Annotated in this window: 83 protein-coding genes and 1 tRNA gene (2 of these 84 only partly in view); 42 read left to right on the top strand and 42 right to left on the bottom strand. The window is 49.5% G+C overall.

All coding sequences use genetic code 11. The annotated features are described in order from the left end of the window. Nucleotides 1–410, bottom strand: partial view of a type 2 isopentenyl-diphosphate Delta-isomerase gene (fni, locus tag EL628_RS18205; RefSeq protein ID WP_126581332.1) — the start only. 775 nt of this gene lie to the left of the window's left edge; the window shows 410 of its 1,185 coding nt (coding positions 1–410); it begins with the start codon at nt 408–410; the stop codon falls past the left edge of the window. 404 nt (nt 411–814) lie between these two features. Further along, a complete protein-coding gene (gene purB / locus EL628_RS18200; protein ID WP_126581331.1) occupies nt 815–2,128 on the bottom strand; it encodes an adenylosuccinate lyase in 1,314 nt (437 codons plus the stop codon). A gap of 309 nt (nt 2,129–2,437) precedes the next feature. Between purB and EL628_RS18195 the strand changes: the two genes are divergently transcribed. Next, nucleotides 2,438–3,082 carry a sigma-70 family RNA polymerase sigma factor gene (locus EL628_RS18195; protein ID WP_126581330.1) on the top strand — a complete coding sequence of 215 codons (645 nt, stop codon included), beginning with the start codon at nt 2,438–2,440 and terminating at the stop codon, nt 3,080–3,082. A gap of 19 nt (nt 3,083–3,101) precedes the next feature. Then, nucleotides 3,102–3,908, top strand: coding sequence for an anti-sigma factor (locus EL628_RS18190; RefSeq protein ID WP_126581329.1), 807 nt, complete (start codon nt 3,102–3,104; stop codon nt 3,906–3,908). Between the two features lie 863 nt (nt 3,909–4,771). Here the strand turns inward: EL628_RS18190 and EL628_RS18185 are convergent. After that, nucleotides 4,772–6,166, bottom strand: a complete 1,395-nt coding sequence (locus tag EL628_RS18185) for an IS4 family transposase (RefSeq protein ID WP_126578124.1) — start codon at nt 6,164–6,166, stop codon at nt 4,772–4,774. Between the two features lie 399 nt (nt 6,167–6,565). Between EL628_RS18185 and EL628_RS18180 the strand changes: the two genes are divergently transcribed. Then, a complete protein-coding gene (locus EL628_RS18180; RefSeq protein ID WP_126581328.1) occupies nt 6,566–7,336 on the top strand; it encodes a hypothetical protein in 771 nt (256 codons plus the stop codon). 89 nt (nt 7,337–7,425) lie between these two features. On the opposite strand, the gene EL628_RS18175 is transcribed toward EL628_RS18180, so the two are convergent. Continuing rightward, nucleotides 7,426–8,943: a S1C family serine protease gene (locus EL628_RS18175; RefSeq protein WP_126581327.1), complete on the bottom strand. Its 1,518-nt coding sequence runs from the start codon at nt 8,941–8,943 to the stop codon at nt 7,426–7,428. Between the two features lie 284 nt (nt 8,944–9,227). Between EL628_RS18175 and EL628_RS18170 the strand changes: the two genes are divergently transcribed. Continuing rightward, the gene (locus tag EL628_RS18170; RefSeq protein WP_161975588.1) at nt 9,228–10,349 is read left to right on the top strand and encodes a tetratricopeptide repeat protein; all 1,122 of its coding nucleotides are present in this window, start codon (nt 9,228–9,230) and stop codon (nt 10,347–10,349) included. On the opposite strand, the gene EL628_RS18165 is transcribed toward EL628_RS18170, so the two are convergent. Then, nucleotides 10,332–11,786 (bottom strand): HD domain-containing protein, encoded by a 1,455-nt coding sequence (locus EL628_RS18165; protein WP_126581325.1) that lies wholly within the window; start codon nt 11,784–11,786, stop codon nt 10,332–10,334. The genes EL628_RS18170 and EL628_RS18165 overlap by 18 nt on opposite strands. Before the next feature lie 289 nt (nt 11,787–12,075). On the opposite strand from EL628_RS18165, the gene EL628_RS18160 reads away from it, so the two are divergent. Then, entirely contained in the window at nt 12,076–14,601 is a 2,526-nt protein-coding gene (locus EL628_RS18160) for a Vgb family protein (protein ID WP_126581324.1), read from the top strand. A 247-nt stretch (nt 14,602–14,848) separates the two neighbouring features. Then, nucleotides 14,849–15,736 carry a Cof-type HAD-IIB family hydrolase gene (locus EL628_RS18155; RefSeq protein WP_126581323.1) on the top strand — a complete coding sequence of 296 codons (888 nt, stop codon included), beginning with the start codon at nt 14,849–14,851 and terminating at the stop codon, nt 15,734–15,736. Here EL628_RS18155 and EL628_RS18150 read toward each other — a convergent pair. From EL628_RS18150 to EL628_RS18130, 5 genes are all read right to left on the bottom strand, one after another. Next, nucleotides 15,673–16,389 carry a protein-tyrosine phosphatase family protein gene (locus EL628_RS18150; RefSeq protein WP_126581322.1) on the bottom strand — a complete coding sequence of 239 codons (717 nt, stop codon included), beginning with the start codon at nt 16,387–16,389 and terminating at the stop codon, nt 15,673–15,675. The genes EL628_RS18155 and EL628_RS18150 overlap by 64 nt on opposite strands. A 15-nt stretch (nt 16,390–16,404) precedes the next feature. After that, complete coding sequence (locus tag EL628_RS18145; RefSeq protein ID WP_126581321.1) at nt 16,405–17,397, bottom strand: DUF1385 domain-containing protein; 993 nt, start codon at nt 17,395–17,397, stop codon at nt 16,405–16,407. A gap of 60 nt (nt 17,398–17,457) precedes the next feature. Beyond that, the gene (locus EL628_RS18140) at nt 17,458–18,810 is read right to left on the bottom strand and encodes an MGDG synthase family glycosyltransferase (protein ID WP_126581320.1); all 1,353 of its coding nucleotides are present in this window, start codon (nt 18,808–18,810) and stop codon (nt 17,458–17,460) included. A gap of 312 nt (nt 18,811–19,122) precedes the next feature. Further along, nucleotides 19,123–19,329 (bottom strand): 50S ribosomal protein L31, encoded by a 207-nt coding sequence (gene rpmE, locus EL628_RS18135; protein ID WP_126581319.1) that lies wholly within the window; start codon nt 19,327–19,329, stop codon nt 19,123–19,125. A 360-nt stretch (nt 19,330–19,689) separates the two neighbouring features. Next, nucleotides 19,690–21,609: a protein kinase domain-containing protein gene (locus EL628_RS18130; protein WP_161975587.1), complete on the bottom strand. Its 1,920-nt coding sequence runs from the start codon at nt 21,607–21,609 to the stop codon at nt 19,690–19,692. Nucleotides 21,610–21,831: 222 nt separating this feature from the next. On the opposite strand from EL628_RS18130, the gene EL628_RS18125 reads away from it, so the two are divergent. Then, nucleotides 21,832–22,542: a dienelactone hydrolase family protein gene (locus EL628_RS18125; RefSeq protein WP_126581317.1), complete on the top strand. Its 711-nt coding sequence runs from the start codon at nt 21,832–21,834 to the stop codon at nt 22,540–22,542. Nucleotides 22,543–22,594: 52 nt separating this feature from the next. Here the strand turns inward: EL628_RS18125 and EL628_RS18120 are convergent, their stop codons facing one another. From EL628_RS18120 to EL628_RS18100, 5 genes are all read right to left on the bottom strand, one after another. After that, a complete protein-coding gene (locus tag EL628_RS18120) occupies nt 22,595–22,807 on the bottom strand; it encodes a TOBE domain-containing protein (protein ID WP_126581316.1) in 213 nt (70 codons plus the stop codon). A gap of 178 nt (nt 22,808–22,985) precedes the next feature. Beyond that, on the bottom strand, nt 22,986–23,939 hold the full coding sequence (locus tag EL628_RS18115) for an aldo/keto reductase (RefSeq protein WP_126581315.1): 954 nt from the start codon (nt 23,937–23,939) through the stop codon (nt 22,986–22,988). 378 nt (nt 23,940–24,317) lie between these two features. Then, nucleotides 24,318–26,387: an SHOCT-like domain-containing protein gene (locus EL628_RS18110; protein ID WP_126581314.1), complete on the bottom strand. Its 2,070-nt coding sequence runs from the start codon at nt 26,385–26,387 to the stop codon at nt 24,318–24,320. Nucleotides 26,388–26,436: 49 nt separating this feature from the next. Continuing rightward, a complete protein-coding gene (locus EL628_RS18105) occupies nt 26,437–26,811 on the bottom strand; it encodes a hypothetical protein (protein ID WP_126581313.1) in 375 nt (124 codons plus the stop codon). Between the two features lie 6 nt (nt 26,812–26,817). Continuing rightward, nucleotides 26,818–27,177 carry a DUF2089 domain-containing protein gene (locus EL628_RS18100; protein ID WP_126581312.1) on the bottom strand — a complete coding sequence of 120 codons (360 nt, stop codon included), beginning with the start codon at nt 27,175–27,177 and terminating at the stop codon, nt 26,818–26,820. Nucleotides 27,178–27,882: 705 nt separating this feature from the next. Between EL628_RS18100 and EL628_RS18095 the strand changes: the two genes are divergently transcribed. From EL628_RS18095 to EL628_RS18080, 4 genes are all read left to right on the top strand, one after another. Then, a complete protein-coding gene (locus EL628_RS18095) occupies nt 27,883–28,791 on the top strand; it encodes an ABC transporter ATP-binding protein (RefSeq protein ID WP_126581311.1) in 909 nt (302 codons plus the stop codon). A 62-nt stretch (nt 28,792–28,853) separates the two neighbouring features. Next, nucleotides 28,854–29,561, top strand: a complete 708-nt coding sequence (locus tag EL628_RS18090) for an ABC transporter ATP-binding protein (RefSeq protein ID WP_126581310.1) — start codon at nt 28,854–28,856, stop codon at nt 29,559–29,561. Between the two features lie 153 nt (nt 29,562–29,714). After that, nucleotides 29,715–30,233, top strand: coding sequence for a GNAT family N-acetyltransferase (locus EL628_RS18085; protein ID WP_218028945.1), 519 nt, complete (start codon nt 29,715–29,717; stop codon nt 30,231–30,233). Nucleotides 30,234–30,888: 655 nt separating this feature from the next. Next, a complete protein-coding gene (locus EL628_RS18080) occupies nt 30,889–32,379 on the top strand; it encodes a helix-turn-helix domain-containing protein (RefSeq protein WP_126581309.1) in 1,491 nt (496 codons plus the stop codon). 130 nt (nt 32,380–32,509) lie between these two features. On the opposite strand, the gene EL628_RS30830 is transcribed toward EL628_RS18080, so the two are convergent. Then, on the bottom strand, nt 32,510–32,641 hold the full coding sequence (locus EL628_RS30830) for a hypothetical protein (RefSeq protein WP_281276548.1): 132 nt from the start codon (nt 32,639–32,641) through the stop codon (nt 32,510–32,512). Nucleotides 32,642–32,731: 90 nt separating this feature from the next. Next, on the bottom strand, nt 32,732–33,817 hold the full coding sequence (locus tag EL628_RS18075) for a Gfo/Idh/MocA family oxidoreductase (RefSeq protein ID WP_126581308.1): 1,086 nt from the start codon (nt 33,815–33,817) through the stop codon (nt 32,732–32,734). 373 nt (nt 33,818–34,190) lie between these two features. Between EL628_RS18075 and EL628_RS18070 the strand changes: the two genes are divergently transcribed. Then, nucleotides 34,191–36,047, top strand: coding sequence for a sensor histidine kinase (locus tag EL628_RS18070; protein WP_161975586.1), 1,857 nt, complete (start codon nt 34,191–34,193; stop codon nt 36,045–36,047). Nucleotides 36,048–36,113: 66 nt separating this feature from the next. Here EL628_RS18070 and EL628_RS18065 read toward each other — a convergent pair whose 3' ends face one another. The 5 genes from EL628_RS18065 to EL628_RS18045 form a co-directional block, all read right to left on the bottom strand. Further along, nucleotides 36,114–37,124, bottom strand: coding sequence for an SRPBCC family protein (locus EL628_RS18065; RefSeq protein WP_126581306.1), 1,011 nt, complete (start codon nt 37,122–37,124; stop codon nt 36,114–36,116). Between the two features lie 217 nt (nt 37,125–37,341). Next, nucleotides 37,342–38,250 (bottom strand): SRPBCC family protein, encoded by a 909-nt coding sequence (locus EL628_RS18060; RefSeq protein ID WP_126581305.1) that lies wholly within the window; start codon nt 38,248–38,250, stop codon nt 37,342–37,344. A gap of 170 nt (nt 38,251–38,420) precedes the next feature. Continuing rightward, a complete protein-coding gene (locus EL628_RS18055) occupies nt 38,421–39,560 on the bottom strand; it encodes an ArsR/SmtB family transcription factor (RefSeq protein WP_161975585.1) in 1,140 nt (379 codons plus the stop codon). Between the two features lie 40 nt (nt 39,561–39,600). Then, the gene (locus EL628_RS18050) at nt 39,601–40,866 is read right to left on the bottom strand and encodes an MFS transporter (protein WP_126581303.1); all 1,266 of its coding nucleotides are present in this window, start codon (nt 40,864–40,866) and stop codon (nt 39,601–39,603) included. Nucleotides 40,867–41,111: 245 nt separating this feature from the next. Then, a tRNA-Arg gene (locus tag EL628_RS18045) sits at nt 41,112–41,184 on the bottom strand. A gap of 240 nt (nt 41,185–41,424) precedes the next feature. On the opposite strand from EL628_RS18045, the gene sufB reads away from it, so the two are divergent. Both sufB and EL628_RS18035 read left to right on the top strand, forming a co-directional pair. Then, entirely contained in the window at nt 41,425–42,825 is a 1,401-nt protein-coding gene (gene sufB / locus EL628_RS18040; RefSeq protein WP_126581302.1) for a Fe-S cluster assembly protein SufB, read from the top strand. A 221-nt stretch (nt 42,826–43,046) separates the two neighbouring features. Continuing rightward, on the top strand, nt 43,047–43,934 hold the full coding sequence (locus EL628_RS18035; protein WP_126581301.1) for a fumarylacetoacetate hydrolase family protein: 888 nt from the start codon (nt 43,047–43,049) through the stop codon (nt 43,932–43,934). A 100-nt stretch (nt 43,935–44,034) separates the two neighbouring features. On the opposite strand, the gene EL628_RS18030 is transcribed toward EL628_RS18035, so the two are convergent. From EL628_RS18030 to EL628_RS18015, 4 genes are all read right to left on the bottom strand, one after another. After that, on the bottom strand, nt 44,035–45,528 hold the full coding sequence (locus EL628_RS18030; RefSeq protein WP_126581300.1) for a gluconokinase: 1,494 nt from the start codon (nt 45,526–45,528) through the stop codon (nt 44,035–44,037). A gap of 66 nt (nt 45,529–45,594) precedes the next feature. Next, nucleotides 45,595–47,178, bottom strand: a complete 1,584-nt coding sequence (locus tag EL628_RS18025) for an MFS transporter (RefSeq protein WP_126581299.1) — start codon at nt 47,176–47,178, stop codon at nt 45,595–45,597. Nucleotides 47,179–47,522: 344 nt separating this feature from the next. After that, the gene (ung, locus tag EL628_RS18020; RefSeq protein WP_126581298.1) at nt 47,523–48,200 is read right to left on the bottom strand and encodes a uracil-DNA glycosylase; all 678 of its coding nucleotides are present in this window, start codon (nt 48,198–48,200) and stop codon (nt 47,523–47,525) included. Nucleotides 48,201–48,435: 235 nt separating this feature from the next. Next, nucleotides 48,436–50,721: a methyl-accepting chemotaxis protein gene (locus tag EL628_RS18015; protein ID WP_126581297.1), complete on the bottom strand. Its 2,286-nt coding sequence runs from the start codon at nt 50,719–50,721 to the stop codon at nt 48,436–48,438. A 957-nt stretch (nt 50,722–51,678) separates the two neighbouring features. Here EL628_RS18015 and EL628_RS18010 point away from each other — a divergent pair. The 5 genes from EL628_RS18010 to EL628_RS17990 all read left to right on the top strand — a co-directional run bounded on the left by EL628_RS18010 (nt 51,679) and on the right by EL628_RS17990 (nt 56,513). Then, on the top strand, nt 51,679–52,935 hold the full coding sequence (locus EL628_RS18010; protein ID WP_161975584.1) for an amino acid ABC transporter substrate-binding protein: 1,257 nt from the start codon (nt 51,679–51,681) through the stop codon (nt 52,933–52,935). Nucleotides 52,936–53,111: 176 nt separating this feature from the next. Further along, a complete protein-coding gene (locus EL628_RS18005; RefSeq protein WP_126581295.1) occupies nt 53,112–54,002 on the top strand; it encodes a branched-chain amino acid ABC transporter permease in 891 nt (296 codons plus the stop codon). Next, complete coding sequence (locus EL628_RS18000; protein ID WP_126581294.1) at nt 53,999–55,033, top strand: branched-chain amino acid ABC transporter permease; 1,035 nt, start codon at nt 53,999–54,001, stop codon at nt 55,031–55,033. Before EL628_RS18005 ends, EL628_RS18000 begins: the two co-directional genes overlap by 4 nt. 4 nt (nt 55,034–55,037) lie before the next feature. Further along, nucleotides 55,038–55,787: an ABC transporter ATP-binding protein gene (locus EL628_RS17995; RefSeq protein WP_126581293.1), complete on the top strand. Its 750-nt coding sequence runs from the start codon at nt 55,038–55,040 to the stop codon at nt 55,785–55,787. Nucleotides 55,788–55,790: 3 nt separating this feature from the next. Further along, nucleotides 55,791–56,513 carry an ABC transporter ATP-binding protein gene (locus tag EL628_RS17990; protein ID WP_126581292.1) on the top strand — a complete coding sequence of 241 codons (723 nt, stop codon included), beginning with the start codon at nt 55,791–55,793 and terminating at the stop codon, nt 56,511–56,513. 98 nt (nt 56,514–56,611) lie between these two features. Here EL628_RS17990 and EL628_RS17985 read toward each other — a convergent pair whose 3' ends face one another. Continuing rightward, entirely contained in the window at nt 56,612–57,067 is a 456-nt protein-coding gene (locus EL628_RS17985) for a nuclear transport factor 2 family protein (RefSeq protein ID WP_126581291.1), read from the bottom strand. Between the two features lie 336 nt (nt 57,068–57,403). Here EL628_RS17985 and EL628_RS17980 point away from each other — a divergent pair, with 336 nt between their 5' ends. The 4 genes from EL628_RS17980 to EL628_RS17965 are packed head-to-tail and all read left to right on the top strand — an operon-like array spanning nt 57,404 to nt 62,608. Continuing rightward, nucleotides 57,404–58,315, top strand: a complete 912-nt coding sequence (locus tag EL628_RS17980) for an alpha/beta fold hydrolase (protein ID WP_126581290.1) — start codon at nt 57,404–57,406, stop codon at nt 58,313–58,315. 48 nt (nt 58,316–58,363) lie between these two features. After that, the gene (locus tag EL628_RS17975; RefSeq protein WP_161975583.1) at nt 58,364–59,683 is read left to right on the top strand and encodes a beta-ketoacyl-[acyl-carrier-protein] synthase family protein; all 1,320 of its coding nucleotides are present in this window, start codon (nt 58,364–58,366) and stop codon (nt 59,681–59,683) included. A gap of 23 nt (nt 59,684–59,706) precedes the next feature. Further along, on the top strand, nt 59,707–60,945 hold the full coding sequence (locus tag EL628_RS17970) for a beta-ketoacyl-[acyl-carrier-protein] synthase family protein (protein ID WP_161975582.1): 1,239 nt from the start codon (nt 59,707–59,709) through the stop codon (nt 60,943–60,945). Nucleotides 60,946–60,970: 25 nt separating this feature from the next. Continuing rightward, on the top strand, nt 60,971–62,608 hold the full coding sequence (locus tag EL628_RS17965) for an FAD-dependent monooxygenase (RefSeq protein ID WP_126581287.1): 1,638 nt from the start codon (nt 60,971–60,973) through the stop codon (nt 62,606–62,608). A 60-nt stretch (nt 62,609–62,668) separates the two neighbouring features. Here the strand turns inward: EL628_RS17965 and cobA are convergent, their stop codons facing one another. The 3 genes from cobA to EL628_RS17950 are packed head-to-tail and all read right to left on the bottom strand — an operon-like array spanning nt 62,669 to nt 65,970. Next, nucleotides 62,669–63,505 carry a uroporphyrinogen-III C-methyltransferase gene (gene cobA / locus EL628_RS17960; RefSeq protein WP_245994144.1) on the bottom strand — a complete coding sequence of 279 codons (837 nt, stop codon included), beginning with the start codon at nt 63,503–63,505 and terminating at the stop codon, nt 62,669–62,671. Then, nucleotides 63,480–64,199, bottom strand: coding sequence for a precorrin-2 dehydrogenase/sirohydrochlorin ferrochelatase family protein (locus tag EL628_RS17955; protein WP_126581286.1), 720 nt, complete (start codon nt 64,197–64,199; stop codon nt 63,480–63,482). The genes cobA and EL628_RS17955 overlap by 26 nt, the downstream gene beginning before the upstream one ends. 4 nt (nt 64,200–64,203) lie before the next feature. Continuing rightward, nucleotides 64,204–65,970 carry an NADPH-dependent assimilatory sulfite reductase hemoprotein subunit gene (locus tag EL628_RS17950; protein ID WP_126581285.1) on the bottom strand — a complete coding sequence of 589 codons (1,767 nt, stop codon included), beginning with the start codon at nt 65,968–65,970 and terminating at the stop codon, nt 64,204–64,206. Nucleotides 65,971–66,178: 208 nt separating this feature from the next. On the opposite strand from EL628_RS17950, the gene EL628_RS17945 reads away from it, so the two are divergent. Further along, nucleotides 66,179–67,138: a hypothetical protein gene (locus EL628_RS17945; RefSeq protein ID WP_126581284.1), complete on the top strand. Its 960-nt coding sequence runs from the start codon at nt 66,179–66,181 to the stop codon at nt 67,136–67,138. 80 nt (nt 67,139–67,218) lie between these two features. Here EL628_RS17945 and EL628_RS17940 read toward each other — a convergent pair whose 3' ends face one another. Next, complete coding sequence (locus EL628_RS17940; RefSeq protein ID WP_126581283.1) at nt 67,219–68,319, bottom strand: Gfo/Idh/MocA family protein; 1,101 nt, start codon at nt 68,317–68,319, stop codon at nt 67,219–67,221. 510 nt (nt 68,320–68,829) lie between these two features. Here EL628_RS17940 and EL628_RS29875 point away from each other — a divergent pair. Beyond that, on the top strand, nt 68,830–76,854 hold the full coding sequence (locus EL628_RS29875) for an SdrD B-like domain-containing protein (RefSeq protein ID WP_161975581.1): 8,025 nt from the start codon (nt 68,830–68,832) through the stop codon (nt 76,852–76,854). A 188-nt stretch (nt 76,855–77,042) separates the two neighbouring features. Here the strand turns inward: EL628_RS29875 and EL628_RS17920 are convergent, their stop codons facing one another. The 5 genes from EL628_RS17920 to EL628_RS17900 all read right to left on the bottom strand — a co-directional run bounded on the left by EL628_RS17920 (nt 77,043) and on the right by EL628_RS17900 (nt 84,030). Beyond that, nucleotides 77,043–78,800: a WD40/YVTN/BNR-like repeat-containing protein gene (locus EL628_RS17920; protein WP_126581282.1), complete on the bottom strand. Its 1,758-nt coding sequence runs from the start codon at nt 78,798–78,800 to the stop codon at nt 77,043–77,045. Nucleotides 78,801–78,814: 14 nt separating this feature from the next. Next, the gene (locus EL628_RS17915) at nt 78,815–80,416 is read right to left on the bottom strand and encodes a TCP-1/cpn60 chaperonin family protein (RefSeq protein ID WP_126581281.1); all 1,602 of its coding nucleotides are present in this window, start codon (nt 80,414–80,416) and stop codon (nt 78,815–78,817) included. Between the two features lie 3 nt (nt 80,417–80,419). Then, entirely contained in the window at nt 80,420–81,538 is a 1,119-nt protein-coding gene (locus EL628_RS17910; protein WP_126581280.1) for an ABC transporter ATP-binding protein, read from the bottom strand. A gap of 133 nt (nt 81,539–81,671) precedes the next feature. Further along, nucleotides 81,672–82,808: an ABC transporter ATP-binding protein gene (locus EL628_RS17905; RefSeq protein ID WP_126581279.1), complete on the bottom strand. Its 1,137-nt coding sequence runs from the start codon at nt 82,806–82,808 to the stop codon at nt 81,672–81,674. Nucleotides 82,809–82,905: 97 nt separating this feature from the next. After that, nucleotides 82,906–84,030 carry an ABC transporter ATP-binding protein gene (locus tag EL628_RS17900; protein WP_126581278.1) on the bottom strand — a complete coding sequence of 375 codons (1,125 nt, stop codon included), beginning with the start codon at nt 84,028–84,030 and terminating at the stop codon, nt 82,906–82,908. A 565-nt stretch (nt 84,031–84,595) separates the two neighbouring features. Here EL628_RS17900 and EL628_RS17895 point away from each other — a divergent pair. The 7 genes from EL628_RS17895 (at nt 84,596) to EL628_RS17865 (ending at nt 96,682) form a co-directional block, all read left to right on the top strand. After that, on the top strand, nt 84,596–85,369 hold the full coding sequence (locus EL628_RS17895; RefSeq protein ID WP_161975580.1) for a DeoR/GlpR family DNA-binding transcription regulator: 774 nt from the start codon (nt 84,596–84,598) through the stop codon (nt 85,367–85,369). Nucleotides 85,370–85,537: 168 nt separating this feature from the next. Further along, complete coding sequence (locus EL628_RS17890; protein ID WP_126581276.1) at nt 85,538–87,613, top strand: bifunctional aldolase/short-chain dehydrogenase; 2,076 nt, start codon at nt 85,538–85,540, stop codon at nt 87,611–87,613. A gap of 169 nt (nt 87,614–87,782) precedes the next feature. After that, the gene (locus tag EL628_RS17885) at nt 87,783–88,607 is read left to right on the top strand and encodes an alpha/beta hydrolase (RefSeq protein WP_161975579.1); all 825 of its coding nucleotides are present in this window, start codon (nt 87,783–87,785) and stop codon (nt 88,605–88,607) included. Between the two features lie 110 nt (nt 88,608–88,717). Then, nucleotides 88,718–91,501, top strand: a complete 2,784-nt coding sequence (locus EL628_RS17880; protein ID WP_126581274.1) for an alpha-L-rhamnosidase — start codon at nt 88,718–88,720, stop codon at nt 91,499–91,501. 371 nt (nt 91,502–91,872) lie between these two features. After that, nucleotides 91,873–92,910: a Gfo/Idh/MocA family protein gene (locus EL628_RS17875; RefSeq protein ID WP_126581273.1), complete on the top strand. Its 1,038-nt coding sequence runs from the start codon at nt 91,873–91,875 to the stop codon at nt 92,908–92,910. 447 nt (nt 92,911–93,357) lie between these two features. Beyond that, nucleotides 93,358–96,093 carry a winged helix-turn-helix domain-containing protein gene (locus EL628_RS17870; RefSeq protein ID WP_161975578.1) on the top strand — a complete coding sequence of 912 codons (2,736 nt, stop codon included), beginning with the start codon at nt 93,358–93,360 and terminating at the stop codon, nt 96,091–96,093. 187 nt (nt 96,094–96,280) lie between these two features. After that, the gene (locus EL628_RS17865; RefSeq protein WP_126581271.1) at nt 96,281–96,682 is read left to right on the top strand and encodes a globin domain-containing protein; all 402 of its coding nucleotides are present in this window, start codon (nt 96,281–96,283) and stop codon (nt 96,680–96,682) included. Nucleotides 96,683–96,789: 107 nt separating this feature from the next. Here EL628_RS17865 and EL628_RS17860 read toward each other — a convergent pair whose 3' ends face one another. The 5 genes from EL628_RS17860 to EL628_RS17840 all read right to left on the bottom strand — a co-directional run bounded on the left by EL628_RS17860 (nt 96,790) and on the right by EL628_RS17840 (nt 103,946). After that, complete coding sequence (locus EL628_RS17860; protein ID WP_126581270.1) at nt 96,790–97,947, bottom strand: cytochrome P450; 1,158 nt, start codon at nt 97,945–97,947, stop codon at nt 96,790–96,792. A gap of 473 nt (nt 97,948–98,420) precedes the next feature. Next, complete coding sequence (gene hflX / locus EL628_RS17855; protein ID WP_126581269.1) at nt 98,421–99,764, bottom strand: GTPase HflX; 1,344 nt, start codon at nt 99,762–99,764, stop codon at nt 98,421–98,423. A gap of 482 nt (nt 99,765–100,246) precedes the next feature. Further along, on the bottom strand, nt 100,247–101,671 hold the full coding sequence (locus EL628_RS17850; RefSeq protein WP_126581268.1) for a hypothetical protein: 1,425 nt from the start codon (nt 101,669–101,671) through the stop codon (nt 100,247–100,249). Between the two features lie 28 nt (nt 101,672–101,699). Beyond that, nucleotides 101,700–103,253 (bottom strand): NAD(P)/FAD-dependent oxidoreductase, encoded by a 1,554-nt coding sequence (locus tag EL628_RS17845; protein WP_126581267.1) that lies wholly within the window; start codon nt 103,251–103,253, stop codon nt 101,700–101,702. Nucleotides 103,254–103,706: 453 nt separating this feature from the next. Then, complete coding sequence (locus EL628_RS17840; protein ID WP_126581266.1) at nt 103,707–103,946, bottom strand: sulfurtransferase TusA family protein; 240 nt, start codon at nt 103,944–103,946, stop codon at nt 103,707–103,709. Nucleotides 103,947–104,535: 589 nt separating this feature from the next. On the opposite strand from EL628_RS17840, the gene metG reads away from it, so the two are divergent. The 4 genes from metG (at nt 104,536) to EL628_RS17820 (ending at nt 108,914) form a co-directional block, all read left to right on the top strand. Further along, a complete protein-coding gene (gene metG, locus EL628_RS17835; RefSeq protein WP_126581265.1) occupies nt 104,536–106,110 on the top strand; it encodes a methionine--tRNA ligase in 1,575 nt (524 codons plus the stop codon). A 63-nt stretch (nt 106,111–106,173) separates the two neighbouring features. Beyond that, nucleotides 106,174–107,247: an ABC transporter ATP-binding protein gene (locus EL628_RS17830; RefSeq protein ID WP_126581264.1), complete on the top strand. Its 1,074-nt coding sequence runs from the start codon at nt 106,174–106,176 to the stop codon at nt 107,245–107,247. Next, nucleotides 107,244–108,104 (top strand): ABC transporter permease, encoded by an 861-nt coding sequence (locus EL628_RS17825; RefSeq protein WP_126581263.1) that lies wholly within the window; start codon nt 107,244–107,246, stop codon nt 108,102–108,104. Before EL628_RS17830 ends, EL628_RS17825 begins: the two co-directional genes overlap by 4 nt. 3 nt (nt 108,105–108,107) lie before the next feature. Beyond that, nucleotides 108,108–108,914 carry an ABC transporter permease gene (locus EL628_RS17820; RefSeq protein WP_126581262.1) on the top strand — a complete coding sequence of 269 codons (807 nt, stop codon included), beginning with the start codon at nt 108,108–108,110 and terminating at the stop codon, nt 108,912–108,914. A 320-nt stretch (nt 108,915–109,234) separates the two neighbouring features. On the opposite strand, the gene EL628_RS17815 is transcribed toward EL628_RS17820, so the two are convergent. Continuing rightward, nucleotides 109,235–109,888 (bottom strand): nitroreductase family protein, encoded by a 654-nt coding sequence (locus tag EL628_RS17815; protein ID WP_218028944.1) that lies wholly within the window; start codon nt 109,886–109,888, stop codon nt 109,235–109,237. A gap of 274 nt (nt 109,889–110,162) precedes the next feature. Between EL628_RS17815 and EL628_RS29870 the strand changes: the two genes are divergently transcribed. From EL628_RS29870 to EL628_RS17790, 6 genes are all read left to right on the top strand, one after another. Further along, nucleotides 110,163–110,321 (top strand): hypothetical protein, encoded by a 159-nt coding sequence (locus EL628_RS29870; protein WP_161975577.1) that lies wholly within the window; start codon nt 110,163–110,165, stop codon nt 110,319–110,321. 363 nt (nt 110,322–110,684) lie between these two features. Then, a complete protein-coding gene (locus EL628_RS17810) occupies nt 110,685–111,572 on the top strand; it encodes a glycosyltransferase family 2 protein (RefSeq protein WP_245994141.1) in 888 nt (295 codons plus the stop codon). A gap of 150 nt (nt 111,573–111,722) precedes the next feature. After that, entirely contained in the window at nt 111,723–112,538 is an 816-nt protein-coding gene (locus EL628_RS17805; RefSeq protein WP_126581261.1) for a DeoR/GlpR family DNA-binding transcription regulator, read from the top strand. 378 nt (nt 112,539–112,916) lie between these two features. Beyond that, nucleotides 112,917–113,909, top strand: a complete 993-nt coding sequence (gene galE, locus EL628_RS17800; RefSeq protein ID WP_126581260.1) for a UDP-glucose 4-epimerase GalE — start codon at nt 112,917–112,919, stop codon at nt 113,907–113,909. A 291-nt stretch (nt 113,910–114,200) separates the two neighbouring features. Further along, complete coding sequence (gene galT / locus EL628_RS17795; protein WP_126581259.1) at nt 114,201–115,277, top strand: galactose-1-phosphate uridylyltransferase; 1,077 nt, start codon at nt 114,201–114,203, stop codon at nt 115,275–115,277. Beyond that, nucleotides 115,274–115,343: the 5' portion of an inositol monophosphatase gene (locus tag EL628_RS17790; protein WP_126581258.1), read on the top strand. The gene runs 980 nt beyond the window's last position; 70 of the gene's 1,050 nt are visible here — the first part of the coding sequence; its start codon is at nt 115,274–115,276; the stop codon falls past the right edge of the window. Before galT ends, EL628_RS17790 begins: the two co-directional genes overlap by 4 nt.

Genomic DNA, 115,343 nt, shown 5'->3' with positions numbered 1-115,343 from the left:
TGACGGGCCTGAGGAATTAATTGAGGAGCACCAATATTGGCAAGCAGAAAAGCATGTGGAGCATTCTCACGAACGACCGCATAACTGTCGGCCACATCCGGGTTTATTAAAGCTGCCCGTTGGCTTCCCACACCCAGCACCAGCCCATACTCTTCTGCTGCCCGGGCGAGATTACGGTTAATCGTAAGCACATCGGGATGGCCACCAGTGAGTGAAGAGATAAAAATAGGGTAGCGGATCTTTTTTCCCAGAAACAGTACTGAGGTATCAATCGCGTCTAGATCGACTTCAGGAAGAGCCTGGTGCACAAAATGAACATCCCCCCAATTTGCATGTTGAGGAACGGAGATGTTGCGCTCTAAAGCAAGATTGACGTGTTCAACCTTGCGTTGTTTGATCTCATTGGACATCCGGCTGTCTTGTCCTTTCTGATTATATGTTCCTTCATGTGACGACCCAAAGGTAGGGATAGGGTATGTCAGGGAATGTCATCAGTCTGCTTGCAGCAAGTTCCGTCCAGGGAAAGATCGAGCGCTCGCTGAGGAAGGATCTCATTGCTGCTTTTATTATAGCAACTTCATGTTCATTGTTTCATAAAGTTTTGCTAAAAATAGTCTTCGCTGTGCCTGATAGCAGAAAAATTTCCTCCTATTTTTAGAGAAGAGCTCTTATAGTCGTGGGGGTAGCATAGGGGCCAACAAGAGGTTTTGTTTCGCTTCTGGAAGGGGTAGCATCATGATGACAAATAATGCTACCCCTTTGAGGAGAAAAGAGACTGCTCGTGTGTCTCTATACCCGTTTGCGTTTCGCGTGATCAGGCAAGGCCGATGCGCTGGAAAGCCGTCTCGACATATTTCGTATAGTAATCGGTATTGGTCAACTCATCGAGCTCATGGCGATTGAGGTACTGACTGACCTCAGAATCACTGCTGAGTGCTTCGACCAGGGCTGGACCCTGAATTGCGCCATGACTTGTCTGGCTCCAGACCTTCTTGGCGTTGCGCTGAACCATTTTATAGGCTTCCTGACGCCCGACACCTTTATCGATCAGAGCCAGGAGAATGCGCTGCGAGAAGACCAGGCCGCCAGTCATATGAAGATTGGCTAACATGCGCTCACTATCTACATCCAGGCCACTGATGACATTGGTGAAAATATGTAACATATAGTGAAGGAGCGTGCAGCTATCGGGGATAATGATGCGTTCCGTTGAGGAATGACTGATATCCCGCTCGTGCCAGAGAGCGACATTCTCCATGGCTGTGACCGCATAGCCACGTAGCAGACGAGCAAGACCGCAGATGCGTTCGCAGAGCTCTGGATTCCGTTTATGGGGCATAGAAGATGAGCCCTGCTGACCAGAGCCAAAGGGCTCAAAAGCCTCACTGACCTCTGTTCGTTGTAAGTGGCGGATCTCCTGTGCCATCTTCTCCAACGAGCTTCCAACGAGTGCGAGAGTCGTCATAAAGTGAGCATGGCGATCCCGTTGCACAATTTGATTAGAGATAGGCGCCACCCCTAACCCCATCTGTTCGCAGACATACTCTTCAATCTGTGGAGGAACCGAGGCATGAGTCCCGACAGGGCCAGAGATCTTTCCGACTGTGACCTGTTCAATAGCCTCGGCCAGACGTTTCTGGTGGCGGCGCAACTCATCGACCCAGAGGGCCATCTTCAGGCCAAACGTCAGAGGCTCCGCATGAATACCATGCGAGCGACCGGTCATCACCGTATATTTATGTTGAACGGCAACTTTGGCGACAGCATCTGTTAATGTTGCGAGAGAGGTAGAAAGGAGAGCGCCGGCCTCTTTCAGTTGGGCAGCCAGACCGGTATCCAGCACATCCGAAGATGTCATTCCGAGATGGATAAAGCGGCCCTCAGGTCCCATCTGCTCTTGAATGGAACGGAGAAACGAAATAATATCATGATGGGTTTCTTGTTCGATTTCCTGCATACGTTGAGCATTATAACGGGCCTGGCGGATCTTCTCGATGGCATCCTGAGGGATCACACCCTCGCGTGCCCATCCCTCGCAGGCCAATAGTTCTACCTGGAGCCATTTATCAGTTTTATGGGCGGTCGTCCAGATGGCAGCCATCTCTGGCAATGAATAGCGTTCAATCATGAGATATCTATCCTCGAGTGTGCTACTAAAAGGAATTGACATGCAAACCACCCTGCGTCAACCATGCTTTGCGAGAGCCAGCATTGGTGCGTGGGGTGATTGCGTAGAAAGTTTTCGCTGTTAGTGTATCACATCACTGTCTCTTTGTTCGATAGCATAACCTCTTTCGGTGCAAACTACTTGAGAAGAGGATCGAAACAGAGAGGAATGGAAGAGTAATGCAGAGGCTGGTAGAAGCAGGGAAATAATAGTAGAAATTCTCAAAATATGCTACACTAAACCAAATGGAGAGAAGAGAGGCAGGCGTGCATGAACAAGCTTGCGCGAGACGACGAGGAAAAGCTCATCGACCGTAGCCAGCGAGGAGACATCGATGCTTTCAATGAAATAGTCTTACAGTATCAGCAGACCATGTATAGCACTGTCTTTCGCTTGCTTGGCAATGCTGATACAGCGGCTGACGTAACGCAAGACGCTTTTATTGCGGCTTTTCGTGCCATCAAAAGCTATCGTGGTGGCTCATCTTTTCGTGCCTGGTTGCTAAGGATCGGTTCAAATATGGCCTGTGACCACTGGCGGCGTGTACAGAGGCAGCCAGCGGATTCATTAGAGGCTCTGACAGAAGATGATGAGACACATAGCAGCGCCCTGCTGGGGGTTCTGGCGGCGACCGGTGCGGAAGGAAATCCAGAGGAGAACCTCTTAACACGAGAACTACAAGAGCTTTTACAGACGGCTTTGCAGCAACTTCCACTGGATCAGCGCTCAGCAGTGATCCTTTGTGATATTCAGGGCCTGGCTTACGAAGAAGTAGCTCAGGTTACGCAGACCACATTGGGGACAGTGCGCTCGCGTATCTCGCGTGGGCGTGCTCGTTTGCGAAACTTCTTATTGGAACATCGGGAACTTTTGCCACGTGATTATCGTCTCACCAATAGTAATAACGAGTCATAGCATAATTGGGAGTAGACCTTTGACACAATCTGATCGGCACCTGACAACTGAGCAACTCTCGGCATTTCTCGATCACCAGCTCATAGATGAAGAACTGACAGAGTGCAAAGCACATGTAGACACGTGCGGACAGTGTCAGCAAGAACTGGCTGACCTGAGACAGACCGTCTCTTTGCTGCGTGCCTTACCACAGCCTGTGCTTCCCCGATCGTTCGTGTTGCCCACCACAACTGCCGTTGCCCCCTTGTCTGTGCAAAAAACATCTACTATTGTCTCTTTAGAGGAGAAGCGATCCAGGCGTGGCTTAACTGGAGTGGTTACAGCTATGCGGGTTGCGAGCAGTCTGGTAGCGGTCATTGGGATCTGCTTTATCCTATCAGGGCTGTTGTTGCCAGCAACTTCAGTTCACACTATGGCGAGCACGAGTACTGCATCTCAGACATATGCTCAACAGCATAGTGCAAATAACGAGCCCCATACGATTGGTAAAGCACCGGACTCGTTGACTCCAGTCTTTCGTAGTACGGCCACCACAGCGGCTCAGGGAGATGAAGATGATCAGGCAAACGCTGACTCTCCTACACATAATCAGAAGAATGAGCCGTCCTTGAAGCCCGATCCTGCGAAAGCGCCAGCAGCCTCACAGACGACGAAGGCTGATCCATTCGGGTTTATGCAATCGATGTTTTTCATCTTTGACATGAGCACTATAGGTGGGCGAATGGGTCTGGGTATCGTTCTCTGTTTAGCTGGTTGCATAGGCTACATGTACTTTAGTCAGCGCAGGAAGCGTGCCCTTGGTTATGAGGGTCCACGTCGCTCATGAGGGCGTGTGCGTCCAGAATGAAGCAAGATAAGACTAGAGCCGTGGAGCATTTCGCGTAGTGGTCAGAAGAGTTGAACATGGTGGGTAGGCTACGACGGCCATCATGAATGATGGGCCCGACACGTTTGTGCGATAAATCGCTTGTAAAGGTGAATTTGTTGCATGAGGGTGTCGGGCCCATTATTATGGTGTGCGCAGGAATGAAGGGGGGTGGTAGAGCATGCTTTTTTATAGTGATTATGAGGGTGGAATGGGTTCCCAAGGTGATTATGAGGGTGGAAGAGGGTGGGATGAGTACCCGAGGAGATGATGAGAGTGGAACGTGGTGAAGTGGGTTAACAAGGCGATGAGGGTGGAAGAGGATGGAATAGGTTACCACGGTGATGAGGGTGGAAGAGGGTGGAGTGGGTTACCGTGGTGAGAGGGTGGAAGAGGATGGAATAGGTTACCACGGTGATGAGGGTGGAAGAGGATGGAATAGGTTACCACGGTGAGAGGGTGGAAGAGGATGGAATAGGTTACCACGGTGAGAGGGTGGAAGAGGATGGAATAGGTTACCACGGTGAGAGGGTGGAAGAGGATGGAGTGGGTTACCGTGGCCATCATGAATGGCATCCGGTACAACTAAATGAAAAAGAGAATGGATCGCAGCGAGGATGGGATGCCAGGAGTCTCCTCTTGTTTCCCAAAACAAGAGGCCGTTCTCGCTCGCCCAGAAAGAGCAGACCACAGGAAATCATCGATCATCAGGCAAGCAGTGCTTGTTTTACGGTTTTCTCGCTGCTTTTCTCGCTTTTGCTCCTTCCGGAAAGGCCACAAAGGCCCATGGTCATGGGGGCTTCGTTTCGTTGACAGCGCAAGCCTCAGGGCGAATCTATGAGAAACCGATCTTGGTACCGTGGAAGAAACGCCTGTTTTCGTGGATGCCGATGTCGACAGCCATAGCGCGGTGCTCGTCGCAGCACCATCCCTTCGGGCAGAGGGCGATACCCATGGGGTTTGAGGGCAGGCACCAGGATCGTATGACGCCGATGAGGTCGAATGACCCCCCAGGCACGACCATGCGTCACCAGTTCTTGCAGCAGCGGAGACGACGACGTTTTGAGACCCCCGAGCACTTTGATCAGGAGAGGCAACGAGACATCAAAGAGATCGACGTTGGCTTGTTCTGCAAGATCGAAGCGCAAGGCACAGACGATCTGAGCCAGAATCAGAGCAATCCAGAGCTGGATCTCGACCAGTTCTGGTCTGGCTGCCCACCAGATGCGGATCCCCACATCCCTTTTGAGCAGCTTAAACATCAGTTCAATATCCCATCGACGTGCATACAATTGTGCGATTTCCAGGATCGGGAGGACCAGAGGATCAAGCACATTCGTGATGTACTGGTAGCGTTTGCCGTGCAGTTCAAATTGAACCAGCCGCACCGCATGAGCAGCCCGATCTGCACGATAGGCGCCTAACCACACGATCGCATCCAGGACCTGCTGTTCCTCATCGTGGTAGAGAATATGTTTGATCTCATAGGTTCCATTTTCTCGCAAGCGAGAAAGATACGAATAGCCTGCATCAGTGAGAGAATCCAGCCAGGCAAAGCCAAAATAGCCCAGATCGGCCAGAATCAAACTGGCCCGTGGTAAGCCCTCTAAGAGCATCGCCGCCCCGGTTGAACAGGAGGCGAACACATCGGTGCGCAACTGAAGGCAGCGCCATTGTTGGCGTCGAAGATCGAACAGACCGGCCAATTTTCCCACGATGAGATGGGGATCGTTGGGTGGGAGCTCTTTGAGGTCGCTGGTGAGTCGTTTGAGGGTGTGCAGGGTGGTTTCGTCCAGGGCGACAATCTCGGTGGCAAAGGAGGCCAGGGGGAGTGCGGAGCGAGCGGCAGGCCGGTCTCGTTGAGCGAGCACCAGACGCACATGGTCATAGACCTCTTGAAGGGTTGCCGATCCCAGAGAGACCAGGCGTTTTCGCATGCCTTCGTAGGTCATCTGAACAGCTGGAAAGGTCCCCAGAGGGCTCAGAATGAGCAACCGCCAGATATCGCGAAAACTGGTCTTCGCCTGGAACATCCCCATCAGCAGGGCGAGCCACAACTGCAGTGGGGGCAGCACAGGAGGGCGCCCACGTTTGGAAGGACGTGCTGAGAGGGCGTTGGTATCGTTCAGCAGGTGTTGAAACACGGCGATCATCTGCTCTTGAAGGGAGACATTGGCGTGCGGGGATGCAGGGTCTTGCGTGCCTGGTGTATGCTTCATGAAAGAGGATCTCCTGTTTTTTGAATTTTGAAACCAAATAGGAGTATCCTCTTTTTTGGAGCTTTTTGCAACTCGATTTCTAATTTAGTTGTACCAGATGCATGAATGGTGGGCCCTACGGGATTGTGCGATAAATCGCCCGTAAAGGGGTGATTTGTTGTTTGAGGTGTAGGGTCTATTGTGCAATGATGGTTTTGGAGGATATTCTGGTCTTCTCTTTATGTTCTTTGTGAAAATGGGAATGCTTGTTGCAGGATCGGTAAACTTGAGGGTGTGAGAATGGACAGATGGCTGAACCTTCGTTATAGTTATAACGATAGGTTTGTGGATAGCTATCCTTTCATTTGTGATTCTCCTGGAAGAATGTCCTTCTTAAGTAAAAGAAATAAGTAGTGGAACATGGATAATGTGTTGTTCTTATGGCCTGCTGCGATTAATGTGCTGGTCACAGGTCTTTTCGCTGGAGTGCTGTTGCGACAGTATCTCAGGCGGCAGCGTCTCTCGCAGTTGTACTGGTTGCTGGCCTTGACGATGGCCTTTGTGGCTACGCTGGCATATATGGGGATGTTAGAGTGGAGACCAACCAGTGCAGGTGGCATCTTCCTCTTTCGTCTCTACTATATTTTAGGGGCCTCTCTGATGCCAGCCTGGTTGGGGTTGGGGAGCCTGGCACTGCTTACGCCGAAGCGTGTGAGTCTGTGGTGTGGTGGTGTATTGGCCGCATGTAGTTTTCTCGCTGCCTACCTGATTTTTTACGCGACAATTGATCTGCGCCGATTGAGTCAGATTGCAGGGACACCTGGAACCGGGATTCTGGCTCCTGGTGCCTGGCTGGTCAGTACTATTATTTTAAATACTCTAGGGGTTGTACTGGTCGTTGCTGTTGCGCTCTACTCGGGGTGGAAGCTCTGGCATCAACAGAAGGATCTGGCTGGTCTGGGCACCAGTACCATTCTCTGGGCCAATATTCTGATTCTGTCAGGTGCCCTGCTAGATGCTTCGGCAGGAAGTTTTGCCCGTCTTCTCAATCTCCAGTCTGATTTCTGGCTGATTATGGCTGTAGGTTGGATTATTCTCTTTGCAGGAGTATTGCTTGCTGGCCGCCGCTCGCAGAGGTTAGCCACAGCCTCTCGGCAAGAGATTGAGAGTTGGCAGGCAGTGAAGATCTAAAAAGAGCCCGAAAAAAAGCTGGAGTTTTCAAATCCTCCAGCTTTTTTTAGATGAGTTTTATGTGAGTTTGGCGAGAAAACCAGGTTCGTTTAGCCTGCCTGTAGTTCGCCAAGCGTAACCGGGACGGTCAGTTGCTGTTTGCCACGATAGATCTGAATGGAGACCTGATCGCCAGGGTTTTTGGAGATCAAGGCGTCTTGCAGGGAGGCTGAGTCAACGATATCAGTGTTGTCGACCTTAACGATAACGTCGCCAACCTGTAAGCCAGCCTTTTGTGCCGCACCATTGGCCGTTAAGTCTGTGATCAGAACGCCATGATCAACAGAGAGATTATTGCGTGCCTGCACCATTTGATCGACATCAGCGGCTCGAACATTCAGTCCAGCACGACCAGTATGGGTTACTTTCCCATCTTTAATGAGCTGAGGGACAATAATTTTAACGCGGTTGCCAGGAATCGCAAAACCAACGCCATTGGCAGGGGCATTAAATTCGGGATCGAGCGCCGTCAGCGTTGGAATACCAACCAGGTTGCCTTCCAGATCAACCAGAGCTCCACCGCTATTGCCAGGATTGATCGGGGCATCAGTCTGGATTGCGTTAGGAATAGTGGCGCGGCCCTGACCTTCACTCACATTGCGGTTTAGAGCGCTTACAATCCCATTAGTCACAGTTAACGTATTGCCCAGAGGATTGCCAATAGCCAGTACTTCTTGTCCAACTTTGAGTTTTGAGGAATCACCGATGGGCGCAACAACCATATTGCTGGGTGGATTAATCTTAATCACAGCCAGATCATCCGATGGATCTGTGCCAATCAGCTTGGCATCAGTAATTTTTGTGCCATCGGATAGCACAACCGTATCAATGCTCTTAGCCCCCTCAACCACATGGTTGTTTGTCACAATATAGCCACCTTGATCAACAATGACACCAGAGCCAAGGGCTGACCCTCCCTGTACCGACACATTGATCTGTACAACAGCTGGTCGTACATTGGCAATGACAGCCTCACGAACGCTTTGAATATTATTATCGCTGAGGGCTGGAATCGTTACCTGGCTCTTATTATTACCAGTCTGTAATGAACCATAGTTTGTTTGGGTGGAGGTGTTGCCTGGATTACGGGCAAATTGCCAGCCTGCAAACAATCCTGTGCCAAACACTGCTGCTAACACGATAGCCAGGAGAAAGATCGAGCCAGCGCGAAGCCCATTAGCCGCAGGCTTTTTTGTTGACGTCGTAGGGATCGCATAGGCTGCGTTAAAACCAGGTACTCCTTGAGCTCCTTGAGATTGAGCATTGTTCTGAGAACTATATGCTGATCCATGATAATCTGGTGAAGATTGAGCAAGTGGAACCTCTTCGATCTGCGGATACTGTTGTGTGTTCTCACTGGCTGAGGCCGCAGGTACTTGCTGATAATAATGTGGTAATGGTGGGTAGATGGCTTCTTCATCCTGCGACAGCTTTGGAGTCGCAGGCACAGAATGAACCTCTTCACGATTGGGGACTGTGGCGTAATAGTTTTGTGGAACGGGTTGTGTAGGAGCATTCTGTTGCTGCTCTGGCCCTTGATCCTCTTGATTCTGATTGGGATGGAACATCGTTCGTGATCTCCTCTGATTCACACATCTATCAAAAAATGAGTACGATTTTGTCATTCACTCAATTGTATAGCATTAGCGCTAGTGACAACATACTTAAGATCTTCTGTATCTATAATGTAACAGCGGGGCATAAAAAAACCTTGTGGGATTTGTAAAAAATTTGTATAGAAAATCGGGCTCTTGTAAGATAATTGACCGAAGCGCGGTCAGGCCTTGCTCAACACAGAGGATAATGAGATAATAGCGATACAAGTAGAGAAGAAGAGGGAGTGCCAGGCATAGTGAACGAGAAATTTGTTGAGGAGCAGCGTTCTGCCCCTTTTTACGCACAGGAAAGAACGACCGTGGATGAACAACAGTCCCAGGAACAGAAGCACACCAGATTAGAGCAAGTGAGACACCAGGCTCATGAGCATCTGGCTGCACAGCAGTGGGCAGCGGCTCAGAGATTATTTCAGGCTCTGCTGGCTGAAGATGCCTATGATGAAGATGCTCTACTGGGTCTGGCTGCGGCCCTTGATGGGGGAAATCAGTTTGAGGAGCTCTTCACCATTGCTCAGCGTGTGCTTGAAATTGACCTGAATTCTGCCCTGGCTCTGGCATATAAGGCGCGTGCACTACAGAAATTGGAGCGCCTCTCAGCAGCAACGGTCGCTAACGATCAGGCACTCTTGCTGGATACAAATCTGGGACTGGCCTGGATCAACCGCAGCGGTTTACAGCTATTGCAGAGTAAATTCCCTGAGGCGCTGCGCAGCGCTGAGCGAGCAATCGAACTGGCTCCAAAGGATGCGCGTGCATGGGCAAACTATGGCGTAGCGTTACGTAATTTTAACCGTCTTGCAGAGTCGTTAGATGCTTTTGATAAGAGTCTCTCCTTCGATCAACGCCAGCTCTTCTCTTTACAGATGAAAGGCGATATTCTGTGTCGTATTGGGCGTATGCGAGAAGTATTGCCAATTGTGCAGCAAGGGCTTGAGATCTCTCCAGTTGATGTGCCACTTCTTTTGCTCGGAGTGCAAGCGGCTCGTTCGCTAGAGTTATACGAGACCGTCAAGAACCTGGCCCAGATCTTATTGCAGCTCATCCCAGATCATCTGGGTGCCTGTGAGAACTATGTACGTAGCCTGCGTGGACTCGGAGAGTTTGCTGAAGCCAACATAGCTCTGGACCGCTTACTAGAATTAGACGCAAATAATCCACGTTTCTGGACGTTAAAAGCGGATACACTGTATCGTCTTGAGCGTTATCGTGAAGCTGTAACTATAGCTGAACGAGCTCGTCGTCTGGATATGGAATATCAGCCAGCTCGTCGTATTCATGAAAAAGCCTTAAAATTGATGTATCAACGAAAAGAAAAGAAGAAGAGCCAGGCGAAACAGCCATCAGATGAGACGCTCTAACGCAGGAATGAGAAGATCATCGCGGTGAGCTTGCAACAGTGGACGGAGCGGTTCGGCCACAACCAGTCGAATCCGTCGCTGATGCTGCTCATAGCGTGCCAGATCATCTGATTGCAAGCCAGTGACCTCAATCCATTTCATCAATGGCTTCATACCTACGGGTGGATCTGCAAACTGAATCCAGACATCCATCTCCCACTTTTCCGGACGAGGAATATCAAAAAGAATCGCATAATCGGCGATCTCGATAGTAAGGGCTTTGCCGAGCTCGCTGGCCAACTCTTGCTCGACGCGGCGGCGCCGTTCGGCATCCCAGAATAGCGCCTCCAGTCGGCGGAAGAGACTGCCTGCGGGTGGGCTGATCTCTAGCGCCACTTTATAGGTGCGACGATACTCAAGCTCATGTGCTAACGTTCGCGAGCTCACAGGCATCTGAGGATCTGCAAGGAGTGCAAGCAATGCGGCATCAGTTAGCCCAACGAGCTGCGAGGCCTGAAGAGTCTCTGCGGTCAGCGCGTCGTAGACAGCACGCACGAGCATAACCTGTAATGCCCGGCTGGTATGATGCCAATAGATATTATCAAACATCTCCTGGCGAGCGTGGAGAAGCGAATGGAGTGGGCTGATCCCTTTATCCGTGACGACAATGCTGCGCTGGCCATTGCTATCAGTGTGAACGCGGAGAGCATCAATAAGGCGCGAGACATCCACTCCTCCATAGGGAACGTTGCAGGCGCGGGCATCGCGGGGGAGATAGTCTAACTTATCAACATCCAGGGCTCCGCTTAATAGATGGCTCAACAGCTCATCATCCGCAGGAAGAGGCTTTCCCTTTGGTGTATCGATCATATCAGCCACGCGTTCAGGCGAGAGATGGTACTCATCCTCAAGGATCTGAGCAATCTCTCCCTGTTCAATAATCGAGCGACCTACCTGTTCATGGTGAACAATAGGATGTCCCAGGTCTTCAATCGTATGGGAGAATGGATAATGTCCAATATCATGGAGTAAGGAAGCGACAACGAGGGTCTGAATACTGCTCTTAGCAACTCCGGTCAATCCCCCCTGTTCTCCACGCTGAAGGAGAGCCCGTAGCGCCCTCACCGTGAGATAATAGCAGCCCAGGCTATGTTCATAGCGGGAATGGGTGGCACCTGGCCAGATCCGATAGACAAAGCCCAGCTGTTTGACCTGTTGCAGGCGTAGAAATGCAGCTGTATTGATGAGTTTTTTCTCACGAGCCCCCAATGGAATGAGATCATACAGGCTATCACGCACCGTCATGACAGGATTTTCATCTGGCAACAAAGGGAAATTTGCTTCGTCAGTCCAGACAGGCTGTTTGATCGCTTGCACAACAGCCGTAGAAGGAATCGAATTATGTGTCGGCTGGCGTTTGCTTCGAACGCCTTTAGGCCGCTCTTCTCGCATTTTCATAGGTAAATTGTACCAGATCGGGGCGTCCTGTGTCTAATGATTCTGATTTTGCCTGCTATTTCATTTTTTTGCTCCTTTCTGAAGAGAATAGTGGGAAAGATGACAATTTATTTAACTCAGGCTCATCATCGTTATATTTGCATAGTTATACCGTTTAATCTATTGAAGAGAATAAAGTGTGCTTCTGCTTGTTTGGATAACTTCAACAGGCAAGCAGTAAATTTACGTAGGGATCGAAGAATTGTCAAATGTATCTGGTGGGTTAGTGGTTATGAAAGGGAGTGGTGAGATGCAGAGTAAGCAACGAGGTGTATTCTCTTTTCCGATGGTACGAAGCTGGCTGATAGTTGTTGTCTGTATTGTCGCCAGTGGACTGGCGGCCTTTGTGTGGATGATGCATTTGCAGGCACATGCTATGACCCTTAGTGAATATCCTACGACATTAAATCCGCAGGGCATGGTACTCGATCGAAGTGGGCATATCTGGGTAAGTGAACCTGGATGTACTATGAACCCTCTCTGTCAGACCGCGCAGCTAGGTGTGATTGGCGAATACTCGGTGGCTGATGGGCAGAAGATTCATGACTTTGCCGAACCGGCTGGCTCTCTTTTCTCCAGCCCTGCCTTTTTAGCACTGGACCAGAATGAGAATATCTGGTTTACCGAGCCCAATTCAGATGCGATTGGTGAGTTCATGCCTGCGACAAATAGCTGGAAGCAGTGGAATACATCCCGGGGAGCAGTGCCTTATGGCTTACTCTTCGATGAGCATGGAAATCTCTGGTTTTCTGAAATTAAAGGGAATAAGATTGGCTTTTTAAATCCAACGACACATACGATTGTTGAGAATGCACTCCCTTCCTCTAATGCACAACCTGCTGGATTGGCTAAAACACCTGATGGCACCATCTGGTTTACAGAACATGCTCAGCCGCAGATTGGTAGTTTTCAACCAACCAGTAGCGGCGTATTATCTCAAACAACGATTACCGAGTATACAGTGACAGCCAGGCCAGATGCCATTGCTGCTGATCAGACTGGAGCGCTCTGGTATAGCGAGGGGGATGCAGGGAGCATTGGCGAATTTTTCCCGGCGACGGGCGGGCAGGCATCTTTTAAGGTCACTGGCTGTACAGGCGCTTCCTGTCCCAGGTCATTTATTGCAGGGATTGTCGTTGATAGTAGTGGGAAGATCTGGTTTGATGACACTCTCCAAAATACGTTAGGTGTCTTTGATCCTCATACGGGTGGACTTGGAAATCTGAAGATTGAGCATGTTCATGCCAGTCCCAGAGAAGGTCTGGTAGTGGATGACCAGAATAATATCTGGGTGACTGAATGGGGGGCGAACCTGCTGGCCGAACTGCCTGGCGGGAAATTAACCCTTGTGAATACTGTACAAACAGGCCCGGTCAGCTCGCATTGGTATTTTGCTGATGGGAGAGTGGGACAGGGTTTCCGGGAATATCTGACAATTGCCAATCTCTCTTCGCAGCCCTGTTCCGCGACAGTACACTATTTCTATACCCTGGATGGACAGACCGTAAACCAGCAGAAGAGTATTGTTGTACAGGTCCCTGCTGCCAGTCGGGTTACAGAACCAGTGAATCGCGATCTTGCTCTGGATGCCAGCAATGTTCAAGGGGCCTCGGTCTCCAGCATTGTGAGTACTGATCCCTCCTCGGGCTGTACAGGCGTGATGGTAGAACGACCGCTGTATGCCAGTCATTTTCATGGTGTCAGTAGTGGTGGGGATGTATTGGGTTTAACGCATCTCAGTAGCACCTATTACTTTGCCGATATTCCAACGGGTCAAGGGATCTTTACGTCCCTGACCGCCTTTAACCCGCAGACTACGAGCACCAATCTCACCATCTCTTATTACAGTCAGGGAAGAGTTGTGCAGAGCCAGAGCTTGCTTCTTGGGGCAATGATGCGGGGAACACTTGATCCAACTGCATTAAACCTGCCCGCTCATGTGGCAGCCAGCGTTACGGCCACGCAGGAGATAATGGTTGAGCGCTCCAGTTATTATGTCAATACAAATGGAGTGAGTGGAGCAGCAGAGGTGATCGGGTCTCAACGCTTAGGGCGTGATTGGCTGTTTGCTGAAGGCTATACGGGGACTGGCTCGATTGAAAATCTCACCATTGCGAATCTTGATCCTACTCAGCAGCCAGCTGATGTTACCATCACGTTAGTCTCCAAAACAGGCTCCAGCCAGAGCTTTCCAATCACATTGACGCATCAAAGTCAGATTGTCTGGTCCGTTAATGCCAACAACACCTTTTCAGGTTCCAGTCCAGAAGTTTCGGCTGAGGTGCAATCTAGCGGAGGAGCCATCATTGTACAGCGAGAGATCTACTATCGCTATCAACATACTGCTGGAGGCCAGACACTGAGCGCCAATGGCGTGACAGATGTTATGGGGCAGATGGGACCTGATAATAAGATGAGCTATAGCTTCGCGGAAGGATATACGAATCTGCATTATCAGGAATGGCTCACCTTACAGAATCCCACCGCACATACCGAGATTATCTACATCACATTGTTGAATGGCTATGGACGTTCATATATTCAATCGGTGATGATGGTTGGCAAGAGCCGTTCTACCATTGATATTACTGCACTGGTGCAACAGAATCTGATCAAAAGTGGAGATGACTTTCCGGCCTATGAGGTCTCAATGAGCGTGGTAACACAGAATAGCGGAGATAGTTTTGTGGCCGAACGGCCTCTCTATTGGAATACAGAGACCACTCCTTTTGTCACACAGGGGAGTTCAGATATTCCTGGTTACCCGGGAGATTAACCGCTTTACAATTTCCAGAGGGCCTCCCACTACTGGGAGTAGATCATCAGGTGGGGGGACTTCTTGTTTAGAACTGGGGCACCTGTCTCTCAAAGCCTGGGAAGAGAAAAGGGAGATTGGAGCGTTATACTAGTGTGGTATGTAGCAAAGAACGTTTTCGATACATGGGAGGTCTCTGGCCGAAAGCTCTCTGATTAACGCCTCTTTGCCCCTCCTTCTGTCTCTCTATAGCTTTCTTGGAGTAAAGATGACTTTTGACCCACCACCTATAAAATTGATAGCCATTGATATTGATGGTACCTTAGTGAATCCCCAAAAAGAGATCACCATTCGGACACGAGAAGCGATTCAAGCAGCCCTGGCAGCTGGTATTCACGTCACATTAGCTACGGGACGTCGTTATGAAAACTCACAGCAATTTGCTCTGGAACTAGGAATACACCTGCCTTTAATTACATATGATGGGGCTCTTATCATGCAGCATCCTGAGCAGACAGTCTTTGAAATGCAACCACTGCCAGCCTCTATTGCACAGCGAGCTGTTGAGGTCATTGTTCGTCACCACGTGCAGCCAATTGTGCAACATGTTACAGAACAGACTGAAGAGACCTGGAGTGGCCTGGAAGAATACGATAATCCAGAGCTTGCGGGCTACTTTGCCGTCTATCCAAATATTCGACGGTTTCACCATGCAGAGCTCTGTGCAGGTCAGCCTGATCCTGTACGTCTGGTAGCTTTTGCATCAGTTGAGGCTATTGTGAAGATGTTGCCTGAGATTGCGGCACTTCCCTGTACAATGGATCTGCTCAAACGAGGAAATTACGGAAGTGCAGAGCTGTCTATTATACGAGAGAACTGTTCCAAAGCCACTGCGCTGGCAGCACTGGCACAGCGTCTGAGCATACCAATGGAACAGGTAATGGCTATTGGTGATAATACAAACGATATTGCCATGCTTCAGGCTGCGGGTCTGGGAGTCGCCATGGGTCAGGCGCGAGAGGAAGTCAAACTCGCCGCCAATGTTGTGACGGCGAGTAACATCGAGGATGGTGTTGCACAGGCAATAGAGCGTTACGCTTTATCTTCTGCTGAAAGCGAGGACTCAAATTCTTCCAGGCGAACAACCTGTCGCTGATTAGGAGCGGCCTGCCAGCGTTTCTGCATGACCAACGTCAAAGCATCGCTGGCCGACATCCCCTGCTGGACAAGAGTTGAGCACGTAAGCAGGACGCTGCGTCCAACGCCATGTTCGCAGTGAATAAGAACGCGGCCCCCATTGGCAATCTGTTCATTGGCCCATTTTGCCCCTTCATGCAGTTGTGCAATGCTGAGGGGAAACGTATCAGGAGTTGGGAGATAGAGCAACTTGATCCGTTCATTCGCGAGAGCCTGTTCATCATCGCAGTATTCTGAGCGTGTATCAATCACATGCGTAATCCCAGAGAGCCCGAGAGCCGGAATATCTTCTGGCCGGATACGACCTCCAACGGCTAAGTCAGGCGTAATCCAGCTCATATTTAGCTTATCGGGGAGCGGCAGATGGAGAGCCTGAGCAATCTTCTCACCAACGGAGTTCTCTGGAAAAAGGCGCACAGCTAATCGTGTCCAATAGCGATAGAGGAGACGAATTATCCCTGTTGAAGCCCAGCGCCAGGTTGAGAACCGTACTGTAGGTTTAAGCACCGTTCCGGGTTCTACTGGTAATTTTGTTGGAGCCACAGGAGAAGACGTTGGCTGATCAGCACCCTGGGCAGTTGGTGACGCTGGCACTTGTGGATCGGAAGGCATAAAACACCATACTCCTTATTCTACAGCGGCCAATGGTGGGAGATTAGCCACATCAGCGACTGCAAGACTTTCTGGTTCATCACGGGCGATCACTCGTTTGAGAGAGGCAATTGCGCACTCGATCATGCTATCATCGGGCTCACGAGTCGTCAAACCTTGTAGAGCCAGTCCTGGCGCGAGAAGCCAGCGAACCACACGATAGCGATAATTGGCAGCGCCCAGTCGCATCAGCTCATAGGCAATACCAGCGACCACTGGTACCAACACGATCCGCGACACAATTTTCAACCAGAGCGTTGGAGACCCTAGCAGAGCAAAGACAAAGATCGAGACCACCATAACCAGCAGAAGAAAGCCAGTCCCGCAGCGGGTATGCACCCGGGAAGCGCGACGAACATGGGCGACATCCAATGTATCTCCCTGTTCTAATGTATTGATAGCTTTATGTTCAGCTCCATGATAGCCAAAGACGCGTTGAATATCAGGCACCCGACCAATGAGATAGAGATATCCCACCAGAAGCAGCAGCCTGATAACACCTTCAGTAATCAGATTGAGCCAGCCATCGCCAATCTGCTTATGTAGAAGACTGGTAATAAGCAGAGGACTTACAAAGAATATGGCAACCGCAAAGCCAAGTGAGACAACGAGAGAGATTGCGAGCGACCATCCACCCAACTGAGCTGGTTTCTCTTCAGCTTCACTTGTAGAAGCGAGGGTAGAGAGAGATTGAGGAGAGCCAGTAGAAGAGGGATCCAATGCTCCAGAAGCAATATTGGCGGACATCGTCATCATGCGGGTTCCCAGCACCAGCATCTCCCACAGCATCAGCATGCCGCGCAAGAAAGGAAGTCGAAGGAGTTTATTCTGATATAAAGAGGCATTGAGAGCCTCTTCATACAAAGAAATCTCACCATCGGGCTTTCGGACAGCGACTGCTGCCGACTTCCGCCCTCGCATCATCACCCCTTCCATCACAGCCTGACCGCCATAATAAAATTTTGCCATAGAACATTGAATCCTTTTGCTTGCTTGTAGCACAACAGAGTGTTAGAGCTATCTGATAAACTACCTGTTTCGATCAACTGACTCCGTAGAGATATCCCGTGTACGCGCCCTCAAGAGAGGTAAGCGTGGGATTCTTGGACTTTTTAACAACCGTGGCGAGAGCCGTTGTGGTAAGCGATGGATGCGAATCGCGGATTGTAAGCGACTGGACATCTTGAGCTGAGTGCGCTGCCAGCGGGCTGATTGCCAGATAGATTGTTTCTCATCAGATGGTAGATGACGAAGCAAGAAATGAGCAATAGCGAACGAGGCATCGGCGCGACTAATGCGTTTAGCATTCGCAACGCGTTTCCTGAGCTCGGGTGAACCAGGTTTAATCAGACGTCGCAAGGCATCAATGAGCGTACCAGGATCAAGAGCCAGTTCCCCAACATTATTGCTGACCACAAAGTCAATATTGCCTTCTTCCTGACCCGGAACATAGCCGCTTAAAATAATAGGGAGATTGCAGGCAAGAGCTTCACAGATCGTGCCAGGACCGGCCTTAGTGATAATCACATCAGAGGCGTGCATAAGCTCTGGCATATTATTCACAAAGCCAAAAATCTTAGCGGGCACATGTAAGCGTGCCTGTGTTCGTTGCAGATTGGCATAGAGGCGTCGATTGCGCCCGGTAACCACCATCAACTGAACGGGGAGCCGAGCCTGAGAGATAGCGCGGACAGCAGTATGTAAGCCACCTGCACCATCGCCCCCACCCACCAGGAGAATCACTGGAAGATCCGGTTTCAGGCCAAACTTCCGTTGGAGCTCCTCTTTATTCTCAACGGGCAATGTGTATTTGGGATCGATGGGCATCCCCAGCACATGAATACGTTCAGGATCTAAACCGCGTTTTAAATACAACTGTTTGGCTGCCTCGGTTGGAACCACATAGGCATCGGCTCCGGGGGCAAACCAGGAATAGTGAACGCTAATCAGATCCGTTACCACAGTAATAAAGGGAATATTTAAATTCAGCTCGCGAAGGGCGTGGATCGTCACATAATTAATAATTGGGTGAATCGAGACGACAATATCGGGCTGAATTGTAGTAAACAGACGGAGCAGACCATTAAAAATAAGAGGAGTGGCCAGAGCATTGCCAGCCAGGACGCTACTCTCACGGTTGCTGCGGCGAAAGACCTCGCCATACAGTTTGGGATTATAGCGAATGGTTGGACCATAAAGCTTAACGGCCTCTCTCAGTGGGAAGCGGCTATATTCCTCAAAGACATCAACAATTTCAATCCGGTAGTGAGGAAGAGGTGGAAGACGAGTAGCAACCTCATTGTGCGCAGATTCATCCCACTCCTGCCCGTTCTCTTGTAGTGAGCGGGCGCGCCACTCATCCTGTTCTCGCTGAGAAATCATTTTGATGGCATTGCTGATGGCATTGGCTGCGCTACGATGGCCTGCTCCAGTATCAGCAATTAAAAAGAGTATTGTTCTTTGCTTTACGTTGCTCAGTGGACTCACCCCTTACTACAAGTACGATGCAACCGGTAAGCCTGGGAGACAAGGGCAACTAGACCCAGGGCTACCTGCCTGGAAGGCTGTGGTCGCATCATCCCAGTTCTGTTGCTAACAGAGACTGGCAAAAGGTTGACTACAATCGATGATATGGAAATAGGGATAAAGGAGCCGTATGACTGACCTTTATCCCTATTACTGACATAAAAAAGCTTACTCATCTTTCAAGTTGAAGCGTTTGCGGAAACGCTCAACTCGGCCAGCTGAGTCGAGAATACGCTGCTGACCAGTAAAGAAGGGATGGCATTTCGAGCACACATCAACCTTAAGGACTGGTTTGATGCTCAGCGTCTCAAAGGTGTTGCCACAAGCACAGCTGACCGTGGATGCGACATAATTTGGATGGATTCCTTGTTTCATTGTTTCTCCCAGATTCAAGACTTTTATGGCTAGCTGTTTGGAAGGCGCTGTTCCTCTCTGCCTCCCTCACCTCATACCCACCACGCATAGTAATGCAAGCATGATTGTACATGCAAGGTAACTCTTCGTCAAGAGACCTCTTAAGGATCAAGAGACGAAGTAGTACTAAGAATGTTGGGACTGTGTGATCACTGCGCCACATCTTAATCCTTTCATTCTACCATACATAACAAGCTATCTCCCTGTTTTATGCCCGCATTGCATCAGGGCTTCCAGTTCCGGCTGGTTCTCTGGGATCGAAAAGGTTCTCACCTGCGAGAACTGAAAGGCCCTGTGCCCGCATATTCTCTGACATCCTTCTCATAACAAAGGTTGAAGAGCGCGTTTAAATTCTGCATAACTCTGGTAGCGCGCTCGCTGCTCTTCAAGGAGGGCCCGGCTAAGGATACGCTCCAGTTCGGCTGAGACCTGTGGATTCAAGAGCCGTACCGGAGGGTACGTTGGATAATGAGGCGGAGCCACATTCGTTAAGGCATGATGCATACAAGCAGCCAGCGAATAGAGACAGGTGCGTTGATCATAGGCACTCTCTTGAATGGGGAGATAGGGAGAGACCGCCAGTTTGCGTGTTGTGCGCCTCCCTGTAATAGAGACCTGTGAGGCCACTGGGATGGGTGGTGGTGGTATTCGAAATCCACTCAGCATGGCGCGGTTCCGTTTCAGGTCCAGGAGAATATTAGCAGGTGAAAGATCGTAGTGGCGTAGCGGTGGCTGCTGTTGTTCGAGCACCATCAGCGTATTAAGCAGGCTATTCAGATAGATCAGGACTTCCTGTTCGGGGAGTGGACGTTGAAGTTTTTGCAGGCGTTCGTTCAAGCTCTCGCCATCAATATAGTGAAAGATAGCATAATAATAGCGCCCTTCGGCAAAGCGTGTGTGCAATGATGGAAGGAGTGGGTGATGTAGTCTGGCTAATGGGGCTGTGAATTGATCGTAATATGCAATATCTTTAGCACGCTGCGTAAGTGGGAGATCAATACACTCCCAGCGCTTCAGGAAGACAGCCTGTTCTTGATTATGGGCATCTGTCGCGACGGCACTCAAAATATGCGTCTCATCCGATTGTTTAATGACACGTTGAATAGTATAGCGATCCTGATGCACAGTAGTACCGACCAGAGGACTATGAAGTACCAGATCTGGGGGGAGCGTCAGGCGTCCACATTTTGAGCAGCATCGTTGTCCAAAGCGTGTCAGGGCCTGACAATAGATGCAGGTCCGTTGATCATATTCCACCCCGCAGAAGGCGCAGCGCTGGGCACCGGTGCGATTTTGTTGTCCACATTGGTGACAGACATAGCGCTGTTGAGCAATCTTGACTGCTTGCGCATAGTTATCGGCAAAATCGATAATGCTGGGATAGCGTTGATGATAATCTTTAGAGAGTGCTCTCAGGAGAACAGCCACAATCTCGGCTGGGATGCGTGGATTCCACTGTTGGGGAGAGAGAATAGTCTCTTTTAGATGAGCATTCCACATCTCTTCCAGACGTTTATAGACAAATGGCGTCCGTCCACTGAGCAGTTCGTAGCAACAGGTGGCTAACGCGTATTGGTCAGAATCCCGGCGCGGATTGCCTTTCCATTGTTCGGGAGGCATATAGGCTGCTGTGCCAGTTGCTTCTCCAAGAGAGGCATGAGTCTGCATGCCTAAATAGAATGTCGTGCCAAAGTCTGAGAGGAGAATCTGCTTATTGCGTCCAATCAACAGATTGCCAGGTTTGACATCTTGATGGACGAGGCCATTGCTATGGACATACTGAAGAGCATCGGCTGTCTGTTGGATATAGGGAACGAGCTCTTCAGCCAGAGCGAGCCGTCGACTTCCATCGGGATGTAAGAACAGATCAAGAATGGTCTGTGGGGCATATTCCATCACAAAGTAGGGCTGCCCGCTTTCTGCAATCTGGCCGAAGTTATAGACAGGCAAGATATTGGGATGTTGCATCGTCGCAATACGGCGTGCTTCCTGGAAAAAGCTGGCCTTTGCTTTCTCATTAAATTGATCGATGCGCAACACCTTCAGGGCCAGGATACGACCCAGAGGATTTGGCTCACGGACTTTGTACACATAGCCGTAGCTTCCAGCGCCGATAAAAGAGATGACCTCATAGTTATCGACTTGAGCATTCTGCACCAGGAAATCACAACGCTGGCAACGAACCGCCGTATCCGGATTTTCATGTCCTCCGCTGAACCGAGGATTTAGGCAGTGGACCAAGAATGTTATCCTACCTCTTCTGGTTATGTATAGTGAAAGTAGAACGCGAATAGAGATTGAACGAGAGAGCATCTCTGTAGTATCTACGTGAAGAGCCGCTGTGGGTTGCGTTTAGTCCAGATACGAGCCCTTGTCTGACGAAAAAAACGGAAGAAGATGAGGCCTCTTCTGAATGTCGAGCGTGTCAACAGGAGACTGTTGTTTTGAGAAAGGATTATGAAGATGTCGGAGACCAGTAAGCATGACAAGAGTCCTTCCCGGTCAGCTCAGAACATTCCACTCCAGATCACAGTTGGGGCAATGAACCTGTATGGGCAACTTAGCCAACCGGTAGAGGCGCAGGGCCTGGTGCTTCTGGGTCATTGTAGAGAGAAGACAGATGAAGCATCGACGTTTGCCCAACAGAGGCTCATTGATCTGGCACATTTCTTTTCCACTTTAGGATTAGCAACGTTTGTCGTTGATCTCTCTACCCCAGAAGAGAGAGAGCAAGAGTCACAGATGGGACCCCCGATTTGCAACTGCGAGCTACTTCGGCAGCGTTTTATCGGGCTAGCAGAATATTTAGTAGAGTATCCTGCAACCAGGCAGCTTTCAATTGGGTATTTGAGTCTGGGAATTGGAGGCGCTGCGGCCTTGATCGCAGCGGCTGAGCGGCCAGATCTAGTCACAGCAGTGGTCTCAGTAAATGGGCGTGTGGATCTGGCTTGCTCCTATCTCCATCAGATTATTGCCCCTACGCTTCTGATTGTGCCGGGAGAGGATGAGCTGGCGATGAAAATGAATCAAGAGGCTATGAAGACCATTTCAGCCCAGAAGCAGCTTGTTGAGATCCCAGGTGTCACCACTCTTTTCTCTGATCCAACGGTCAGTGAGACCATTGGCTGGCAGATAGGGGATTGGTTTCATCATTGGCTGGTCAAACTGGCCTGATAAGCTTGATAAGGTGTCCTATAAGAGAAAAACGGCTTTACAAAGTCCTGGATTATGCCTGTTTCCCGAGCATCACTTCTGTTGATTTAATAATGACGATGACCGGATCATTCTCGTGCAGCTGAAGCGTTTCAACCGAGTTGCGGGTGATAGCTGAAACAATCTGTTGCCCATCTGGAAGTTCAACTTGAACTTCAGCCATTATGCTACCCAGGGTAATCGTTTTAATTTTTCCTCTAATCTGGTTGCGTGCGCTTAGCTGCATGATAAAGCCCTCCCAGGTACCGAACCTTCTGCTACTTCTACTGTTACGACCCACTTACTGGCTGTTTCTATGATGGTAGCTTTATATTCTATGATCGGCATATAGCACATATAGTAAGAGCCAAAAAGAGACGACCACCGCTATAGTAGAGGTGGTCGTAGAGCAGATGAAAGGGACGTTAGGGATGATCTTGAAGAAACTTTTCAATCTGAGCCAGCTCAGACTCTTTCAAGCGAAACTCGGCAGCGGGTATGAGCTCATCAACCTGAGCGGTCGTACGCATACCAACAATCGCAGCGGTGACAGCAGGATTGTTGAGTGTCCAGGCCAGAGCCACCACGCCAGCAGGGACATTATGGGGGAAGCCGATCTCAGTGAGCAGATTTGCTAATTCTAGATTGCGTCCCAAACGTGGCTCTTTAAAGTCATTGCTATTGCGCCGCCAATCATCTTGAGGCATCTTCTCGATACGCTCGCTCGTCATGCGGCCTGTGAGTAGGCCAGAGGCCATTGGTGAATAGACAATCACACCAATATTCTGTTCCTGACAATAAGGTAAGACATCTTTTTCTGCATCGGGATGAACGAGCGAATAAGGCGGCTGAAGCGTCTCAACTGGCGCGATCTTCTCGGCACGTTTTAATTGCTCAACTGTAAAGTTTGAGACGCCGATATGGCGGATCTTGCCCTGTTTCTTTAGATCAACAAGCTTGCTCCAACCCTCTTCAATATCGGGGTCGGGATTGGGCCAGTGAATCTGATAGAGATCAATCGCCTCGATGCTCAGACGTTTGAGGCTTGCCTCTACTTCGCGTTGTAAAGAAGCAGATTTCAGGCTATTGGTGACCTCGCCTTTATCATCCCAGACCAGGGAGCATTTGGTAAAGATATATGGTTTTTCGCGGCCTTTAATTGCCTTGCCAACGATCTCTTCTGAATGACCGAGTCCATAGATAGCAGCGGTATCTATCCAGTTAATGCCCATACTGAGGGCATGTTTAATGGTTGCAATCGACTCGGTATCGTCCTGATGGCCCCAGGCAAAAGCCCAATTCCCACCTCCCATGGCCCATGCTCCTACTCCGATAGGTGTAATCTGCATATCTGTTTTGCCAAACTGGCGTTTTTGCATAACGTATGTCCTTAACCTTTCTACCCCTCTTCGGGTTAGACAGTGATGCTTATAACAGGTCGTTACAACCTTTTCGTTTTAAAATCAGTGTATGTCTTTCGTCTGAATACCCCTGGTTTTTACACGATCCACATCAGCTCAGAGATACATACATGCTCTCTCCTATGATACGTTACACGGATTAGAAATGCTCCACCATAGCGTGAGGAAAGTCGGATTTTTCTTTATCTCTTGCCATTCCCACCTCCTGTCTACCTCCTGCTCCATCGGAAATCTTGCCAGGCAGGGACTGGCATTGTGCAGATCCGAGCAAAGGCGACCCTACCAGAAAAAACTACTGGTCGAGTCGCCTTTGCCTGTTTGTAATAGCTACCGAGATTAATTGAGCGCTTCCAGGAGCATATCGCCTTCTTCGGGCGTGATGCGGCCTTCAGCGATCATACGAAGAATGGCTTCGCGCTCCTGTTCCGGTTCAATTGTTGGGGTTTCATGTGAAACAGCGCCTGGTTCTTCATCCTGATAGTGCTCAGGATTCACTGGCTGTGGCTGGTGATTGGCAGCTTCAACTGGTGGAAATGGCGCAATAGTAAACGGAGGCAGAGGAGGAACAGGAGGGATCGGCGGAATTGCAGCCTCTATCGCCCCAGGAACGGGAGGCACAGGAGGCACAGGAGGAACAGAAGAAACGGGATTAAAAGTAGGCATAGGAGGAATGGGAGGAACGGGAGGAACAGGAGGGATCGGCGGCATAATCTGTAGATTTTTGAGAGCCTGCTCCATGGCTTCTAGTGCACCTTGAATCCCATCATTTGCAGCACGTTGTGCCTCAGTCATCAAATGGTCTATGCGTCCACCATCCATCTGCCATTCGCGATTGGCGATACGTACTTTTAGACGATTGGCACGATTGGCACGATTGGCAGAGTGGCGAGCACGCTCCTGCTCTTTGTGGCGTTTCTCTTCCTGCTTATGGCGTTGTTCTTCCAACTTATGTCTTTGCTGATCAAGTTTGCGATGCACCCCTTCCAACACATTTTTTTGTAGCGCAAAAGCAGTTTTATGGATATTTTGCTGGATATTTGTATCCAAATTCTGTCCCAGGCGGCCTAATTCTTCACTGATCTGCCCCAGATCGCGCCCTAACTCCTTGCCAAACTGTTCCCATTGTTGACTAAACTCTGTGCTGAACTGCTCAAAATGAGCAAATTCTTGCTCGAAATGGTCAGAGTCTGGATCAAAATGGTTGAATGGCGCTCCATCCTGGTCGAGCGATACCTTTTGTGGCAGATCTTTTGTCTCGATCTGTAGATCACCACCGACTGACAGCTCAACCTGAGCTCCTCCATCGCCGTAGACCAGTTGGATCAAACGGTTATGAGGGAGATAGGGCAGCCCTCTGGCATGGACATCACCTTTTACTGAGGCCTGAATAGTGATGTTTGCCGCTTCTGGTAGTATCAGACGTACATCACCTTTGGCGCGGATCTGTGTGCGGCTATTCGGTTGAAAATCCGCCTGGATTACTGCATCAGACTGAACCTCAACAACCTGGATGTCTCCATGGGCACCCTGGATCTGGAGATCACCTTTAATTGTGCTCGCCTGAATGGATCCACCAATTCCATGGAGGAGAACATCATCATTACTGTGAGCCAGGAGAACATTGCCCTGGATATCGGAGAGTTTGCACGAGCCACCAATATGGCCTAACTGCACCTCTGATCCACTATTCACAGTAATATCGCTGTCAACATTCCCAATTTTAATGCTGGCCTGCGCATTCTCCTCAATCTGGCAATCGCCACTAATATCGCCAGCGGTCAGATGAGCCAGACCCTGTGTTGTGAGATCGCCACCAACGCTAGAGATAATCACAACTGCATTCTCGCTTTTGACAATGGTGCAATCGTTGCCAACGGAACTGCCTTCCAACGTTTTCACAGAGTGAGCTGAAAGGTCATCCCCAATGCTCCCAAAAGTAACATGTGCAATGTCCAGAAGCGAGAGATCATTGCCAACAGATTGGAGCGTAGCGTGTTCGATTGTTTTTAGAGAAGCATCATTGCCAATCGAGCCAGTTCCGGACAGAGTTTGTACGCGAGTAGCCTCAAGATCATTGCCCACACGTCCGATGACAGCCTCATCTGCAATATCATTCAATGTAAGATCGCCACTGACGCTCTGCACCGTCAGAGTGCGAATATGAGAGATCTCTGCATCGCCAGCGACATTCTGAATCGTCAGGGCTAACTGGAAAGGAACAGAGAGGTGCAGATCATCATTGCAATGATTGAGAATGAGAGAAGCTCCTTCGGATTGAGCAATATTGATCTTTCCATCGGTCTCAATCAGAATCGTATTCTGATCACCTCCGACTACGGTCAGATCGCCCTGAATGCCACCAAGGATAAATTGTTGTAATCCTTCTGCGGCAAAAGATTGTTTCATATGATAGCTCCTTTATTGCAATACCCTGAGAGGCAAAAAAAATGCGAAGTTATTCCAGGTAGACCTCTACTCGTTCGCTCTGATCGAGATCTTGCAGGTCGAGCAGGCGTCCTACTGGTTCTTTTTCAATGGCCTGTAATAGCTCCTGTATTCTCTCCATGCCCAACTGAGGGAAGAGCGGTATACCGAGACGTAGACAGGTATGCAGAAAGTTTATAGGAATGCTGATTGCCTGTTTTTGTGGTAGCTGGTATCTATTGCGCCGGGTAGTCAGAACACGTAAGACGCGTTTGTGGCTATATTCGACAGGCCGTTCTTGTTCCCATTCCAAAGTATCTAGTAATTGTGCAGCCTCAAGAGCAGAGAGCTGCTGGTTTTCTACCAGAGAAAGAATGCGATTGCGCTCCTCTTTGGATGTGGGCATAAGTGCCTAGCCTTTCAGGAGGCGCATCGCCTCTTCGACGCTAATCTCTTTTGAGGCGAGCCGATCAAGCACCACACGGCGATCAGGTCGAGCTTCGTGTTCAGGTGGGCCACCGAGTGCCATAACGATATCATCCAGGCGACCGCGAGCCGTGTTGTAAGCCACATTCATCTCAGCAGCAAGCTTTTGAATGTTCCCACGATACTTTACCAGGAGCTCAACAAAATCGAGCTGTTCTCGTGTGAGGCGCCCGATCCAGCCTAGCTCAAAGCGTCCCTCAATAGTAATGCCGCTGGCAGGGCATTCCAATCTGGTCACAATCATCTCTTCCCCACTGACGGGATCACGCGTAAGCAATGGATGCATACAATTTGCCTTCCTCTTCTTCTGAAAATGAGGTTTTCATGCAGGGGCGAACCCTTTTCATGAACGTCTACCCTGTGAGCGGACAACGATAGCAAGCCTCGAGCGCTCTTTGAGAGAGTAATAAACATCATTGAAATGGCGTTTATTTATTTGATATCAGGATAATACCATATGTTTTCACAAAAATCAACATTAATTTGTAGAAAAAAATCAAAATTTTGGAGATATTCTGCAAATTGCTGCAAAGATTCCGTTCAAGCCAAAAATCTCATCGAGAGATGAGCCCTGCCATATGTCATACATCCATAATCAATTTTTTTGTGTTCTACAGGTAGAACAGAAGAAGCATTGAAAATAGCCATGGTAGAATAATCAGACTGCTTTCTATCAATGCGCATTTTCTGGAGAAGGAGATTTCGGTTCATAGCAATTTGGCAAGGGAATAGTGTATTATTTACGTGAACTCTTTCATTTCCCGCCATGTTTTCCTTTGCATCATACCTGGATAGAGTAGAGTGGGAAGCGAGCTACTTGTTGAAATAATCTGGTCATATGAGTCGAAGCATCCTGATATTTCGATAAAAGAGTGGGAGTAGAGCAGAAGAATGAGAAAGAGTGCTTCATTACCAATGACTTTGATGGTATGCGCGTAGTGAGCTGTAAGTCCCTGGCGATATTGAATAATTTTGGATAGGGGGAATTGTCATGCCTGATCCTATTGTCCTTTGCGATAATCTGGTCAAGATCTATAAGGTTGCAGATCTTGAAGTTGTAGCACTGCAAGGGTTGGACCTGGAGGTAAATCCTGGGGAAGTCATCTCTATTGTAGGAGCGTCTGGTTCAGGAAAAAGTACCTTACTAAATATTTTAAGTGGATTAGATACCCCAAGTGCTGGAAGTTGTATTGTTGATAGCAATGATCTCACACGTCTGACACAGGCGCAGCGTATTGTGTATCGGCGTCAGATTGTGGGTCAGATCTGGCAGCAATCTGGTCGCAACCTCTTACCAGAGCTTCATGCTCAGGCCAACGTTGAACTCCCTCAGATGCTCAGTGGTGTTGGTTCTACCCAGCGGTCGAAGCGAGCGAAAGAGTTACTGGAGCTGGTTGGTCTGGGAGATAAGCTCCATAAGAAGCCATCTCAGCTTTCTGGTGGTGAGCAGCAACGTACAGCCATTGCAGTTGCCCTTGCCAACGAGCCGAAGGTCTTGCTTGCTGACGAGCCTACAGGAGAGCTTGACTCCGTCACTGCTGGTGAGATCTTTGCGCTTTTTCGAACATTGAATCAGCAATTGGGTCTGACAATTATTACAGTGACCCATGATGCCACCATTGCTGCTGCAGCAGATCGCACAATAGCTATTCGTGATGGTCGAACCAGTACAGAGACAGTGCGCCGTGAGACGATGCTAGAGAAGGTCGAGGCTCATATGCCGACGTCGAGTGCTGTCATTGGTCTCTCCAGTCGTACGCATCGAGAATCAATTTTGATTGATCGTGCTGGCCGTCTTCAACTCCCCAAAGAAGCTATTGAGAAGCTTCCATTTAAGGGACGTGCAGAAGTGCGTATTATCGATGACCATGTTGAATTATGGCCAATCCTTGAATCTTGAATGATGCAGGCGTCTGTACCTGTTGAATTGGGATGCGCTAACAATGAAAGAGAGTAAACTTCATGAAGTCAGCAGTTGCAACTGAAACGATCGTCGAAGCTCATAATATTACACGCGATTATCCTTCAGGTGGTGGTGTAGTCCATGCCCTGCGCGGAATTGACCTGCGTATCTTGCCGGGAGAGTTTGTGGCATTACGGGGTCGTTCAGGATCTGGTAAGACAACCCTGCTGAATATTTTAATCGGGTTAGATAGCCCTACCACTGGCAAAGTCTTGATCCTGGGGAAGGATCTGGCAACGTTGAATGAGAATGAACGTGCTCGCCTGCGCCGTGAGAGTGTCGGGATGATGTTCCAGAATGCACACCTGTTTCCTTCTCTGACTGCCCTGGAGAACGTTGAGATTCCTCTGCGCCTTGCTCGCGTTCATTCGGAGCAGCGTACACGTCAGGCTAAAGAGGCTTTAGAGAAGGTTGGGCTTGCTAAGCGTGCAAAGCATCGTGGTATGGAACTTTCTGGTGGTGAGCAACAGCGCGTAGCTCTCGCACGTGCACTGGTGCATCAGCCCCGTTTTATTGTAGCCGATGAACCCACAGGGAACCTGGACTCACTGACCGGTCGTGATATTACAGCCCTTCTGCGCGATATCTCTCATCAATCCAACATTGGCTTATTGATTGCAACCCATGATCCATTAGTCTTTAAGTCATCAGATCGGTTGGTCCAGATCCAGGATGGTCTGATGAGCGAAGGGCACGAGGAAGAATAGCTCTTTTTATGCGTTCCCTTATCCTCTAGAGGTTGGGGAACTTTTTTTATGGGCTGTCTCTGGATTAGACATTATTTTATGTATGCATCATAGCGTATACTAACAAGTGCAGACTCTAAAAAAGAGAGAAAAAGATCCAATGAGGAGGTCTCTATGCTCATACTCAGTGAACCTTCAGAGCAATATAAGCAGAGTTTTCTGGTTGGCCTGCTGGAATTTCAGGCTGAAGGTCGAATGCTTGAATATAACTTTCAGCGCGTCAGTTCAGATTTTCGTCATTTTTTACAACAGTTTCAGGGCCGACGAGATCCGCGTTTATTCTCTCCTCAGCGTGTACAAGCGACGGATTTCTGGCTCATTGATGATGAAGAGTATATTGGAACCGTCTCCATTCGGCCTGAATTAAACGAGACGCTATTAAGGATTGGTGGACACATAGGCTATAAAGTTCGCCCTTCTCGTCGTTTGCAGGGATATGGAACACAGCTATTGCGCCTGGGGTTGGAGAAAGCGCGAGAGATGGGGTTGAGGCGCGTATTAATCACATGTGATGAGACAAACGTAGCTTCCCGTAAGGTGATTGAGGCCAATGGGGGACAATTTGAAAATGCATTGGTGCCAACCGGTTCGACGGTTCCCAGGCGTCGTTATTGGATTGAACTCGCTTCATAAGGTTATCGCACCAACGGTAACAGCATACCAGGCTTCCTCTACTTAACATTGTAACCTGCTTGCTTCTCCCAACTGCGCATAGCAGTTTTTCATCGCATCACCTCACAGAATCCAGCTCAAAAAAGAAGACGCCTTTTTGCGGCTTAGAAAGGGCTTTTTCATACCTCTTTTTGGGTGCCTTGTGCAATAAAAAATATTAAACCATCAATATATCACGATTTATCATATATGATTGACTTTGCGAGAACATGTTCGATACAATGTGCTTATCACATGAAAGCCGTATACATATCTAAAATTTGTGATGTTTGGCGATGTCAAAGGACATAGAAAAGCGTTTATTCATTGATCATTGTAGTGGAATAGAGAGCCATCTTTATTCAGAACCGGAGTGTTTGTTGTAAACCTTGGTGGGGATTGAGGTTTCCTACGAGCAAAAGGGCTATCTATCTTGATCACTGTCTAAGACGTTCTTCTCATCCTCTTCATTGGCGGAGAAAAATGGCTGAGAGAAACGAGCTGAATAGAAGGCTAACAGGATCTGTAAGTGGCCTATGCCTGCAAAAGTGTCGTGAGGGCCTGACAAACAGCACAGAGAGTATCATTAAAGAGATAGATCGGTATTTTGTGATGTATATGTAGGAGGGAAGAGAAGATGGCAGTCCCAAACAAGAGTTTAGAAAAAGCCAGGATGCAGAAGCGATGGAGTATTGCAGTAGCCAGTGAGAGGGTGGGTGTGAGTGTGAACACCTTTAACCGCTGGGAGCGTGGTTTACAAGTTCCACAGTTAAGCACCCTGGATCAATTATGTAAGGCTTTTGATCTAAGTCCCGAGGCCCTGGGTTTTGCGCATGCTGTTACAGTGAAACGCAGGGCCTCTGCTAATCCTGATAGAGCTAATCCTGATAAAGCTAATCCTGATAAAGCCATTCCAGGCGCCCCTGCTAGTGCTGAGCCGCCTTCCAGAGTGGAACGTGCTTCTTTTAACCTGCCACCATCCTCGACTCCCTTCGTGGAGCAGCCAATCTCTCCTCGACCTTCATCAGAACAGAAAGCTATTCCTATGATTGAGCCTCGGTCTCTGTCTGATGCACATCATTGTTTTGAGCAGGCAAAAAGGAGCGTTGAACATATGTGGCAGTTACGTCAGAAGAAGAGTGGTGGAGAAGGGCATAGTGCGCTCTCGCGTCGGAAAGCGATTGTCACGCTTGTAGGTGCGCCCGCAGCCGTTTTTGGGGTAGCACAGGCGGGACAAAATCCTGTGTTGCATCCCGAGGAAGTACTTTCGCTCTGTTCAATAGGGATTCCCCTGGCCTGGCAACTCTATTTTGAAGGAGGTCTCTCAGAAGTAGAGTGTGTTCTGCCAAAATATATGGCACAACTCAGAGAGCTTGTCCAATCGTCTCCGACCCAGTATAAACGGATTACGGGGCTGCTCTCACAGGGATTTCAATTGACATCTTTGTTAGCTCTGCAAAGGCAGAATTTTGGAGTTGCTCATACAAGTGCATTGCAGGCGTTGGAATATGGGGAGCAGACCCAGGACCCTAATCTGGAAACGGCCTCATTGATTCGTTTAGCACAGGTCTTTTTTTATCTTAAACGCCCTATTCAACGTTTGCAAGCATATGAACGAGCAGTACAATATAGCCAGAAGGTATCTCCACTGTTACAGGGTCGAGTCTACATTGGCCTCACTGAAGCATGCGCACAATTGAATCAGGAATACAAGGCACAGTCTTATCTTGATCTGGCTCATGCAGTCTACCCTTTGCATTGTGAAAACGATCCCAATTTTTCATATACTCATTTTAATCGCTGGTCTCTTTCCTCCTTTGAGGGATTGATGCATTTGCATTTAGGGCATCCCAGGCAATCATGGAGTCTGTATGAGAAGATGTCGAACGAAGTAACGGATGCACTTGTGCCAAATCGTGTTGAGCTTATTGTAAGGCAGGCTGAGGCTGCTGTGGCCCTGGGTGATCGTGAGCAGGCTTGCACGTATGTTAAAGCGGCAGTAAACTCAGCTCGCGAGGTAAATAATCAATTACGTTATGATGAGACCTGTTCAATTTATGGGCAGATGTGCCAGGATTGGGGTCGAGATTATCCTGTTCGTTCGCTGGATGAATATTTTTTACCATAATATCCGCCTCACCATGCCCCTCTCTTCATCGGAGGCGATGGAGCATGAGGGGACATTTTACCGCCACCATGAATGCTAAACCCTATTACACCATATCAAGCGATTTATCGCATAAATCATGTAGGGCCCATCATTCATGATGGCCGAGGTGAGCCGTTCCGCCTGGTCCCGCCATTGGCCGAGGTGAGCCATTGCGTCTGGTCCCGCCATTGGCCGAGGTGAGCCATTGCGTCTGGTCCCGCCATTGGCCGAGGTGAGCCATTGCGTCTGGTCCCGCCATTGGCCGAGGTGAGCTATTGCGTCTGGTCCCAACAATGTCCGTGGCGGATATCTTTTATCTTGGGAGCCTCAATCAAAGCATCACGATAGTCTGATTGCGAGCACTACGCTGTGCCGCCTCAATAATTCGTAACACGGCAATTGCATCGGCAGGATCAACCGGTGGAGGAGCTCCATTTTTGAGAGTGGAGTGGATGTGAGCATAATAGTCTTCATATGAACCTGGCAGGGTTTCAATCTGTCCATCGAAGGTGAGGCCTTGATCGCACAGGAGCGTTCCCCACAACTCTCGAGGCTCCTGACCCCAATTGGTATGACCAGGACGCTGACCAGCCTTCAGCGCATTCTCTTGAGGGTCCAGCCCCCACTTCTCGTAAGTTCCCCGCAGACCAATCAGGCGGAAGCGAGGGCCAGGCCGTCTGGCGACAAGGCTCATCCAGAGATGAGCTCTGACTCCATTCGCGAAGCGGAGCGCGACAAAAGAATCATCATCGATCTGAGCTTGAGGGCGGCGCTGATCCATTTCGGCATAGACACTGACAGGCTGACCAAAGAGCTGTAAAGCCTGATCGATAAGATGGCTACCAATATCATAAAGCAGTCCACCAGCCGCCGATGGATCCGCAGATTCGCGCCAGGCGTTGGGCCGTGGCTGGGCTCTATAGCGTTCGAAGCGAGATTCAAAGCGGGTAATAGAATCCAGCGTCTTCTGCTGTATTAACCGTTTGATCGTAAGAAAGTCTCCATCCCAACGTCGGTTCTGAAAGACGGTAAGCATTTTGCCAGTGGCTTGACTTTTTGCCAGCAACTGCTCCGCTTCAGCGATAGTGCCTGCAAGAGGTTTATCAATAATGACTGGCAGGCCCGCCTCTAAGGCTGCCAGACCCAGCGGATAATGAGATTGATTTGGAGTTGCAATCACAGCCAGATCATACTCACTTGCATGGTCCCACAATTCTTGTACCTGTGTATAGATGAGAGCATCTGGAAAATGCTGGCGTGCTACTTGTTGGCGTTCTGGATTTCCTGTCACAATAGCCGCGACTTGCATTCCTGCCGTTGATGCAATTAAAGGAGCGTGAAATGTAGCGCCAGCGTTGCCGTAGCCGATAACGGCAACACGAAGCAGGCTTGAAGATGGCGAAACTGATAGGGACATATGACAAAACTCCTCTTGTTCTGTTTGTATATTGGTCGGTCCTGGGCATAATGGGAACAACCGTACCAAATACCCATAGATTCGTGTATAATACGAATACTAAATCTGTCTACATTATCTTAATTGTACATAACATTGCCAGGCTGCTCATCATAACATCCAGGATAGGTAAATTTATTTAAGAAGTTGGATTGATGGTCGAGGGCGGTCGGATCTTTTTATGATAGAGCAAGGGTCGCCTCTATAGAATGCAGCACAGGCTGTGGTTTGGGCTCCCAAAATGAATGAAATACCTGGAGCATAGATAAGGATGAGAAAGTGTGTCCCCTGTGGATTGATCAGGAAGCTAGCAACTTCTTTAGGATTTACGATTGTGAGAAAGGCCAATAAGGATGTAACTGACTCTGTTCAGGCTCAACACAGTGCGGAGGCCGAAGTCCAGGTTCTTCGTGCACGTATAGCTGAACTAGAGCAGCGAGAGAGGCAAACTCAGGAAGAGTTGCGCTATCTGGAAGAGCAGACCAGCACCCTGGAAGTAGTTTTTGAGACTATCACTGATGGGCTTGCTGTTTATGATCGCAATGGAGACCTGGTGCGCTCTAATACAGCGTTTAAAAACCTGATGGGGGTAGAAGAGCAATCTGATTACCATCAGATGAATATGCGACAGCGAGGGGAACTTCTCCGATTACGTGATGAAGCTGATTCAGCGCTTGCTCCAGAGCGCTGGCCGTTGCGACGAATGCTTAGCGAGGAAGTTCTGGCGGAAGAAGGAGCTGTAGATGTCAGAATTACTACTCAGACTGGACGTGAGCTGCAATTGAGTCTGAGTGGAGGGCCGATCAAAAAGCGCAATGGAGAGGTTTCGGGTGCTGTGGCGATCTATCGTAATGTAACTGAACGCAGGATTATAGAGCAGCATAACAGCGAGGTACTTCAGGCCTTGCTGGCGATGGCCGAAGTCCTGGTACAGGGGATTGATCAGTCGGTAACGGGTGATCTACAGACAACCTCTTCACTTACACGCGTCTTGCAACGTTTAACACGCCTTTCATGCTCGATTCTGGGATGTCAAAATATCTCTTTAACGCTTGTTGATGCAGAGAGTAATCTGCTCTATCCAGTAACCTTCTTTGGGTCAACGGAGACAACACACAGCGTAAATGCGATGCAACAATGGCAGACGACTCTAGCAGGGCAGCATCTCCAGACTTATTTTTCAGAGCCAGACTACCTTCGTGCTTTGGAAGATGGGCAATCATTTTTGTTAAAGCATGAGCCGCTCCCCCCCTATCTGATTATTCCAATGAGTGTGGGAGGATTGACCATGGGCCTGATGGCATTAGACTTTGGCGATCCAGTCTACTCGATCACCCCAGATGATATGGCTCTGGCGGAGGCGGTCTCGAAACTTTCTATGCTGGTTTTAGAGCGTGAGAGGCTCTTGCAGGATCGTGCAGAGGCTCATGCGAAAGAATTAGCTCTTCTCGATGCCAATCAGCGTATGGATGAGTTCTTAAGCATTGCCAGTCATGAGTTGCGCACACCTTTGACGACAATCAATGGGAATATTCAGCTGGCAAAGCGACGCGTAAAGGGCCTGTTACAGGTTGAAGAGATTCCTCAAAGCTCACATGAGAAATTGGAACTTGTACAGGATCTGCTTAATCGAGCCGAACGGCAGGTGCAAGTACAGAATCGTTTAGTAGGCGATCTGCTGGATGCATCACGTGTGCAGGCCAATCGTTTAGAGCTTCATATGGGAATCTATGACCTGCTTGCAATTGTGCACGAGGCCGTTGAAGATCAGCAGGCTGCCTGGCCAAAGCGATCCATCTCAATCAGCGACCCTGGCGGCGTCTTTCGCATCCCTGTGTATGCTGATGCCGACCGCTTGATCCAGGTAATCACTAACTTTATGACCAATGCTCTAAAATATTCAGCATCCGATAAGCCAGTGGCAGTGATGGTGACGATACAAGATCAGAAGGTTCTGGTCGCTATACAGGATGAAGGGCCCGGGCTTGCACCGCAGGAGCAGATGCGGATCTGGGAAAGGTTCTATCGAGCACCCGGGATTACTGTTCAAAGCGGCTCTGGAGTCGGGTTGGGCCTGGGTCTGTATATTTGTCGTACCGTTATTGAGCGCCATCAAGGGGAGGTCGGGATTGAGAGTGAGCAGGGTCGGGGGGCTACCTTCTGGTTTACGCTGCCCATTGCACAGGAGTAAAGCATCTCAATCAGAAGGAACGCTCGATTGAGATGCTTACTATTGTCTCAGGCGAGAAGATTGGAACTAGCGCTCAGTAGGCGGCTCAGATTCTGGTCGCGTTTGAGCGTTCCCCTGAGAACTGGGGCCATACATACTATTGCGCCAGGGAGAATCCACCTCAATCTCTGATGCTGTTGCCTCGTCCGATTTTTTCTGCGGGTTGCGTGACAGCATCGGGTCCTGATGATGTTGAGGATAGCGCTGCGTCTGTGAATCTTGATCACCAAAGGCTGTGCGCTCCATTGAGGCATTGCGTCCCCCAATAGTATTATGGATGGGATCTGGCTCGACCTCGGGTGTAAAGGTCTCTCTGGGATGAGTTGTCTCATTGGCATTGCGTTCAGCTTGCTGGCGAAGCGCTTCATGCTGGCGCTGGGCGGCGGCGGTTTCTAATTCGCGCTGCTGCTGTTGTAAGCCCTCATGCTGCTGGCGTTTGAGCTCTGCCTGTTGCTGCTCATAGTCAATAGTTTCCGAACGTTGTTGGAGAGAGCTTTGCTTCATCATGGGATCATTGCTCATAGATGCTCGTTGTTGTTCTGTTGCCTTCCCTTGAGCGACCGAACTGTCAGAGTGAAACAGGTAATGAGATTGCATTGGATCGAGCGCACCAGGAGGGGCCTGGCTTACCATCTGAGCAAAGTGTTCAAGGTCTTGCTGTAGGACAGTATCGAAATGATTTGAGACCCCGAGCTGTTCTGCCGCTTTTCCTAATACTCCAGCAGGTGGTGTATAGGACAGATAGACATCAACAAATGTCTGTGCAGGGCCACGTGACGCAAATTTTACCAACCCATGGTTCTCTAAGCCACTGGTTGAACGCCATCCAATCTGCTGATCAGGAATCCAATGCTCATTCACAGCATCCCACTCATGTGTACCCGTCACCTGGGCAACCCAATGGCTACGCTGTGTATCATGGTACGTCACTTCTTTGACAAAGCTCATAAATTTGGGGAAGTCATTGAAATGTGTAAAGAGGCTATAGACCTGATGAACAGGCGCATTAACAGTGATTTGAGCATGATGTTCTGACATACTGATTTCCTCCTTTTAGACAATGTGAGCCTGTCAGTGTGATCAAGCTTCCATCGTCATCTCCCACTACCCACCTGTACAGAGGCGGTTAAAACACTACTTGCTCGTTTTCATTAAGGACATGTTGTCTCTGTTATACGGACTGGCAGCCCTTTTGGATGATCATCGTTATGATCAAAGGCTGCCAGTTCTGATTGAAGACTTCGTTTATTCGGAACTATTCGGAACGAGGTGGGTCAGTTACCGAAGGTTTATTAGCGCGACGGGAGCTCATTGGATCGGGCTGGCGGGGAAAACGAGCGCGCCCACCATCTTTATCTCCCAGTCCATGGGCCCAGGCGGCATAGCGCTCGCGATCGCGAGGATCTGGTGGAATGCTCTCTTTGCGCCGTCTTTCTTCGGCTAAAGCGCGCTGCTCTTGTAAGCGGCGTACACGCTCGCGCTCGAGAATACTCTGCTGTTCTTGCTGCCTCTGCCGCTCCAATGCTAAGCGTTGTTGGAGGGCACTCTGACGAGAGGCCTCTGCCTGGCGGCGAAGCTCTTCTTCACGTTTGATGCGTGCCTGTCTTTCGGCCAGAACTTCGGGGGCCATCATGGGATCGCGAGCCATGGCAGCACGTTGTTGTTCAGTGAGCTGGCCTTTTCCAATCGCACTTTCTGTATGGAAGAGATAATGCGAGGACATTGGGTCAAGTGCGCCGGCTGGAGCCTGCTCAACCATCTGGGCGAAGTGCTCAAGATCTTTTTTCAGTGCAGCTTCCAGATAGGCACTGGCACCAAGAGTCTCGCCTAATTTACCAAGTGGACCTGAAGGTGGCGTATAGTGAATATAGACCTCAACACTGGTGGAATTTGCACTGAGCGGATGGAACTTCACGCGACCGCTATTACGGAGGCCACGTGTCGAGCGCCAGCCAATCTGTTGATCAGTCTGCCAATCTTCGTTGACGGCATCCCATTCATACTGCTTAAAAAGCTGTACTACCCAATGGCTACGTTGTTCATCGTAATAGGTGACCTCTTTTACAAAGCCCATAAATTTTGGAAAATCGTTAAAGTGTGTAAACAACGTATAGACTTGATGTACAGGTGCTTTAACGATAACGGCTGCAGAATGTTCGGCCATGGCTCTCCTCCCCGCGCACTATGAGAAGCACTTGATAAGGATTCAGAGGGTACATTTTCAACTGGCAGCTATCGGTCCACAGATAGAAGTTGTCTCTGTTAAAAAGATAACTCACTGTATCACAGCGTATTAAAATATGTCAACCAGCCATGGAAAGCCGCTATTACCTTCTACGCATCGGTTTCAGGAGGGAGGTCCAGAACTTTTTCGAGATCGCGGAAGAGCCTGCGTACCTCCGCTGCGACCAGTTCGTGCCGTACCATACGCCCCTCCTGATGGGAGCGGATCAACCCGGCTTCGCGCAGGATCTTGGCATGGATACTGACCGTTGGGCGAGCTAACTGGAGATAATCGGCAATATCAGTATTGACCATATCGAAGTGACGGATCATTCGCAGGATCGTCAGGCGCGTTGGGTCCGCTAAGGCATTTGTTCGTTCGGCCACACTGTGGATCTGTTCGCGGAAGTTCTCATATAACCTTCCTGGTTCTGCAAAAGAGACGATCAGCATCCCTGGCTGTATCGTCCAGCTATCGAAGAGCTGAAAGGGATCGACCCAGAGGCAGAGTTGTAGCTGGCCTTGTTCAATTGCTGTGCGGGCCATAGTGCGTAAGGCTGGATTCTGGGCTGGTAGCCAGGAGAGATCAGGGGGAGTCTGCCCTCTATCTGCTCCTCCAAGCGCCGTCATCGCCTTTTTTCGGAGCTCATCCATCATTGAGAGCCGCGTTGCTCGCCAGGGTCGATAGACCTCAAAATAAAAGCGATCAAGCCAGAACCAGAAGCGCGAGTGGAGATCCCCATCGCGCAGAATGCGCACCGTATGAGCAATATTCGGCTCATGTGCCAGAAGAATACGCTGAGCCGTGGCGGCACTGTAGCCCAGAGACTGTACAGAGGCGCGTAAAATGCGTACCTGAAGATCAATGAGTTGTTCGGGAAGAGGGAGATGTGGATCAGGCTGCATCTGTAATGATGCAGCCTGTTGAGTCACAGCGGCCAGGGCCTCAGAGGTACTCAGGTCGCGCATGGCAAGCGTGGCTCGCTCATAATCCGCCTCAAGCAGAACGCCAGCCATCCCTGCGATATCTTCCAGTACCGATGTGAGCTGACCTCGTTCAATGCCCATGATTGTGGTCCATTGCTGGAGCCAGCCCTCAGGAAGATGAGATACCATCTCCTCGATCTCCTTTTTATACGGTTCGATGAGCAGGTGATCTCCCCCGAGAATCGTCAGAGTGGTTGAGAGCTCCAGGGCAATAGACTGAGCAATAAGCCAGCCTCCATGCTGGTCTGATTGAGGTTTGTGCACGCTACATGTCCCTCTTTTATATTTATTTATGCTCACCAGGTTACATCTGAGATAGACTGATTGGGTCCACCTCATCCTGTGATGGTATGAGCTGCGAACGAACACGGTCTCGATATAGGATCAGTATAGTAATAACTGTCAAGAGAGCCATTGCGATGGCAGAGATCAAGAAAATGGCCGTAATGGAGAGATAGATTGGAACAATCCAGGGGATGCCGAGCAGACAGATGAGCTGGGCTACAGCCATCGTACTCTGAAAGATTCCACTGACGCGCCCCAGCATTGTACCAGGAGCCAGCAGTTGTAGAAGCGTTCCACTCTGCACCAGACTGAAGCCCTGACCCACCCCACCCACCAGACAACCAATCACCATAATCATGAGTGCCAGCAGAGGAGCGGGAGCAAAAGAGGCAAGTACAGTCGCTCCAGGCAACATTGTCAGCAGAATGACGCCCAGAATAATATCACGCCAATAGTGAGGTTTACCTTTGCGTACCAGTAACCAGAGCGAGCCGATAACCGCCCCCAGGCCTACGCAGGCGATGAGTAGACCGAACGTGGAGGCCTGCTGCTTCAAGGTATCGCGAATAAAGGTCGGTGCTAAGAGATCAAAACAACCCAGGATCAGAACCAGGAAAAAGGTCATCACAAATAAAATGACCAGTTGAGGTAGAAAGACGCGCATTCCTGGTGTTGGGAGAGTCTCTCCATTCTCGGTAGCGCTGGTCTGTTGCGCCCGTTGAGGTGGGAGGGCAGGAAGCGTACTGAGAATAAGAGCTGAGAGCGCATACGAGATCACATCCAGGATCATAGCCTGCTGTGGACTCAGAAAAGAGAGGAGAAAGCCTGCCAGCAGAGGCGCTCCGATCTTAATGCCACTTGAGATCTGTTGGAGGAGCGCGTTGGCCTGCGTCAGCTCTGTTTTCTCGACCACAGTTGGAAGAGCAGACTGCGTCGCCGGTGGCAAGAATGAACTACTTGCAGATTGGAGTACCAGAAGGGCATAGATCAACTCCAGTCGACGGCTCAAGATAATCCCTACAACCGCCAGACCCGAGCATACCTCGCTGGCGATCATAATCCATTTGCGATTAAAGCGATCGCAGAGCCAACCAGCAAGTGGGCTACATAGAATCATAGGAGCATAACCAGCCAGGAGAACACCGCTTGTCTGGAGCACACTGCCATGTCCGTAGAAGACGATAATAGAAAAGAGAGACAGCATCGTAATCCAGTTGCCAATACCACTGACAGACTGAGAAGCCGCCAGTACAGCTACCGCCCGGTTGTGAAAGATCCTTCTCATAAAGCCTTTCTCCGATTGATTCTATAGTAGTTATTCAGGTACTATTTTTTAGTAGTCATTTGTTTACCTGTTTTATAGTAGCCTTTTGGCTACGCATTGTCAAGAAGCATTCAAGAGTTTTAGCTTGTGAATAAGAAGAGGTTATTATGGGTTATGGAGGAGAAGATGAACAGATATATCCATGCTAAGTATGTATAGAAGAACAAAGCGCCACCTCTCTTTGCAGCGAGGTGGCGGTTAGAGGGCGCGCCCAGCTGGGATCGAACCAGCGGCCAACCGCTTAGAAGGCGGTTGCTCTATCCACTGAGCTATGGGCGCTTGTGAGTGAAACCGGCAGGTGCGTCAAATACGCTCCTGGAACATTGATATTCTAACAAAAATCTCAAGGAAATGCAAGGAAAAGAGGTCATAATTCCAGGGCCTCTCTGGTAAAATCTTGACAAGCGTGATCAAAACACCTATAATACCATTAAATCCGAGTCACGGAGTAAGGATTAAGAAGACCACCGGTTTTCGGCTCCTGATCCGTTAGAACCTAGCCAACAAGTGGGGTAAGACATGAGTCAGGCATTTGAACTGGAACAGGGTACGTATAGTGCTGGGTTCCATGTACCCGAAAACTATGCATTTAAGTCTCAGAGAGGACTGACCAGAAAGGTCGTCGAGCAGATCTCAGAGATGAAGGGCGAGCCTAGCTGGATGCGCCAGTTCCGCCTCAAGAGCCTGGATCTCTTTGAGAAACGCCCAATGCCAACCTGGGGCGCAGATCTCTCTGGCATTGATTTTGATAATATCTACTACTATATCAAGCCAGTGGCCCAGCAGGGTAAGAACTGGGATGAGATCCCCTCTGAAATTAAAGATACCTTTGATCGCCTGGGTATTCCACAGGCTGAACAGAAATATCTTGCCGGTGTCACTGCTCAGTATGAGAGTGAGGCCGTCTACCATAAAGTTCGTGAGGACCTGGAGAAGCTGGGTGTCATCTTTACCGATATGGATACCGCTATGCGCGAGTACCCCGATCTGGTGCGAGAGCATATTGGCACAATCATCCCACCTTCCGATAATAAGTTCTCCTCGCTCAATAGCGCAGTCTGGAGCGGTGGTAGCTTTGTCTACGTCCCTCGTAACGTGCGCGTTGAGATTCCATTGCAGGCCTACTTCCGCATTAATGCTCAGAATATGGGGCAGTTCGAGCGTACTTTGATCATCGCCGAGCCTGGCTCCTATGTTCACTATGTTGAGGGCTGTACCGCTCCTAGCTATAGCAGCGATAGCCTGCATAGCGCAGTCGTCGAGATTAAAGTGATGGAGGGCGCACGCGTCCGCTATACGACGATTCAGAACTGGTCGAAGAATGTCTACAATCTCGTGACCAAGCGTGCCGCTGCATATCGCGACGCCACGATGGAATGGGTTGATGGCAATCTGGGCTCGAAGGTCACGATGAAGTATCCAGCCGTCTTATTGATGGAGCCAGGTGCACGCGGTGATGTTCTGTCAGTCGCCTTTGCGAATGATGGGATGCACCAGGATGCTGGCGCTAAGATTACCCATCTGGCCCCACATACTACCTCGCAGATCCTCTCGAAGTCCGTCTCGAAAGGGACCGGTCGCGCCTCCTATCGTGGACTGATCCGCATCAATCCTGATGCGCACCACACCAAGTCCAGCGTCCGTTGTGATGCTCTCTTGCTTGATGAGGATGCTCGAACCGATACCTATCCAACGATTCGCGTGGAGAACAACGAGACCGAGATTGGTCACGAGGCCACTGTCTCCAAGGTTGGTGAGGATCAGCTCTTCTACCTGATGAGCCGTGGTCTGGATGAGTCCGAAGCCTATTCGTTGATCGTCAATGGCTTTATTGAGCCAATCACCAAAGAGCTCCCCATGGAGTATGCGGTTGAGTTGAACCGCCTGATCCAGTTGGAGATGTCTGGTAGCGTGGGCTAAGCCAGTTCGCAAACAGAAGAAAAGGGCCGCAGTTTCTTGTATGAGAAGCTGTGGCCCTTTGTTATGCCCTCAACGAGTAAGGTACCGCCAGAGAGAGGCAAGAAGGGCTGTAATTTCTCTTTGTTCCGTTTATAATTTGGAAAGAGATAAATGACTGCTTTTGTGAAGACATAGTATACGTATCTCTCCAACCAGGAAAAATTGAAGAGGAGCTCTATTTTATGCGTCTTATTACCTATCGCACAGCACCCGATGCTCCCTGGCAGGCAGGCTTTGAGCTAGAGGGCCGAATTATTGCAGCCAGCGCTGTTTACTTATATGGTGAACAGGCTCCGACAGTCAAGACCTTATTAGAGGCGGGCCAGGCTGCATTGGAGAAGGTTCTTGCCCATGCTCATCAGCTATTTGAAGCCAGTGAGCAGGAATTTGCTTCTGTAGACGAGGTCGAACTGGGTGCGCCGATCCCTGATCCAGATAAAATTATCTGTGTGGGCTTAAACTATGCCGATCATGCAGAGGAGTCTCAGCTTGCTATTCCGCAAGTGCCTGTCCTCTTCCCCAAATATCGCAATTCATTGACGGGACCTTTCAGTCAGATTATTCTCCCGGGTTTTAGTACAGAGATTGATTATGAGGCGGAACTGGCGGTCATTATTGGTCAGACCTGCAAAGATGTGAGCGAGGCAGAGGCGCTCCAGTACGTCGCTGGTTATACCATTATGAATGATGTGAGTGCCCGTGATTGGCAGATGCGGACCAGCCAGTGGATGCCTGGGAAGGCCATTGATACCTTTGGCCCGATGGGGCCTGGGATCGTGCCTGCCTCTGAAATCCAGAATCCCCAACAACTGCGCGTCTGGACAAGAATTAATGGCGAGACAGTACAGAATGGAACCACAGAGCAGATGATCTTTTCGGTTGCCCGTTGTATTGCTTTTATCAGTACATTTATGACACTGGTTCCGGGCGATATTATCTCGACGGGGACGCCAGCGGGAGTTGGTTTTGCGCGTAAGCCCCCGATCTATCTAAAGGCCGGCGATCTGGTTGAGGTTGAGATCGAGCGTGTGGGAACGATTCGTAATCCAGTGGTCAGTCGCGAGTACTAGCTAGTCTGATCAAGAAGGAGGTCCACACAACGCTGTGTGAACCTCCATTCCTTTCTTTTAGTATACCAGAGAGAAAAAATAGCGCATTCTGCAAGAGCTATTATGCAGGCAAGAGGAGCTGATAGAGTTGCTGCTGACGTGCAGCAGCTTTCTGATAGAGCGCCGTGCGGTTAGCATTGGGCTGGACTGGCTCATGAATAGTTGGGGCAATCTCTGCAACATCTTTGATCACACCAAGAGCCTCCAGCGCTAAGAGGGCTGCTCCGCGAGCTGAAGCTTCGTGTTCAATCGAAGGATAGATTGCCGTATTGAGCGTATCCGCAACAATGCCCTGGAGCGTAGGTGAGCTTAACAGAGCTCCACCACTGGCAATCAGCTTATGATCGGTCAGCCCCATAGTGAGAAGCGAGCGTAGCTCTTCGTGAATTGTATAGAGGCGATAGCCAAGGGCCTCCATACCAGCTCGCATCAATTCTGCTGGCGTCGTATGATTGGAGATCCCTGCGACCGTCATACGAGCATCCGCATGCCAGCCAAGACTACGTTCACCGGATAGAAACGGAAGGATGGTCAGACCATGGCTATCGGGGGCCAGATCTTTGATCAGTGGTTCAATCTCTTTGATGGGTGGCAATTGAAGACTGTTATCCATCCATGCAATCAGATTACCGCCTTCACTCAAGGCTCCCCCAATCACTGGCCGTCTGGCATCGACAAGATAGCGCCAGAGACCCAATGGTGGTACAACATTCGTAGCTACTCCAACAACACGGATGGCACTGGACGTCCCCATCGTTAAGGACCAGTTGGTTGGTGTTGCACAGCCAGAGCCAATGCAGGCCGTTGCGCCATCGCCAAGGGCAGGATACCAGGGGACCTGATGTAAGACGGGCCAGGATGAGGCATATGACCCTGTCAGGCCGGTTAAGCCATCGTGGCTATCGCCTAACTCTGGTAATTGCTTATCGTGAAGTTCTAAAAAATCTGTGAGCTCGTGATCCCATTGCTGGGTAGATGAGTTCAGCAGACCGGTTGCCGAGGCCATAGAGAGGCTACAGATCGAGCGACCAAGAAAGCAGCGATGAAGATACTCGCCAAATGAGATCCATTGAGTAACCTTCTGGAAGAGCTCTGGCTGCTCTTTGTGCAACCAGCGGAGTTTAGCTGGCCAGTAACTGGCGTGGAAGCGAACACCTACACGATCATGGGTTGATTTTTCATTCAATTGTTGGCGAAGTTCCATGGCAGCACTAAATGGGCGCGTATCTTCCCAGGTGATCACAGGGGTCACAGGGCGATTGGAAGCGTCAACCCCCAGCAGGCTATGCCAGAACGTATCCATCGCGACCGCTGCAATCTCTTTTGCCTGAGTGCCAGCCTTCTGTAAAACCTCCGTAATTGTTTGAGCCACGACACCAACCAGCGTATCTGCATCGACCGAAGCCTCTCCAGCGACCGAGGTCTGGAGTGGATAGGTATGCTGTGAGCTCATTCCGTCAATCGTGGTCCCGGTGCCATCAAAGAGAATCGCGCGTGTCGAGGATGTACCGATATCCAGAGCCAGGATCAAGGGCGTATGGTATTTTGTGGACATAAAAAACCTCCATAGATCTACAATGATAGTGCAAGATATATAGCCACACCCAGTTGAAAAAATAGATTAATGCACATGCTGCTGTGCAGAGAGTGTACAGGCATTATCTCCACATTCTTGCTCTTCCAGTGTAGCAGTTGGTCGCAATGGACCTGGAACTGTCAGCCAGGCACAGAGAGAACTGATCAGCGCCAGAAAGGCTGAACAGAGCATCACCACACGAAAGCTACTGACAAAAGAGCCAGCAATACGTTGCTCTAGCTGCTGTTTTAGTGCAGGAGTAATAGTGTGAGGCAGCTCAATCCCCACCAGTTTTGTCCGTTCGAGTTCAATCAAATGTGTAAGGTCGGCAGAGAGAGGAAGGTGTTGAAGCTGTTGGGTGAGTACCTGATCAAAGACCGATTGTACAACGATACCAAAGATCGCAATAGCCAATAAGCCTGCCACACGAGCCACCGCATTATTGACGCCCGAGGCAGCGCCAGCATAGCTGTCCTCGACAGCTCCCATCACAGTCGTTGTAAGGGGCGCGACGGTAATTGACATACCCAATCCCAGCACAACAATGGCCGGAAAAAAGGTTGTCCAATAGCTCCCTTCGGTTCCAGGGAGGGCCATCAGCAGATACCCAACCGCTACAATAAGCGGTCCAACTACCAACGGCAGCCGTGAACCATAGCGTGTGACCAGGCCACCTGACCAGCGTGAGAGCGAGAACATCAGCAACGTAAATGGAAGCAGAGAGGCTCCAGCAGCGGTTGGTGGATAATGTTGAACGCTAATGAGATTAAAGGGAAGAAAGAAGAGGGCAGCCCCCAGAGCCGCATAGAGAAAGAGCGTTAACAGATTTGTGCCTGCAAATGTACGTGAGCGGAACAAGTGTAAAGGGAGCATAGCCGCAGGGCTTCGGTATTCGACGTAGAGAAAAGCGCAGCATGCGAGCAGGCCGATACCCAGATAGAGCACTATCATTGGATCAAAGAGACCGTGTGTATTGGCTTCAATCAGCCCAAAGACCAGACTTCCCAGGCCGAGCGTCACCAGGAGGGCACCAGCACTATCCAGCCGGTGGGTGGCCTGTTCATTGCGACTTTCAGGGACACGCAGATAGATAATAATCAGGACCAGAGCCGCCAGTGGGATATTGATAAAGAAGACCCAGCGCCATGAGGCATATTGAACGAGCCAGCCTCCAATGACGGGCCCTAATGCAGAGGTAATTGACGAGAAGCCCGACCAGAGCCCAATGGCTCGTCCTCTTCTGGACTCATCGAAGGAAGCGCGAATAATGGCCAGGCTCCCCGGTGTAAGCAATGCGCCGCCGATGCCCTGGACAGCACGAGCTGTGATAAGCTGTCCAATGGTCTGAGCAAAGCCACAGGCGATTGATGCCAGAGCAAAGAGCAAGATACCCAGCGCAAAGATGCGCTTACGGCCAAAGCGATCGCCCAACGCACCTCCCACGAGCAAGAGCGAACCCAGAAAAAGAGCATATGCTTCGACCACCCACTGTACATTCGCGACAGAGGCCGCTAGATCGACCTGTAACCGTGGCAGAGCGACATTGACCACATTAGAATCAATAAACGCCATGCTGGAGCCCAGAATAGTAGCCAGAAGAATCCAGAAACCTTTATGTGCTGTTCTCATACCATTGACAAACTTTCTTAGATGTATAGAAGATAATGTCCTTTTGTAAGGATGTTGGAGCAATTCCGGATCTGTCTAGAGAACTTTTTCCGTTGCTGCTGATCCTTATATTCAGGAGAGATAATTGCCTCTTTGCCATGGTACGATATTTTGGAGAGGATTGGATGGGGACCTCACGCTCTACATAGTCACCATTCACCGATTGAAGGGATGTAAACCTCACCCTCTGATAGGGTCTCTACAGGGAATAAGAGGAGGCGGTGATAAACTCACCGCCCCTGACCAATCTTACGCGGGTCCTTCTCTACTCATCATAGATGCGTAGATGCTACCTGAAGAGTGAATTAGAGATTTGGAAGCTGCCAATTGATTTCGGGTTTGCCTGCTTTTTTGAGTGCTTCATTGATCTTTGAGAATGGACGGCTGCCAAAGAAACCATTGCGTGCCGAGAGGGGAGAAGGATGAGCTGATTGAATGATAGTATGGCGACTTGTGTCAATCAAGCCCACCTTTTTCTGTGCATAACCGCCCCAGAGTACAAAGACCACTGGATCAGATTTTGCATTGACCACACGAATCACCTGATCCGTAAAAGTCTCCCAACCGTGATTTTTGTGGGAATTCGGTGTATGAGCACGTACCGTCAGAACCGCATTGAGCATGAGGATTCCCTGTTCCGCCCAGGGAACAAGGTAGCCATGATTGGGAATGCTGTAGCCCAGATCCTCACGGAGCTCCTTATACATATTCACCAGAGAAGGGGGTGGTTTAATTCCTGGTTGGACAGAGAAACAGAGTCCATGTGCCTGGTTATCATCATGGTATGGGTCCTGTCCCAACAAGAGGACATTGACCTTTTCATAAGGAGTGATACGTAATGAAGAAAAGACCTGCTCTTCAGGGGGAAAGACAGTCGAATGTTGGCGTTCGGTATCGACAAACTGGGCCAATTGAGTGAAATAGGGTTTACTAATCTCGGCATCGAGATGTTCGTGCCAACTCTCAGGTATCTGTATCTGCATAACAATCCTCTTTTACAAAAACAAAGTAGCTATAGAAACTCTAATGAGCAAGCGGAGAGCTCTTATCATACAACTGCTACTATAGCATTCTTTTTGAGTTTGAAAAGAGTGGTAATAGAAAGCATTCTCAACATGTTTCGTATTCATCGAACCTGGCTCTCTCTCCTCAGCGTGAAAATAATGTGCTTTTTTCTGCCTCACATCTCACCTTAAAGGAGAGAGACACAATGATCAGCTAACGTTCCTGTGTCCAGTGTTGTTGCCAATCAACTTGTGAAGGTTTATCCTTCGATCCAGTACGGATGGGGCTTCCCTGCTGTGGTGGAGTGGGGTAAGGATACGTATTGGGCGGATAAAATGGCGAAGGACTCTGGATAGGCTCCGGTGATGGAGCAAACGTATAGCCACCCTGCTGGTGAAAAGCGGCAGGATTCGAGCCAAAGCCATTAGAAGTGGCAGGATTCGAGCCAAAGCCATTGGAAGTCGTAAAGTTCCCTTGACCCTGAGCGGGAGCTGGTAAGGCCTGGAAGCGACCACTGAACGTCAACTGTTCGACTGGAGAGTTCTGTGGAGCGATAGAAGGATAGTCAAACCGGGTCTCCTCGCGCAATTTAAAGACCTCAACCGAAGAGAGCAACTCATGAGCTATATTGGCAGTCTGCTCTAATTGTTGCGCGGTTGCATATGTTTTCTGGCTATTATTCTGAGTTGTCTCAGTGATCTGTTTCATCGTCTGAACAACCGTATTAGAGGTTTGAAGCTGCTGGATTGCGACCTGGTTAATAGCGAGAACCTCAGTGGCTTGATGCTCTACAACAGAGAAGATAGATTCTAGAGCTTGTCCGGCCTCCTCGATAAGCTTCATACCAGTAGAGGTTTCGCGCTCTGTATCCTGCATCGCGTTGGCAGCGGCAGTAATATCCTCCAATACATTCTGAACAATCTGATTAATCATCAGCGTCTGTTCTTTTGAACGTTCGGCGAGCCGCCGGATATCAGACGCAACCGCGCCAAAGCCTTTTCCATTCTCACCAGCCATCGCCGCTTGAATAGCCGCATCGAGTGCCAGTCGGTTCGTCTGATAAGCGATATTGGAGATGACCTTGACGATATCATTAATCTCGCGTGAGCGTTCACCGAGGAGATGAACCTTTTCAGACGTTGCACGAACATTGGTGCCAATGCGATCGATTCCTTCAACCGTCTGTTGAACAGCAGTGCGCCCGTCCTGAGCTGTTTGACTGGCCTCTTGAGCCACCGCCGCCAGGATATGGGCACGTTCGGCAACCTGTTTGCTAGCGGTAGTCATCGTCCCCACCTCACTGGTAGCCGAGTTAATCTGCTGGATCTGAAGACCAGCTCCCTGTACTAACTGATCCATATGTTGGTAGGATTGAGAGGTTGCATTCTCCACATCGTGAGCCAGCGACTTTACGCGTACAACCAGATTACTGAGCTCTTCAGTCATAAAATTAAATGAATCGGCCAGGACACCAAGTTCATCAGTAGTCACCTCAGCCTGAATGCGAAGATCGCCTTCGGCCACCCCACTGACCTCATTGACCATCTTTTCGATCTGACTGAGCAGAGCCGTATGGCGATCCTGCGCTTCTTGAGCCAGACGGACGATATGATCCAGCATTGTATTGAGCGAATTGGCAACTGACGAAATCTCGTCTCGCCCACTCACATGAGCACGCTCACTGGTATCACCAGCCGAGATACGTTTGGTTAGATTGGAGAGCTGCACCAGGGGATTTGAAATAGTTGTATTGACCACAACACTGGTAAAGATAATGAGCAGAAGCACAAAGAGAAAAGCCAGACCCGTCGAAATATAGAGTGGGTTCTGTAGAGAGGGGCCAACGGTTGTGACCGTCCCACCCATCTGAGTTGTCTGGTCAACCACCTGTTGCCAGTTATTTTTAAGCGTTAAAAAAGAGCGATTGGCCTCGTAGAGGTCATTGTAACTCTTACTGTAATTAGGATTTGCCTCATTGAGATCGGTCAGAACGAGCTGTTGATGGGTTTTGTAATCCTGCCAATCTTTCCCCTGAACATGATTAAACGCAGTTTGTTGCGAGGTAATAATAGTAGGATCGGCGTCGCTTTCAATGATCCGACGAATCGATTGCATCTGTGGAGCGCTATTGATGAGATAATAATCGTGATAATTACTGATCCCTTGTTCTGCATCGAGAGCCAGTGCATCCAACTCAGAGACATTAATCTGAGCATTTGCATTGAGAGCTGTATCGCCATGGAGAACAGGATCGCCGAGCGCAAATACCTGAGAGAAACGCGTATTCAGAAGAGCGTTCATGCGCTGGAGCGTCACCTGTTCTGTACTTGCCAATTCTTGAGCCTTGAAGCTGAGTTGAACTGCATCTCCACGTTGCCCCAGGCTGGTAAGGTAATAGTTCCCTAAAAGGACAATAATCATGCCCGGAATCAAAGCCGCCACAGTAAAGAGAATCGAGAGACGGCGAAAGATCGGGATATTTTTAATGAAGCTGACCATGTCTGCATCAACCCTTTCTTAGAGCATCTATGACTTGAATGTATGACTTCATGTCAGTATAGGGTGATAGCCTGCTAAATTGGTTTATACCAATTTATTGACAGAATAGTGCAAAAATAGGAACGAGTTATTTGCTGTAGTATACCTTATCTTCATCAAAATGAAAATTAATCTAGTGTTATATAACTAAAACTCCTAAATTCAAAAAGATATTGAAGAAAAGCTAGAATAGCCTCACTCATGATAGGTATAAATCGCTACGCTTCTATGACGAATAAGACGTTTGTACCATCAATGATTGGCAAATTTCTTTAAGCGGCAGGATAAGGATTGCGCTCGAAAATGCGAGAACGAAGAGATACGGAAAGAGTTTTAGTCTAGAAGCAGAGAGAGAATTGGTCTCCACTCTTTGTGCTTTTCAAGCCTGTTCAAGCAATGAGATAAGCAAATAGAGGGAATTTTTATCGACGTGTTGCATATGTATATGCCAGTATTCAATGATTGATAGTCTTGATTATAGTTCAAGTTTCTGTTAAAGTGTTTACGGGAGTATATGTGGAGTTACTTTAAAAAGAGTAAGCTAGCTATAATAGTGCCAATTGGCGATTCACGCATACCTGTAGGTTGTTCAGATAGTACTTGCGAGGTATCCTTCGGAACGTATCAAGGTTGTTGCCTGTATCGTAGGCCATTCCGCAACTGATGGCGATCTCTTCTCAATGAAGAGTGAGAGGGATCAGCTCTACTCATAAGTATAAAAGCTCCAGTTTTAAGGCATCTCCGTTGAAGTTGACGCGTGCTGTCTCTTAAGCTAAACCAGATCGCCTCCCGCCCTATTTTTGACCAGACAGAAGGCATTTTATTGATGTTTGAGCCTCTGTCTGATCGCTTTTGACCGTGTGCATGGTGTTGTGACGGATCTTTTTTCTGCACCATGCTCAATGAAGGAGGATGCAAGTGTCGGTTAATCCGGTTGTCAGGATCAGTAAAGTTCTCTCTCTACTTACTGTGACGCTGCTAGTTCTTGCCGGAGTCAGTGCTTGTGGGACAAGTAGTGATTCAACCCAGGATACCATCACCATTGGCGCTAGCCTTTCGTTAAAGGGTGATTTTTCTGATAGTGGCCTTGGTCTAAAAAAAGGGTATGAATTGTGGGCAGATAATATCAATAAGAGTGGTGGATTACTGGGTAAGCAGATCAAGATTGATATTCTGGATGATGGTGGGACGCCAGCGCAGGTCACGACAAATATCAATACCTTGATTCATAATCACAAAGATTCGCTTGTGCTAGGTGAAGTTATCACAGGACTGGCCATTCCAGGTTTTGAGACGGCTGATCGTTATGGGTATGCCTATATCAGCCCTGGTGGACTGACGGGCAAGATCACTGCTGCTGAAAAAGATGATAATAAGCACAATGTATTTGGTATCTCTTTGCCCATCAAAAGCTATTTGAGTAGTTTTGATCAATATGTTCTCTCTCTGCCAGCAGATCAGAAGCCCCAGACGGTTGCCTTTATGGGTTCGCAGTCTCCTTTTGCTACTCAGCAGCTGGCATTTTCCAAAGCGGAGATTGGCGATAAATTGAAGGTTGTTCTTGACGCGGGTGGATCATATCCTGAGGAGACAACGGATTACACGCCAATGGCACAGCAGGTTGTCAATTCGAAGGCGGATATTGTCGTCCTGGGCTCGGGCAGCTCTGCTGAGGCTGGAGCCTTTATTAAAGCCTTTAAGCAGCAGCACTATAATCCCAAAGCCTTGATTGCCACGGGTGGCCCTGATGAGGGCAAGGCTTTCCTGGATGCCGTAGGTGGAGCTGATACCGCAGAGGGAGTCTTTGTCCCCAATAGCGGCTGGTATCCTCAGATTAAGAACTATCAGAACGATGTCTTCACCAAGAGTTATGTTGCGAAATATGGTGGTACCGCTGATGAGATTGCTTCGGATACCGTTCAGGGGTATGCCGCAGGTCAGGTTCTAGAACAGGCAGTGAAAAAAGCGAATAGCTTTGATAATGCAAAGCTTCAAGATGTATTGAAGAGCGCTTCGTTTGATACGGTTCAGGGTCCTGTTCAGTTTGATGAGACCGATCACACAAATAAAGTGGCTATTCCCTTCCTTTTCCAGTGGTTAAGCGGACATTTGCAGGCCGTCTATCCTGCGAATGAGGCTCAGGCGAATCCTGAATACCCAAAGAAAACCTGGTAGGAACATAGTCGCAGGCTTATGGGAGAAAGAGTTGCTCGACGTTGATATGTTGCTCTTTCAGAGACGTGGCAGCGTTGTAAGATGATTCTCCTGGTAGGCCCCTCTCCTTGAATAATGTGAGAGAGGAAGAACTGGCACCAGTTCTTCCTCTTCTAGGTAGTAGAGGAACGCTTTTCATGACGCTTGACCTTTTAAAGTTGCTGGTGCAAGCCATCATTCTAGGAGTATTGACCGGAAGTGTGTATGCACTGATGTCGTCCGGGCTTACATTGATCTTTGGCCTGATGGATGTGATCAATGTGGCACAGGGCATTCTGGTGATTGTCGGATCATACCTGAGCTACACCGTTGTGCAGTGGCTCCATCTTGATCCCTTTCTTGGCCTTCTCATTACGATGCCAGTGATGTTTGGCATTGGCTATCTTATTCAGTGGGCCTTTGTGCGTCAATTAAAGGTGAACCGCCTGGCGCTCTCGATTCTGGTCATGTATGCCGTTGCTCAGGTGGCCGAAGGGCTGCTCAATCTCATCTATACGGCCACTCCCGTACATATCCAGGAGTGGTATGTGGATGCCTCAATTAACCTCGGTTTCTTCTATCTTCCTTATATTTATCTCTTCTGTTTTCTCCTGAGCGTGGTCTTATTGGCCGGGCTCTATTTTATTGTCTATCGAACACGGTTTGGGCAGAGCTTGAGAGCGTCAATGCAAAATCGGACGGCGGCAGCTCTGATTGGTATTGATGTTGATAAGGTCTCTGCGGTGACTTTTGGGATTGGCGTTGCGCTCGCCTGTGCTGGTGGGCTTGCATATGGCACGACCAATGCGTTTAATGCTTCCAGCTCATATGATCTGATTGCTCGCTTGCTTGTTATTATTGTTTTGGGAGGCATGGGGAGCCTGGAAGGGGCCTTTCTGGCTTCAATGGTCATGTTGATTGTAAGCAATATCACTGATGTGATCTGGTCGCCAGTCTGGTCAAGTACCGTTTTTTATGTCTTGCTGGTCATTCTGTTGTTATTCCGTCCGCAGGGCCTGTTTGGACGAGTAGAAGGAAGGAAACAATGAGAACCAGTACGTTACTAAAGCTCATCATTGCGGGCGTATTTTTTGTCCTGGCGGCTGTCTTCCCGCTGATTTTCCCTGATCCAACCCTTGAGACCATTGGATTTGTCACTCTGACATCGGCGGCGGCGGCGACGGGATGGAATCTCTTTTCAGGCTATAGTGGTTATCTGGCTCTTGGTGGAGGAACCTACTTTGGCTTTGGGGCTTATACCATGGCGCTGCTCTGTCAGTATTGGCATATGAAAGGCGGATATGATCCGTTCTGGTTGGTGCCTCTAGGCGGATTGGTTGCTGCCATCGTTGCCATTCCAATTGGCTGGATCTCACTGCATGCGCGTAAGGCAACGTTCATTGTCATTACGATTGCAACTCTCTTCATTTTTCAGCTCTTAGCATATAATCTGACAGCGATCACAGGTGGGAGCTTTGGAATTAACCTGCCAGGAGCGCCATGGCGCTTTGATTTCTATAGTGTGCCTTTCTACTATATGGGATTTGCGCTGTTAATTGCATCTTTACTGGTCTCCTGGTGGATTCGTACATCAAAGTACGGTCTGGGCTTGCTGGCGATCCGTGAGGATGAGGACCGGGCGTTAGGACTTGGTGTCAAGACGGGGATCTACAAATTAAGCGCCTTTGTGATCTCAGCCTTTTTTGCGGGTGCAATAGGTGCACTCAATATCTATTTCGATGGGTTGATTGGCCCACCAGCGGCGTTCACACCTGTATTTGGCACTGCACCTGCTTTGATGGCCTTTATTGGTGGCGTAGGAACCTTATCCGGTCCAGTGTTAGGAGCTTTAATTCTGGAGCCATTGCATCAGGTTCTGTTACAGAACTTTAGCGCGACTGGGATTGATATTATCCTGTATGGTGTCCTGCTCTTGCTTGTGCTCCTGTACCTGCCGGAAGGCATTATTCCAGGCGTATCCCGTTTATGGACACAGTGGCGCAAAGCAGGAAAAGCACAGCGCCCCACCACCTTGCCAGAGTCCAGACTTGTGGAGAGCACGACAGCGGGGAGGGAGTAACACGATGGGGAATGTTTTAGAAGTCTTTGATGTCTCAAAATCTTTTGGGGGGATTCATGCCCTGGAAGGTTGCTCTTTACAGGTGGAGCAAGGCTCGATCACTGGTCTGATTGGACCAAATGGTTCGGGGAAAACGACCCTTTTCAATGCCATTACCGGGTATGAGCGAATTGATGCTGGTTCCATTCACTTGCCAGGGGAGATTATCGTCACAAAAGATCGTCCTATTGCGCCCGATAAAGTTTTTCGCACAGGGTTAGGCAGAACGTTTCAGTTGACGCGCATCTTTCCACGTTTAAGCGTTATCGAGAACATGCATGTTGCCACGCAACGCAAGGGATTAGGGAGCTTCTTCAGTCGTTGGAGTACAGGCCAGGAGCAGCGCCGCGCCGTTGAGCTCTTACATTTTGTAGGCCTGGATGACTTGCAAGAGCATCTGGCGGGAGAGCTTTCTTATGGTCAGCGAAAATTACTGGAATTTGCCCTGATCCTGATTGCCGATCCAAAGATTATTCTCCTGGATGAGCCTGCGGGTGGCGTGAATCCCAGCATGATTAACCATATTGGAGAGCGCATCCGTGTTCTGAATCAGGAGCAGGGAATTACCTTCTTAATTGTCGAACACAATATGGAGTTTGTGATGGGGATCTGCGACAAGATCACAGTCTTTCATCGCGGCACGAATATTGCTGAAGGATCACCCGGCGAAGTGCGGAACAATCCTGCCGTCCTTGAGGCCTACCTGGGAGATTAACAGATGATACTAGAATTAGAGAATGTTTTTGCCGGTTATGGTGGAGGCGACGTCTTACAGGGGGTTGATCTCAAAATTGAGAAGGGGAGCATTACCTGTATCGTTGGCCCTAACGGAGCGGGGAAATCGACGATCTTGCGGGCCGTCAGCGGTCTGCTTAAGCCTCGCCAGGGCACAATTATCTATAACGGAAAATCTCTGGTGGGACTGACGCCACGCAAGATCCTTGCGTCCGGTCTTGCACAGGTACCACAGGAACACAGTCTCTTTGTGGACATGACCATTCGGGAGAATGTTCGCCTGGGTGCATATCTCATCAACGATAAGGCCCTGGTCCGTAAGCGTCTACAGGAGATTGAGGCCCTGTTTCCATTGATTGCGGAGCGCTCCGAAGAGAAAGCTGGCAGCCTCTCTGGTGGCCAGCAGCGCATGGTTGAGTTTGCGCGCTCTTTGATGCTTGATCCTCAGCTCATTTTGTTAGATGAACCATCGATGGGCCTCGACCCAAAGACGCGGAAACAGATCTTTGAAATGATCAAAGTGATGCAAGAATTGGGGAAGACCATCGTACTGGTTGAACAGAACGTGCGTACAGGTTTTGGTATTGCTCATCATGGGGTCGTGATGGAGAGTGGCCGCGTTCGCCTGGAGGGCGAGCCAGCCGCGCTCCTCGATAATCCAGAGATCAGTCATCTGTACCTGGGTGGAACGCTCTCCAAAGCCTAGTTTTTTCACCTGAAGCGACCCTGCCTCTTCAAAAGAGAGACTCATTTTATGATCTCTTTTGAAGAGGCAGGGTCGCTTCATCTGTTGCATATGTATTCTTATAGTCTTAAGAGAGAGAGAGGAGCGTGTGTGAATGGTAAAAGTTGTTCAATGACTGAAAGGTGATCGTAATAGCCTCGTTGCTGATGGATCAAATCAGCTTTGAATGTAAAGAGGCTAAGACCATCGACCTGGAAGGAACGGCCAGGCCATCGTTGTCCAAAGAGAGAAGGGCCCTGTCCTTGAACACGCCAGGGAAGCGCACCCTGTGCTTCGGTCTGTAAAAGGGGCCCAGTTGGTGTGTAACAGAGATTGGACAGCGTGCGGAAGCGTCGTGTAAACCAGATTGAAATCTCCTGTTGTCCCCGACGCGCCGATCTCATGCCTGTATCAAAGAGTACGGCATCAGGAGTATAGAGAGCTACAAGCGCTCGTGTGTTCTGTGTATTAAACGCGTCTACCCATTGTTTCACCAGACTTTCCAGTCTGGTTTCTTGTACCGGGGCATCATCCATAAGTCTTCTGGCACCTCTCCATGACTTTCGGTTAGGGAGGTCTTACCTCCATTGCCAATAAAGCGTATTATGAAAGAGATAGATATTCTGGTCAGCGTGATTGTGCGTGCCAACAGCGCTCTTACTTTTGCTTCTATAAATTATACTATAAGAGAGAAGTCAGGCAATTTATTCCTGTTTTGATTCGTTTTCAACGCTTGAATAGCAGAGACTCTGCCCAGGTTCTGGAAAGAGCGATGGCTCAAAACATGAGAAAGAGGTATGAACTTTCAAAAAGACGGGTAGCAGAGGTAATTTAAGTGAGCCACACCTGATCAATACTAAGGGAGGCCTCCATTGAGCAAGCAGCTAGACCCCTGGATTAATGATGTGACATTTCATAATGATGTGCAGTATATTGAATCACTCTGGCATCAGACGCCTCTTGGGAGCGCGGAGCTGCCAGTGATTGATATCGGGCGAGGGGTGCCAGTGGTCTTTGTGCCCATTCTTGAGCATCTAGAGTTTGTGTATGCGCGCCAGATGCAGGTGCTCAGTCGCAGCCGGAGAGTGCTTCTTTACCGACGTCAGGAGCGGCGTAAGACCTTCTTTGGCCTGTCCGAGCGAGCTGAGGAGTTGCGACAGGTCCTGGATGGCCTGGAATTAGATCAGGTTGACCTGGTGGCTCATGGAGATGCTGCAATGGTTCTTTTTGAATTTGCGCTACGCTATCCTCAGCGCTGTCGATCGTTGACGATTATTGCCCAGGGAGCAGATTATCGGATTGCGCCGCATCCACTGATCTGGTGGCTGCACGAGCTGTATATTCGTCTTCCTGTGGAATATGTATTGCCTGCAAGTTTTCTGCGTACGGCTGTCATCAATTATATTCTCTCGCATGATCATGACAACCGAACGCGGCCAGCGCTGCCTCGTCATCTGCTGGAGGAGCAGTTTGCGAAGATCTCCCAATGGCCAGCCGTCTATAAATTTTCGGTGTTACCGATTATTCATTTTTTTAACATTCGTAAACGTCTGTCAGGATTGACGATGCCCATCTTAGTCATTAATCGTGCTGATGATGCGCTGGCCCCTGAGGCAAAAACGCGCTGGCTGGCGAAGCATCTGCCAAATTGCGCCAGTTATCATGTTGTCTCTGGACGAGAGCGTTTTTTCATGTATTCACGAGCAGAGACAGTTACGCCATTGATTGAAGCATTCTTGCTTACAAGAAATCAGCGTCGCAGTCCTCTCAAGCAATTGCAGTAGTATTCAGACGAGAAGAGAAGGATGGTAGGGGGTGTGAGGAAGGGGCGCATGACTGAGCATGTACTCAGTGTTGACGATCGACGGCGACAGCCAAAACGGAGAGTAGTCATTAGTGGCCTGGGAGTGATTGCTCCGAATGGACAGGGAAAAGAAGCGTTCTGGCAGGCTTGTCTGGCCGGTCAATCGGGAGTCGGGCGTATCACGCGTTTCGATGCCGGTCACCTCCCCTCTCAGGTGGCCGGTGAGGTAAGCGATTTTGATCCATTGCAGTATGGTCTTACCACGGCTGAGATCACCCATCTGGATCGAGCGGCGCAGTTTGCGCTGGCAGCCTCTGAACTTGCCTTACAAGATAGCGGCCTCTCTGGGAGGCTTACCTCAGCTGAGCGTGAGCAGATGGGAGTGTATTTAGGAACAGCACTTTCTTGTCTGGAGGCAGGCGAACACGTTTGGGAGCGTCTGACCAATAGGGGCACGCAGGAGCCCACCCTTGATCCTTCTTTTCATCTTCCTGCCAGCCTGCTTTTAGCGCATGCCGGAGCCAGTAGTATTGCAGCTCATTACGCCCTTTACGGTCCTTGTCTGGTCTTAGCGACCGGTTGCTCTGCGGGGGCTGACGCATTGGGCGAGGCTTTCTGGACCATTCAGGAGGGGCGAGCTGAACGGATGCTGGCAGGAGGAACCGATGCTGCAATCTGTTATGGTGTGCTGGATGTCTTTTGTGTGATGGGAGCGCTCAGCACTCACTTTAATGATCAGCCGACACAGGCTTCACGTCCCTATGATCGCTTGCGGGACGGCTTTGTCATGGCTGAAGGGGCTGCCGTCTTGCTTCTGGAAGAACGGGAGCAGGCGTTGGAGCGTGGGGCGCATATCTATGCGGAGATCCTGGCCTTTGCCAGCAACAGCAATGCCCATCATATGACCTCTTTGCCAGAAGCTGGCCAGCCTCTCCAGGCTCTCATCAGAGCGATCACCAGCACGAGCAATCTTTCGCCCAGAGCGATTGAGTACATTAATTCGCATGGTAGCTCTACTCCAACGAACGAGCGGGCTGAGACGCTGGCCTATAAAGCCATCTTTGGCGAATGTGCCTCTACCATTCCAATCAGTGCCACGAAGTCATTGATTGGGCATACGCAGGGAGCTGCCAGTGCTATCGAGACACTGATTACTGCCATGGCTCTTGAACGACAGATCATCCCCCCAACCATTAATCAAGAGGTATCAGATCCCTGTTGTGATCTGGATTATGTCCCCAACGTTGCCCGTGAGGCGAATATCTCCGTTGCTTTAACCCACTCAAGTGGATTTGGAGGCGTCAATAGTGCTCTCTTACTGGCGCGGGCTGATTGGGGACAGCTATGAGAAGACGGGGGGGAAGCAGAAGGGTGGTCGTAACGGGTCTAGGTGTTGTTGCTCCCAATGGAATTGGGCAGAAGAAGTTCTGGGATGCGTTACTTACAGGACGCTCAGGAATGAGCCTTCTTCAAGAGAGCTCGATTGGTTCGCTTCAGGTGGCAGGCCTGGTGAGAGATTTTGTGGCCCAGGATCATCTCACGTCAAAATTAGTTCAGCGGACCGATCGAATGACGCATTTTGCCTTTGCTGCCATCCATGAGGCACTGGAGGATGCTCGGCTGGTATTTGAACAGGAGAATCGAGCGTGTATAGGTCTCTCCATTGCCAACACTATGGGGGGTGTGGACTACGTGCTCAAGCAGTTGCAAAATCTCTATACACGGGGGCCACGCTTTATGAGTGCCTATACTGCGATTGCCTGGTTGCATGTTTCGACAGTGGGACAGGCAGCGATCCATTATGGCGTGCAGGGCTATTGTAAGACGCCTGTCAACGATACGGTAGGAGGACTGGATGCTCTTGGATTGGCATATCGAGCTATTCTTCGTGGAACGGCAGATGTAATGATCGCAGGGGGCTGTGAGGCCTTTTTGCATCCTTTTGTGCTGCTTATTCTCGCGCAGCAGGGGCATTGTGTAACCAGTACAGATCTGGCTGGCTACCGTCCGTTTGATCGGAGAGCGCAGGGTCTTATTCTTGCTGAAGGGGCTGGCATCTGCATTCTAGAAGAATATGAACATGCTTTAGCGCGTGGAGCCCCGATCTACGGCGAGATTATTGGCTATGGACAGAGCAATGATGCGTTAGGATTGCAGGCTCCTGGTAGAGATGGGGCGCGGTATGCGCAAGCTCTCTGTCAGGCACTTCAGGCTGAACTGATTGAAGCGCCTGATCTGGCCTATCTCAGCCTGGATGGTCGGGCTAGCATCCCCTCCGATCAGGGAGAGCACAATGCCCTGAGCAGGCTCTTTGGCTCCCAGCTTCCACAGATACCCGTTAGTGTCCCAAGGACTCTCTTTGGCCATGCCTATGCCGCCGCCGGAGCTCTGGATGCCATTATCGCCTTTCTGGCTCTCAAGCATGGTCAAATTCCTCCTACATTCAATTGTGAGCAGCTTGACGAGCGCTATGAACTGAATGTCATCAGAGGAGAGGCTCAAGCAATCAGGTCGCGAGATGGAGAAAGGCTGCCAGATACAGTTCTGCTGGGTGGTAGAGGTCTGGGAGGCATCAATGTAGGTCTGGCCCTGCGTAGATTTCGAGAGTAACGCTTAGCGAGTGGAGACATCTTTTATGCGTATCATCATCGTCGGCGCTGGTCCCACGGGCCTATTAGCGGCCAATCTATTGGGGCAACTGAAGATCGAGACCATCGTTCTTGAGCGGCGGAGTGGTTTAACGCTAGAACCCCGGGCCATCAGCATCGATGATGAAGGGCTCCGTTGTTGTCAGATGGCAGGCCTGCACAAACTCCTCATGGAGCAGATGAATCTCAATCTTCCAGCGCTCTATCTCTCGCATAGACATGTTCTGGCATGTATCGCACCCACTGAACAACCCAATGGCTTTCCCTCTATCTCCACATTTCATCAACCAGACTTAGAGGAAACCCTGTCTATAGGTCTGACCCGTTTTCCCCATGTGCAGCTTCACTTTGAGCATACCGTCTGTTCAGTCGTACAAAATGATGAGCAAGTGCAGGTAATCGTCAAGACCCCTTCTCAACCTGAAACCCTCTTTGTTGCAGATTATGTACTTGCCTGTGATGGTGGGCGCAGTACCATTCGCCAGTCTCTGGCGATCCCCCTCTCCACTCCTCTCTTTCCAGGCTTCGGGTCAGGCAAACGATCAGGTAAGTCAACCCGAGAAAAAAGCTCGCACAATCAGCGCTGGCTGGTTATTGATGGAGTCGAGAGCGAACCAGGAGAGCCTGCCATTCATTTCTTCTGTCAGCCATCTCGACCAGTTGTCGCCGTCTCCGCCCCAAATGGAAGAAGACGCTGGGAGCTTATGCTGTTTCCAGATGAGTTCATAGACCAGCAGGAAAAGCTTATCAAACTGCTTAAGCAGACCTGTGAGCGGCACCAGAGTACACAGCTCCATGTATCCACCCTGACCATTCAGCGTCAGGCAATCTATACATTTCAGAGTGCGGTAGCGGAGCGATTGCAGGTTGGTAGAGTCTTTTTACTTGGAGATGCCGCCCATATGATGCCCCCCTTTGGGGGACAGGGCATGAATAGTGGGTTCAGAGATGCAGCCAACCTGTGCTGGAAGTTTGGGCTCATTCAGCAACGAAGCGCCACCTCTCACATTCTCGCAAGCTATCAGCAGGAGCGGCTCCCACATGTCAAGCAGATGATCCTCTTCTCAACCCTGCTGGGTCGGCTTATCATGACTGGAAACCCTGGGATCGCCTGGCTACGCGATCGTTTTTTTCTCACACTCCAAAAGTGCCCCTGGCTCTACCAGAACGTGAGCGAGCTAAAGATCAAGCCGCATACAGGCTATACACATGGACTGGTGCTCTCCACCGCGCAGAAATGGGTGGGGAGATTGGTGCCGCAGCCAGAGATCATCACTATGCAAGGAGAGCACAGAATGTTAGATGAGGTACTGGGCCCTGGTTTTGCCCTCCTCACACTCTATAATAGAGAAGAAAAATCTCTTGTATGGTTGGAAAGACCTTTCTGGCAACGCATGAATGTGCGACGCATCTGCCTCTATGCTCTTAACCAGCGGCAGGAGGTGAAGCAACTGGAGGGAGAGAATCAGAATTGTCTGGTGAATAGCGAGCATGTGGAGTGGCTACGCAAACACAGAGACCATTATTGGCTTATCCGCCCCGATCGCTATGTACTGGCCATCTTTCGCGTCGAAGAGGTCGCTGAGATTGAAAAAAGGTTAGAGCATCTTTTTACGCACTCTTAATGGAGCAAACGCCATAACGCGTGCAGCTGTAATCCATCTCCTCCCATGACCTCCAGCATATCATTCGTGAATATTCCGCTGCTGATCTGCACCTTCATACCAGGCAAGGAGATCGTGGAGGTGAGCGACAGCTCCGATGACAGTGAGAGCAGGCGAGCTCAGGCCAGCGGCATCAGCGCGTGCAGCAATATCTTCCAATGTTCCGATGACAACACGCTGTCTGATCGTCGTTCCCTCTTGAACCACAGCAGCTGGTGTCTGAGCGGAGCGTCCGCCAGCTATAAGCCGCGTAGTAAAGTGAGGGAGAGCTTTAACGCCCATCAACACAATAAGGGTTCCTCCCAGAGCTGCTAGCGCATCCCAGTTAACGGGAGGAGAGGCAGCTTTTCCCTCGTGTCCAGTGACGATAGTAACGGACGAAGCGTAGTCACGGTGAGTGACAGGAATACCCGCATAGGCAGGAGCAGCGATAGCCGAACTAATGCCAGGAATGATCTCAAAGGGAATACCAGCTTCTGCAAGAACCTGAGCTTCTTCACCCCCGCGTCCAAAGACAAAGGGATCGCCCCCTTTTAGTCGTGCGACTGTGCGACCCTGTTGAGCATACTGTACCAGCAAGGCATTGATCTGCTCTTGTGGGAGCGTATGGCAGTCAGCCCCTTTGCCCACATAGATCAGTTCAGCGTCAGAGGGAGCCTCCCGTAAGAGTTCAGGAGCTATCAGCCGATCGTAGAGAACAACCTGAGCCTTTTGGAGTGCCCGCAGGCCCTTAACAGTAATTAACTCAGGATCACCAGGCCCTGCCCCAATGAGATACACCAGACCTGGCCGTCGTGCAGATGATGTATCGGCCAGGTTCGGCTGGATCATTTTATTCTGTGGTAAGATAACTTCCATTGTTGATTGGCGTTTCTTTCATACTAGCGAGGATAGTCGCTGCTGATACCTCAACATTGTGACTGCGGAGCAGGCGCACCGTTGTAGCCAGGGCTTCGACCTCATCTCCTTCGACTAAGAGCTCAAGGATATCAGAGTGAAAATAAGCTTCAAAGAAAGCGTCTCGTTGTGCATAGCTGAGCGCGTGCTCTTTGAGATACTGGCGAGCCACAGTAGCGATCCGGAGATAGCTGGCATACTCATTGGGGAAGAGCTTCTCAAGGCGCTGGCGAATGCGTTTAGCAAGCCCTGGACTGGCCCCCTCGGTCGAGACTGATATCGTGAGCTGACCCCGTCGTAAGATAGATGGGACAATAAAATTACAGAGCTTTGGCACATCAACAATATTGACCAGTTGATTGCGCTCCTGCGCCTCTTGCCAGATAGCTTGAGCCAGTTCTGGTTCATAGGTGGCAGAGGCTACGACAACAAACGCGCCCTCTAGATCACCATAGGCATAATTTTTATAGCGGAGGGTGACAGCCTTCATCTGAGCGAGATCCTGGAGTTCATCGCAGAAGACAGCGTTCATGACAGTCACCCTGGCACCGCTATTACTGAGTGCCGCAGCCTTCTCTGCTGCGACGCGATCGCCTCCAATCACGAGGGCGAGGCGATCGCGTACATCTAACATGATGGGGTAGTAGTTTGGCATGCTGCTATCCGATCGTTATGTGTGCCGCAGCTTTCTCTTTCAATTGTGCGAAGCCGATACGATGACAATAATCACCAAATCCTTCTTGATTCTGGCGCTCATTTTTCCAGAAAGAGAAGAGAGGAAGAAGCGTTGGAGCAATCTCAGCAGTCTTTACTCCCTGTGCATAGAGCGTATTGAGCCGGGTATTCTCGGTATCACCACCTAAATACAGATTATAGATATCTTTTGAGCGACCGACCAGACCGATATCACCCATATATGGGCGAGCACAGCCATTGGGGCAGCCAGTCATGCGTATACTGATCTTCTCATCCGCCAGGCCCAGAGCCTGTAGATCGCCCTCAATCTGTTTCACCACGTTGGGAAGCAAGCGTTCAGATTCTGCAACAGCCAGACCACAGGTTGGAAGGGCCGGGCAGGCCATTGCAAAGCGATAGGTACCAGCATCGTCGGGATTGCTTGAGATGCCAAATTCGCTCAGGCGGGCCTCGAGAGCCGCCTTCTGCTCTTCTGGGATATTGGCGAGCAGGATATTCTGCTGGCCGGTAAGACGGAATTCTGGCTGGAACTCTTGCGTAATGGCTCGCAGGCCAGATTTAAGGCGAAGCGTCCCAGTATCCTTAATGCGCCCATTGACGATATTAAGTCCCAGGCACCAGCGACCGTCGGCCTGTTGCTGCCATCCAAGATGATCATTGAGCTCATGGAAGTGAACAGGGCTGGGATTGGCCAGCGTATAGCCCAGGCGCTGCTCCACCTCGGCCTTGAACCAGGGGATGCCACGCTCTTCGACCACATATTTCATACGAGCATGCTTACGATTCTGGCGATCACCATAGTCGCGCTGAACGGTTACAATGGTCTCGACCACTGGAAGAGCCTGTTCAACCGTAACATCTGCAAATGGCTGGGCCAGGAGAGGATGCGTCTCAGCCTTGCCATGGGTGGTGCCCATACCGCCACCGATCACCAGAGTAAAGCCAACCAGCGTCTCATTCTCAATTTTTGCGATCAGGCCAATGTCCTGAGTATAGATATCGATGCAGTTATCGCCTGGATAGGCCACGCCAATCTTAAATTTGCGGGGCAGATAGGTATTGCCATAGATGGGCTCCACAACCTCATCTTCACCCGGGGCCTCAATATCGTGAGAATGTTCACCATCGATCCAGATCTCATAGTAGGCGCGGCTACGGGGTGCCAGATGGAAGGCGATCTCCCGAGCAATCTCCTGTACTTGAGCCTGTGCTCGGCTAGCGACAGGAGCGGGGCAGGCCATCACATTACGGTTGACATCACCACAGGCCGACAGCGTTGAGAGCAAGGAGGTATTGATCGAATGAATCGCCTCATGGAGATTTCCTTTGAGAATACCATGAATCTGAAAACTCTGGCGTGTTGTCACGCGAAGGGTGCTATTACCAATGCGGTTTGTGAGATCATCTTGCAATAAATATTGGTCTGCCGTCACAATGCCGCCAGGGATGCGGGAGCGCACCATAAATTGATAAGCCTTCTCTTCTCCAGAGGCTTTGCGTGACTGGCGCTGATCGCGATCCTCTTGCTGATACGATCCATGAAACTTAATTAATTGCACCAGATCTTCAGACAGGTGCGACGTGGGCAGCTTGAGCTCCTCAGAGATCGTACCACGTAAATGCCTGCTTTCTAATTTAATCTGTTCAACTTTGCTTCCATTCCCCTCGCCCAGCGCTAACAGATTATTTCCCTCTGAAGTTGGTTTGGGACGATCTTGTTCGGATGACATATATGGCATCTCCTTTTATCTCAAGCCTTATAGTTGTTTTGTACGCTGTACTGTGGTCTCTTTATCCTTGCTTTTGGTGCGTGTTTGTTGATATAGTAGATCAACAATATTTATGTTATACCTACTATACGGTCAGGTCGGCAGGCTGTCAACCCTTTTTACAGGAAATAGACAGCGTTATTCGTGAAATTGTGTGAGGACTAAACACATGAGTTTTCTGTTAAGCTGCATTTCCACTCGGCACTCAATGCTGAAGAAACACTGGTCTGAGACAAAGACGGACCCTAACACGCCACCCAAGACAGAGTGTCCAGTGACCGTATTGGGAAGCCTTCACAAACCCAAGGACGAGCAGGGCGGTCTGCTCTGTCTGATCAGCGATGAGGGAGAAGTTCAAGCGCAGGCGCAATTAGAGATGCCCGCAGGGATGGCCTTGACCGATCGAGGGCTTCTCGTTGCCTCATTGTTTGATATCCATGAGCTTTCGTTAGATCTCTCCATTGTTCAACAAAATGCTGTAAGCCTTCCTACTTTTAATATGTTACACTCGTTGTCGCGTACCCGACAGGGGTATCTTGTGGCCAGCACTGGCCTGGATGCACTGTTTGAGTTCTCAGCCGATGGCAAGCTTCTGTGGGAGTGGTGGGCCACCGATCATGGATTTGATTTAACCCCCACAGGCGAGCCTCGTATTATTGATAAGACCGATGACCATCGAGGCGTTAAATACGGCACGCTTGCCCAGACCACGCACGTTAATTCTGCTGCTGAGCTACCAGATGGAACTATTCTGGCAACGCTCTTTCATCAGGGAACATTGATTGCTATTGATCGCAGTACAGGCGAATGGCAGGTTGTGCTTGATGGTCTGGATCATCCTCATTCGGTCCGTGTCCTTGATGAACATTTTGTCACTCTTGCCGATACTGGGCGCGGCCAGGCTTTATTTGTCAACATCCAGAATCTGAAAGGAAAGATCGAAGCGTCTGTTCCGGTCCAGACCAACTGGTTGCAAGATTCCTATTATGATACTCGTGCCGATAAATGGTACCTCGTTGATGGGAAGAACACCCGTGTCATTGTGCGCTCAGGCCTCAATGGCGAGAAAGAGGTTGCGCAGTTTGAACTGGATCCTGAGTGGCGTCTCTATGAGGTCTTACCACTCTAAGGTGTCCTCGGTCGTACTCGGCACAGATCTTCCTACAGGCAGGAAGATCTGTGCTGATTTGTTTGTTGATGAGATAGACACTAGTCAACCTCGCCAGCGCGCAGACCTGGTGGGAGTGCAGCTGGACGTTCGCAGCTCGTTGTAAGCTCCAACTGACGATTCTCTTCTGACGACTCGAGCAGAGACTGCATCACATCCAGGACATGATAGGCTAGCTCGCCATTGGCGCGATGTGCGCGGCCAGTGCGTAGCGCACTGGCAAGGTCAGCTACTCCAAGGCCAAGTGTATTCTCTGGATGGGTATGTTCGACCTCTTCCCATTTTCCGGTGTTGGCCTGCCAGAGCCGGACCGACCCGCCAAAAGTATTGGGATCAGGGACACTCAATGTCCCCTCGGTGCCGTAGATCTCCAGGATAGGCGCATTGGAGGCCCAGGTATCGAAGCTGGTTACCAGAGTGCCAACAGCCCCATTGGCAAAGTCCAGCACGCCAGCGATATGTGTGGGCGTATCGACATGAATAATCTTCCCGGCCTTTGGCTGGCTGGTGATAGTTCGTTCAGGGAAGGTAATGCGAGCAGAGCCTGACACGCGCCGGATGGGGCCAAGAAGAGCAATTAACGCAGTGAGATAATAAGGACCCATATCAAAGAGCGGCCCACCACCTACCTGATAATAGAACTCTGGATCAGGATGCCAGTTCTCATGACCATGGCAGAGCATATTCCCGGCGGCAGCAATTGGCGTGCCGATTTTTCCGTTGTCGATAAGATAGCGACAGGTCTGAATGCCTGCCCCCAGAAACGTATCGGGGGCGCAACCAATGCGGACCCCTTGTTCCTGTGCCAGGCGTAAGAGGGGATGAGCCTCAGCTCGCGTTACGGCAAGCGGCTTCTCACTGTAGACTGATTTGCCTGCTTGAATGATCTGTAGATCCACATCTGCATGAACTTTAGGGATTGTAAGGTTGACGACAATCTCTATGGCAGGGTCCGCCAGCAACTCCTCAACACTACATGCTCTAGCAATCCCATGTTTAGCGGCCTGTGCCTGGGCTCGTTCGAGAAATATATCGGAACAGGCAACAATCTCAAGATTTTCGAAATTATGGCCAGCTTCTAAATAAATATCGCTAATTTTGCCACAACCAATGATGCCGATGTTTGTTTTTGACTTTGTCATTGTCATAAAGCCTCATTTCTACATGACGACGTTGCTATTGTAGAAGGGATGTATAACAGAGAGTGTACCTTATTTCTGGCTCAAAAGTACAGCCAGAAGAGGTGATTTTAGACCGCTTACTTGCTCTTCGCCCCCTTTCCTTACTTGCGTTGCGCCCCCTATAGAGAAGACAGCCTCACTCTCTGCTATATTTTATAATGCGTAATTAAGCTTTTTATAGAAAAAAATCTTAATTACGCATGAATGGAAACATCCACAGGTAATATTTCTATTGTTATCATTCTCATAGTAAGCGTAAAATAGCTAATCTTTTTTGTGAATTATAATGGTTAAATTATAAAAATTGCTATATGTACAAAAATACTTTTACGAGAATTTTTTATACTGTAATCGAACGAAGCATAGAGAAGTGAGATTCAGTTGTGTCATGAATTTCCCATTGGAAAAAGAGGCTCCATGCAGTTCATCCATGAATGTTTCATTTGAGTATGTATGAGGGATATGTGAGTGATGCATCAACCGATCTCTAAAGGTCAGAGCACTAAGCGTTGGCAACTACTCATGAGAGTAGTAGTGATTCTTTTGATCTTTCTCGCGCAACTTTCGATTCTGGCAACGTATGTTCCCGCTCAGATTCATGCCGCAACGCATGTATCGACTACTAATACTATTAGTGGAATTGTATTTGATGATTTTAATCAGAGCGGAGTGAAAGATACACGAGAGCCTGGCCTGGGAGGTGTAACAGTTGTTGCCACGAATAGTGCTGGTACTGTGTTAGGAACGACTTCAACTGCATTTGGTTCGACATTAGGCCAATATAGTCTGAATATTCCTACGGGATCGGGGTCAGTACGTATCCGATTTGGAAACTTTGGAGCCACATCTACTTATACACAATTAATTGGCTACCAGCCCTCGGCTCACTTAACAGGAGCCTTAACCGCAACAGGTACTTCAATTGCCTTTGTGAACGGTAGTTTGAGTTCAAATACGGTGAACCTTGGTCTGACGCGTCCAGCGAGCTATTGTCAGGCCAATCCAAGCCTGTCAACCAGTTGCTTTGTTCAGACATTTGCTGGTGGAACGGCAGGGAACGACGTTTTATTGCGTTTTAAATACAATGATTCAGGGGATGCGGGCTCCAGCGGCCCTGCCCCAACGCAGCTGGCTACTGCTGCTCAGATTGGTTCTACCTGGGGTCTGGCATACCGCCGCTCTTCAGATACCTTATTTGCAGCCTCATTTCTCAAGCGACATGCAGCGCTGGCGACGCAAGATTCCGTAGGTGTGATTTATAAAATCCAGGGAGCCAATAGTGCTTCACCTGGCGCACCTGTTCCTTTTGTTGACCTGGAGAACCTGTTCGGCTTCACAACAGCCGGTTACGATGCACGTAATCCATCGAGTATTAGCGACTATGGCAATGACCCAGCTACTTTCAATACGGTTGGAAAATATTCTCTGGGTGGCATGGCGATGTCGGAGGATGACTCGACCCTCTATGTCATGAATTTATACGATAAGAGATTGTATGCGATACCAGTAGGAAGTGCACCCAACAGCCCTGTCGCACCGACAAGTAGCTCTCAAGTGACACGTACAACGATTCCTTTTCCATCAGACTGTCCAACAGCGAGCGATGTTCGTCCATTTGCTGTGACTGCATATGATGGTCTCATCTACGTTGGTGCAGTCTGTTCTGCTCAATCAACAGTCACCTCAACGCTTTCATTGGGGGATCCAACCAGATTGAGAGCCTATGTATTTGCTTATACTCCATCGACTGCAAGCTTTAATGCCAATCCTGTTCTGGATATTAGTTTAAATTACACCCGACACTGTAGTGTTGATATTACCAGTTCGGCCTGCCCGACGCAGGGAGGGACTCCCCCATATCTAGATCCCGGACGCCCCGCTGCCTGGAATCCCTGGCGGAATAATATCCTCCCTCTTGTCCCCGGGATGGTTGCGTATGGAGCCGAGGGAGTCAATTATACAGGTTCAACCTCTTATCCACAGCCAATGTTTACCAGCATTGCCTTTGACAATGGGGATATGATCCTGGGCTTGAGGGATCGTTTTAGCGATCAGAGTGGGTATCGAGACCCCTCACCAGATGGATCGGTAACGAACCAGGCAATGTCGGCCGGTGATACATTACGAGCCTGTTTAAATACAGCGGGAGATCTTACTTCAGGCTGGACCTTAGAGAATAATGGTTCATGTGGAGGGATCACTCCAGCAGGGGCGGCGAACCAGAGTCCGGCGCGTGGTCCTGGTGGTGGTGAATATTACTTTAATCAGCAATTTTCCAACATCCATGATAACGTGTCTATCGGAGGAGTGCTTCAAATTCCTGGTTTTTCCGACGTAATGTCAACAGTCTATGATCCAACTGACAATATTTTTAGCGCGGGAACGCGTCGCTGGAGTAACACAACAGCAGCTACCACGAGCGCCTATCAGATCTACTATAACTCAGGTAGCCTCCAATTTTTTGGCAAAGCGGCTGGTCTGGGTGGTTTAGTTGCTTTCTGTCAGGCCGCCCCCTTTGAGATTGGGAATCGTATCTGGTACGATACAAATGGGAATGGTATTCAAGATGCAGGGGAGGCAAACATCCCGGCTGGGGTCACCGTTCATCTTTATTCAACCACCAATCTCACCACGCCTATTGCGACTACTACAACGGCTGCCGACGGTACTTATTATTTTAGTAGTGCCACAACCAGTGCCCTCTTGCCCTATACAAGCTATGTGATCAAATTGGATAATGCCGCTAATTATCAAAGCGGTGGTCCATTAGCAGGGTACCAGTTATCGCCAGCCAATCAAGACACAATCAATCACGATATAGACAGCAAAGCAGCGCTACCCAATTCATCGCTGGCGATTGGGAGTGGCAATTATCCGACGATATCAGTTTCACCTCACACTCCTGGCCAAAATGATCAGACTTTAGACGTTGGTTTCACAGCTGCGCCGGATCTCAGCATAAATAGCACCCTGGCAACTGGGACCAGTTACACTGTTGGACAGACCGTGAATTATACCTTGCAGGTCAGCAATGGAATTTCTTCGGGTCCTGTGGTAGCTTCTAGCCCAATCACTGTGACTGATGCTATTCCGACTGGACTGACAAATCTATCTGCGGTGGGCAGTGGCTGGACAGTTTCTCTTAGTGCTACAACCAGCCCCGCTACGTTGATTGCAACGTATACTGGAACCTATCCAGTAAATGCAGGCACCTCTCTACCTGCCATTACCTTATCTGGAACGGCTAACAGCTCCGCTCCTCCCGGCATAAGTAATACTGTTCTTGTTTCTACACCAGGAGATAGCAATACTACCAACAATAATAGTACTGTTGCAATTACAGTAACAAGCCCGACGGCAACACCGAGCCCGACGGCGACACCAAGCCCGACAGCAACACCGAGCCCGACGGCAACACCAAGCCCGACGGCAGCACCAAGCCCGACGGCAACACCAAGCCCAACAGCGACACCGAGCCCAACAGCGACACCAAGCCCAACAGCGACACCAAGCCCAACAGCGACCCCACTTCCCGTGTTGCCAGATGCATCAGTGAGCCTTACGACAGCAGGGGGCAGTGCGTATACGGTGGGGAATGTGGTCACCTATAATGCAACGGTCTGTAATGTGGGTCTGGCTTCAATTGTGACGCCGGGTCTGGTGAGTGTAAGTGGAGTGTTGCCTGTTGGGCTCTCAGGAGTGAGTGTTGCCGGCAATGGATGGTTGCTCACATCGCTTACCTCAACGATCAGTCCAGCCAGCTATAGTGCAACGTATACCGGGCTCTCAGCGATTCTGGCGGGCACCTGTTTAGCCCCTCTTGTGATTACTGGAACCCTGACCAGTGCAGGCGTGCCCTCACTCACCAGCTCTGCTACGGTAAGTAGCCTGCTGGACAGCAACCTGAATAACAATACAGCCACAAATACGATTACGGTAACGGCTGCTCCCACGCCAACGCCAAGCCCGACAGCAACGGCGACGTCAACGCCGAGCCCGACAGCAACGGCGACGTCAACGCCGAGCCCAACAGCAACAGCAACACCGAGCCCAACAGCGACACCACTTCCCGTGTTGCCGGATGCGTCAGTGAGCCTTACGACAGCAGGAGGCACTGCGTATACGGTGGGGAATGTGGTCACCTACAATGCAACGGTCTGTAATGTGGGTCTGGCTTCAATTGTGACGCCGGGTCTGGTCAGTGTAAGTGGAGTGTTGCCTGTTGGGCTCTCAGGAGTGAGTGTTGCCGGCAATGGATGGTTGCTCACATCGCTCACCTCAACGATCAGTCCAGCCAGCTATAGTGCTACCTATACAGGGCTTTCAGCGATTCTGGCAGGCACCTGTTTAGCCCCTCTTGTGATTACTGGAACTTTGACGAGCGCAGGCGTGCCCTCACTCACCAGCTCTGCTACTGTAAGTAGTCTGCTGGATAGCAACCTGAATAACAATACCGCCACAAATACGATCACGGTAACGGCTGCTCCAACTCCCACGCCGACACCAAGTCCAACTCCGACGGCGACACCAAGTCCAACAGCAACAGCACTACCAACAGCAACGCCGAGCCCGACAGCAACAGCGACGGCAACACCGAGCCCGACGGCGACAGCGACCCCACTTCCCGTATTGCCAGATGCATCAGTGAGCCTTACAACAGCAGGGGGTAGTGCGTATACGGTGGGGAATGTCGTCACCTACAATGCAACGGTCTGTAATGTGGGTCTGGCTTCAATCGTGACGCCGGGTCTGGTCAGTGTAAGTGGAGTGTTGCCTGTTGGACTCTCAGGAGTGAGTGTTGCCGGCAATGGATGGTTGCTCACATCGCTCACGTCGACGATCAGTCCAGCCAGTTATAGTGCTACGTATACCGGGCTCTCAGCAATTCTGGCAGGAACCTGTTTAGCCCCTCTTGTGATTACTGGAACCCTGACCAGTGCAGGCGTGCCTTCACTCACCAACTCTGCTACTGTAAGCAGTCTGCTGGATAGCAACCTGAATAACAATACAGCCACAAATACGATTACGGTAACGGCTGCTCCGACTCCCACGCCGACGGCGACACCAAGCTCGACGCCCACGCCGAGCCCAACGCCAACACCAAGTCCAACGCCGAGCCCGACGGCGACGCCAAGCCCAACAGCAACTCCGAGCCCAACGCCGAGCCCAACGCCAACACCAAGTCCAACGCCGAGCCCGACGGCGACGCCAAGCCCAACAGCAACTCCGAGCCCAACGCCAACGCCAACGGCGACACCAAGTCCAACGGCGACACCAAGTCCAACGGCGACGCCGAGCCCGACGGCAACGCCGAGCCCGACGCCAATACCTTCTGATGTGTCAATAAATTTGATCAGCCCAACAGGCAGTACGTATACTTCTGGGAATGCAGTCACTTACAATGCAGTTGTTTGTAATGCAGTGTTAGCAGGCTCTGTATTCACACCAGGTTCAGTAAGTGTGAGCGGGATTCTTCCGGTAGGGCTTTCAGATATAAGTGTTACTGGAAGTGGTTGGACAAATATCTCTCTCTCCTCAACACTCAGTCCAACAAATTATACAGCCACCTACACAGGGGGGTATCCTATACCAGGAGGATTGTGTCTACCGCCTTTAATCATTTCAGGCACGCTTACAGATGCTAGCATCCCTTCGCTAACGAGTTCAATCTCCGTAAGTGCCCTTAATGATAGCAATCCTGGCAATAATATCGCCAGTAATACTATCATTGTGAACGCAGTGCCCACGCCAACGCCAAGCCCAACAGCAACAGCGACAGCAACGGCAACTCCTCTGCCTCCAGACGTGTCGATTGTGTTGAATAATCAGAGTAGCTCAACAGTGACTGTAGGTCAGACGCTCACGTATAATGCGATAGTTAGTGTAACTGGGAATGCAGGAGCCATAACAGCCCCTAACAGTATTACCGCTAGCGTTGTGATTCCTATTGGACTTACAAACGTCATAGCAAGTGGTTATAATTGGACAATTGGTTTACTATCCGCAACGACCAGTCCTGCGATTATAACAGCAACGTATATAGGTACCTATCCGATCCAGCCGGGCGCAGTATTGCCACCATTGACAGTGACTGGAGTACTAACGACAGGATCGGTACCATCATTGACGAGCACAGCCAGCGTAGGAACTATTGGAGATAGTAATCCGTTCAATAATCTGTCCACCAATACGGTACTGGTGAATGATCTGCCAACACCAACGCCGACGCCAAGTCCGACAGCGACGCCGAGCCCGACGGCGACACCAAGTCCGACGGCGACACCAAGTCCAACAGCGACACCGAGTCCAACGGCAACGCCGAGCCCGACAGCGACACCAAGTCCGACGGCGACACCAAGTCCAACAGCAACACCAAGTCCGACAGCGACACCATTACCTCCAGATGTTTCAATTGCATTGAGCAATCAAGGGGGATCGACGCTCACAGTAGGTCAGACACTTATCTATGTGGCAACAGTCAGTGAGACAGCCAATGCTGGGGCGGCGACGGTACCTAATTCAATTACAGCCAGTATGGTGATTCCAGCGGGACTTACAGGTCTGACTGCCAACGGTTCGGGTTGGATCGTTAGCTCGATCTCAGCGACAACCAGTCCCGCAATTATCACAGCCACCTATACGGGAACGTACCCGGTATTACCAGGCAGTAGTTTGTCACCTCTAGTGATTATTGGGACTCTCACCAGTAGTTCAGTGCCTTCACTAACGAGTACTGCCAATGTGGGAATTGGCGGAGATAGTAACCCGTTCAATAACTTTGCCACGAATACTGTGCTAGTAAATGCTCTTCCCACGCCAACGCCGACGGCGACGCCAAGTCCAACAGCGACGCCAAGCCCGACGGCGACGCCAAGCCCGACGGCGACGCCAAGCCCGACGGCGACGCCAAGCCCGACAGCGACGCCAAGTCCGACGGCGACGCCAAGCCCGACAGCGACGCCAAGCCCGACGGCGACACCAAGCCCGACAGCGACGCCAAGTCCGACGGCGACGCCAAGTCCAACGGCGACGCCAAGTCCAACGGCGACACCAAGTCCAGCACCAACACCAAGCCCAACAGCGACGCCGTTGCCGCCAGATGTGTCGGTTGTACTGGGCAACCAGGGTGTATCAGCATTTACAGTAGGTCAGACAGTAACGTTTAGTGCTTCAATAAGTAATGTATCGGGAGCAGGAGCCATCACAGTTCCTAACTCTATTGTGGTGAACACCATTGCCCCAGTTGGACTGACAGGTATCTCTGTAGCTGGTAATGGATGGACCGTGAATTCCATCTCAGCAACGACGAGCCCAACCATTGTTACTGCAACCTATACTGGGAGTTACCCTGTGCTACCAGGACAGGCATTGCCTCAACTTCTATTGACAGGGACAATCGCCTCTAGCGCAGTGCCTTCGCTAACTCTTGCTAGCTGTGTGTCGGTTCCGGGTGAGAGTAATCCATCCAACAATCTGTCGATTGATACAGTTCTTGTTAATCTCGTGCCCACACCAACAGCACTACCAAGTCCAACAGTAACACTCAGTCCTGTGAGTGCGCCTGATCTTTCGCTTCAACTCACAGAGCTTAATCCAACACCTATTCCGGTGGGAACGGCTGTTGCTTACAATGTCAAAATCTGTAATAGCGCTGGATCAGGAAGCGTGACCGGTCCTAATTCGATTACAGTGACTGGTGTTCTTCCAATAGGGTTAACAGGGGTCACCGTCAAAGGAACAGGCTGGACCCTGAACTCCATCTCAGCAACGACCAGCCCAACGAATTTTACAGCGACCTATACAGGGAGTTATCCAGTGTTGGCTGGCCAATGTCCTGGTCTGTTAACGATTGTAGGTGTTGTGACAAGTGCTGCTGTCCCATCCATTACGAGTTCGGTCACAGTGAGTACGCCGGGAGACAGCAATCTAGCAAATAATACGGCGAACAACACGGCAACGGTCTCTCAACCAACGCCAACACCAACGCCAGGCCCAGCGGATCTTTATATTGGGGTGAGCACGAAAGGAGGGTCTACCTATACAGTGGGGCAGAGTCTGACCTACAATGTTGTTGCGGGGAATACTTATGGCACCGGCTCTGTAACTTCAACCAATCCAGTTACGGTAAGTATTACTATTCCAGCCGGTCTGACGAATATTAGCGTTCAGGGCACAGGGTGGACAATTGCATCTCTGAGCTCAACTACGAGTCCGCTTACAATTGCAGCTACCTATACGGGAAGCTATCCTATTATGGGTGGGAGAATCCTCCCCGTCATTGCAGTCTCGGGCACTCTTACTGCGAGCGCAGTTCCTTCATTAACCAGTACGGCCAGTGTCTCTGTTTCAGGAGACATCAACCAGGCAAATAACCAAGGAACAAATACAGTAACCGTCAACGCCGCTTCGACCTCTATCGTAAAGTTGCCAGAAGAGAGGCCATTGATAAGGCCCCTCTTCTCAGCCTGGAAGAAAGCATTTCTTTTCGATAGATAGCCAGGTCACAGGTACGCTGCGGTGCGAGACTTCATCCTTAGGATAAGCCTCGCACCGCAGAGACCAATGACCTGGTTGCTTGTCTCATTCAGTGTTTGTCGCTTTTTTTATCTCTCAAGCTCTTTTACGGCTAGATTGATAGCATAATCACGAATAGAGTGAAAAGGAATTTCTCTCGTTCTGTAAGTTTAGAGCTCTTTAACCAGGACACGACCATCAGTGAGTAACAGGTAGAGCAGCTGTGGTGTCAGGGCCAGATCAAGGATATCGTTAATTGAGATCTCTTGAGAGGCCTTCTCCCAGGTCAGCCCATGATCGTGAGATTGGAGCAGGCTCTGTGTCGTCAGCGCAAGCAGTATCGTCCCATTTCCAACAATGCGCCGAATGCCGCCCTGTCCGAGGGTTACTTGTTTCCAGAGACCTGGAACCTCCTGCAAGAGCAGACTATCGGCCATTGTCAAAAGAGGTGGCTGATCATAGGTAGTCACCAGCGGCCAGTTGGTCTGCCCATCCAGCTCATGCTTCCAATTCTTCCCATTGTCGCGTGAGCGCCAGACGTGAGCATTGAGTTGTCGGGGATCATAGCAGACAGCGATGAAAGAGTCCTTCGTGACAAGCAGCGAGCTCAATGGCAAGATGCCAAAGGGAGCCGTTAGCGGTTGCCAGCTTTTGCCCCCATCCTGCGTACGATAGAGATACGTCCCATCGCCACTACCAGCGCAACCGATGCGGCCATCAGCGCGAAAGGCCATCTGAGAGATATTGCCCGGTTCGCCGGTAATCACCGTCTGCCAGGTTTTGCCACCATCGGTCGTACGTTGGAGTCCCTGAAGGCTAGAAATAAAGAAAGACGTATCAGGTCCGGGTAAGACAGCAGTTAAAGGATAAGGGATATCAGAAAGCGCCTTCCACTCGCCCTCAGCGAACTTCCACATGCCCATATGAAGACCTGATAGATAGATCGTGCCATCAGCAACAAGCAAGTTGTGTAGATCATGAACTGGCGGGTGGGGCAGAACGCTCCAGGTCTGTCCATCATCCTGACTGATAAAGACCCCATTGGTTGTGCCAATAAAGAGTGCGTGCTGGGAGGCAGTGAGAGAGAGTACAGTCGCCATCTGTACCTCTTCCCAGGTCTGTCCATCATCCTGCGAGCGAAGAAGCCCTTGATTAGAGGTTGCCACCAGGAGCGTTGCAGATGCAGTCCGCCACAGGCCAGTAATCTCGGCCTCTGTCGAGAGCTCGCCGTACGATTCCCAGGTTGCCCCATAATCATCTGAGAGAAAGAGCCCCTCCGTCTCACTGGCAGCTAAGAGCGTCTGATCGGGATTGGCGATAAGTGAGATAAAAGAGAACTCCTCGCTATTGCGCACAAAGCGCCAGGCGCGTCCACTGTTGGTAGAGCGATGCAGTCCATCGGAGGTAGCAGCCAGAACCGTCTCGCCCTCCAGCCAGAGAAGAGCATTAACTTCCAGACTCTGGAGTCCAAAATTGACGCTTTTCCAGGTTACTCCGCCATCTTCGCTGCGAAGAATACCAGTCTCGAGAGTCGCCGCTAATAACGTATGGTCTTGAGCGAAACGTGGAGAAGCGACAATCGCCATAATTGAGGCCAGCCCCTCAGTGAGCTTGGCTGCTTCCCATGTAGTCCCCCCATCTAACGAGAAGGCAATACCCTCGACGCCACCAGCAAAGATGCGTCCTTCAATTATTTCGAGCGTGCTTACGGACGTAAGTGGCAGTCCTGCGAGATGCGAGTACCAGTCACGGTTGGTTGTGGTATGTACAGTATTTGAGATATTTGAGGTATTTGAGATATTTGTAGTATGGGCAATACCGCCAGTGCCACCAGCCCAGAGCTCCTCACCGCGTGTTGCAATTGCAAGAACAGGCGATGGAATAGCCAGAGCGGGAATGTGTTGCCATCGTTGTTGTGTTGTTTCCATATGCGTATCCACCCCTACATCAAAATGAGTGCTTCAGTTGTTAAGGCCATTGTCGCGACACTACTTGCCGCCTCAAGAGCAGCACGTACTACGTATGCACTATCAAAGATACCGGCTTCGAGCATTGAAACATACTGCCCGGTGCGAGCGTCAAAGCCATAACCCGCCCCTAAGCGTTGTACCTCATCAAGAGCCAGTGGGGGATAAACGCGGCCAAAGTTTTGAACGATCTGTAAGAAAGGAGCACTTAAGGCTTTGGCCACAAGTGCAATGCCAGCCGCCTCATCTGGCTGTGAACAGGCAAGCGCAGCCTGTTCAATGGCTTTAATACAGGAGAGATAGGCTACCCCACCACCGGCAACCACTCCATGTTCACGTACATCTTCGATTACCCGTAGAGCATTGCGAACTCGCTCTTTTTGATCTTCGCTTTCTTTGTCGCTCGCCGAACTTAACTTGAGGACACCAACTCCTCCAGCCAGGCGGCCAAGGCGAGCACGTAGAAATTCCCGCTCCTCCTGAGAATCTTTTTTCTCCTTAAGAGATTGCTTGATGCGTGCTTTAATCTCAGACATTCGAGTGCGAATCTGCTGCTGTTCGCCAGAACCATCAATGATCGTAATATTGGAATGAGTGATTGTCGCCTTACGGGCCTGACCTAGATAGGATGGCATAAACCTTTTGGGGGAATAGCCAGTCTCTTCCGAGAGGACGCGAGCGCCTGTGAGAGCGGCCATATCCCCCATATCCTCGATGCTCGTCATAATCCCTGAAGAGAGGATGCCAATACCGATAGTCAGCACGCCGCGGGTATGGTTAAGAATCAGAGCGTCACGAGCAGGGCCCTTAATAGAGCGAGCAATGAGCAAGAGGGGAGGCTTTTCGGGAAGCGAGACCGCAAACTCCAGTGCCGCTTGAACCTGTGAGAGCTCTTCAACATTTTCGTTGATTAAGAGAATCAGAGGATGTTGCAGCTCCAGTCCAGCTTTCCCCTCAGGAATCAAGAGGCGTTCACCTGGATAGCCAGGCCAACTGCCACCAGAGACATATTCCCGGTCATGATGCGACGCCTCGCTGTCGTGAATGACGATCGGAGCATTCTCCCCCAGCACATCAGCCATCTCGCCAATAATCTGCCCTAACTCTTCATTGCCTGTAAGAGCAATGCTTAGCTTTGTGAGCATCTCTTGACCAGAGACTGGTTGAACCTGTTGATCTAATTGTTGTTGCGCAATGGCAACACCGCGCTCGATCCCCCGTTTGAGCAGAGTTGAATGCATCCCGGCTGCCGTCATTCGGGTGCCTTCTCTCAGCATCGCACGTGCCAGAACAGTTGCGGTTGCTGCGCCATCGCCATAGGTCTCATGCATCTGAAGAATCATCGTTCGCAGGAGCATCGCACCAATATTTTCTCCGCGATTCGGTAATTCAAGAAAGCGTCTGGCGATAGTGCCAGTATCGGCCAGCAGCTCAATCTCAGAAGGAGTCACTGCATTTATCACCACACGCTGGGAGGGGCCCAGCGTGGTAGCGATCGGGGTTGCCAGTGTCTCAAAACCCCGTTTGAGGATCTGTGAAGAGGCCGGGGATTGGAGTAATTCTTGATGTACAGTCATGGTCTATTCTACCTTTATTGCGTTTTCGCTGATGGGATCGAAAAGTTTGAGCGCTTCCAGGTTGACACCAACCTTGATGCGATCGCCTACATTAGGATGCGCTTCTTCTCCGTCGCTAAATTGTGCCTGTGCGGTCAGATCGTTCCCTAATTTCAGCGTCAGGATCGACTCACCAATCTGCGACTCGATATCGAGGACTTCAGCCGGGATCTGATAGACCTGATGATCAACAGTTGTGAAAAACTCCTGTTGAACAATGGCAGTGGGAGGAAGACCAAGGATAATCTCATTTTGCTGATAATTTTGCAGAATAGCATTCCATTTAGCTGGCAACGGAATCGTCAGGCCATTGATCGCAACAGCGAAGGCGCCATTTCCACGGACCAATTGGCCGGTTAAGGTATTCATAGGAGGAGTACCGATGAAGCGAGCCATAAAAACATTGCTGGGGAAGTTGATTAACTCATCTGGAGTGCCCACTTGCTGTAAACGACCTTTAGCAATGACGGCAATGCGATCACCGACCGCAAAGGCCTCGCTCTGATCGTGCGTAACATACAGACTGGGCTTTTTCTTGGTGCGATGGACATTCAGGATATCGCGTCGAGCCTGGAAGCGGAGTTTGGGGTCCAGGTTAGAGAGTGGCTCATCAAAGAGGAAGAGTTCAGCATCTTTAGCCAGACAGCGAGCCAGCGCCACACGTTGCTGCTCACCACCTGAAAGATCATTGATGGAGCGAGGGAGGTGGGAGGTCAGTCCGAGCATCTCAGCGGCCGAGCGTACACGTTTGTCGACCTCATTTTTAGCCACATGCCGTGTCTCGAGACCATAAGCAATATTGCCAAAGACAGTCATATTAGGGTAGAGTCCATAGTCCTGAAAGACCATTCCCAGATTACGTTGGCGTGGAGTGAGATTGGTAATATCCTGGTTGCCCAGCACAATCTTACCACTATCTGGCTGCTCCAGACCACAGATCAAGCGTAGCGTCGTACTTTTACCACCGCCGGAAGGTCCTAACAAGACAAAGAACTCACCTTCCTGGACCGAAAAGCTAATATCATTAACGACAACATTGTTTCCAAAGCTTTTGCGCAACCCTTGCACAACAAGTTCACTCATAGTGCTCCTCTATCCTTTAGCTAGAAAAATAGTACGATATGCAAATGATAAGATGGAGTGGTAGTCGATCCGAGATGGACTACCACTCTCATTTAGAGCTGTACAGTTGGCGAATCACTGCCAACAGGCCAGGTTAAAATTGGATACCAGGGCCATAAAGCAGAGAACGCTCCGTCTCAGCATCAAAGAGTTGGATTTTGCGGCGATTGACTGCCAGAGGTACCTCTTTGCCAATATAGCTTGCTGGAAGGCGTGCTTTAAACGTTGCGATAAAGTCTTGCCCTTCGGCTCCCAGGGTTGTGAGATAGACAGTGCACCCTGTAGAGGTTGGCTCAATGACATTGACAATGCCATGAATGGTATTTTCAGCCGTAACAGGGAAGGGAGCATTGCGAGGTGGATGCAGATCTTCGGGACGTAAGCCAAGAGTCACAGGTCTACCGATATGGCCGCGAATCTTCTCTTTCATCTCATCGGCAGCTCGGACAGTAAAGGCCTGGGTGACAATATCGATCTCGCCATTGTTGTTGCGCAGTTCAGCGTCAAAGAGATTGATACTGGGTGTCCCAATAAAGAAAGCGACAAAGCGGCTATAGGGCTGGTCGTAGAGCTCCGTCCCTGTGCCGATCTGCTGAATTTTGCCATCGCGCATGACCGCGATACGATCGCCAAGAGCCATGGCCTCAGACTGATCATGAGTCACATAGACACTGGGGCGGCCTTTTTCGCGATGGAGCAGCAGAATATCTTCGCGAGCCTGATGGCGCAATTGAGCGTCTAGATTGGCCAGAGGCTCATCATAGAGATAGAGGCTGGCATCTCGGACCAGAGCACGAGCCAGAGCCACACGCTGTCGCTCACCACCACTTAACTGGCGAGGTTTGCGTTTGAGCAAGTGGTCAATACGGAACATGCGGGCCGCAGCTGGAACGCGCTCGCTGATCAGCGCGCGATTTTCATGGCGAGCACGCATACCATAAGCAATATTCTCATAGACAGTAAAATGAGGAAAAATAGCGTAATCCTGGAAGACCATCGCCACATTGCGATCTTTAGGACGGATCTCATTGACAACTTTTTCACCGAAGCGCAGCGTGCCGCTTGTAATTGGCTCCAGTCCCACAAGCATACGCAACGTGGTCGTTTTGCCACACCCAGAAGGTCCAACGAGCACCAGAAGCTCGTCTTCACCGATATCCAGGCTTACATCATTGACGGCTAGCTTGTCCTGATAACGCTTTACCAGATTTGTTGCTGCGATTGCTACCATAGCTTGTATACTCCTTGTTGTTTGGGCTACTACGATGAATCAATGTCCTTTTTTGCGCCAGAATCATCGACATAGATGATCCTGGATATTAGTGCGCTTAAAAAAAGTCGGGTGTCCCAGGGGTATAGATGACCTCTTCACCTTCTGCGGCAAAGAAATAGACTTTATCCCAATCGGGAGTGAGAGCGATAGCTTTGGTCTCTGGTTGTTCGAGAGAGGCAATAGCATTGATATGCTTACCTGCAAGATTGCCATGGACAAAAGCCGCACGTTCGGTAGGGATGCGCTCGATATGGCTGACAGAAAGTGTCACTCCATCGGGAGTATTCAGGACCCAGCCTTCTGGGCGTATTCCCATGCGGAGAGCCCCTTGCGGGAGACTGGCTGCAATATGTTCTGGTAAGTTCCAGGCATGATTGACCTGTGAGACGATGACCTGACCATTGGCAACCTGGACCGGAAGAATAGTTATTGGGGGGGTGCCAATAAAAGTTGCGACAAAGAGATTGACAGGACTATAGTACAGCTCGTCAAAAGTGCCAACCTGTTCGATCACCCCATCACGCATCACCGTGATTCGGTCACCCATGAAGATAGCTTCCTGCTGATCATGAGTCACATAGATCGTCGTAATGCCAAATTTTTTGAGCAACTTCTTAATCTCAATACGGGTGCGTTCGCGGCGTTTGGCATCCAGGTTCACAATGGGTTCGTCCATTAAAAAGACCAGTGGATCACGAACGATACAGCGGGCAATAGCGACACGCTGTTTCTCACCGCCTGAGAGGGTATCGGGCAAACGACCAAGGAGAAGTTCGAAATCCACGCCCATCAATTCAGCAGTCTGGCGGACGCGTGCTTCCATTTCGGCTTCAGATTTCTGGTGCATCTGGAAATAGTAAGCCAGATTACCTTTTCCTTTCATAACGGGATAAAGCGCATAATCCTGGAAGACCATTCCAATCCCACGATCTTGCGGTTTAATATTCGTCATGTCGAAATCATTGTAGAATAACTTACCAGCTTGAGGCATTTCAAGGCCGGCAACAATTTTGAGCATCGTGCTTTTGCCGCAGCCGGAGGGACCGACGATGCTCATCGTCTCGCCATCATGAATATCCAGGCTGACATGATCAAGAGCTGGCCGTCCTTTGTAGCCGGTCAGGGTGACCTGTTCTAATTCGTCATATTGTTTTAAGATATTTTCGAGTCGAACGCGCATGGTTTTCCTCTCTTTAGCAAACACCTCTAGCGGGATGGGTGGCTAAACTCTGTATGCAAATATGAGCAGTGGTAAACATGGTGGATGAAATCTGAATGGCTTCAGATTTTTAACCAGCAGTCTCACAAATCTTCTTCGAAGTGCTAGAGCTTTCTAGCAATTATACCTGTTACACAATGTTTATGCAATAACGGAACAAAGCTGTTTGAGATCTTACCACCCTATGGCTTCGAATTAGTGCATGCTTTAAAGTGACACGTGTATTACTTTCTTTTGTGTTACTTTATTTGTCAGCACAAATCCACCTCTGAGGCAAGATCTATTATTTTCCTCTATTCTTAAAACCCAAATTTTGTATAAATCGTTGTATATATTTTTTGCTTGCTTGTAGAATGGGTTCATTTTTATCGCTATGTCCTGAGACTCTGTTCTCCAGGCGTTTTTTTACCTCTTGACAAAGAGAATGAAAGTATGGTAACCAATATATTGTGTTGATATGAAAGAAAAACATTGTGATATATCCATTGGAGAAAACAAAACGAAAGCATACGAAACAAAAAAAGGAATGACTTTCTCGACTCAGGAGCGGAGGCAGGAGGTTGCCAGGACACTAGATGCTTTTCCGCGTCTTTCGGTTCAGGAATTAAGCCACCTTTTTTCGGTGTCGCAGGTTACGATTCGTAAGGATCTCTCCTGGTTAGAAGAGCGGTTATTGGTGGTGCGCACGCATGGTGGGGCTGTCTCCAGGAGGAGCGGAGGGTTAGAGCCAGCTTTTGCTATTCGTGAACAAGTTCAGATGACTGCTAAAGAGAGAATTGCCCGTTTAGCGTCAACCCTTGTTCAGGATGGCGACACAATTGCGCTGGATGCCAGTACGACCAATCTCACTCTGGCATCTTTCCTGAAGGGTAGGCGTGAATTGACGGTTGTCACTAATGGCCTCAAGGCAGCCATGGAGCTCTCCTCGCAGTCTGGTATCTCCGTTCTGATGGCTGGTGGAATGTTACGACAGGAATCGCTCTCGCTGGTAGGGACCTGGGGGACTGGCGTTTTGGAGCAAATTCATATCAAAACGGCTTTCGTGGGGGCGCGTGGATTGACGTTAGAAGAGGGGTTGACCGAAGTAAGTAGTGAAGAAGTGGCTTTTAAGCGAGCGTTGCTCTCGTCGGTACGCGAGGTCGTCGCGCTTGTAGATCATACCAAATGGGGGCAGGTCGCTCTGGCAACATTCTGTCCATTGGAACGCTTGAAGCTGGTTATCACCGATGCTCAGGCTCCCGAGAGCATCATTCAACAGATGAAAAAGCGAGGGATTGATGTCTGGCAAGCCGAGATGTAATCGCTCTTGTTTTATGGTTTTCTTCATACCCTCATCGCTAGTAATTTTTCTGTAGATAGATGATGGATGGGAGAAAATTGAACCTGGATGGTTAGTACCTATATGGTTAGTTCTGTAGCGCGTCTTTCTTAGTCGAAGGCACGTTTACTCAGAAAAAAGGAGTCTATTGTGGTTGCCAATCGCTGGAACAATGACGAGGCCGCGAAAGCCCAGAATGCTCTGGATGAGCTGGTGTATCGCTCAAATTTGTTGGGATCAGACCGGGCAGTTGCTAACTGGGGTGGTGGAAATACGTCGATCAAAGATACTGCGAAAGACTTTCGTGGTCGTGAGATCGAAGTCATGTGGGTGAAAGGGAGTGGATCTGATCTTGCTACGATGCAGGCCAGGCATTTCACCGGTTTGAACCTTGAAGATATTAAGCCTTTACTCGAACGTGATGAGATGTCAGATGAAGAGATGGTCGCTTATCTCGGTCATTGTATTCTTGATAGCAAGCACCCTCGTCCTTCGATCGAGACCTTACTGCATGCATTTCTCCCTTTTAAGCATGTTGATCATACGCATCCAGACGCGATCATTAGCCTGTGCTGTACCGAGGGAGGGCGTGCCATTGCAGAGCAGATCTATGGGGACCGTTTTGCCTGGGTTCCTTATATCAGACCTGGTTTTACGCTTTCGAAGATGATTGCAGAAGCTGTGCGTGCTAATCCTCAGGCTGAGTTAGTGCTGATGGAGAAGCATGGCCTGGTCACCTGGGGCGAGACAAGCGAGGAGTCGTATCAGCATACGATCAACATTATTAACGAGGCCCAACAGTATATCGAGGCTCAGGCTGCGTCGAAGGCTCAACCGCTTTTTGGTGGTCAGAAATACAGCTCCCTCTCTGCTGAGGAGCGTCAGCAGGTGCTTGTGCAGATCCTCCCCGTTGTGCGCGGTGAGGTCAGCCGGGAGCAGCGCATGCTTGTAACGAATGATGCCAGCGCTGATGTGCTGACCTTTGTCAATAGCGTTAATGCCGCCCATCTTTCGCAAGTTGGCGCTGCCTGCCCTGATCATCTGGTCCACACAAAGCGTGTCCCTCTGTTCATTGATTGGGAGCCGAATGTTGGACAGGTCGAAGTGTTAATTGAGCGTATTAAAGCCGGAATTGCCCGCTACAAGCAAGAGTACCAGGCTTATTTTGAAGAGAATAAAGTCGAGGGAGACCAGATCACCACTCCATCACCTCGCGTGATCCTTATTCCTGGTCTGGGAATGCTTAACACAGGAAAATCCTGGTCAAATGCGAAGATCAGCGAAGCATTATACCATCGTGCCATCTCTGTGATGAAAGGGACGGATGCGCTGGGTATTTTCACCTCGTTAAATGCGAGCGAATCGTATGCCATCGAATACTGGCCTTTAGAGCTTTACAAATTGAGCCTTCAGCCACCTGAAGCCGAATTCTCACGTCAGGTAGCTTTGATTACTGGGGGAGCAGGCGGCATTGGTAGTGCAACGGCACGCCGTCTGCTTAAAGAGGGAGCACATGTAGTGCTTGCCGATATCAACCTTGAGGGAGCTCAAAAAGTTGCTCAAGAGCTTAATCAAGAATTTGGTGAGGGACGTGCTCTGGCCTCGAGGGTAGATGTCACGAATGAAGAGGCTGTTTATGCATCTTTTGCTGATTCTCTTCTGACATATGGTGGTGTTGATATCCTTGTGAATAATGCGGGCATAGCTGCGGCGAGTCCCTTTGATGAGACCACATTAAAGGACTGGAACTTTAATATTAGTATTCTAGCGACGGGATATTTCCTGGTGGCTCGCGAGGCGTTTAAGATCATGAAGCGGCAGGGGACGGGAGGAAGTATGGTCTTTATTACGTCGAAAAACGCGATCTACGCAGGGAAAAACGCTGCTGCCTATAGTACTGCAAAGGCAGCGGAGGCACATCTGGCACGCTGTATCGCTGCGGAGGGTGGCGACTTCGGTATTCGCGTCAACTCTGTCTTACCAGATGCAGTTCTGCAAGGTTCAACCATCTGGGGCTCACGCTGGCGCAATGAGCGTGCTGAAGCTTATGGCATTCGTCCAGATCAACTGGAAGAATACTATCGGAAGCGGACTGTACTGCAGGTGAATATCTATCCTGAAGATATTGCCAATGCGGTGGCTTATTTCTCTTCACGTAAGGCCGAAAAGACAACCGGGTGCCAATTGACTGTTGATGGAGGCGTGGCAGCAGCCTTTACACGCTAAACTGGTATCCTTGTGGGCATGGATGAGTAATAAGAGCACACAAAAAGCAGTTATTCATACCATTGGACTCAACAATAGAACCACCTATTGTTGAGTCCCTCCTTTTCTAAAACAAGAATAGATAGTCTTAAAAAGCATGACAGTTGTATTGCGAGAGGATCAGTTGGTTATGAAGATCGTTAATCATCAGTATATTCGGCTCTGGGAAGAAGAGGCTCCAGGCTCACTTTTTCCAGAGCCAGAAGAGGTATCGTTGCCAGACGTTCATATTCCCACGCTCCAGGTGTATCTGCCTCCTGCTGGAACGGCAACAGGGGCGGCTTTTGTTGTCTGTCCTGGTGGTGGATATATTGGGCTTGCTGATCATGAAGGGGCACCAGTGGCCGAATGGCTCGCGTCCCAGGGCATTACGAGCTTTATTTTACGCTATCGTTTAGGTCCAACCTATATCTATCCAACCCAGCTCATCGATGTCCGGAGGGCATTGCGTTTGGTACGAGCGCATGCACCTGAGTGGCAGCTAGATGCCCAGCGGATTGGTATCATTGGTTTCTCAGCTGGAGGCCATTTAACGAGTCTGGCTTCGACCTATTTCACGGCAGGCGATCCTGCTGCGGTTGATCCAATTGAGCGCGTCTCCTCGCGTCCAGATGCACAAATAGCGGTCTATCCAGTCATCTCATTTCCTTTAAGCTATCAGCCCGTTACTTCACTGTTGGCCCATGATAAGCATCCTGCCCCGGAGCTTTTTGATGAGTTAAGTACCAATCGCCATGTGACATCTCAGACCCCTCCTGCTTTTCTGGTGCATACCACAAACGATCGGGGGGTGGTAGTTGAGAATTCCGATCTCTATGCTGAAAGCCTGAAGGCCGCAGGCGTACCGTATGAATATGTACGAGGAGATTTTGGTGATCATGGATTTGGCCTCGACGACCATTGGACCGTCTCCTGTCATGATTGGTTACAACGCCTCCATTTTGCACGTGTGTAGTGAAAAAGTTTCCTGGACAATGTAGCCAGGATCTCTCATGGGAGAACGTGCCTCTCATGAGAGAGAACAATGAATGTTGTCCTGACATACTTTTCGAAGGTGGAGTGATTATGTCACAGATTCAGATTGTCCATTTGCGCTGTGAGTATGCCCAGAATCCGCTGGGGATTGACGTTGAGCAGCCCCGTTTCAGTTGGCAATTAGCCACGTCTCAGCCAGGACGCCGTGGTGTGCGCCAGACAGCCTATCGTATTCTGGCGGGCCCCAGTCAGCAGCAAGTAGAGTCTGGTGAAGATCTGTTGTGGGATAGTGGAAAAGTCCCTTCTGACCAGTCCATTCAGATCGTTTATGCTGGTCCAGCGTTGCGCTCAAGACAACGTGTCTATTGGACAGTGCAGATCTGGGATGAAGAGGATCAACGGGTAACGACCAATGAGCTTGCCTATTGGGAGATGGGATTACTGCATGCGAGCGATTGGTCGGCAGAATGGATAGGCAGTGAGGTATTTCGTCCTGTTCAAACCAAGCCAATGGAGTGGCTAAATCTTACGCCTGAGCAAATGATCCAGCATTGGCAGGATCTTTCACAGCAGGCTTTAGCGAGCATTACTCCCTCTACCTATCTCTATAAAGCAGTTGAACTTCACCAGCAAGTAGTTCGTGCTCGTGTATATAGTACGGCCCGTGGTATCTATCAATTGGCAATCAATGGGCAGAGAGTTGGAGCGGATCTTTTCCGTCCTGGTTGGACTGACTACAATCAACGTCTACAGTATCAGACCTATGATATTACTCCGCTGTTGCAAGTAGGTGGGAATGGTTTTGGTCTGATTCTGGCTGATGGCTGGTTTGCAGGTGTACTCAGCGGGGGGGGACAGCGCCATAATTATGGAATGAGCACACAGGCGCTGCTACAGATCGAGCTGACATATCAAGATGGTAGCCAGCAACGGATTATCTCAGACGCTTCCTGGAAGATCTCACATGGACCAGTGCGCTATGCAGATCTTTACCTTGGGGAGTTCTATGACGCAAGGCTCGAGTGGGATGACTGGGCTACAGCCGCTTTGGACGTCAGTAGCTGGTCCGAAGTCGTTGCCGAGCCAGTGGATGCAGCCCTGCTTTCGGCACAGATTGGTCCTACAGTGCAACGCGTGCTTGAACTGGAGCCAATAAGTGTGCAACAGCCCGAGGCAGGCGTCTTTATCTTTGATCTTGGTCAGAACATGGTTGGTTGGGTTCGCCTGAGGATGCAGGGGGGGGAGGGGACGCGTGTGCGGATACGCTACAGTGAGATGCTCAATCCTGATGGCACCCTCTATACGACCAATCTGCGTACAGCCTGTTCAACGGACACCTATATTTTTAAAGGGACCGGGACAGAAGAGGTCTACGAGCCCACATTCACGTTTCATGGTTTTCGCTATGTTGAGTTAACAGAGATGGACTGCACTCCCGTATTGTCTTCATTAACGGGTATCGTCGTGCAGTCCGCTACTCCGGGGGCAGGTCATTTTGAATGCTCATCCCCCTTAGTCAATCAACTGGTCCAGAATATTCAGTGGGGGCAGCGTGGAAATTTTCTGGATGTGCCAACGGACTGCCCACAGCGCGACGAGCGCCTGGGGTGGGCTGGTGATGCACAGATCTTTGCTCGTACAGCAACCTATAATGCAGACGTGGCAGGTTTCTTTACCAAATGGTTGCGCGATATTGCCGATGCTCAGTTCCCCTCTGGCGGAATCCCCAATATTGTCCCTGCATTAACAGAGACAAGCGTTGGTGCTCCTGGTTGGGTGGATGTAGCAATTATTCTGCCCTGGACTCTGAGCCGCGTCTATGGAGATCTTCGCCTGTTAGAGCAATATTATCCGATGATGACACGAGCTATTGAGTTTCTTACCATCAACAATCCTCAGCATCTCTGGCGGGCCCAGCGCAATGGTGGGGGAAATGGTGCGTGGGATTTTGGGGACTGGCTTTCGATTGATGCACAGACTTCAAAGGATGTGCTTGCTGATGCTTTTTATGCCTATAGCGTCTCACTGCTGGCCTCTATTGCCGAGACGTTAGGCAAAGATGAGGATGCTCAGAAGTATCAGGAGCTCTTTCAACAGATTAAGGCAGCCTTTAATGCGGCTCATGTCTCGGCAGATGGGCATATTACAGGAGATACACAGACCGCATATGTGCTGGCATTGAGCTTTCATCTCTTGCCAGAAGAGCTCAGGCCCGCAGCAACGCACTATCTGGTCGATGATATTCAACGCAAAGGGGGCCATCTTTCAACGGGCTTCCTGGGAGTAGGACACCTGCTGCCCGCATTGACAGAGCATGGGCGGCTGGATATTGCCTATCAGCTTCTTCTGCAAGAAAGCTTTCCTTCCTGGGGCTACTCGATTCGTCAGGGCGCAACAACGATCTGGGAGCGTTGGGATGGTTGGACGGAAGAGAAAGGCTTCCAGGATGCGTCCATGAACTCATTTAATCACTATTCATTGGGTTCTGTCGGCGATTGGCTGTTTCGCTATGTCGCAGGTATCGAGACGGATTCTGGTCAGCATGGCGAGCGATCAGGTTATAAACATATCCTTTTTCAGCCACATATTCATCCTGCCCTCTCTTTTGTGAAGGCTAGCTACGACTCAATACATGGGCGCATTACCAGTGCCTGGGATCTGAATGATGCGGGTTTTATCCACTGGAGAGGAACAGTTCCACCCAATACAACGGCCACCCTCTTACTGCCTGTATGCGAAGGAGCCAGCGTCCTTGAAAGTGGAGATCCAATTGAAGAAGTAGCTGGTATCACACTGCTCAAGCGAGAGGGTGAACTCCATGTTTATCATCTGGAGTCGGGCGACTATCATTTGAGCGTCAAACAACCATCTTAAAAAGAGCAACAACGAAATTCTGTGTAGGGGTGTGCTTGAACACGTTTGCATACGAACATCGGAGCAGAGAAAAGAGGGTCATTTTTGGATGGCATTTATGATGTACAGAAGCAACAAAATGCCATCTGAATCATAGTTTGAGCTCTAAAAGGGTGCCTATCAGCCACCTTTTTAGAGCTCAATTGATCGGTGAGAGGGGAAGCCAGATCACATGAGAAGATCTGAAAAGCTCTGTCCAATGGCTTGCTATTTCTGTTATTCGTAGTAAAATGCAGAGAAAATTTGGTACATTACACAGACTATTTTCGATTGATAATTCAAATCACAATGGTTTGGTGCATTTTTTATAAAATACGTGAGAAGGAAAGCATATGACACTTCGTATTATCCATGTTGGACTTGGAGGTTGGGGGCAGAGCTGGGCGGCGGATGTCGTAGCACACAATAAAGAGATTGAGACCGTGGCCTGGGTAGAAGTTGATGCTCCTACGTTAGCAAAAGCGCAAGAGCGGCTTAAGTTTCCCGCTGAGTCAGGTTTCACCTCATTGCAAGAGGCACTTGATACCGTTGATGCAGAAGCTGTCTTGATCACTGCCAGCCTGCCAGGTCATGTGCCCAGTGCTGTCACCGCCCTGAATGCGAATAAGCACGTCTTATTGGAGAAACCATTTGCAGGCTCAGTTCAAGAGGCGCAGCAGGTTGTTGAACTCGCGGAGCAGCGCAACCTCCTTTTGATGATTAGCCAGAACTACCGTCATGTTGGCATTGCGCGCAAAGCGGCTGAGCTAGTGAAAAATCAGGAACTGGGTCAGGTTGGCGTCGTAAATATTGATTTCCGCCGCTGGGCAAATGTTGGTGAAGTAGGGAGCAATCGCCACCTGAGCCTCTGGCATCCATTGCTGGTTGATATGTCGATTCACCATTTTGACTTGATGCGCATGGTCATTGGTCAAGAGCCGGTACGTGTGCAGTGCACCACATATAGTCCATCCTGGAGCAAATTTGTCGAAGCGCCAGCGGCAGCGCTCACCATTACCTTTGATCGGGGCGCGATTGTGAATTATCGGGGAAGCTGGGTCAGTCCTGCCCCACAGACCAACTGGGCCGGGGAATGGCATATGGAATGTGAAGGTGGCGAGATCTTCTGGACATGCCGAGGCGAGATTCCCGACGCACTACAATTGCGACCACTGGGAAAACGGATGCGCTCACTCAAAGTTCCAGAGCTTGAGTACGTTGATCGCAGTGGTACATTGAACGCCTTTGCTCAGTCAGTCAAACATGGTGCGCCACTGGAGACCTCCGGTCGCGATAACCTCAAGACCCTGGCCCTCATGTTTGGGGCCATCCGCTCAGCCGAGATTGGACAGCCCGTTGATCTGACGGAGCCATTGCCCATCCTCAATTAACATGCGCAGGCGTACCCATAAAAAGAGAGCATAAACACTTATGCTCTCTTTTTATGTTTTATTTATGTAAAAGAGTACTATATTTTTTATTTATCTATAATGCATCAGATCATTGAGCGTTGTTATGAGTAGCGTCTGTCATGTCCTTTCAAAAGACCATATGCCTAAGGTCAAGCAACGTATCAGCGATTTATAGAGCCACGCAACGTTTTTTATTCGAGAGCGATGCTCACGTGGGTGTGAGTTATGTGAACGGAGAAACCGTCTGTTATACCGTAGTTGAGAGTGAAAATACCTTGAACAGAGAAATGGCAATGGTTGTGGTATGATGATCAGGCAATACACAATAGAGAGTATATGTTAGAGTCAGGGATTGGAAACATGGTAGCGTCCAGGTCTTCATACGGCGTAACTTCTCAGGAGATAGGAGGCCAGGAAGTAGTGGAGATGGTATACACTGCACAAAATGTCTTTCTCGCCACAAAGATGCAGGCTCCTCGTCAACGTTCATTGTATGTACAGCGCCCAGCTTTGTATGTTCAGTTACAGAGAGCCCTGGAAGGAGATCTTACCCTGATCTCCGCCCCGGCTGGTTCTGGTAAGACAGCTCTGCTTGCGCATTGGTTGAGTAAAAGTGTGTATCCCTTTGCATGGTTATCGTTGGAGCCAGAAGATGACGAGCCAGCACGCTTTCTCTCATATTTTATTGCAGCCTTACAGGCACGTTATCCTCAGATAGGAGTATCTTCCCAGGCTTTACTGCTACAATCTCCACAGTCTGTTCGATTCGAGCATGTGATGGCTGTACTGAGCAACGAGATCACAGTGAGCAATCTTCCACACTTTATAATGGTCTGTGATGATTATCACCTGATCACTTCTGAAGCGATCCATACCGCCATGTACTTTTTATTGGAGCATTTACCGCCCCAGATGCACTTGATCTTTGCTACACGATCTGATCCGCCATTTCCCCTGACGCGCTTGCGAGCGCAGGGACGTCTGACAGAATTGCGGATGGCTGATCTTCGTCTGAAGAAAGCCGATATCCAGACGTTCCTTGAACAGGTGACCGAGCGGGAGTTAGATACTGATATTTTAGAAACAATCGAAGAACGTACAGAAGGCTGGGTAGCAGGAGTGCAGTTTGCTGCTTTATCATTGCGTAACCATCCGCTACCGCAGACCTTTTTGCACTCCTTTCATGGCAACCATCGTTTTATCTTAGACTACCTCAGCGAAGAAGTTTTTGTGCGCCAGACGCCAGCAGTTCAAACCTTTCTCCTGTCAACCTCTCTATTAGAGCGCCTGACCGCTCCTCTGTGCAATGAACTGACAGGGCAAGCAAACGGTCAGGAGATCTTAGAAGCGCTAGAGAAGGCAAACCTGTTTGTGATGCCACTGGATGATGCTCGTCAGTGGTATCGTTACCATCAACTCTTTGCCGAATTTCTACAAGCACGTTTGCGGCAAAGCGATCCAGAGCAATTCATTGTCCTGCATCGGCGAGCCAGTCGTTGGTATGAACAGCAAGGATTGCTCCTGGAAGCATTACAACATGCAGCCTCGGCAAGAGATAGTGAAGTTCTTGTGGCATTGCTTGAAACATATGGGAGTCAATGCATTCTTGAACAGGATCTATCGCAGAAGGTGCTTGATTGGTTGCAGCTTCTGCCCGAGCGCTTCTATCGAGAACATATACATCTCTGTGTGCTAAAGGCCATGGCATTCATCTACAGCCGGCGACCAACGGAAGCGCCACCATGGTTACAGCGAGCTGATTCGTTAGTCATCCTGGACAATGATACACATCGTCTCGTTCGCGGGCGACTCGCAGCGTGTTATGCACTTGTGCATCTAGCGAATGGTGAGATCGAGCAATGTGCTGACTCTGCTCATCGGGCCATTGCGCTCCTTTCGGAGGATGAAGGATTACTCTATGTACACGTCATGCAATGTGCGCTGCATGCATATCTGGCAACCGGTGATGTTACTCAGGAAACGGAACGGCTGGCCGTCACAGCACTCAGAGCTTCGCGAACATCGAATAACCATGTGCTTTACTTGCTGAGCCTGACCAACCTTGCCAGGATTCAGATTCTTCGTGGGCGGTTGCATCAGGCCAGAGCAACGTATCATGAGGCAGAACATCTCTTGTCCCTCTATCCAGAGCAACCTGTTCCACCGGGTAAAGCTGAGTATGCCATTGGCACTGGGCATATTTTGCGTGAGTGGAATGAGCTGGCTGAGGCAGAAGCATTTCTGCAAACTGGATTAGAGATACAGAACAACACGCCACTGCTTAATGTAGAGCTTATGTCTCATGGGCATATGATATTGTCGCGTCTTTACCAGGCCAAAGGCGCTTATGAGCAAGCGCGAGGGGCAATTGAAAGCCTGAACCTGCTTCTGGAACGACAGCAATTTGCTCCCTATCTTTATGCGAGAGCTGCGGCAGCTCAGGCTGATCTGGCCTTAATGAACAAAGATCTGGCCACTGCAGTAAGCTGGGCAGAGACAGAGAAGAGCGAGATCCAGCCTTTCTTATCCGAGCAGGCCCTTCTCATTCGTATTCGCATTCTTATAGAACAGATGCGGCAATCGGAGGAGACTGCCCAGGCAGAAGAGTTGCATTCCTTGCTTCAGCGCATGCAGGAAGATGCCGAAGCAAAAGCGAGACAGGCAAGCGTGTTAGAGATAATCATACTGCGTGCACTTATCCTTGATCTAATGGGAAGAACATCTGAAGCAGGCATCATCATTGAACAGGCAGTCAAGCTGGCTGAACCTGAGGGCTATATCCGCATTTTTGCCGATAAGGGAGAAGCAGTTGAAGCATTATTAGCCAGGATTCAACTTGACTATCCGAGGAGGCAAGCCTATGTGCAACAGCTTCGTGCAGCCTGTCGACCACATGAAAAAGCGGATACGCAAGCAGTCCCTCCAACGCTCCAGAACTCCAGGAGAACCTTTGTGCAGACACTGGTTGAGCCATTGAGTGAGAGAGAACTGGAGGTTCTTCAACTCATAGCTACAGGAGCCTCAAATTATGAGATTGCTCAACAGCTGATCATTGCCGTTGCAACCGTCAAGAGGCATGTCACCAATATCATCACCAAACTCAACGTAAATAATCGCACCCAGGCGGTTGCAGAAGCGCGTAAATATGGCCTTGTAGAGTGAGACAGCTACAACTTTAGTAGGATGTCGTTTTCTTCGTGAGCGGGTATGCTTAAAGTGCGAGAACTGCATCTTCTTTAGAATAAGGCCAGGACCATAGATAGGCCAGCTTTCATTGGCGAGGAGCCAGACGAAAGAAGGGCGAATCGCAAAAAGAAAGCTATCACAAACTCACAGGAGGAGTTATCGTATGAATGCCCTGGCATTAAAAACAAGTTTTGCTTTACTGGGAGCGAGAAAAGAGAGCTTTGCACACACATTTTATCTCACGTTCTTTGCGCGTTATCCAGCCGCCCAGGAGCTGTTTGTGCAGGACTTGTTGATTCAAGAGCGGTCGTTGATGGCTACCCTGGACCTGATTGTACAGGGGGCAGATCAAGGGATAGATCTGGGTCCAACCCTCTATAAGCTGGGTCTACGACATGAGGCCTACGGGGTAAGAGCCGAGCAGTATGCGTGGATGGGAGAGATCCTTCTGGAGACCTTTAGAGCCTTATTGGGAGAGCTCTTCACGTCAGATATGGAGCAAGCCTGGATCGAAGCCTACAAGTATATGAGCACTGAAATGCAGCAGGCAACAACCCATACATAGTTTTTGTGTGGGTTAGCGGCAGAGACGTCCGAGCATCACACTTCCCGTGGGATACTCGGAGCGTTCTCTGTGTAGTGGTGATGTGCCCGGTTGGAATGAGAGCATTCTCAGCGCAGTGGTGTGCCCGGTTGGAAATAGACGGGTACCTTCTGGAGCCCTTGTAGGCTAGGGCTAACGATAGCTTCTAAATGTTCTTCATGAGAGAGGCGTAGACATTTTAAACGTTGGAGCATAGAAGTTAGAGCAATACGAGCCTCCAGGCGAGCTAACGGTGCACCGAGACAAAAGTGGATGCCATGCCCAAAGCCAACGTGTTGCTGAGCTGGACGATCAAGAGTGAAGTGTTCCGCGCTGGTAAAATGGTGTTCGTCACGGTTTGCAGAGGCAATCCAGGGGAATATCAACTGTCCTGCTTTGATCTGTTGTCCTCCTAAAATGACATCAGAGGTGGCGACACGGAACGCGAATCTAACGGGTGAATAGTAGCGAATCACTTCTTCAATCGCCTGCGGAACCAGCTCAAGATTATTTTGTACCTGTGCGAGAACTTCAGGGTGTTCAGTCAAGGCATAGATTGCATTGCCGATCAGATTCCGTGTCGTTTCGCTACCAGCTAACAAGAGAATCATACAGAACGACTGGATATCCCGATCACTGAGACGTTCGCCATCAACTTGAGCAGTCAGTAGAGCGCTAATCAGATCATCTTTCGGCTCTTTGCGGCGCAAATCGGCAATCTGTAGGAAGTACGCGCCTAATTTCTGTTGTGCCTCCAGATCGCCCCCCTGAAATTTTGCAAATTCGGCAATCACAATCTCCGTCCAGTAGCCAAAGAAGTCGCGATCCTCCATAGGAATACCGAGCATCTCACAGATGACCACGAGAGGTAGAGGATAAGAGAGATCTTGAATCACATCCATCTTCCCGCTTTCGATGACAGAGTCGAGATAGGTATCCACGATCTCTGTAATGCGTGGTTCCAACTGAGCGATGCGCCGTGGCGTAAAAGCCTGTGAGACCAGATTGCGATAATGGCGGTGCATTGGTGGATCGATCATTAGAATGCTTGTCTCAATAAATCCTTCACCGGGGAGGATATGGGAAGAGAACGTTTTAGGATCGGTTAAGATTTGATAAACATCTTTATATGAGAAGACATTCCAGGCATGATGATCCTCATCATAGGTAACAGGATTTGTGGTGCGCATCAATGTAAACCAGCTATACAGATCAAAAGCGTTTGTAATAGGTTTGTGTGTAAGCATTGTGTATCTCCTCTTTCTGTCATTGAGAGAAAATTGTGACGTTTTTATATCGATTACTACTAAGCTCTCAATAAGTCGTTCATTTATTTAGAGTATAGTTTTTTTGACAGAGAAAAAGATGCTCCTTAAGGAGTATTCGTGAGGAGAGAAGAGCAATGCATCTTTTTAGGAATGGTAGAGGAGGCGGATACGACTAAAGTTGTAGCGTCATGGTCCACTTAATCTTCTTTGCAGCAGACTATCGAGCTTGAAGCATGCTGGAGCGCTTATACTGGGAGTAGAGGCAAGAGGTTCCACCACAGAGGCCCTCGTAGTGAAGGAGCCTGTCTCCTCTCTGTCTCATCAGAGAGAGACAGGCTCCCTTCGTCGTTATCTATTCGTGTTGATCGGCACAAAACCTCGACAAGCTTCATCCACATGCTCCGTTATGGCTCATGCGGATGAAGCTTTCAAAAATCTACGTGAGCAGACAATCAGCGTGTATGATGGATCGCAGTCTGTTCAAAGTGTTTAAACGGACCGCTATGATTGGTTGGGAGATGGCCACGCAGATGTGTGCCTGCTTCCTCATACTCTTCCAATTCAATCATCCCAAATTGATGGAACTGAGCGACGAGATCACCACGATCATAAGGTATAACTACATTGAGCGGCGTAAACTGCTCAATCAGAGCCTGGCTGATACAACGCATAAGATCATCCATTCCCTTGCCTTGTAGAGCAGACACCTGTACTGCTGGCAGCTTAGCGGCCAATCCTCCGAGATGGAGAGGCATATCTGCGGGAAGAAGATCAATCTTGTTGACCGCCACGATCATTGGTAAGCCACCGGCCCCAATCTCTTCCAGAACCTGTTCAACAGCTTGAACCTGGAGATGGACATGAGGATGAGAGGCATCAACCACATGAATTAAGAGATCGGCCTGCGCCACCTCTTCCAGCGTAGCTCGGAAGGCAGCAACTAGAGTCGTTGGAAGGCGCTGTACAAAACCCACCGTATCGGTTAAGAGGACCTCTTGCCCGCCAGCCAGCCGAATGCGCCGTGTTGTAGGATCAAGCGTAGCAAACAGCTTATTTTCTGCCAGTGTACTGGGGCCTGCAAAGCGATTGAGCAGAGTTGATTTGCCTGCATTCGTGTAGCCAACCAGAGCAACTACGGGTGAGCCAGTATGTTTGCGGCGTTCGCGGTGGAGTTCGCGCTGACTACGTACCGCTTCCAACTCTTCTTCTAACTGATCTTTCTGGCGACGGAGCAAGCGACGATCGACCTCAATCTGTTTCTCACCTTCACCGCGTTGTTGAGTGCCACCACGCTGACGCGATAAGTGGGACCAGGCGCGGGTGAGGCGAGGCAGATCATATTCGACCTGAGCCAGCTCAACTTGCAAGCGACCCTCGCGGGTACGAGCCCGTTGGCCAAAGATAATCAGAATCAAGGCTGTGCGATCCAGCACCTGAAGATCTAACTCTTTTTCTAAATTGCGATGTTGACCTGGTTTAAGTTCAAGATCAAAGATCACCGCGTCGCAATCATGAAAACGAGTCAGCTCTCTGAGTTCGGCCACCTTGCCTGAACCAAGCAGAGTAGCGGGATGGGGATGGTCCATACGCTGGATAACGCGATCGACCGTCACGGCCCCTGCGCTAGCGGCTAGCTGTTCGAGCTCATCGAGCGATTCATGAATAGGCCAATCGGTCTCAGACGTCTCGACCGTCACCAGAATCACGCGCATTGGTGCATCAGCCAGCAGGCCCTGGAGAGGCTTATCGTTGATGTCCTGCTGTTTTTTATTTTGAGTATTCGTTTGTTCCTGCAAAGCAGACTCCTTTGTATAGAAACTGTCAGTGTGAGGCACATTCTGACAGAGGAAAAGTACTGATCTGATGATAAAGATGGCCTGTTTGTTGCACAGAGCGATACCAGTTTGCAAAAGATTGCTCAGGAGCGTTTGCGGATAGGTAGAGAAGAGTAATGAGGTTTATTGGCGATACCTATGCATAGGCATTCGGTGGGTCTTGGGTTTGTCTGCAAGGATAACGGATGTCTTCTTTACCAGGGACCGCAGCCTCCATTGCGACCTGCAAAGCCAGTCCACAAGAGTAAAGTAGCTGGAAATGCTGAGGGCAACGTATGCGAAACGGAAGATCCATGATTAATTGAAAACTATCACTCGTTATCTCTCCTGCTTTGTCTGTGGTATTTTTTTGAAGTGTTACCAACAATTATACACGATTGTGGGCCAGAAATCAAGGGAAAAAAATGAAAGCTGTTTCATTTAAACAGCTTTCATTTTTTTATTCACATTCTGTTTGCCAATACCTTTTCGGTAATGTCAACATTGTCTAGATCAGACGTTAACGCATCCAGAGATTGTTTCTCTGAATTGCGCCGTTGCCAGTGAAGCAAGACGATAGCAGTAATGCAAGCGATAGTTACAATGATCACACTTGTAACGACAAAGCGCTGAGATGGCTCTTTGTACCAGAAGGTACGGGCGAGTAAGAGATTAATGAAGACCCCTAAGCCAGCCAGAGAGATCCAGCGCGTATCCAGAGGAGCAGCTCTTTGTGCAAGAAGTAAGAAGAGCAATGGATAGATTGGCAATGTATAGCGTGCTCCCACCTGGCGCCATCCTGCAGCGCAAAAGAGCAATACTGAGAGGAGAATGACAGCTGTGGTCGTCCAGAATGCTCTACGTAGCCAGGGGGATGACGTTTTTCCTTGTGGTGAGAAGATGAAAATTGCCAGCAGTGGAGTGCTAAAAAACATACTGGTTCCGATACCATCTATATACAGATCAGTATGAGGGTGGATATCAAAAGGACCAGTAAAAGTAAAGGTTGGTCCACGTAGAAAAGCAATGACAATATTAGGCCACAAATAATGCCAATTAAGTACCCCATAGTGGATGTCCGGGTATACTTGTGCATTTTGTATATTGTAACCAGTTTCAAGGAAGTTGTCGAAATAGACTTTGTTACGGATGAGCAGGATGATTGTTGCAAGGAGAAAGGGAGTAAGAATCACTGCTACTTCACGCAGGGAAGGCCAGCGTAGTGGTAAAAAGCGCCAGCGTGTCTGGGTGCGTCGTCCAATTCCCAGATCGTGAAGGTAGACGATGAGGGGAAATACTCCGATTAGTACCTCGGATGAACGAGTGAGGAGTACCATACTTACCCCTAAAGTAGCAAGTGTCCAACGTCTGCTCAACGTGCTATGAAGCGTAAGAAGAATACCAAATACGCTGATGATTTGAGCTGTCATATATATAATGCCATCAAGGCTGAGCCACAATTCTATTGTACCAAACCCAAAAGTAAGGGCTATAATCACATTTTCAAGCGGCGTACGCTGTGTAATGTGGGATACCCTCATTACTTCAAGCGTACGAAACAATAGAACAATATTGGCAGCAGCGAATATCCACGTAAACCAGATATCACTGAAATTTTTACCTAAAAGGGCTACAAAAGGCAGCATCATTATTGGCGGCAGTGGCGGAAATACCAGGTACATTTTGCCATGAATAATCACCTTATCAAGTACAGGTGTTCTAATATCTGTATGTCCCTGGAGCCAGGCCTGAGCTTGTAATGCGAAACTGTTGAACAATGATTCATGCAATGGGTTGATCTGAAGCAAAACGGTAAATGTACCCAGCAGAAGCATAAGAATAATAAAGAGCACTCCGTCATTCAAGCGGCGGCGTAGAAATTGTTGCATTGATTACTAGCACTCCACTATCTCTTGATTACTTTTCGGCTACCGCAACACGGTGTGGAACGAGGCGCCCAGAGTTATCTTCAACGTCGCGTGTGCCCTCATGATATTCTGCATCTGTGTTGACGCTCCAGGGATCGAGGTTCGCATCAGTGGCAATATTGCGAGCGGCACAAAGAGCCGTCATCATTGAATGATCCTGGTTGTTGTAGTGGTGCATGCCATTGCGTCCAACCAGCTGGAGATTGGATGCCTGGGCCTCTAGAGCATCGCGGATAATGCGCACATTTTTCTTGTAATCATCATCGTAGACCGGATAGGCTTTGTATTGACGTACAACGACTCCACCAAGAATTTCTTCAGGTTTGCATAACTTGAGCTGCATAAGATCCTTGCCTCCCTGTTTGACCAGATCTTCGTCGCTAGAAGTCCACAGACCATCGCCCTCGAAGCAGAAATATTCCAGCCCAAGGCACGTTTTGCTGGCATCAGGGACCATATCCGGACTCCAGTTTTTAAAGTTCTGGATGCGGCCAGCAACAATATCGGGATCATGAAGATAAATCCAGTTATCTGGAAACATCTCTGCTTTATCGACAATCATCGCTACAGTCAAGAAATCTCGATATTTGAGGCCGTCAGCTGCTTGAATTACTTCCTGGGCAAGAGGGGGATCGAAGGCATGGACAAGTTCACGCATAGGCAATGTTGAAATATAATGGGTTCCGCGCACAAGTTCTGTCTGCCCATTGCTATCGCGCACAACAATTCCTGTAATCTGGTTGTTGGCATGGTGGATACTTACAATCTCTTTATCCATTTGTACAGGATGACCATGCTGGTCAAGAATTGTTGCTACGCGCTCCCATAACTCTCCTGGGCCGCGACGTGGATAGCGGAACTCCTCAATGAGAGTTTTGATCACCTCTCCGCCCTTTTTCGTTTTTTGGGGGAGGAGTGCATTTTTGATGGCTTCAAGGAGATTGAGCCCTTTAATACGTTGAGCAGCCCAGTCTGCTGATAGTTCTTTGGTGCTCATTCCCCAGACTTTTTCTGTATAGGTCTTGAAGAAAATGCTAAACAGGCGTTTGCCAAACTGGTTTGTAACCCACTCTTCGAAGCTCTTAGGATGAGAAGTAGGCTTAATACGGGCAAGTACATAGCTGCTGATACAGCGGATGGTTTCAATAGGACCAAGATTAAATAAAGCGTTGAAAGCTTTTAATGGATAATCAAAATACTTGCCTTTATAGACAATGCGTGAGAGACGAGGGCGAACAAGGAGGTCAGCACCCATTACTTCAGTCCAGAGCTCTTCGATCTCAGTGCTTTTGGAAAAGAAGCGGTGTCCACCGATATCAAAGCGATATCCGTTTGCTTCGACTGTACGCGAGATGCCACCAACATAGCGAGGGTCTTTTTCTAAAACAGTAACTCCTACTTGTTGATGAACTGCCAGTTCATAGGCTGCTGTAAGTCCTGCCGGGCCAGCACCCATAATCACTACCTGCTTTTGTGGCTGCTGCGTAGACGCCTGTTCAGTATCCAGAAAAAGATACTCTTCTTGAGAATGGGTTAGAGACATAATTGAACCTTCCTCAATACGATAAGGTAAATAACATTTAGCTAGATTCAAAATAATCAATCAAATTCTGGAACATTATAGAGGTTTTGCATCTCTGGTGACAATCTAAATGGGAATAATGGCCAATTTGGTGTTGCATACACAACAAAAATATATGAAAAAGAAATTATTGTAATTAATGCGTGATTCTCGATCTTTTACAGACAAAAATGTTTCCCAAAAAAGGACAGGCAGGTTCAAAATCTATGGTGGCAATGAGTCAGGGGATGCTTTTGTAGCTCTGTAGAGACCGGTGATGAGGCAAGAAGACCTATCTATAGGCATAAGAAAGCGAGCCCTGGCACACAGATTTTATCTATTATGTATGCGTAGCTTCTGAAAATAAAGTGGCTTGTTTCGCTCACATGAGACATCAAGCTTATATAAAAAGTGTATAGGACCTTATAAGTGGCTCTAGCCTACTTTTTTCTGGATGAGAAATTGTCCTGTTGCAATATCGGCTTGTTGAAGGATATTCCCGGTCTGACGGCACCAGACTTTGATATCGAGTGGGGCTGCTGGATCATTGGCTAAGACAAGCAATGTTTTGCCGGGGGCAAGATCCTGGAGTGAATCGGTAATATCTCCAAGTAAGCGGCTACAGCCTTTTTCGCCAAGATCTAAAATTTTGTCAGCGTGAAGCGTTGTTCCCATCGAGTTGCAAGCCTTTCTCGAGCAATATCTGCACAGTTTGGTAGTGAGGAAAGATAATAAGCTTACATTTTATCGTACCATATTTGCACAGCTATTGCTGCGTCAATTCTATCCACGAAAGTTCAGCTTGCCATGGGCACTTCTCGCATAGCTCATCTTCTCTTACAACATGGTTATGAGTCGATGCTGGATGTTCCCTCTCTCTTTGATTAAAAGAAGAGAGAACATCAGCCTATGTTTGTAGCTTGACAAAACACAAGTATAATAGGTAAACTTACCATAAGAGTACGCATTTTGAATTTGCATTCAAGGTTCTATTAAAGGACAGCAGCAATTATGCAGCAGACGCAGAGTATGTTTATGCTTCATCTTTCTTGTGCAGGTATGCCCATGCCTATGTATATGGCCATGGCTCCCATGTCGCTGTCCTTCGACTTAAAGCATAATCATCCATTGAGATGGTGAGAGCTGAAGACAAAAAGAGGGGCGCAGGCGACGGACCTGCGCCCCTCTTTTTGTCTTTAGCCCTCTCACAATACGTTCCCAGGTGGAAATGTTTGAACAAGTTTTATGAGATGAGGGAAACGGCATGGTAGATGCAGTAGAGCAGACAACATATTACCTGACAACAGCAATTGATTATCCTAACGGCGTTCCTCATATCGGGCATGCGCTTGAGAAAGTGGCAGCTGATATTGTCGCGCGCTATCATCGCTTACTCGGCGATGATACGTACTTTAGCATGGGGCTCGATGAGAATAGCCAGCATGTATTACGAGCTGCCTACGATCGTCATATTGAGCCACAGGCCTGGATAGATCAGATAGATCAAGCCTTTCGTACCACCTGGGCTCGTCTGGATATCTCTTATGATGATTGGATTCGTACGACGGAAGAGCGCCATCGTCAAGCCTCTCTAGAGATGTTTCAACGCGCCAAGCAGCAAGGTGATATCTACAAGGCAGTGTATTCTGGTTGGTATTGCCCCAATTGTAATAACTATTACAATTCTGAAGATCTGGTGAGTGGTCGTTGTCCTATTCATACCTCACTCACACCTGAGTGGTTGCATGAAGAGAACTACTTTTTTGCCCTTTCCAAATATAGCGTCCAGCTTCAGGAACATATTGAGTCTCATCCAGAGTTTGTGGTTCCAGCCTCTCGGCGGGCGGAGGTTCTGGGACTCCTCAAACAGGGGCTACGTGATTTTTCAGTCTCGCGCCAGGTGCGACCTGGGACGATCTCCTGGGGCATTCCAGTCCCAGATGATCCCTCACAGGTCATCTATGTCTGGTTTGACGCTCTGGTGAACTACCTGACCGCGGTCGGTTTTCCGCATGATGAAGCCAGGCTCAAGCAGTACTGGCCAGCGGATGCTCATGTCATCGGCAAGGATATTACACGCTTTCATTGTCTCTATTGGCCAGCGATGCTTCTCTCTGCGAACTTGCCATTGCCCAGACAGATTCCAGTGCATGGCTTTACAACGATTGAGGGGCAGAAGCTCTCCAAGACGTTGGGGAATGTGATTGATCCAGTCGCTGTCGTTGATAAGGTTGGCGCAGATGCATTGCGCTTTTACTTAGCACGTAACCTATCTTTTGGCAATGATAGTGATTTTTCGCGAACTGGCCTGCTGCGCCACTATAACGATGAATTGGGCAACGATCTTGGGAATCTTCTTAATCGCGTAGTATCTATGGTGCAGCGCTATTGTGGGGGAGAGATTCCCGCCGCTGGCCCTTTAGGAGCAGCAGAAAGAGAATTAAAGAACGCAGCGCTTGAAGCGCGCTTGAAAGCTGAGCAGGCTCTGGAGAGTTGGGAGATTAATATTGCGCTCAACGCAATCTGGACGTTTGTACGCCGCACCAATCAATATATTGAGCATAGCGCCCCCTGGAAGCTTGCTAAACAACCTGAGCAGCATGAGTACCTGCGTACGGTATTGGCCTCAGCAGCCGAGGCAACCCGGATTCAGGCAATTCTCTTAGCTCCATTTATCCCATCATCGGCTCAACGCATTTACCAGCAACTGGGGCTGGGAAGGATTGATCATGGCGATTGGCATGCGGCAACGCCGTGGGGAAGCCAGCCTTTGACCCATGTTGTGCCAGGAGCGCTGCTTTTCCCTCGTCTGGATGCGGAGATAGTGGCAACCTTATAGTCGCTGCGCAGAAAAGTAGCTCCCCGAGATTGGACCAGAAGAAAAAAGAGAGGCAATTGAACGATGGCAATCATTGAGGTTACAGGATTAACCAAGACCTTTACCAGTCGTGAGCGAGCATCTGGCATCGCTAGTAGTCTGCGTTCGTTTGTGGCTCCGCGCTATCAGCAGCGCGAGGCTGTTAAACCAATTGATTTCGTCCTTGAAGCGGGTGAGCTATTAGCCTTTATTGGTCCCAATGGAGCAGGTAAATCCACCACAATTAAAATGTTGACAGGGATTCTCTATCCTACCGCAGGCCACGCCACGGTGTTAGGCTTCAATCCCTGGCAGCAGCGTCAACAACTGGCCTATGCAATTGCCAGCGTGTTTGGTCAGAAATCGCAGCTCTGGTATCATCTGCCGCCACAGGATACCTTCAATCTGCTGGCCCACATCTATGAGTTGGATTGGGCTGCGTATCAACGGCGGCGTGCTTTTCTGATCGATGTCTTTGGCATTGAGGCATATATACGGACTCCTGCTCGTAAACTGAGTCTGGGTGAGCGAATGCGCTGTGAACTGGCGGCGGCGCTCTTGCATCAGCCAAAATTACTCTTTTTAGATGAGCCAACTATCGGACTGGATGTTATCGCCAAGCAGCGTATTCGCGATCTGATTGCTCAACTTAATGCCGAAGAAGGAACCAGTATATTCCTGACATCGCACGATGCAGGGGATATTGAGATTATCTGTCGTCGGGCTATTGTCATTAATCACGGCGAGATCATTCTAGATGCCCCGGTCTCTCAACTCAAACGAGAGTATCTGAAGACCAAGCGGCTGGAGCTTCTGCTGGATGTGCCTGCCAGCTCAGTCTGTCTGCCAGATACTTCGCATGAAGGTGAGCGATGGCACTTTCGACTGCTCTCTGAGGGCTCTAAGGAGTCAGGGATTCGGGTGCTTAAGGTCGAAGGTCGTCAACTTATTCTGGAGGTGGATACCGCACGTTCGCCATTGGAACCCATTATTGCCGCACTATTAGAACGCAGCCATATTCAAGATATGACGATCACCGATCCACCGATGGAAGAGATTATTGCCGCCATTTATCAGCGCCAGATTGAGCCGCAAGTGATTGAGGAGGTGAGGTCATGAGCCAGACGAGCGTCCCAGTGCAAACCCTTCAGCCGCTACACCGTCGTAAAGGGCACTGGTGGCGGCTGATGCGAAAATATCTGGCAGTGTTGCAGGTAAGTATTGCTAATAATATAGCGTATGTCACCGAAGTTTTTTTTCGTGCCCTTTTCCTGTTTGTTCTGGTCTTTATTCTCAGCCAGCTCTGGCAAACGACTTATACATTGCGGCATGCTACCTTGCTGAATGGTTTTAGCATCCGTGACATGATCTGGTATCTGCTGGCGGCAGAAACGATTGCCCTGTCCATGCCAGCGCTGACCAAACGCATTGATCTGGAGGTTCGTTCGGGCCAACTGGCCTATCAATTGATCCGACCGAGTAACTATCTGCTCTACAATTTTGCCCACTACCTGGGTGAGCGTCTGGTGCGATTGACGATGAATAGCGTGGTGGGAGTGATCCTGGCCTTATTCATCGCAGGTGTTCCTCATCTTACCTGGGCTGGTCTGCTGGCATGGCCGGTTGCGGTCTTCCTGGCGATCTGTATTGAATTTGTAGCGTACTTCTGTATTGGATTGCTTGCATTCTGGACTGAAGAGACGCAATCTTTTACGTTAATCTTTAGCCGCCTGACCCTGGTGCTTGGAGGGGTTCTGGCTCCTCTGGACGTTTTCCCTGAGCCGTTCCGCTATATTGCCAGGCTGTTACCCTTTAGTACCATTCTTTATGGTCCAGCCCGCACATTAGTTCATTTTGATCTGACACAATTTTACTGGTTGCTTGTTCAACAGCTTATCACATTAGGTGTAGGGATCATCATCCTGATGGCTGTGTATCGCATCGCTTTACGTCGTGTGACGGTGAACGGAGGATAAGGAATGCATCCAATACTGAAGCGTAGCCAGAGCATGCTCCGTTTTCTGGGAGCGTATGTGTTTGCCAATCTGCAATCATCCATGGAATATCGTAGCGCTTTCATTACGCAGATCATCGCGATGATTGCGAACGATTGCCTCTGGCTCTTCTTCTGGTGGAGTTACTTTCAGCAGTTCCCTCTGGTTCATGGCTGGCAGAATACTGATATTGTCATGTTGTGGGCCTTATCTGCCTGCTCGTTTGGTTTGAGTATTGCACTCTTGGGCAATGCATCGAATATTGCGAGCCTGGTTGTCAATGGAGGATTGGATGCCTATCTGGGAATGCCGCGCAATACCTTACTGCATGTCTGTGTTTCAGCCAGCAATCCAACCTCGTGGGGAGATATCATTTTTGCAGTGGGGGCTTATGTTCTGATAGTCCATCCAGGTCCATTGAATCTCTTCCTGTTTCCTATCCTGGTTCTATTGGGAGCCATCATCTTTACATCCTTCTTTGTCCTATGTGGCTCATTAGCCTTTTTTCTGGGAAATGCAGAAGGCTTTATTGGACAGTTAATGAATGTCATCATTTCTTTTTCGACCTATCCAATGGATCTCTTTAATGGCTTTGTCCGGTTGTTACTGTTCACCGTGATCCCAGCGGGATTTATTAGTTTTGTGCCATTGCAGATTCTCCATCAGTTTAGTTGGATGTGGTGCGGCGCAATGGTTGGAGCAACGATTGTCTTTGTGGTTCTGGCAGTAAGTCTCTTTAACCTTGGACTTCGTCGCTACGAGAGCGGAAATCTGTTGGGCATGCAGTCCTGAGAAGTATTGAACGCAGGATCCTGTCCGACCCTCGGGATGATCGGTGAAGGCCGAAATGGTCCGCAGGAATCAGGAGGGCGTGTGCATCCTTGTGGTGGTCCTGGGCCGCGGCCATCATGAATGATGGGCCGTACATGTTCATGCGATAGATCGCATATGAGATGCAATTTATCGCATGAAAGGGGGAAGTCCATCTTTCCACGTCATCTCGAAGGACAGAGAGCCAAAAACTTGTGTTGCTTAATAGGTACATACCATGATAAAGGCACCGGCACAAAAGAGCTTTCATGAATCTTCGTCTGCAGGCCTTTCATGAATGGTTACCAGGAATTCAGGTGCAGGACAGAGTCCAGGGGCTGGCGTGGAGCTGGTTTGAAGTCTGTGCCCAGAGTATAGGCAACGGGAATGAGAGCAACCTGCGTAACCTCTTGATAAGGGAGGCCGATAATCTCAGCAACCTCTTTTTCATATTCCAGGTGCAATGTCGTCCAGACGGAGCCCAGACCGCGAGCGCGGGCAGCCAGCATAAAGCTCCAGGCAGCTGGAATGATGGAGCCCCAGGGACTGGCCTGATTCATCGCAGGCTGCCCATCGGGTCGGCCCTGGAAACAGGGGAGGAAGAGGACAGGGGCTTCGTGCATATGTTCGGCCAGATAGTCCACTGACGTTTGCACCCTCTTCTGGACCTGGCTCCGTTGAGCATCATCCGCAAAAAGCTTACCGGCTGCTGATGGACTATCGCGATACTCATAATAACCTTTACGATAATAGTCTGAAATGGCTTTACGTTTCTCGGCATCAGTTATAATCACAAAATGCCAGCGCTGACGGTTACTGCCTGAAGGGGCTTGAAGCGCAATCTCCAGACATTCTTTGATCACCTGCATCTCAACTGGCCGCGAGAAATCTAAGCGTTTGCGTACTGCACGCGTCGTAGTTAAAAGCTCATCGGGGGTAAGGTTCAATGTTGTCACAAAAAATCTCCTCACATAGAAGGCTATCGTCTCATGATTTCTTATAGTTAGTATATCACCGTTTTGTGAAGAAGACCGTGGTGAGGCATAAAGATTCAGTCTACTGAGATCACATGAGCTCAACCCTTCGAGGAAAGAGAGTATACAAGCCTCAACCAGATCACGATTTGACTTTCTTTCATCGATAGCGTTTAATCTTTATGAGGAGAGAGCATTCTAGAAAAGGTTGAAACAGTTGAACTATGTGTGGTTCAACAGAAATGGGGGATAACCCATGATAACCTATATACTGGCTCTAAGCGGGGTGAGTGTCGTATTAATTCTGGCTGTAACTGTTCATCTCGCGCTCTTAGCGCAACAGCCAAAGAAGCGTCCTCCAGACTCGTCTCATAAATCTGAACGACCCCCATTGCACGATGCAATTTTTCAGTAGATCCGGTCGAAGGCGAGAGAAGTATCATCCAGCATCAGGCTGGGTGATTTTTTTTGTCTTTGGAGTTGGTAGCTCCAGACCAGTATCATCAACCAGTTTCGCCCTAGCAATGTAACCAGTAACCCGAGTGAGTTTCGTCCGCTCCCATGTTGAAAGGGTTTGGCGCTGGTCTGTAGACTAATAATGTGGAATGTGTTCCGGTCCCTCGACCAGTACATTTTCTGTGCAGTTAGTTTCAGGGTGCATGCCTACTGATTGAATAGAGGATACAGTTTTTGTGAACGAAGACGTTGACGCAGTTTTGTATTGTAAAGATACCACACTTCGAGGTGTGTGATTGTAGGTAGAAAGGGTTTTGACGTGATGTGGATTTCACGTTTTCCTGCCAGAGCTTTCTCTGCACGTACGCTGCCTATCTGGCTATTAATGGGACTTGGTGCCGTCGTAGTATCGGCGATGAATATTCATCAGAAAAGAAGTTCGCGTCTCGACAGCGATCTGGCACCTGTGACCACTATTCCACGTTCACCGCGCAGTCTATCAGTGGTTTTGCCTGCCTACAATGAAGAGGCAATTATTGAAAAGACTGTCCAGACGACATGTGCCGCTCTGGCCCAATGGACGGACGAGTTTGAGCTCATCGTAGTCAATGATGGCAGTAAGGATCGTACTGGTCCGATCGTGGAACAGCTTATGAATGGAGATTCGCGTATCCGTTTGATCAGTCACCCTATCAACCGCGGTTATGGCTCTGCTCTGGTTACAGGTTTTCATGCGGTGAGCAAAGATCTGGTCTTTTTTATGGATGCGGATGGGCAATTTGATATTACGGATCTCGCGGCCTTTTTCCCTTTGATTGAGCAGTATGATGCTGTTCTAGGATATCGTAATCCACGCTGTGATCCCTGGATTCGCAAATTTAACGCCTGGGGCTGGAAGCAGCTTGTCCGTCTCTGTTTTGGAGTCCAGGTAAGAGATATCGACTGCGCCTTCAAGTTGTATCGAGCAGAGTTTTTTCAGACGTTTGATCTCGAGACTTCTGGAGCAATGATCAATACAGAGATGCTCTATAAGTTCAAGCGAGCCGGTTTTACCTACACGGAGGTGGGTGTCCGCCATCTTCCTCGTACAGAAGGGATAGCAACCGGAGCCAGGCCAGCAGTCATTCTGCGAGCCTTGCGTGAACTGTTGTATTTTGCGCGCAAGTGGCGCTGGGAAGAGCGCAACGATCCACCCTCCTTTTTACGCTAGCATAGCTGTAACAGACCTCTCAAATGGAAGTACCATGGAAGAGTAGTAGGTGCAAGACCATGTTTCTCCGAGAAATGCAGCACTGCTCCTTGACTTTGCTATAAATGCCCCATATAATGGCAAAATCTAGTAGCAGAGTGAGAGTAATATATGTCGCATGCCGCCCAACGAGCCGAATACATCCTGCAACAACTGCTTCTCCATGGAAGAGTGGATGCCGAGCAGTTGAGCCAGCAACTTGAGGTTAACGCATCGACTATTCGGCGTGACCTTGAGCGTATGGAGCGCCAGAACTTATTGCGCCGCATTCATGGAGGTGCTCTGCCAGTAGATATGCTCGCTTATAGCGCCTATTCATATGGTTTGACCTTTCAAGAGAACATGAGTCGGCAGGTTGAAGAGAAGACGCAGATTGCCCGTATCGCTCTTCAATTGATCCAGCCTGGCGATACAATTGCTCTTTCTCCTGGTACGACCACGACCCATCTTGCCCGAGCCATTCGGCAGAGCCGTCTTCAGCCATTGACCGTGGTCACAAATGCAGTGAATATTGCGATGGAGCTGAGTGGCCTGCCTGGTATTACGCTCACCCTTACCGGCGGTTTACTTCTGCCAGATTTTTTTGCGCTTGTTGGACCACTGGCTGAGCAGAGCCTGAATCAGGTCTTTGTCGCCAAAGCCTTCATTGGCGTTACTGGTTTAAGCGCCGAATATGGCCTGACAGGTCCGAACCAATTAGAGAGCCTCTCACATCGCCTGACCATGCAGCGAGCTCAGCGGACCATCGTCCTGGCAGATGCCACGAAACTTGGCTCTGTTGCTCTTCATGCTATTGCCCCCATTACTACCATGCATATCCTGGTCACGGATCAGCATGCGACTGAAGAACAACTGACGCCATTACGCACCTTAGGGATTGATATCTATCAACCCACTTTTGAGAACGCCGCTCATCCGGGCAATTGAGGGCGGATGTGACGACAGAACTCCTGAGCTGTCCGATAACAATCTTTCCATCTCTCTCCAGTCCATTAGATCCCACCTTTCCACAGATAGGTATCCATATTTTCCATATCTTCCTTAGATCATTGCTAGATCATCGCTAGATCATCGCTAGATCATCGCTGACCTCCTTCTCAATGTAGTCCAATCAGACTGAATTGATCTTGATAGAGCCAGGAACTTCTTCTCTTGTTATACTGCGCGAATCGCTCATTGTTAATGCGCATTCGTGCATTGACAATGAGCGATTCGCGCAGTATACTTGACAGTAGAAGACATTGAGATAATAATGAAGGTGGTTAACACGTCCGAGTGGTTTAGTGCAAAGAAAAGGAGCAAAGCATGAAAGTCCTGGTGACTGGAGGCGCAGGCTATATTGGAGCGCATACTGTTCAAGAATTACTCAATTATGGTCATCAAGTGGCCGTTCTTGATACACTCGAATTAGGCAATAAACGTCTTGTTCCAGCAAATGTTACGTTGCATCAAGGAAGTATCGGGGATGCAGCTTTTCTAGATAAGGTTTTTGTAGAAGAGAAGCCAGACGCCATTATTAATTTTGCTGCATATAAAGCGCCCGGTGAGTCCATGCAGCAACCAACAAAGTATTTTGAGAATAATGTCGCAGGTCTCTATACCCTGTTGGACGCGATGGATCGCCATCAGATTCGTTTGATTGTCTTCTCTTCAAGTTGTGCAATCTTTGGCACACCGAAGCAATTGCCAGTCTCAGAAGATGCGCCTCGGGGGCCAGAGAGCGTCTATGGTGAGACAAAACTGATGGGTGAGACGCTCTTAAAATGGTATGACAAGACGCGAGGGATTAAGTTTAGTGCGCTGCGCTACTTCAATGCCTCTGGCGCCTCGTTAAACGCCAGCATTGGTGAAGACTGGGATCATACCCAGAACCTAATTCCATTAGTGATGAAGGCGGCACTTGGTAAATCTCCCTCCATCACAGTCTTTGGTACTGATTATCCGACGCGTGATGGCTCTGCTATCCGCGATTATATCCATGTCGTTGATTTGTCTATTGCCCATGTCAAAGCTTTGGAGCAGATTGCCAGCACGAATCAGAGTACAGCTTATAATCTCGGCACCGGAACTGGAAGCTCGGTCATTGAGGTCGTTGAACTGGCAAAGAAGATTAGTGGCATCGATTTCAAAGTTGAGTATGGTCCACGCCGGCCTGGCGACCCAGAAGCCATCTGGGCTGATTGCACCAGAGCTGAAAGCGAGTTGGGATGGAAGGCTCAATATGGCCTCGATACCATCGTTCGCACAGCATGGCAATGGCATAGCACTCATCCCAATGGCTTTGAAGACGAGAAGTAGCCGGGTTCCTCTACATTGATGCGAGAGAACAGGTTGATGCGAGAGAACAGGCCCCGCCTTTACATTGATGCGAGAGAACAGGTTGATGCGAGAGAACAGGTCCCGCCTTGAGAGATCTCAGGCGGGACCTGTTCTCTCGCATCAACATCGCCAACGTAGGCGTCCTTCTGCGCACATAAATTGCGCGAACGCGCATTGACACTGAGCGTTTTGCTCAGTATACTAGGAGAATAGTGAATGATGCCGAAATAGACAGCGAGGTCATTGAGCTGAAGCTATAAGGGGCAGATAATGAGTGCATTGCCGCAGAAATTACATGGTATCTGGGAGGAGCGCTGGCATCCTCTGCGAGAAGAATGGATTGTGATCGCTGCTCATCGGCAGAATCGTCCCTGGAATGGGGCCACGGTTGCAGATACTCCCATTGCTGTACCAGCTTATTTGTCTGATTGTTATCTTTGTCCAGGCAATCGACGAACTGGTGGTCTGGTGAATCCAGAGTATCAGACGACATTTGTCTTTGATAATGATCACCCCTGTGTAGGGCCAGCTGCTCCTGACGAAGAACTCCTTGAGCCAGCGCGTGGCCCCAATCGTGTGAGAGCGGCTCGAGGCCATGCACGAGTCATTTGTTTTAGTCCACAGCACAATCTTACCCTGGCAGAGCTTTCCCATACACATATTACCGAGATCATACAGATCTGGCAGCAGCAGACCACAGATCTGGGAAACAGGTCTGACATCAAGCATGTGCTCTGTTTTGAGAACAAAGGAGAGATCGTAGGTGTCTCTAATCCTCATCCTCATGGTCAGATCTATGCAACAAATTTCGTCTTTAAGACCATCGAGCAGGAGCTGGCGGCTTCGATTGCTTATAGTCATGAACATCAAAGGACCTTATTTACAGATATTATCGCGGCTGAACAGGCCGATGGACGCCGTATCCTTTATGAAGACGAGCACATCATCGCGTTTGTACCCTATTTTGCGCGTTACGCTTATGAAGTCTATATTGCTCCGAAACGGCGCCTCTCCCATATCTTCCATATGACTGACGTCGAGGTGATCTCCTTAGCACATGCACTTAAGGCTGTCACTATCCGTTTTGATAATCTCTGGCAGATGTCATTCCCCTACGTGATGAGTTTGCATCAGGCACCTACTGATGGAGGCGATTATAATTTTTATCACTTTTTTATTGCCTTTCATCCGCCGTTGCGTCGACCAGATGTAGCAAAGTTTCTGGCTGGTCCTGAGATTGGTGGTGGAAATTTTATCAGCGACACCTCACCTGAAGCAAAGGCCGCCGAGCTATTAGCAGTCTCTGGCATAGCTCATTATCATCAAGCTGAAAGGTTACATGGATGATTCAACATGCATCATCTCTTCTGGCGCAACTGCGCATCATCCACGAGGCGATTCGTGACAAGATTG

The sequence above is a fragment of the Tengunoibacter tsumagoiensis genome (assembly GCF_003967535.1).
GTDB lineage: Bacteria > Chloroflexota > Ktedonobacteria > Ktedonobacterales > Ktedonobacteraceae > Tengunoibacter > Tengunoibacter tsumagoiensis.
This window is presented reverse-complemented; position numbering and strand designations above follow the sequence as displayed.

Bases quoted from the DNA above. Each gene is read 5' to 3' on its own strand.
- EL628_RS17950 (WP_126581285.1), bottom strand. From the start codon at position 65,970: ATGTCATCCGAACAAGATCGTCCCAAACCAACTTCAGAGGGAAATAAT.
- EL628_RS18110 (WP_126581314.1), bottom strand. From the start codon at position 26,387: ATGAAACAATCTTTTGCCGCAGAAGGATTACAACAATTTATCCTTGGT.
- EL628_RS18030 (WP_126581300.1), bottom strand. From the start codon at position 45,528: ATGTCCACAAAATACCATACGCCCTTGATCCTGGCTCTGGATATCGGT.
- EL628_RS18185 (WP_126578124.1), bottom strand. From the start codon at position 6,166: ATGAAGCATACACCAGGCACGCAAGACCCTGCATCCCCGCACGCCAAT.
- EL628_RS18100 (WP_126581312.1), bottom strand. From the start codon at position 27,177: ATGCATCCATTGCTTACGCGTGATCCCGTCAGTGGGGAAGAGATGATT.
- EL628_RS18085 (WP_218028945.1), top strand. From the start codon at position 29,715: ATGCTCATACTCAGTGAACCTTCAGAGCAATATAAGCAGAGTTTTCTG.
- EL628_RS18120 (WP_126581316.1), bottom strand. From the start codon at position 22,807: ATGCAGCTAAGCGCACGCAACCAGATTAGAGGAAAAATTAAAACGATT.
- EL628_RS17850 (WP_126581268.1), bottom strand. From the start codon at position 101,671: ATGCAACAATTTCTACGCCGCCGCTTGAATGACGGAGTGCTCTTTATT.
- EL628_RS18075 (WP_126581308.1), bottom strand. From the start codon at position 33,817: ATGTCCCTATCAGTTTCGCCATCTTCAAGCCTGCTTCGTGTTGCCGTT.
- EL628_RS17845 (WP_126581267.1), bottom strand. From the start codon at position 103,253: ATGTCTCTAACCCATTCTCAAGAAGAGTATCTTTTTCTGGATACTGAA.
- EL628_RS18195 (WP_126581330.1), top strand. From the start codon at position 2,438: ATGAACAAGCTTGCGCGAGACGACGAGGAAAAGCTCATCGACCGTAGC.
- EL628_RS18140 (WP_126581320.1), bottom strand. From the start codon at position 18,810: ATGATTTCTCAGCGAGAACAGGATGAGTGGCGCGCCCGCTCACTACAA.
- ung (WP_126581298.1), bottom strand. From the start codon at position 48,200: ATGCAGATACAGATACCTGAGAGTTGGCACGAACATCTCGATGCCGAG.
- EL628_RS17825 (WP_126581263.1), top strand. From the start codon at position 107,244: ATGAGCCAGACGAGCGTCCCAGTGCAAACCCTTCAGCCGCTACACCGT.
- EL628_RS18165 (WP_126581325.1), bottom strand. From the start codon at position 11,786: ATGAAAATGCGAGAAGAGCGGCCTAAAGGCGTTCGAAGCAAACGCCAG.
- EL628_RS18160 (WP_126581324.1), top strand. From the start codon at position 12,076: ATGCAGAGTAAGCAACGAGGTGTATTCTCTTTTCCGATGGTACGAAGC.
- EL628_RS18000 (WP_126581294.1), top strand. From the start codon at position 53,999: ATGAGAACCAGTACGTTACTAAAGCTCATCATTGCGGGCGTATTTTTT.
- galT (WP_126581259.1), top strand. From the start codon at position 114,201: ATGAGTGCATTGCCGCAGAAATTACATGGTATCTGGGAGGAGCGCTGG.
- EL628_RS18005 (WP_126581295.1), top strand. From the start codon at position 53,112: ATGACGCTTGACCTTTTAAAGTTGCTGGTGCAAGCCATCATTCTAGGA.
- EL628_RS18105 (WP_126581313.1), bottom strand. From the start codon at position 26,811: ATGCCCACATCCAAAGAGGAGCGCAATCGCATTCTTTCTCTGGTAGAA.
- EL628_RS18080 (WP_126581309.1), top strand. From the start codon at position 30,889: ATGGCAGTCCCAAACAAGAGTTTAGAAAAAGCCAGGATGCAGAAGCGA.
- EL628_RS17865 (WP_126581271.1), top strand. From the start codon at position 96,281: ATGAATGCCCTGGCATTAAAAACAAGTTTTGCTTTACTGGGAGCGAGA.
- EL628_RS18015 (WP_126581297.1), bottom strand. From the start codon at position 50,721: ATGGTCAGCTTCATTAAAAATATCCCGATCTTTCGCCGTCTCTCGATT.
- rpmE (WP_126581319.1), bottom strand. From the start codon at position 19,329: ATGAAACAAGGAATCCATCCAAATTATGTCGCATCCACGGTCAGCTGT.
- metG (WP_126581265.1), top strand. From the start codon at position 104,536: ATGGTAGATGCAGTAGAGCAGACAACATATTACCTGACAACAGCAATT.
- EL628_RS17900 (WP_126581278.1), bottom strand. From the start codon at position 84,030: ATGCGCGTTCGACTCGAAAATATCTTAAAACAATATGACGAATTAGAA.
- EL628_RS17995 (WP_126581293.1), top strand. From the start codon at position 55,038: ATGGGGAATGTTTTAGAAGTCTTTGATGTCTCAAAATCTTTTGGGGGG.
- cobA (WP_245994144.1), bottom strand. From the start codon at position 63,505: ATGGAAGTTATCTTACCACAGAATAAAATGATCCAGCCGAACCTGGCC.
- EL628_RS18095 (WP_126581311.1), top strand. From the start codon at position 27,883: ATGCCTGATCCTATTGTCCTTTGCGATAATCTGGTCAAGATCTATAAG.
- EL628_RS17830 (WP_126581264.1), top strand. From the start codon at position 106,174: ATGGCAATCATTGAGGTTACAGGATTAACCAAGACCTTTACCAGTCGT.
- EL628_RS17985 (WP_126581291.1), bottom strand. From the start codon at position 57,067: ATGGATGATGCCCCGGTACAAGAAACCAGACTGGAAAGTCTGGTGAAA.
- EL628_RS18090 (WP_126581310.1), top strand. From the start codon at position 28,854: ATGAAGTCAGCAGTTGCAACTGAAACGATCGTCGAAGCTCATAATATT.
- EL628_RS17910 (WP_126581280.1), bottom strand. From the start codon at position 81,538: ATGAGTGAACTTGTTGTGCAAGGGTTGCGCAAAAGCTTTGGAAACAAT.
- EL628_RS17945 (WP_126581284.1), top strand. From the start codon at position 66,179: ATGAGTTTTCTGTTAAGCTGCATTTCCACTCGGCACTCAATGCTGAAG.
- EL628_RS18125 (WP_126581317.1), top strand. From the start codon at position 21,832: ATGTCGGAGACCAGTAAGCATGACAAGAGTCCTTCCCGGTCAGCTCAG.
- EL628_RS18150 (WP_126581322.1), bottom strand. From the start codon at position 16,389: ATGCCTTCCGATCCACAAGTGCCAGCGTCACCAACTGCCCAGGGTGCT.
- EL628_RS17810 (WP_245994141.1), top strand. From the start codon at position 110,685: ATGTGGATTTCACGTTTTCCTGCCAGAGCTTTCTCTGCACGTACGCTG.
- EL628_RS17965 (WP_126581287.1), top strand. From the start codon at position 60,971: ATGCGTATCATCATCGTCGGCGCTGGTCCCACGGGCCTATTAGCGGCC.
- EL628_RS17920 (WP_126581282.1), bottom strand. From the start codon at position 78,800: ATGGAAACAACACAACAACGATGGCAACACATTCCCGCTCTGGCTATT.
- EL628_RS18050 (WP_126581303.1), bottom strand. From the start codon at position 40,866: ATGAGAAGGATCTTTCACAACCGGGCGGTAGCTGTACTGGCGGCTTCT.
- EL628_RS17885 (WP_161975579.1), top strand. From the start codon at position 87,783: ATGAAGATCGTTAATCATCAGTATATTCGGCTCTGGGAAGAAGAGGCT.
- EL628_RS18180 (WP_126581328.1), top strand. From the start codon at position 6,566: ATGGATAATGTGTTGTTCTTATGGCCTGCTGCGATTAATGTGCTGGTC.
- EL628_RS18175 (WP_126581327.1), bottom strand. From the start codon at position 8,943: ATGTTCCATCCCAATCAGAATCAAGAGGATCAAGGGCCAGAGCAGCAA.
- EL628_RS18145 (WP_126581321.1), bottom strand. From the start codon at position 17,397: ATGGCAAAATTTTATTATGGCGGTCAGGCTGTGATGGAAGGGGTGATG.
- galE (WP_126581260.1), top strand. From the start codon at position 112,917: ATGAAAGTCCTGGTGACTGGAGGCGCAGGCTATATTGGAGCGCATACT.
- EL628_RS30830 (WP_281276548.1), bottom strand. From the start codon at position 32,641: ATGGCTCACCTCGGCCAATGGCGGGACCAGACGCAATGGCTCACCTCG.
- EL628_RS29875 (WP_161975581.1), top strand. From the start codon at position 68,830: ATGCATCAACCGATCTCTAAAGGTCAGAGCACTAAGCGTTGGCAACTA.
- EL628_RS17870 (WP_161975578.1), top strand. From the start codon at position 93,358: ATGGTATACACTGCACAAAATGTCTTTCTCGCCACAAAGATGCAGGCT.
- EL628_RS18025 (WP_126581299.1), bottom strand. From the start codon at position 47,178: ATGAGAACAGCACATAAAGGTTTCTGGATTCTTCTGGCTACTATTCTG.
- EL628_RS17805 (WP_126581261.1), top strand. From the start codon at position 111,723: ATGTCGCATGCCGCCCAACGAGCCGAATACATCCTGCAACAACTGCTT.
- EL628_RS17915 (WP_126581281.1), bottom strand. From the start codon at position 80,416: ATGACTGTACATCAAGAATTACTCCAATCCCCGGCCTCTTCACAGATC.
- EL628_RS18035 (WP_126581301.1), top strand. From the start codon at position 43,047: ATGCGTCTTATTACCTATCGCACAGCACCCGATGCTCCCTGGCAGGCA.
- EL628_RS17840 (WP_126581266.1), bottom strand. From the start codon at position 103,946: ATGGGAACAACGCTTCACGCTGACAAAATTTTAGATCTTGGCGAAAAA.
- purB (WP_126581331.1), bottom strand. From the start codon at position 2,128: ATGATTGAACGCTATTCATTGCCAGAGATGGCTGCCATCTGGACGACC.
- EL628_RS17990 (WP_126581292.1), top strand. From the start codon at position 55,791: ATGATACTAGAATTAGAGAATGTTTTTGCCGGTTATGGTGGAGGCGAC.
- EL628_RS17820 (WP_126581262.1), top strand. From the start codon at position 108,108: ATGCATCCAATACTGAAGCGTAGCCAGAGCATGCTCCGTTTTCTGGGA.
- EL628_RS18065 (WP_126581306.1), bottom strand. From the start codon at position 37,124: ATGTCAGAACATCATGCTCAAATCACTGTTAATGCGCCTGTTCATCAG.
- EL628_RS17905 (WP_126581279.1), bottom strand. From the start codon at position 82,808: ATGGTAGCAATCGCAGCAACAAATCTGGTAAAGCGTTATCAGGACAAG.
- EL628_RS29870 (WP_161975577.1), top strand. From the start codon at position 110,163: ATGATAACCTATATACTGGCTCTAAGCGGGGTGAGTGTCGTATTAATT.
- EL628_RS17955 (WP_126581286.1), bottom strand. From the start codon at position 64,199: ATGCCAAACTACTACCCCATCATGTTAGATGTACGCGATCGCCTCGCC.
- EL628_RS17895 (WP_161975580.1), top strand. From the start codon at position 84,596: ATGACTTTCTCGACTCAGGAGCGGAGGCAGGAGGTTGCCAGGACACTA.
- sufB (WP_126581302.1), top strand. From the start codon at position 41,425: ATGAGTCAGGCATTTGAACTGGAACAGGGTACGTATAGTGCTGGGTTC.
- EL628_RS17940 (WP_126581283.1), bottom strand. From the start codon at position 68,319: ATGACAAAGTCAAAAACAAACATCGGCATCATTGGTTGTGGCAAAATT.
- EL628_RS17860 (WP_126581270.1), bottom strand. From the start codon at position 97,947: ATGCTTACACACAAACCTATTACAAACGCTTTTGATCTGTATAGCTGG.
- EL628_RS18155 (WP_126581323.1), top strand. From the start codon at position 14,849: ATGACTTTTGACCCACCACCTATAAAATTGATAGCCATTGATATTGAT.
- EL628_RS18115 (WP_126581315.1), bottom strand. From the start codon at position 23,939: ATGCAAAAACGCCAGTTTGGCAAAACAGATATGCAGATTACACCTATC.
- EL628_RS17880 (WP_126581274.1), top strand. From the start codon at position 88,718: ATGTCACAGATTCAGATTGTCCATTTGCGCTGTGAGTATGCCCAGAAT.
- EL628_RS17975 (WP_161975583.1), top strand. From the start codon at position 58,364: ATGACTGAGCATGTACTCAGTGTTGACGATCGACGGCGACAGCCAAAA.
- EL628_RS17875 (WP_126581273.1), top strand. From the start codon at position 91,873: ATGACACTTCGTATTATCCATGTTGGACTTGGAGGTTGGGGGCAGAGC.
- EL628_RS18060 (WP_126581305.1), bottom strand. From the start codon at position 38,250: ATGGCCGAACATTCTGCAGCCGTTATCGTTAAAGCACCTGTACATCAA.